The organism is Streptomyces viridochromogenes DSM 40736 (assembly GCF_000158955.1).
Lineage (GTDB): Bacteria > Actinomycetota > Actinomycetes > Streptomycetales > Streptomycetaceae > Streptomyces > Streptomyces venetus.
In genome coordinates this window covers 7,539,187-7,652,828 of sequence record NZ_GG657757.1, presented here as the reverse complement: position 1 = coordinate 7,652,828, position 113,642 = coordinate 7,539,187, and the positions used below count along the sequence as shown (strand labels likewise).

Annotated in this window: 99 protein-coding genes, 3 pseudogenes and 1 riboswitch (1 of these 103 running past the window's edge); of the genes and pseudogenes, 42 read left to right on the top strand and 60 right to left on the bottom strand. The window is 71.8% G+C overall.

The genetic code is table 11. From position 1 onward, the window contains the following. The 10 genes from SSQG_RS33485 to SSQG_RS33440 all read right to left on the bottom strand — a co-directional run. Nucleotides 1-87 carry the 5' end (the start) of a helix-turn-helix domain-containing protein gene (locus SSQG_RS33485; protein ID WP_003994409.1) on the bottom strand. It extends 489 nt beyond the left edge of the window, so 87 of the gene's 576 nt are visible here — the first part of the coding sequence; its start codon is at nt 85-87; the stop codon falls past the left edge of the window. Between the two features lie 46 nt (nt 88-133). Continuing rightward, a complete protein-coding gene (locus SSQG_RS33480) occupies nt 134-1,051 on the bottom strand; it encodes a LysR family transcriptional regulator (protein ID WP_003994408.1) in 918 nt (305 codons plus the stop codon). Between the two features lie 31 nt (nt 1,052-1,082). Continuing rightward, nucleotides 1,083-2,276, bottom strand: coding sequence for a glycine C-acetyltransferase (locus SSQG_RS33475; RefSeq protein ID WP_003994407.1), 1,194 nt, complete (start codon nt 2,274-2,276; stop codon nt 1,083-1,085). 34 nt (nt 2,277-2,310) lie between these two features. Further along, a complete protein-coding gene (tdh, locus tag SSQG_RS33470) occupies nt 2,311-3,339 on the bottom strand; it encodes an L-threonine 3-dehydrogenase (RefSeq protein ID WP_003994406.1) in 1,029 nt (342 codons plus the stop codon). A 181-nt stretch (nt 3,340-3,520) separates the two neighbouring features. Beyond that, nucleotides 3,521-4,093, bottom strand: a complete 573-nt coding sequence (locus tag SSQG_RS33465) for a GAF domain-containing protein (RefSeq protein ID WP_003994405.1) — start codon at nt 4,091-4,093, stop codon at nt 3,521-3,523. 61 nt (nt 4,094-4,154) lie between these two features. Then, nucleotides 4,155-4,784, bottom strand: a complete 630-nt coding sequence (locus SSQG_RS33460; RefSeq protein ID WP_039934181.1) for a GTP-binding protein — start codon at nt 4,782-4,784, stop codon at nt 4,155-4,157. Beyond that, a complete protein-coding gene (locus SSQG_RS33455) occupies nt 4,762-5,133 on the bottom strand; it encodes a DUF742 domain-containing protein (RefSeq protein ID WP_003994403.1) in 372 nt (123 codons plus the stop codon). The genes SSQG_RS33460 and SSQG_RS33455 overlap by 23 nt, the downstream gene beginning before the upstream one ends. 2 nt (nt 5,134-5,135) lie before the next feature. After that, complete coding sequence (locus SSQG_RS33450) at nt 5,136-5,570, bottom strand: roadblock/LC7 domain-containing protein (protein ID WP_003994402.1); 435 nt, start codon at nt 5,568-5,570, stop codon at nt 5,136-5,138. A gap of 68 nt (nt 5,571-5,638) precedes the next feature. Then, nucleotides 5,639-7,678: a sensor histidine kinase gene (locus SSQG_RS33445; RefSeq protein WP_003994401.1), complete on the bottom strand. Its 2,040-nt coding sequence runs from the start codon at nt 7,676-7,678 to the stop codon at nt 5,639-5,641. A gap of 434 nt (nt 7,679-8,112) precedes the next feature. Then, the gene (locus tag SSQG_RS33440; RefSeq protein ID WP_003994400.1) at nt 8,113-9,378 is read right to left on the bottom strand and encodes an MBL fold metallo-hydrolase; all 1,266 of its coding nucleotides are present in this window, start codon (nt 9,376-9,378) and stop codon (nt 8,113-8,115) included. Nucleotides 9,379-9,503: 125 nt separating this feature from the next. On the opposite strand from SSQG_RS33440, the gene SSQG_RS33435 reads away from it, so the two are divergent. Together SSQG_RS33435 and SSQG_RS33430 are read left to right on the top strand one after the other, a co-directional pair. Continuing rightward, nucleotides 9,504-10,682 (top strand): glutamate dehydrogenase, encoded by a 1,179-nt coding sequence (locus SSQG_RS33435; RefSeq protein ID WP_003994399.1) that lies wholly within the window; start codon nt 9,504-9,506, stop codon nt 10,680-10,682. A 73-nt stretch (nt 10,683-10,755) separates the two neighbouring features. Then, complete coding sequence (locus SSQG_RS33430) at nt 10,756-11,370, top strand: TetR/AcrR family transcriptional regulator (protein WP_003994398.1); 615 nt, start codon at nt 10,756-10,758, stop codon at nt 11,368-11,370. A gap of 6 nt (nt 11,371-11,376) precedes the next feature. On the opposite strand, the gene SSQG_RS33425 is transcribed toward SSQG_RS33430, so the two are convergent. The 4 genes from SSQG_RS33425 to SSQG_RS33410 all read right to left on the bottom strand — a co-directional run bounded on the left by SSQG_RS33425 (nt 11,377) and on the right by SSQG_RS33410 (nt 16,644). Beyond that, entirely contained in the window at nt 11,377-12,162 is a 786-nt protein-coding gene (locus SSQG_RS33425) for an SGNH/GDSL hydrolase family protein (RefSeq protein WP_003994397.1), read from the bottom strand. Between the two features lie 145 nt (nt 12,163-12,307). Beyond that, complete coding sequence (locus SSQG_RS33420; RefSeq protein WP_003994396.1) at nt 12,308-13,021, bottom strand: DUF6250 domain-containing protein; 714 nt, start codon at nt 13,019-13,021, stop codon at nt 12,308-12,310. Nucleotides 13,022-13,191: 170 nt separating this feature from the next. Then, entirely contained in the window at nt 13,192-14,100 is a 909-nt protein-coding gene (locus SSQG_RS33415; protein ID WP_003994395.1) for a M23 family metallopeptidase, read from the bottom strand. Between the two features lie 4 nt (nt 14,101-14,104). Beyond that, nucleotides 14,105-14,265, bottom strand: a riboswitch (cyclic di-AMP (ydaO/yuaA leader). Between the two features lie 309 nt (nt 14,266-14,574). Continuing rightward, complete coding sequence (locus tag SSQG_RS33410) at nt 14,575-16,644, bottom strand: alpha-galactosidase (RefSeq protein ID WP_039934178.1); 2,070 nt, start codon at nt 16,642-16,644, stop codon at nt 14,575-14,577. Nucleotides 16,645-16,824: 180 nt separating this feature from the next. Between SSQG_RS33410 and SSQG_RS33405 the strand changes: the two genes are divergently transcribed. Further along, a complete protein-coding gene (locus SSQG_RS33405; protein ID WP_039934177.1) occupies nt 16,825-17,622 on the top strand; it encodes a tyrosine-protein phosphatase in 798 nt (265 codons plus the stop codon). 10 nt (nt 17,623-17,632) lie between these two features. Here the strand turns inward: SSQG_RS33405 and SSQG_RS33400 are convergent, their stop codons facing one another. From SSQG_RS33400 to SSQG_RS33310, 20 genes are all read right to left on the bottom strand, one after another. Further along, nucleotides 17,633-17,752, bottom strand: a complete 120-nt coding sequence (locus SSQG_RS33400) for a DUF6126 family protein (RefSeq protein ID WP_039934176.1) — start codon at nt 17,750-17,752, stop codon at nt 17,633-17,635. Continuing rightward, a complete protein-coding gene (locus SSQG_RS33395; RefSeq protein WP_003994392.1) occupies nt 17,749-18,438 on the bottom strand; it encodes a helix-turn-helix domain-containing protein in 690 nt (229 codons plus the stop codon). Before SSQG_RS33395 ends, SSQG_RS33400 begins: the two co-directional genes overlap by 4 nt. 87 nt (nt 18,439-18,525) lie before the next feature. After that, on the bottom strand, nt 18,526-19,941 hold the full coding sequence (locus SSQG_RS33390; protein ID WP_003994391.1) for an aspartate aminotransferase family protein: 1,416 nt from the start codon (nt 19,939-19,941) through the stop codon (nt 18,526-18,528). Then, nucleotides 19,938-21,833 (bottom strand): 1-deoxy-D-xylulose-5-phosphate synthase, encoded by a 1,896-nt coding sequence (gene dxs / locus SSQG_RS33385; protein ID WP_003994390.1) that lies wholly within the window; start codon nt 21,831-21,833, stop codon nt 19,938-19,940. The genes SSQG_RS33390 and dxs overlap by 4 nt, the downstream gene beginning before the upstream one ends. A 29-nt stretch (nt 21,834-21,862) precedes the next feature. Continuing rightward, nucleotides 21,863-23,020: a flavodoxin-dependent (E)-4-hydroxy-3-methylbut-2-enyl-diphosphate synthase gene (gene ispG, locus SSQG_RS33380; protein ID WP_003994389.1), complete on the bottom strand. Its 1,158-nt coding sequence runs from the start codon at nt 23,018-23,020 to the stop codon at nt 21,863-21,865. Between the two features lie 4 nt (nt 23,021-23,024). Then, nucleotides 23,025-24,047 carry an adenosyl-hopene transferase HpnH gene (gene hpnH, locus SSQG_RS33375; RefSeq protein WP_003994388.1) on the bottom strand — a complete coding sequence of 341 codons (1,023 nt, stop codon included), beginning with the start codon at nt 24,045-24,047 and terminating at the stop codon, nt 23,025-23,027. Nucleotides 24,048-24,052: 5 nt separating this feature from the next. Next, a complete protein-coding gene (locus SSQG_RS33370; RefSeq protein WP_003994387.1) occupies nt 24,053-24,694 on the bottom strand; it encodes a hypothetical protein in 642 nt (213 codons plus the stop codon). Next, nucleotides 24,694-26,688 (bottom strand): squalene--hopene cyclase, encoded by a 1,995-nt coding sequence (gene shc, locus SSQG_RS33365; protein ID WP_039934175.1) that lies wholly within the window; start codon nt 26,686-26,688, stop codon nt 24,694-24,696. The genes SSQG_RS33370 and shc overlap by 1 nt, the downstream gene beginning before the upstream one ends. 122 nt (nt 26,689-26,810) lie before the next feature. Beyond that, nucleotides 26,811-27,875, bottom strand: coding sequence for a polyprenyl synthetase family protein (locus SSQG_RS33360; RefSeq protein WP_078506970.1), 1,065 nt, complete (start codon nt 27,873-27,875; stop codon nt 26,811-26,813). A gap of 74 nt (nt 27,876-27,949) precedes the next feature. Then, on the bottom strand, nt 27,950-29,356 hold the full coding sequence (gene hpnE, locus SSQG_RS33355) for a hydroxysqualene dehydroxylase HpnE (RefSeq protein ID WP_003994384.1): 1,407 nt from the start codon (nt 29,354-29,356) through the stop codon (nt 27,950-27,952). After that, a complete protein-coding gene (locus SSQG_RS44135; RefSeq protein ID WP_425315024.1) occupies nt 29,353-29,586 on the bottom strand; it encodes a DUF6380 family protein in 234 nt (77 codons plus the stop codon). The genes hpnE and SSQG_RS44135 overlap by 4 nt, the downstream gene beginning before the upstream one ends. A 287-nt stretch (nt 29,587-29,873) precedes the next feature. After that, nucleotides 29,874-30,824 carry a presqualene diphosphate synthase HpnD gene (hpnD, locus tag SSQG_RS33350; RefSeq protein ID WP_003994383.1) on the bottom strand — a complete coding sequence of 317 codons (951 nt, stop codon included), beginning with the start codon at nt 30,822-30,824 and terminating at the stop codon, nt 29,874-29,876. Then, nucleotides 30,821-31,723: a squalene synthase HpnC gene (hpnC, locus tag SSQG_RS33345; RefSeq protein WP_003994382.1), complete on the bottom strand. Its 903-nt coding sequence runs from the start codon at nt 31,721-31,723 to the stop codon at nt 30,821-30,823. Before hpnC ends, hpnD begins: the two co-directional genes overlap by 4 nt. A 357-nt stretch (nt 31,724-32,080) precedes the next feature. Next, nucleotides 32,081-32,869 (bottom strand): ABC transporter ATP-binding protein, encoded by a 789-nt coding sequence (locus tag SSQG_RS33340; protein ID WP_003994381.1) that lies wholly within the window; start codon nt 32,867-32,869, stop codon nt 32,081-32,083. Next, entirely contained in the window at nt 32,862-33,791 is a 930-nt protein-coding gene (locus SSQG_RS33335) for an ABC transporter permease (protein ID WP_003994380.1), read from the bottom strand. Before SSQG_RS33335 ends, SSQG_RS33340 begins: the two co-directional genes overlap by 8 nt. Before the next feature lie 109 nt (nt 33,792-33,900). Then, nucleotides 33,901-34,773 (bottom strand): glycosyltransferase family 2 protein, encoded by an 873-nt coding sequence (locus SSQG_RS33330; protein WP_039934172.1) that lies wholly within the window; start codon nt 34,771-34,773, stop codon nt 33,901-33,903. Nucleotides 34,774-34,778: 5 nt separating this feature from the next. After that, complete coding sequence (locus tag SSQG_RS33325) at nt 34,779-35,558, bottom strand: CDP-alcohol phosphatidyltransferase family protein (RefSeq protein WP_078506969.1); 780 nt, start codon at nt 35,556-35,558, stop codon at nt 34,779-34,781. Continuing rightward, a complete protein-coding gene (locus tag SSQG_RS33320; protein WP_003994377.1) occupies nt 35,536-36,597 on the bottom strand; it encodes an iron-containing alcohol dehydrogenase family protein in 1,062 nt (353 codons plus the stop codon). Before SSQG_RS33320 ends, SSQG_RS33325 begins: the two co-directional genes overlap by 23 nt. After that, complete coding sequence (locus SSQG_RS33315; protein ID WP_003994376.1) at nt 36,585-37,337, bottom strand: sugar phosphate nucleotidyltransferase; 753 nt, start codon at nt 37,335-37,337, stop codon at nt 36,585-36,587. Before SSQG_RS33315 ends, SSQG_RS33320 begins: the two co-directional genes overlap by 13 nt. Continuing rightward, nucleotides 37,334-39,139, bottom strand: coding sequence for a DUF5941 domain-containing protein (locus SSQG_RS33310; protein WP_003994375.1), 1,806 nt, complete (start codon nt 39,137-39,139; stop codon nt 37,334-37,336). The genes SSQG_RS33315 and SSQG_RS33310 overlap by 4 nt, the downstream gene beginning before the upstream one ends. A gap of 411 nt (nt 39,140-39,550) precedes the next feature. On the opposite strand from SSQG_RS33310, the gene galE reads away from it, so the two are divergent. The 3 genes from galE to idi all read left to right on the top strand — a co-directional run bounded on the left by galE (nt 39,551) and on the right by idi (nt 42,492). Continuing rightward, nucleotides 39,551-40,522: a UDP-glucose 4-epimerase GalE gene (gene galE, locus SSQG_RS33305; protein ID WP_003994373.1), complete on the top strand. Its 972-nt coding sequence runs from the start codon at nt 39,551-39,553 to the stop codon at nt 40,520-40,522. A 147-nt stretch (nt 40,523-40,669) separates the two neighbouring features. Continuing rightward, nucleotides 40,670-41,608, top strand: a complete 939-nt coding sequence (locus SSQG_RS33300) for a cation diffusion facilitator family transporter (protein WP_003994372.1) — start codon at nt 40,670-40,672, stop codon at nt 41,606-41,608. Between the two features lie 290 nt (nt 41,609-41,898). After that, entirely contained in the window at nt 41,899-42,492 is a 594-nt protein-coding gene (idi, locus tag SSQG_RS33295; RefSeq protein ID WP_003994371.1) for an isopentenyl-diphosphate Delta-isomerase, read from the top strand. 69 nt (nt 42,493-42,561) lie between these two features. On the opposite strand, the gene SSQG_RS33290 is transcribed toward idi, so the two are convergent. Beyond that, the gene (locus SSQG_RS33290) at nt 42,562-43,068 is read right to left on the bottom strand and encodes an ATP-binding protein (protein ID WP_052310491.1); all 507 of its coding nucleotides are present in this window, start codon (nt 43,066-43,068) and stop codon (nt 42,562-42,564) included. 218 nt (nt 43,069-43,286) lie between these two features. On the opposite strand from SSQG_RS33290, the gene SSQG_RS33285 reads away from it, so the two are divergent. After that, the gene (locus tag SSQG_RS33285) at nt 43,287-44,036 is read left to right on the top strand and encodes an enoyl-CoA hydratase/isomerase family protein (RefSeq protein WP_003994369.1); all 750 of its coding nucleotides are present in this window, start codon (nt 43,287-43,289) and stop codon (nt 44,034-44,036) included. On the opposite strand, the gene SSQG_RS33280 is transcribed toward SSQG_RS33285, so the two are convergent. Next, nucleotides 44,029-44,664 (bottom strand): DJ-1/PfpI family protein, encoded by a 636-nt coding sequence (locus SSQG_RS33280; protein ID WP_003994368.1) that lies wholly within the window; start codon nt 44,662-44,664, stop codon nt 44,029-44,031. The genes SSQG_RS33285 and SSQG_RS33280 overlap by 8 nt on opposite strands. A gap of 42 nt (nt 44,665-44,706) precedes the next feature. Further along, entirely contained in the window at nt 44,707-45,666 is a 960-nt protein-coding gene (locus SSQG_RS33275) for a GlxA family transcriptional regulator (RefSeq protein WP_039934170.1), read from the bottom strand. Between the two features lie 114 nt (nt 45,667-45,780). Between SSQG_RS33275 and SSQG_RS33270 the strand changes: the two genes are divergently transcribed. The 4 genes from SSQG_RS33270 to SSQG_RS41125 all read left to right on the top strand — a co-directional run bounded on the left by SSQG_RS33270 (nt 45,781) and on the right by SSQG_RS41125 (nt 49,672). Continuing rightward, nucleotides 45,781-46,650: an SCO6745 family protein gene (locus tag SSQG_RS33270; protein ID WP_039934168.1), complete on the top strand. Its 870-nt coding sequence runs from the start codon at nt 45,781-45,783 to the stop codon at nt 46,648-46,650. Nucleotides 46,651-46,775: 125 nt separating this feature from the next. Continuing rightward, a complete protein-coding gene (locus tag SSQG_RS43570; protein ID WP_276327110.1) occupies nt 46,776-46,907 on the top strand; it encodes an LPFR motif small protein in 132 nt (43 codons plus the stop codon). A gap of 99 nt (nt 46,908-47,006) precedes the next feature. Then, nucleotides 47,007-49,391: a Tex family protein gene (locus SSQG_RS33265; RefSeq protein ID WP_003994364.1), complete on the top strand. Its 2,385-nt coding sequence runs from the start codon at nt 47,007-47,009 to the stop codon at nt 49,389-49,391. 137 nt (nt 49,392-49,528) lie between these two features. Next, nucleotides 49,529-49,672, top strand: a complete 144-nt coding sequence (locus SSQG_RS41125) for a putative glycolipid-binding domain-containing protein (protein WP_244299331.1) — start codon at nt 49,529-49,531, stop codon at nt 49,670-49,672. Here the strand turns inward: SSQG_RS41125 and SSQG_RS33260 are convergent. Together SSQG_RS33260 and SSQG_RS33255 are read right to left on the bottom strand one after the other, a co-directional pair. After that, entirely contained in the window at nt 49,669-51,309 is a 1,641-nt protein-coding gene (locus tag SSQG_RS33260) for an ABC-F family ATP-binding cassette domain-containing protein (protein WP_003994363.1), read from the bottom strand. The two genes, SSQG_RS41125 and SSQG_RS33260, sit on opposite strands and share 4 nt — an antisense overlap. A gap of 46 nt (nt 51,310-51,355) precedes the next feature. Next, nucleotides 51,356-52,378 carry a hypothetical protein gene (locus SSQG_RS33255; protein WP_003994362.1) on the bottom strand — a complete coding sequence of 341 codons (1,023 nt, stop codon included), beginning with the start codon at nt 52,376-52,378 and terminating at the stop codon, nt 51,356-51,358. Between the two features lie 67 nt (nt 52,379-52,445). Between SSQG_RS33255 and SSQG_RS33250 the strand changes: the two genes are divergently transcribed. Continuing rightward, a complete protein-coding gene (locus SSQG_RS33250) occupies nt 52,446-53,396 on the top strand; it encodes an FAD-dependent oxidoreductase (RefSeq protein WP_003994361.1) in 951 nt (316 codons plus the stop codon). A 243-nt stretch (nt 53,397-53,639) separates the two neighbouring features. On the opposite strand, the gene SSQG_RS33245 is transcribed toward SSQG_RS33250, so the two are convergent. The 3 genes from SSQG_RS33245 to SSQG_RS33235 all read right to left on the bottom strand — a co-directional run bounded on the left by SSQG_RS33245 (nt 53,640) and on the right by SSQG_RS33235 (nt 58,669). Beyond that, nucleotides 53,640-55,379 carry a BCCT family transporter gene (locus tag SSQG_RS33245; RefSeq protein WP_003994360.1) on the bottom strand — a complete coding sequence of 580 codons (1,740 nt, stop codon included), beginning with the start codon at nt 55,377-55,379 and terminating at the stop codon, nt 53,640-53,642. Nucleotides 55,380-55,445: 66 nt separating this feature from the next. Further along, nucleotides 55,446-56,717 (bottom strand): M14 family metallopeptidase, encoded by a 1,272-nt coding sequence (locus tag SSQG_RS33240; protein ID WP_003994359.1) that lies wholly within the window; start codon nt 56,715-56,717, stop codon nt 55,446-55,448. Continuing rightward, nucleotides 56,714-58,669, bottom strand: a complete 1,956-nt coding sequence (locus SSQG_RS33235; RefSeq protein ID WP_003994358.1) for a Xaa-Pro dipeptidyl-peptidase — start codon at nt 58,667-58,669, stop codon at nt 56,714-56,716. The genes SSQG_RS33240 and SSQG_RS33235 overlap by 4 nt, the downstream gene beginning before the upstream one ends. A 199-nt stretch (nt 58,670-58,868) precedes the next feature. Here SSQG_RS33235 and SSQG_RS33230 point away from each other — a divergent pair, with 199 nt between their 5' ends. Beyond that, the gene (locus SSQG_RS33230; RefSeq protein ID WP_003994357.1) at nt 58,869-60,392 is read left to right on the top strand and encodes a M1 family metallopeptidase; all 1,524 of its coding nucleotides are present in this window, start codon (nt 58,869-58,871) and stop codon (nt 60,390-60,392) included. A gap of 54 nt (nt 60,393-60,446) precedes the next feature. Here the strand turns inward: SSQG_RS33230 and SSQG_RS33225 are convergent, their stop codons facing one another. Next, nucleotides 60,447-61,913 (bottom strand): amino acid permease, encoded by a 1,467-nt coding sequence (locus tag SSQG_RS33225; protein WP_003994356.1) that lies wholly within the window; start codon nt 61,911-61,913, stop codon nt 60,447-60,449. Nucleotides 61,914-62,131: 218 nt separating this feature from the next. Here SSQG_RS33225 and SSQG_RS33220 point away from each other — a divergent pair, with 218 nt between their 5' ends. After that, on the top strand, nt 62,132-62,854 hold the full coding sequence (locus SSQG_RS33220; protein WP_003994355.1) for a MerR family transcriptional regulator: 723 nt from the start codon (nt 62,132-62,134) through the stop codon (nt 62,852-62,854). Here the strand turns inward: SSQG_RS33220 and SSQG_RS33215 are convergent. From SSQG_RS33215 to SSQG_RS33205, 3 genes are read right to left on the bottom strand one after another with little or no spacing between them, the layout of a single operon-like run. After that, nucleotides 62,840-65,026 (bottom strand): 3-hydroxyacyl-CoA dehydrogenase NAD-binding domain-containing protein, encoded by a 2,187-nt coding sequence (locus SSQG_RS33215; protein WP_003994354.1) that lies wholly within the window; start codon nt 65,024-65,026, stop codon nt 62,840-62,842. The genes SSQG_RS33220 and SSQG_RS33215 overlap by 15 nt on opposite strands. A gap of 34 nt (nt 65,027-65,060) precedes the next feature. After that, nucleotides 65,061-66,275 (bottom strand): acetyl-CoA C-acetyltransferase, encoded by a 1,215-nt coding sequence (locus SSQG_RS33210; protein ID WP_039934166.1) that lies wholly within the window; start codon nt 66,273-66,275, stop codon nt 65,061-65,063. Between the two features lie 11 nt (nt 66,276-66,286). After that, nucleotides 66,287-67,432: a CaiB/BaiF CoA transferase family protein gene (locus SSQG_RS33205; protein WP_052310377.1), complete on the bottom strand. Its 1,146-nt coding sequence runs from the start codon at nt 67,430-67,432 to the stop codon at nt 66,287-66,289. Nucleotides 67,433-67,753: 321 nt separating this feature from the next. Between SSQG_RS33205 and SSQG_RS33200 the strand changes: the two genes are divergently transcribed. Next, complete coding sequence (locus tag SSQG_RS33200; protein ID WP_003994351.1) at nt 67,754-68,932, top strand: saccharopine dehydrogenase family protein; 1,179 nt, start codon at nt 67,754-67,756, stop codon at nt 68,930-68,932. Between the two features lie 70 nt (nt 68,933-69,002). Here the strand turns inward: SSQG_RS33200 and mmpA are convergent, their stop codons facing one another. Further along, complete coding sequence (gene mmpA, locus SSQG_RS41990; RefSeq protein ID WP_086025127.1) at nt 69,003-69,149, bottom strand: morphogenic membrane protein MmpA; 147 nt, start codon at nt 69,147-69,149, stop codon at nt 69,003-69,005. Between the two features lie 180 nt (nt 69,150-69,329). Here mmpA and SSQG_RS33195 point away from each other — a divergent pair, with 180 nt between their 5' ends. Then, a complete protein-coding gene (locus tag SSQG_RS33195; RefSeq protein ID WP_003994350.1) occupies nt 69,330-69,524 on the top strand; it encodes a hypothetical protein in 195 nt (64 codons plus the stop codon). A 6-nt stretch (nt 69,525-69,530) separates the two neighbouring features. Here SSQG_RS33195 and SSQG_RS33190 read toward each other — a convergent pair whose 3' ends face one another. Further along, a complete protein-coding gene (locus SSQG_RS33190; protein ID WP_003994349.1) occupies nt 69,531-70,223 on the bottom strand; it encodes an endonuclease V in 693 nt (230 codons plus the stop codon). A 28-nt stretch (nt 70,224-70,251) separates the two neighbouring features. Here SSQG_RS33190 and SSQG_RS33185 point away from each other — a divergent pair, with 28 nt between their 5' ends. Beyond that, nucleotides 70,252-70,545 carry a YciI family protein gene (locus tag SSQG_RS33185; protein ID WP_003994348.1) on the top strand — a complete coding sequence of 98 codons (294 nt, stop codon included), beginning with the start codon at nt 70,252-70,254 and terminating at the stop codon, nt 70,543-70,545. A 10-nt stretch (nt 70,546-70,555) separates the two neighbouring features. Here SSQG_RS33185 and SSQG_RS33180 read toward each other — a convergent pair whose 3' ends face one another. Further along, nucleotides 70,556-70,879, bottom strand: a complete 324-nt coding sequence (locus tag SSQG_RS33180) for a hypothetical protein (protein WP_003994347.1) — start codon at nt 70,877-70,879, stop codon at nt 70,556-70,558. 70 nt (nt 70,880-70,949) lie between these two features. After that, a pseudogene (locus SSQG_RS43215) lies at nt 70,950-71,110 on the bottom strand (oxidoreductase); the annotation flags it as partial. A 159-nt stretch (nt 71,111-71,269) separates the two neighbouring features. Here SSQG_RS43215 and SSQG_RS33175 point away from each other — a divergent pair. Further along, entirely contained in the window at nt 71,270-72,676 is a 1,407-nt protein-coding gene (locus SSQG_RS33175) for a DUF1996 domain-containing protein (RefSeq protein WP_003994345.1), read from the top strand. Nucleotides 72,677-73,074: 398 nt separating this feature from the next. After that, nucleotides 73,075-73,491 (top strand): SsgA family sporulation/cell division regulator, encoded by a 417-nt coding sequence (locus tag SSQG_RS33170; RefSeq protein ID WP_003994344.1) that lies wholly within the window; start codon nt 73,075-73,077, stop codon nt 73,489-73,491. 38 nt (nt 73,492-73,529) lie between these two features. Here SSQG_RS33170 and SSQG_RS33165 read toward each other — a convergent pair whose 3' ends face one another. Beyond that, on the bottom strand, nt 73,530-74,183 hold the full coding sequence (locus SSQG_RS33165) for a GOLPH3/VPS74 family protein (protein ID WP_039934161.1): 654 nt from the start codon (nt 74,181-74,183) through the stop codon (nt 73,530-73,532). A 322-nt stretch (nt 74,184-74,505) separates the two neighbouring features. On the opposite strand from SSQG_RS33165, the gene SSQG_RS33160 reads away from it, so the two are divergent. The 4 genes from SSQG_RS33160 (at nt 74,506) to SSQG_RS33145 (ending at nt 81,201) form a co-directional block, all read left to right on the top strand. After that, nucleotides 74,506-76,185, top strand: coding sequence for an ABC-F family ATP-binding cassette domain-containing protein (locus SSQG_RS33160; RefSeq protein ID WP_003994342.1), 1,680 nt, complete (start codon nt 74,506-74,508; stop codon nt 76,183-76,185). Nucleotides 76,186-76,195: 10 nt separating this feature from the next. Then, complete coding sequence (locus SSQG_RS33155; RefSeq protein WP_003994341.1) at nt 76,196-78,499, top strand: ATP-binding cassette domain-containing protein; 2,304 nt, start codon at nt 76,196-76,198, stop codon at nt 78,497-78,499. Between the two features lie 759 nt (nt 78,500-79,258). Next, complete coding sequence (gene ddaH, locus SSQG_RS33150; protein WP_003994340.1) at nt 79,259-80,035, top strand: dimethylargininase; 777 nt, start codon at nt 79,259-79,261, stop codon at nt 80,033-80,035. A gap of 188 nt (nt 80,036-80,223) precedes the next feature. Beyond that, nucleotides 80,224-81,201 (top strand): acyl-ACP desaturase, encoded by a 978-nt coding sequence (locus SSQG_RS33145; RefSeq protein WP_003994339.1) that lies wholly within the window; start codon nt 80,224-80,226, stop codon nt 81,199-81,201. Between the two features lie 78 nt (nt 81,202-81,279). Here the strand turns inward: SSQG_RS33145 and SSQG_RS33140 are convergent, their stop codons facing one another. Then, nucleotides 81,280-81,525, bottom strand: a complete 246-nt coding sequence (locus SSQG_RS33140; RefSeq protein WP_052310490.1) for a WhiB family transcriptional regulator — start codon at nt 81,523-81,525, stop codon at nt 81,280-81,282. Nucleotides 81,526-81,745: 220 nt separating this feature from the next. Here SSQG_RS33140 and SSQG_RS33135 point away from each other — a divergent pair, with 220 nt between their 5' ends. Further along, nucleotides 81,746-82,531: a VOC family protein gene (locus SSQG_RS33135; protein WP_003994336.1), complete on the top strand. Its 786-nt coding sequence runs from the start codon at nt 81,746-81,748 to the stop codon at nt 82,529-82,531. Between the two features lie 4 nt (nt 82,532-82,535). On the opposite strand, the gene SSQG_RS33130 is transcribed toward SSQG_RS33135, so the two are convergent. Then, nucleotides 82,536-83,585, bottom strand: a complete 1,050-nt coding sequence (locus tag SSQG_RS33130; RefSeq protein WP_003994335.1) for a LacI family DNA-binding transcriptional regulator — start codon at nt 83,583-83,585, stop codon at nt 82,536-82,538. Between the two features lie 104 nt (nt 83,586-83,689). Continuing rightward, nucleotides 83,690-84,667, bottom strand: coding sequence for a multicopper oxidase domain-containing protein (locus SSQG_RS33125; protein ID WP_003994334.1), 978 nt, complete (start codon nt 84,665-84,667; stop codon nt 83,690-83,692). Nucleotides 84,668-84,856: 189 nt separating this feature from the next. Between SSQG_RS33125 and SSQG_RS33120 the strand changes: the two genes are divergently transcribed. Both SSQG_RS33120 and SSQG_RS33115 read left to right on the top strand, forming a co-directional pair. After that, nucleotides 84,857-87,337 carry a ThuA domain-containing protein gene (locus tag SSQG_RS33120; protein ID WP_003994333.1) on the top strand — a complete coding sequence of 827 codons (2,481 nt, stop codon included), beginning with the start codon at nt 84,857-84,859 and terminating at the stop codon, nt 87,335-87,337. 47 nt (nt 87,338-87,384) lie between these two features. Continuing rightward, nucleotides 87,385-89,526 (top strand): OmpL47-type beta-barrel domain-containing protein, encoded by a 2,142-nt coding sequence (locus SSQG_RS33115; protein WP_106434318.1) that lies wholly within the window; start codon nt 87,385-87,387, stop codon nt 89,524-89,526. On the opposite strand, the gene ligD is transcribed toward SSQG_RS33115, so the two are convergent. Together ligD and SSQG_RS33105 are read right to left on the bottom strand one after the other, a co-directional pair. Continuing rightward, a complete protein-coding gene (gene ligD, locus SSQG_RS33110) occupies nt 89,513-90,544 on the bottom strand; it encodes a non-homologous end-joining DNA ligase (protein ID WP_003994331.1) in 1,032 nt (343 codons plus the stop codon). The two genes, SSQG_RS33115 and ligD, sit on opposite strands and share 14 nt — an antisense overlap. Nucleotides 90,545-90,596: 52 nt before the next feature. Continuing rightward, on the bottom strand, nt 90,597-92,357 hold the full coding sequence (locus SSQG_RS33105) for a SpoIIE family protein phosphatase (protein ID WP_003994330.1): 1,761 nt from the start codon (nt 92,355-92,357) through the stop codon (nt 90,597-90,599). A gap of 156 nt (nt 92,358-92,513) precedes the next feature. Between SSQG_RS33105 and SSQG_RS33100 the strand changes: the two genes are divergently transcribed. Beyond that, nucleotides 92,514-93,587, top strand: coding sequence for an ATP-dependent DNA ligase (locus tag SSQG_RS33100; RefSeq protein WP_003994329.1), 1,074 nt, complete (start codon nt 92,514-92,516; stop codon nt 93,585-93,587). 7 nt (nt 93,588-93,594) lie between these two features. On the opposite strand, the gene SSQG_RS33095 is transcribed toward SSQG_RS33100, so the two are convergent. Further along, nucleotides 93,595-94,785 (bottom strand): zinc-dependent alcohol dehydrogenase, encoded by a 1,191-nt coding sequence (locus SSQG_RS33095; protein WP_039934158.1) that lies wholly within the window; start codon nt 94,783-94,785, stop codon nt 93,595-93,597. A 200-nt stretch (nt 94,786-94,985) separates the two neighbouring features. Between SSQG_RS33095 and SSQG_RS33090 the strand changes: the two genes are divergently transcribed. Then, nucleotides 94,986-95,966: a DUF3048 domain-containing protein gene (locus tag SSQG_RS33090; protein ID WP_039935602.1), complete on the top strand. Its 981-nt coding sequence runs from the start codon at nt 94,986-94,988 to the stop codon at nt 95,964-95,966. Between the two features lie 14 nt (nt 95,967-95,980). Here the strand turns inward: SSQG_RS33090 and SSQG_RS33085 are convergent, their stop codons facing one another. Beyond that, on the bottom strand, nt 95,981-96,445 hold the full coding sequence (locus SSQG_RS33085) for a MarR family winged helix-turn-helix transcriptional regulator (protein WP_003994326.1): 465 nt from the start codon (nt 96,443-96,445) through the stop codon (nt 95,981-95,983). Between the two features lie 208 nt (nt 96,446-96,653). Here SSQG_RS33085 and SSQG_RS33080 point away from each other — a divergent pair, with 208 nt between their 5' ends. The 8 genes from SSQG_RS33080 to SSQG_RS33045 all read left to right on the top strand — a co-directional run bounded on the left by SSQG_RS33080 (nt 96,654) and on the right by SSQG_RS33045 (nt 104,052). Beyond that, the gene (locus tag SSQG_RS33080; RefSeq protein WP_003994325.1) at nt 96,654-97,409 is read left to right on the top strand and encodes a CoA transferase subunit A; all 756 of its coding nucleotides are present in this window, start codon (nt 96,654-96,656) and stop codon (nt 97,407-97,409) included. Then, entirely contained in the window at nt 97,409-98,053 is a 645-nt protein-coding gene (locus SSQG_RS33075) for a CoA transferase subunit B (protein WP_003994324.1), read from the top strand. Before SSQG_RS33080 ends, SSQG_RS33075 begins: the two co-directional genes overlap by 1 nt. Next, complete coding sequence (locus SSQG_RS33070; RefSeq protein WP_003994323.1) at nt 98,050-99,252, top strand: thiolase family protein; 1,203 nt, start codon at nt 98,050-98,052, stop codon at nt 99,250-99,252. Before SSQG_RS33075 ends, SSQG_RS33070 begins: the two co-directional genes overlap by 4 nt. A gap of 137 nt (nt 99,253-99,389) precedes the next feature. Then, nucleotides 99,390-100,163 (top strand): protocatechuate 3,4-dioxygenase subunit beta, encoded by a 774-nt coding sequence (pcaH, locus tag SSQG_RS33065; protein WP_003994322.1) that lies wholly within the window; start codon nt 99,390-99,392, stop codon nt 100,161-100,163. Nucleotides 100,164-100,169: 6 nt separating this feature from the next. Beyond that, nucleotides 100,170-100,775: a protocatechuate 3,4-dioxygenase subunit alpha gene (gene pcaG, locus SSQG_RS33060; protein ID WP_003994321.1), complete on the top strand. Its 606-nt coding sequence runs from the start codon at nt 100,170-100,172 to the stop codon at nt 100,773-100,775. Then, complete coding sequence (gene pcaB, locus SSQG_RS33055) at nt 100,772-102,067, top strand: 3-carboxy-cis,cis-muconate cycloisomerase (protein ID WP_003994320.1); 1,296 nt, start codon at nt 100,772-100,774, stop codon at nt 102,065-102,067. Before pcaG ends, pcaB begins: the two co-directional genes overlap by 4 nt. Next, on the top strand, nt 102,064-103,182 hold the full coding sequence (gene pcaD, locus SSQG_RS33050) for a 3-oxoadipate enol-lactonase (RefSeq protein WP_003994319.1): 1,119 nt from the start codon (nt 102,064-102,066) through the stop codon (nt 103,180-103,182). Before pcaB ends, pcaD begins: the two co-directional genes overlap by 4 nt. A 78-nt stretch (nt 103,183-103,260) precedes the next feature. Further along, nucleotides 103,261-104,052 carry an SDR family NAD(P)-dependent oxidoreductase gene (locus SSQG_RS33045; RefSeq protein ID WP_003994318.1) on the top strand — a complete coding sequence of 264 codons (792 nt, stop codon included), beginning with the start codon at nt 103,261-103,263 and terminating at the stop codon, nt 104,050-104,052. A 238-nt stretch (nt 104,053-104,290) separates the two neighbouring features. Here SSQG_RS33045 and SSQG_RS33040 read toward each other — a convergent pair whose 3' ends face one another. Next, nucleotides 104,291-106,975, bottom strand: a complete 2,685-nt coding sequence (locus SSQG_RS33040; protein ID WP_003994316.1) for an ATP-binding protein — start codon at nt 106,973-106,975, stop codon at nt 104,291-104,293. Between the two features lie 180 nt (nt 106,976-107,155). Between SSQG_RS33040 and SSQG_RS33035 the strand changes: the two genes are divergently transcribed. The 4 genes and pseudogenes from SSQG_RS33035 to SSQG_RS33025 all read left to right on the top strand — a co-directional run. After that, nucleotides 107,156-108,463 carry an MFS transporter gene (locus SSQG_RS33035; protein ID WP_003994315.1) on the top strand — a complete coding sequence of 436 codons (1,308 nt, stop codon included), beginning with the start codon at nt 107,156-107,158 and terminating at the stop codon, nt 108,461-108,463. A 4-nt stretch (nt 108,464-108,467) separates the two neighbouring features. Beyond that, complete coding sequence (locus tag SSQG_RS33030) at nt 108,468-109,622, top strand: anhydro-N-acetylmuramic acid kinase (RefSeq protein ID WP_003994314.1); 1,155 nt, start codon at nt 108,468-108,470, stop codon at nt 109,620-109,622. Between the two features lie 57 nt (nt 109,623-109,679). Next, nucleotides 109,680-109,763: pseudogene (locus SSQG_RS44130) on the top strand (DUF2510 domain-containing protein); the annotation flags it as partial. A gap of 456 nt (nt 109,764-110,219) precedes the next feature. Beyond that, nucleotides 110,220-111,167 (top strand): annotated as a pseudogene (locus tag SSQG_RS33025) (hypothetical protein); the annotation flags it as partial. Between the two features lie 156 nt (nt 111,168-111,323). On the opposite strand, the gene SSQG_RS33020 reads toward SSQG_RS33025, so the two are convergent. Then, a complete protein-coding gene (locus tag SSQG_RS33020; protein WP_003994311.1) occupies nt 111,324-111,932 on the bottom strand; it encodes a TetR/AcrR family transcriptional regulator in 609 nt (202 codons plus the stop codon). Nucleotides 111,933-112,096: 164 nt separating this feature from the next. Between SSQG_RS33020 and SSQG_RS33015 the strand changes: the two genes are divergently transcribed. Beyond that, entirely contained in the window at nt 112,097-112,900 is an 804-nt protein-coding gene (locus SSQG_RS33015; protein ID WP_003994310.1) for a phosphatase PAP2 family protein, read from the top strand. Continuing rightward, on the top strand, nt 112,897-113,642 hold a 746-nt coding region (locus SSQG_RS33010), incomplete at its 3' end, for a hypothetical protein (protein WP_003994309.1). The genes SSQG_RS33015 and SSQG_RS33010, both read left to right, overlap by 4 nt.

The window sequence follows — 113,642 nt, the reverse complement described above, 5'->3', positions numbered from 1 at the left end:
CAGGGACCAGCCGTGTTCGGCCCGCAGCTCGGCCAGGCGGGCGCCGAGCCGGGTGTCGACGGCGTCCAGGTCGTCATCCGTTCTCATATCCGGGACGCTATCCCGGATATGAGACGCCGCTGTTTCGGAGTCCTCACACCGGCAGGGGCTGCGCCTGGGCCGACGCGCCGAGCGCGTCCAGCACGGGGCGGATCAGGGGGTGCTCCTCGGCTCCCCTGCGTACGGCGGCGAAGACCCTTCGGGTGGGAGCCGTGCCGTCGACGGGGCGGACGAGCACCCCGGTGAGGTCCATGCCGCGCAGCGCCGAGCGCGGCACCAGGGCGACGCCGGCGTCGGCCGAGGCGAGGGCGACGACCGCGCGGAAGTCGTCCGAGGAGTGCTCCATACGGGGCTGGAAGCCGGCGTTCTCGCAGGCCAGGACCACCACGTCATGGCAGGGGTTGCCGGGGTACGGGCCGATCCACGGGTCCTTGGCCAGCTCGGCGAGCGGGATCTCCGCCGCATCGGCCAGCCGGTGGGTGACCGGGACGACCGCGTCGAAGGGTTCCGCGTAGAGCGGTACGTGGGTCAGTCGCGGATCGTCGGCGGGCGGGGCGCCCCGGTACTCGACGGCGACGGCGACGTCGAGCTGCCGGTCCAGCACCATCGGCAGGCTCGCGTCGCCCTCGGCGTCCTGGACGCGGATGCGGATCCCGGGCGCCGACTCGGCGAGCCGGGCCACCGCGGGCGCGACGACCAAGGCGATACCGGTGGCGAAGGAGGCGACCGTGACGGTGCCGGCCGCGCCCGAGCTGTACGCGGCCAGTTCGGCCTCGGCCCGCTCCAGCTGGGCGAGGACGGCGTTGGTGTGGCCGAGCAGGATCTCTCCGGCGGCCGTGAGCCGTACGCCCTTGGCGCCGCGCTCGACGAGCCGGTGGCCGGTCTCCTGCTCCAGCGCGGCGAGCTGCTGGGACACGGCCGACGGGGTCAGATACAGCGCGGCGGCAGCCGCCGTCACCGTACGGTGGTCCGCCACCGCACGGAGGATGTGGAGCCGCCGCGCTTCGATCATGCGATCGATTCTCTCAGGTTCCCGGCGTCGCTCAGCCGGCCAGCTCCGCCCGTGCCGCCACGAAGGCGTCGACCGCGCGGTGGACGTCCTGCGCCGAGTGCGCGGCCGACAGCTGGACGCGGATCCGGGCCTGCCCCTGCGGTACGACCGGGTACGAGAAGCCGATCACGTACACACCGCGCTCCAGCAGCAGCTCCGCCATGCGTCCGGCGACCGACGCGTCGCCGATCATCACCGGGGCGATGGGGTGGTCGCCGGGGAGGATGTCGAAGCCCTCCTCGGTCATCCGGCTCCGGAAGAGGTCCGTGTTCTCGGCGAGCCGGACGCGCAGGTCGTCCGCCGACTCCAGCAGGTCGAGGACCTTCAGGGAGGCCGCCGCGATGACCGGGGCGAGGGTGTTCGAGAAGAGGTAGGGCCGGGAGCGCTGGCGCAGCAGGGCGACGATCTCGGCGCGGGCGGCGACGTAGCCGCCGGAGGCACCGCCGAGCGCCTTGCCGAGGGTGCCGGTGATGATGTCGACGCGGTCCATGACGCCGTGCAGCTCGGGCGTGCCGCGGCCGCCGGGGCCGACGAACCCGACGGCGTGCGAGTCGTCGACCATGACCATCGCGTCGTAGCGGTCGGCGAGGTCGCAGATCTCGCGCAGCGGGGCCACGTAGCCGTCCATGGAGAAGACGCCGTCCGTGACGATCAGCCGGCGCCGGGCGTCGGAGGCCTCCTTGAGCCGGGCCTCCAGCTCGGCGAGGTCACGGTTGGCGTAGCGCAGGCGGCGGGCCTTGGAGAGCCGGATGCCGTCGATGATCGACGCGTGGTTGAGCGCGTCGGAGATGACCGCGTCCTCCGGGCCGAGCAGCGTCTCGAAGACGCCGCCGTTGGCGTCGAAGCAGGAGGAGTACAGGATCGTGTCCTCCTGGCCGAGGAACGCCGACAGCCGCGCCTCCAGTTCCTTGTGCACCTCCTGGGTGCCGCAGATGAAGCGGACGGACGCCATGCCGTAGCCCCAGCGGTCCAGGGCCTCGTGGGCGGCGGCGACGACCTCGGGGTGGTCGGCGAGGCCGAGGTAGTTGTTGGCGCAGAAGTTGAGGACCTCACCCGGCCGCCCGCCCGCGGTGACGTTCACCGTGGCGGACTGCGGGGTGCCGATCACGCGCTCGGGCTTGTGCAGACCGGCGGCGCGGATCTCGTCGAGGGCGGCGCGCAGGTCGTCGCGCACGGAGTCGAACACAGGGGGCTCCTGAGGTGTTTGCGGGACAGGGGAGTTACGCGGTCCAGTCGAGGATGACCTTGCCGCCGCGGCCGCTCGCCGCGTCGGCGAACGCCGCCTCGAAGTCGCGGTGGCCGTACCGGCCGGTGATCACGGGTGCGAGGTCGAGGCCGCCTTCCAGCAGCACGGACATCGCGTACCAGGTCTCGAACATCTCGCGGCCGTAGATGCCCTTGACGGTGATCATCGAGGTGACGATCCGGGCCCAGTCGACGGGGAACTCCCCTGCGGGCAGGCCGAGCATCGCGATCCGGCCGCCGTGCGTCATGTTGGCGATCATGTCGCGCATCGCCTCGGGGCGGCCGGACATCTCCAGGCCGATGTCGAAGCCCTCGCGCAGTCCGAGGGCGCGCTGTCCGTCGGCGACGGTGGCTCCGGAGACGTCGAGCGCGAGGCTCACACCGATCTTGCGGGCCAGTTCCAGCCGCTCCTCGCTGACGTCGGTGATCATGACGTGGCGGGCGCCGGCGTGCTTGGCCACGGCGGCGGCCATCAGGCCGATGGGGCCCGCGCCGGTGATGAGGACGTCCTCGCCGACGAGCGGGAACGACAGCGCGGTGTGCACGGCGTTGCCGAACGGATCGAAGATGGCGGCCACGTCGAGGTCGACGGGCACCCGGTGCACCCAGACGTTGCCGGCGGGCAGGGCCACGTACTCGGCGAAGGCCCCGTCCCGGCCGACACCCAGCCCGACGGTGGCCCGGCACAGGTGACGGCGGCCGGCCAGACAGTTCCGGCACTTGCCGCACACCAGGTGGCCCTCGCCGCCCACCCGGTCGCCGACGGCGATGTCGGTGACGTCGCGTCCGGTCTCGACGACCTCGCCGACGAACTCGTGCCCGACCACGAGCGGGGTGCGGATCGCCTGCCGCGCCCAGCCGTCCCAGGCCCTGATGTGCAGGTCGGTGCCGCAGATCCCGGTGCGCAGCACCTTGATCAGTACGTCGCCGGGCCCGATCTCGGGCTCGGGGACGTCCGTGAGCCACAGTCCGGGCTCCGCCTTCTGCTTGACCAGCGCCTTCACCGCTACGGCTCCTGGGGGTGAGTCCCGGCTCCGGGCATGCCGAAGAAACCCCTGGGCCGGGAGAGGAGTGGGATCGCCTGCAATCTGCCGTACGGCGGCCGCACCGGTCCATCGAGGATTTCTTAAGCGCCGCCTCAGCTCTGCTTCACGCCCGCACGGGCGCGCCGCGCAGAGCCGGCGGTCAGTAGGGCAGCCGGCCGTCCCGGCCCTGGAGTTCCAGGGCGAGCTGTGCGGCGTGTTCCTTGATGGTGGTCAGGCCCGGCCGCCCCCACGGCCGTGGGGCGACGTCGGCGACGCTGACCGTGCCCAGCACGAGACCCGTGCCGTCGATGAGCGGTGCCCCGAGATAGGAGTGGACGCCGAACTCGTCGACCACCGGATTGCCCGCGAACCGCGGGTAGTCGCGGACGTCCTCCAGGGCCAGGGCCTTGCGTCGCGCCACCACGTGGGGGCAGAACCCGTGATCGCGGGGCAGGGCGCGGCCCACCCGGGGGCTGGTGCCGTCGCCGCGCACGACCGGCACGACGTCCGGGACGTACAGGCCCGCGTAGAACTGCCCCTGCGCGTGCGGGAAGTTGACCATGGCGTACGGCGCACCGGTGAGTTCGGCGAGGCGGTGCGCGAAGGCGTCGAGTGCGGGTTCGGGGTGCTCCCCCAGGCCCAGCTCGCGCAGGCGGCGAACGCGGGCGGGTGCCTCCTTGTCCTCGGGTGTGAGCAGCAGACGACCGGCCGGGCGGGGCGGGTCGTAGCTCATGGGCGTGCTCCTGGGGTGTGGGCATGTGTCATATACGGGCTCCCTGGAGGGTGTTGGGGTGTCACGTGTGGGCGCCATACCCCGTCGCAGGGGCCGGCGTGTGGGCGATGAGATGGCGTACGAGGGTCAGCAGGGTCTGGACCCCGGAGCTGGAGATCCGGGCGTCGCAGCACACGACGGGGATCTCCTCGGTCAGGTCGAGGGCGCCGCGCACCTCCTCGGGGTCGTAGCGGTAGGCGCCGTCGAACTCGTTGACGGCGACGACGAAGCCGAGGCCGCGCTGCTCGAAGAAGTCGACGGCCGCGAAACACTCCTGGAGCCGGCGGGTGTCGGCGAGGATGACCGCCCCGAGCGCGCCTTCGCACAGCTCGTCCCACATGAACCAGAACCGTTCCTGACCGGGGGTGCCGAACAGGTACAGCACGTGCTCGGGGTCGAGCGTGATGCGGCCGAAGTCCATGGCCACGGTCGTCTCGACCTTGTTCTCGATGCCGTCGAGGTTGTCGGTCGCGGCGCTGACGGTGGTGAGGAGTTCCTCCGTGCTGAGCGGCGCGATCTCGCTGACCGCGCCGACGAAGGTCGTCTTGCCGACGCCGAACCCGCCCGCGACCAGGATCTTCAGTGCGGTGGGGAACGGGTCGGCGCCACGGCCGGGTCCGTCGGTGTAGTCAGAGCTGTCGTCGTAGTCCATCGAGCACTGCCTCCAGAAGGGCCCGGTCCGTCGGGTTGTGGTGGAACGCGGGGGGCTTGGTGGTCAGCGCCCCGCAGTCGACGAGGTCCGCCAGCAGCACCTTGGTGACGGCCACCGGCAGTTTCAGATGGGCGGCGACCTCGGCGACCGGGACGGGCGCGCGGCACAGGTCGAGCGCCTGCGTGTGCTCGGGGCCGAGATAGCCGAGAGGGGTCGCCCCGGTGACCATCAACTGCGACATCAGGTCGAGCGCGACGGTCGGACGGGTGCGGCCGTCGCTGACCGTGAACGGGCGCACCAGCCGCCCGGCCGCGTCGTCGAGCCAGGGGCCGTCGCCGGCCGCCGCCACGTTCAAGGCCTCATCGCAGGGGATCCGGTGGACTGCTGGCGGGGAGCGGTCACCAGATACGGGCGGACGCTCTTGACCAGCATCGCCATCTCGTAGCCGAGCACCGCCGCGTCGGCCTCGCGGCCGGCGAGCACGGCCAGGCAGGTGCCGGAGCCCGCGGTGGTGACGAACAGCAGCGTCGAGTCGAGTTCGACGACGACCTGCCGTACGTCGCCGCCGTCGCCGAAGCGGACACCGGCGCTGCGGCCGAGGGAGTAGAGGCCGGAGGCCAGGGCGGCCATGTGGTCGGCGCTGTCCGGGTCGAGGCCGTGCACGGACTTGACCAGCCCGTCGCAGGACAGCAGCACGGCGGCGGTCGTGTGCGGTACGCGCTGCACGAGGCCGCTCATCAGCCAGTCGAGATCGGATACCTGGGCGGTCGGCGCATCGCTCGCCATGGTGGATCGACTCCTTGGGGTACGAAGGTCTGCGGGAGCGCTGGGGGTGGGGGTGGAAACGGGGGTGGTCATCCGGCGGGCGCGCTCCCGTCGTGCCGGATGGTGAGGTGGTCCTGGAGTGACGGCTCTGAGGGGAACGGCTCCGTGCGGGGCGGCTCCGTGTGGGGCGGCTCCGTGTGGGTGGCGCCCCACTCCCCGTTGCCGGTGTTCCCGGCGTTTCCGGCCTGGATGTGCTGCTGGGCCTCGGCGAGGCTGATGCCGCGCTGGAAGGCCGCCATCAGGCCCGGGTCGTGGCCGACGAGGTGGTCGGAGTCCTGGCGGGGCGCCGGGCCGTCGCGCAGCTGGGGCACGATGTGTTCCTGGGCGCGGCGGCGGGGCAGTCGCGGCCTGTCCATGGTGCCGCGCACGGTGCCGCCCCCCGCGGTGGGGAGCTCGGTCACGTTCTCGGCGAGAGCGTGCCGGTCGTCGGGCCTGATGCCGGGCCTCGCCTCGGCCGGGTTGGGACGTTCCCGGCGGGTTCCGCGCACGGGCAGGGGCGCGGGCCGACCGCTCGACGTGTTTGCGCTCCGGGCCGGCTGGAACTCCTGCTGGGGGCCCGGGGGTGTGGCGTGTGCGGCAGGCGGGACCGACGACGGCGCGTCGGAGGCGGTCACCGGCACCGATCCCGACGCCGAGGTCGAGGCCGATTCCGGTGCTGGTGCCGGGGCCGGTGCCGGTGCCGGTGGGAGTCCGGGCACGGACGCCGCGCGGAACTCCGGAACGATGTGCCCGTCCGGCCCGCCCTGTCCGGCAGGCCCGGACCGCTGCCCGTGCTGCCGTGCCGGCACGGCCGGACCATCCGTACCCGTCGCCACGCCCTCCGGCCGGCCCGCTCCGGCCCCGGGCGCCTTCGCGTCGGTCCCCAGCAGCGCCTGCGGCACGACGAGCACCGCCTGCACTCCGCCGTAGATGTTGCTCTGGAGGCGGACGGTGATGCCGTGCCGCCGGGCCAGCTGTGAGACGACGAACAACCCGATGCGGCCGTCCGCGAGGAGCCGCGCCACGTTCACCTGGTCGGGATCGGTGAGCAGGGCGTTCATCCGCGTCTGCTCCTCCAGGGGCATGCCGAGCCCCCGGTCCTCGACCTCGACGGCGAGCCCCGAGGTGACGAGGCCCGCGCGCAGCAGCACCTGGGTGTGCGGTGCGGAGAACACCGTTGCGTTCTCGACGAGTTCGGCCAGCAGGTGGATGACGTCGGCGACGGCGTGTCCACGCAGGGTGCCTTCGATCGGCGGCACCAGCTTGACCCGCGAGTACTGCTCGACCTCGGCGATGGCCGAGCGCAGCACCTCGGTCATGGGGACCGGGTTGCTCCACTGGCGGCGGGAGGCCGCCCCGCCGAGCACGGCGAGGTTCTCGGCGTGGCGGCGGATACGAGTGGCGAGGTGGTCGACGTGGAAGAGCCCCTTGAGCAGCTCGGGGTCCTCCATCTCGTTCTCGAGCTCGTCGAGAATGGAGATCTCGCGATGCACGAGCGACTGCAGGCGCCGGGCCAGATTGACGAACACGTCGAGCTTCTGTTCGCTGCCGGCCTGGCTGGAGAGCTGCGAGGCCTGGACGACGGCGGTGACGGCGCCGTCGTGCGCCCGGGTCAGGTCGGCGGCGAGCAGGTCGAAGTCGTCCGCGTCGTCCGGGGTGCCGCCCCGCGGGCCGTGCGGCACGTGCTGCGGCGGTCCGTCGCCGCGGCGCAGCGTCTCGACCAGGGTGCGCAGGTCGGCCTCGCGCCGCGCGGTGGTGCGGCGCAGTACGCCGACGCGGTCGTGCACGGACCGGGCGGCGCGGTTGGCGGCCACGGCGGCCACGACGATGGCGACCAGGGTCACCGAGACCGCCCCGGCGAGCACGGCCCACAGCGTGGGACCCGGCCGCGTTCCGGTGGACCGGACGGTGAAGAGAACGGCCGCGCAGCCGCTGAGGGCTACGGCGACGGGCGGCAGCACGGCGATCCGCAGCAGCTGGGGCCGTATGTGGGTCTCGGGCAGCGCGGGTGCGGTGCGGGAGGCCGGCCGCCCGTGCCGCCCGCCCTCACGGCGGTCCGCGCGTGCGGCCGGGGCACGGAGGTGAGACATCGGTGTCCTCGTACTGGTCCGTCGGGCCTGGTCGCCAGGAGGGCTTGCGGGGGTACGACCGGGCTCGCGCGGTCGCTTCCGCCCGTCGCCGGCGTCCGTCGTGCGCGGGGAGCGGGGCTCACCCTCGCGTCGACTCCCTCGTCCGCCTTGCGCCTGCACGTGCCGGTCCCCACTCCCTGATCCGCCTGTTTACCGACGGACACTGACAGTAGTCGTCAGCGCATCATGTGCGGTGGGCAGTTGACAAACTCATACGGCAAGCGTCCTGCTCTGGTATGAGGTCTCGCACGACAGACCGATAACCCCCTCCCGGTTCCGGCCGTAACCCAAGCGAGTTCGATCCGAACTGGTCAGAAGTGGTCACAGAGAGACGGCGAGGGCCGGGGAGCCTCTCGCTCCCCGGCCCTCGCCGTCGGTCCTCCGTCCGCCTCCGGTCAGCCCGCGGGGAGCGTCTCCGGGTCTTCGGCGCCCTCCTCCGTCCCGCGCGTGCCGTCACTCACCGTGTCGGCCTGGGCCATGGCTGCCGCGTTCGAGGCGGTCTTGATCGTGGCGTCGGCGAGGACTTTCCCGGCCGGGAAGCCACCCGCCGGGGCGAGCGCCACCCCACGCCACCACGGCTCGGACGGGACGGTCTCGGCCGTGGGTTCGAAAGGCTCGCCGGGGTGGGGCAGGGCGACACGGGCCCCCGCCGCTTCGGCGGCCGCGATCGTCCCGTCGCCGGGTTCCGCCCACGGGTGTGTCGCCAGGTTGAAGGTGGCCCAGTGGATCGGCAGCATCAGGCCGTGCTCCGGTCCGCCCTGGAGATCGAGGTGGGCGCGCATGCCCTCCTCGGGCGTCATGTGGATGTCGGGCCAGAAGTCGGAGTACGCGCCGATCTGGATCATCGTGGCGTCGAACGGACCGTGCTCGGCGCCGATCTCCTTGAAGCCGTCGAAGTACCCGGTGTCGCCGCTGTGGTAGACGCGGTGCTCGTCACCGGCGACGACCCAGGAGGCCCACAGGGTGTGCTGGGTGTTGCGCAGCCCGCGGCCGCAGAAGTGCCGGGCGGGGGTCGCGGTCAGGGTGAGGCCGCCGATCTTGGTCGCCTCGTGCCAGTCCAGTTCACGCAGCCGGCTCTCGGCCACGCCCCAGTGCTCCAGGTGCGCCCCGACGCCGAGCGGCACGGCGAACACCGTGTCCGTGCCGGCCAGGGCCTTGATGGTGGGCATGTCCAGGTGGTCGTAGTGGTCGTGCGAGATGACCACGACGTCGACCGGGCCGAGCGCGGCCAGCGGCAGGGGAACCGGGTGCAGCCGCTTGGGGCCGGCGAAGGGGAACGGGGAGCAACGCTCGCCCCACACCGGGTCGAACAGGACCCGGGTGCCGTCGATCTCCGCGAGCACGCTGGAGTGCCCCATCCAGGTCAGCCGCAGCCCCGAGGCCGGGGGCCGGGCGATGTCGGCGAGCGTGGTGGCGTGCACCGGCACCGTGCCCTTCGGGCTGCGCCGGGGCCGGGTCTCCTTGTCGAAGAAGACCTTCGCGAAGTCCAGGGTCGAGCCCGAGGGGCGGGTGCGCGCGGGGCCGCCGGGGTTCTGGAAGACCCCGTCCTTGAAGTGGGGCGATCTGCGGATGCGCGCCATGCGCTCACCGCGCGGGTCCGCGCCGAACGCCCCGGGCCGCAGCGCACGGAGCCCGGAGCTCTGGGAACGGAAACCGGCCACGGTACCTCCAGGTGGAGTCGGTCTGGCTTTCCATTATGGTCGGCCCCTCCGACAACGCCGCGACACAGGTGTCCCGCCGACGGCCATACTGACCGCTGATTCAGTAACCCGGCGAAGGAGCCCGTATGGCCGCCCCCCTGCTGTCCCTCACCTGGACCGACCACCTCACCGGCCACCAGGGCTTTCTCGTCGTCGACCGGCTGGTGCGCGGCGTCGCCAGCGGCGGACTGCGGATGCGGGCCGGCTGCACCCTGGAGGAGGTCACCGGGCTGGCCCGCGGCATGACCATGAAGGAAGCCCTGCACTACGACCCCGACAGCCGCTACGTCCCGCTCGGCGGCGCCAAGGGCGGCATCGACTGCGACCCGCGGGACCCCGAGGCCTACCCGCTGCTGGTGCGCTACCTGCGTGCCATGCGGCCGTACGTCGAGAGCCTCTGGACGACCGGCGAGGACCTCGGCCTCACCCAGGACCTGGTGGACCGGGCCGCGGCCGAGGCGGGGCTGGTCTCCTCCGTCCAGGCCGTGTATCCGCTGCTGGACGACGAGGCGGAGGCACGGCGGCGACTCGCGGACGCGTTCGCGATCGAGGTGGACGGCATCGGGCTGGACGAGCTGGCGGGTGGCTGCGGTGTCGCCGAGGCGGCCCTCACGGCCCTGGACCGGGCCGGTGTGCCGTACGCGGGGACGCGGGTCGCCCTCCAGGGACTGGGCACCATGGGCGGAGCCACCGCACGCTTCCTCACCCGCGCGGGCCTCACGGTCGTGGCCGTCGCCGACGTCAAGGGCACGATCGCCAACCCGGCGGGCCTCGACGTCGAGGCGCTGCTCGCCGCACGGGACGCGTACGGGACCGTGGACCGCTCCGCGCTGCGGTCCGGCGACCGCGAGCTGCCGGGCGAGGCCTGGCTTTCGGCCGACACGGACGTCCTGGTGCCGGCGGCCGTCTCGTACGCGATCGACGCCGGCAACCAGGATCGGATCACCGCCCGCTGGGTGGTCGAGGCGGCCAACATGCCCGTACGGCCGGAGGCGGAGCTGCTGCTGGCCGCACGCGGGGTGACCGTGCTGCCGGACGTCGTCGTCAACTCCGGGACGAACGCCTGGTGGTGGTGGACGCTGTTCGGGGACGTCGGCGCCGACGCGGAGGAGGCGTTCGCGCACGTGCGCCGCTCGATGCGGGCCCTGGTGGAGCGGATGCTGGCCCGCGCGCAGGCCGACGGGACGACTCCGCGGGCCGCCGCCCACGCGATCGCCGCGGACCGGCTGCCGGAGCTGGCGGACCGGTTCGGCTGGTACCGCTGAGGCGCCGCGGGCCTTGCCGGACCGGCCGAAACACCCCGTCGAGGGGGTACGGGCGCGTGTGTAGGGTGACGGCGTGACGAGAGTCCGGTTGAGCGTGGCGGAGCGGCGTGGGGAACTGCTGCGGGCCGCCGTCGAGCAGATCGAGGCCCGGGGCGTGGCGGCGGTGCGGATCGCCGATGTGGCGTCGGCGCTCGGGGTGAGCAACGCGCTGGTGCTCTATCACTTCTCGACGAAGGAGCGGTTGGTCGCCGCCGCGTTCCGGCACGCGGCGGAGGGCGACCTCGCGCATCTGCGCAAGCTGCTCGGCCGCCGTACACCGGCGCTGCGCCGGCTGCGGTCGGCCGTGCGGTGGTACGCCCCCACGGGCCAGGCCAAGGGCTGGCGGCTGTGGATCGAGGGCTGGGCGGCGGCCCTGCGCGAGCCCGCGCTGCGGGAGGTCACCCAGGACCTCGACCGGCAGTGGAAGGCGGCCATCACCGAGGTCATCGCGGAGGGCGTGGCCGCGGGCGAGTTCCACTGCCCCGACCCGCACGGCACGGCCCTCCGCCTGACCGCGCTCCTCGACGGCCTGGCCGTGCAGCTGACCTCCTACGCGGACGCGGTGCCGCGGGCGCGAGCGCAGGAGTGGGTCGAGGAGCTCCTGACGCGCGAACTGGGGCTGCGGCCGGCCCGCTCGACCGGGCCGTAGGGCCCGTCACGCCACCGAAGCGATCCGCACCCTGATGTCGTCCGGCGACAGCGCGCCCTTGGCCGTCACGTGGTCCCCCGACGACTCCCCGCGCAGCCGCCGCCCGATCCACGGCACCAGGAACTCCCGTGCCCAGTGGACGTCGTCGCGCCGGATGTCGAGCGTGCCGCGCGGCGGCAGCGGGGGCCACTCCTGCTCGGGGTCGGCCGGTACGTCGACGCCGAGCGCCTGCCCCGCGCGCAGTGCCACCCGCGTGTGCCCCTCCGGGGACAGGTGCAGCCGGTCGGAGTCCCAGGCCCTGCGGTCCTGAACGCTGCGCAGGGACCACAGGTCGAGCACCGGGCAGCCGTACCGGTCGGCGATGGCCCGGACATGCCCGTTGTACGTGGCGATCTTGCCGCGCAGATGCTTGAGCACGGGCACGCCCCGGGTGTCGAACCCGGTCGTCACCATGACCGTGCCCGCCACCGCGGCGAGTCGTGCCACCGCCCGCTCGAAACGCTCGGCCACCTCGTCCGGATCGGTGCCGGGCCGGATGATGTCGTTGCCGCCGGCGCAGAACGAGACGAGATCCGGGGCCATGTCGACGGCCCGCGGGACCTGCTCCGCCACGATCTGGTCGAGGAGCCTTCCGCGCACGGCGAGGTTGGTGTACTGGAAGTCGCCTTCGGGCCGGCGGTCGGCGAGCAGGACGGCGAACCGGTCGGCCCAGCCGACGAACGCCCCGTCGGGGCCGGGATCACCGACGCCCTCGGTGAAGCTGTCCCCCACCGCCACGTACGACCCGATCACTGCTCTGCTGTCACTCTTCGAATCGTCTGCCACAGCAGCTCATGATTCACCCTCGAATGTGACCTACGCGACCGTAGGAAGAGGTTGACGGGCGGTGACATAAGCCACTCCTCAAGTGTTCACCAACTCCGGAACAGACCGCCTGTCAGGGGTGTTGGAGTGGCGACCAGACCCGGAAGCCCGTGATGCGGAAGTGGCTCCACACGGTCCGGAAGGCGAAGTGCCCGCCGGTGTACGGCTGCGGGTCGCGGTAGTCGAACACGAGCCGCCCGTTGTTCCACCATCGGACCGTCGAGCCGTCGGAGACGATCCGGACCCGGTTCGGCTCGCCCGGCACGAGCAGCGGCTCGGTGTAGTCGTGGATCAGGGGACGGACGCCGGCCTGACCGACGTAACGCCGCAGCCGGGTCGTGGTGTTGTAGTTGGCGCCGTACCCCGCGTAGTACGCCGTCAGGTGGTCGTACTCGTCGAGCGCCCCGCCGCGCGGCGTCGCGAAGAGGTCGTCCGGGGAGCGGACGTCGGTCGCGTTCCAGAAGTTGTTGAGGTCCGAGACCCGGTCGTTGACCCCGCCCTCGGAGACGGGTGTGGCGGTGTATTCGAGGACGTACGGGCCTTGGAGCCGTTGCTTGAACCACACGGTGGCCCCGCCGGGCACGTCGATCTCCAGCACGCCGCGGGAGGCGGTGACGGTGCCCCCGGCCTGGAGTTCGGTCACCCACTGGGCGAGGCCGTGGCAGAAGTCGTCGTGGGCGATGAGGCGGCGGTGCCGGGGTGCGGCGTGCGCGTTCCCGGTCGGGGCGAGGGCCGCCAGCGCGGCTCCGGCCGCCAGGGCTCCGAACGTTCTGCGGGTGGTCGGCACGGGACACAGCTCCTTCAGAAAGCGCTTGCACTCACGACGGGATCACTGTGGCCCAACTGCCGCCCCCTGTCGATCCCTTGAGGCGATCGCCACCGCGCGCACGCCGAAGGCCGGACCCGGGGATCGGGGTCCGGCCTTCGCGGGAGTGTCAGGCAGGTGGGTGCGGTCGGTCAGCCGACGGAGACGCCGTGCGAGCGCAGGTAGGCGACCGGGTCCACGTCCGAGCCGTAGTCCGGCGTGGTGCGGATCTCGAAGTGCAGGTGCGGTCCGGTGACGTTGCCGGTGGCGCCGGACAGGCCGACCTGCTGCCCGGCCGTCACGGTCTGGCCGGCCGAGACGGAGAGCTGGGACAGGTGGGCGTACTGCGCGTACTTGCCGTCCTCCAGCTGGATGACGACCTGGTTGCCGTACGCGCCGCCCCAGCCGGCGGAGACGACCGTGCCCGCGCCGACGGCCTTGAGGGAGGTGCCCGTCGGGACGACGAAGTCGACACCGGTGTGGTAGCCGCTGGACCACATGCTGCCCGACATGTGGTACGGAGTGCCGATGGTGGCCCCGTCCACCGGGAGGGTGAAGCCGCCGGCGCCGGTCTCGGCGGCCGGCTTGGCCGCGGCGGGCTTCGCGGCGGTGTCGGCCTTGGGGGACGACTCGGCGGCGGAGTTCTCGGCCGACGCCTTCGGCACGGACGGCTTCGCCTCGGGCGCGCTCGCCGCCTTCTCGCCGAGGGAGAGCTTCAGGCCCGGGTGGATCAGCGCCGGGTCGTCGCCGACGGCGTCGCGGTTGTCCGCGTAGAGCTTCTTCCAGCCTCCGCTGACGTGCTGGTCGTCGGCGATCTTCGCGAGCCAGTCACCGGCCTTCACGGTGTACGTGTGGGCACCCGTGGCCTTTTCGGCGGTCTTCTTCTCGGCGGCCGGAGCGGACTGGACGGCCTTTTCCGGGGCCGACTGCGGGGTGGCGGCGTGGGCGCCGGCGGCCCCCATGAGGGGAAGGGCGAGGGCGGCGCCGCCGGTTCCGGCGACGGCTATGGAGCGGGTGAAACGCTGGGTCTTCGGACGGCGGTGCTTACCCTTCGCGGGCATGGCGAATTCCTCTCCGGCGCCTGCGAGGTGAGCTGTCGGGTTCGGGCTGGAGATGCCCGGCCGCGCCGAGGCGCGGCTTAACCCCAAGCCGTTCCGGGAACCGGAACAGGCGTCGTACCTGTGGGTCCCCCGCTCCTGCCGTTCACGGGTCAGTGTGTGCGGGCTCCGGGCGGCGGCAGGATTGGGCGTCCGTCCGGATTGGTGTGGAACGTAAGCGACCAAGACGCAATGGGACAAGCTTGCGGTTGCACATGACGGCGTTTTTCTTGACGCGTCGGCACATTTCCCGTCACCGAGCGTGGATTACCGATCTCCCACTTTCCTCAAAGGCCCTGAATATCGCCAGAATTACGTGAACATGGCAACAACACATCGTCACGAATATGACGATGCCCACACACCTGAACCCCATCTCCTTTACTTTTGGGGCACGTTATACCGAAGCAGCCGAAGTTCCCTATTCGGACAGAACGACTACTTCCGCTTAAGCCGGACGATCGTGGCGTCCAGGTCCCCGCGCAGACCGACCCGCAGCCCGTGGTGGAGCAGTACGGCCCCTCGATGAACTTCGCCCGTTTTGAGGCATTCGTACGTCGCCGACGGGTCGAGGCCCCGCAGCCTGAGCGCCGGCACGGGCTCGCCGTAGCGCTGCGCCTGGAGCCAGGCGAGGACGACGGTCTCGTCGCCGAGGACGTACTGCACCGAACTCAGGCCGCCTTCGGGCGCGCGCAGCCGGTAGAGGTCGCCGCGCTGCACCACGGGCCGGATCTCCTTGTAGAGCTCCACCCAGTCCCGCGCCTCCGCGAGCTCCCCCTCGGTCCACTTCGTGAGGTCGCCGCCGACCCCGAGCACACCGGCCATGGCGCTGACGAACCGGAACCGCAGGGAGCTGGCGCGATGGTTGAGCATGGCGTTCGGGCTGTCGGTGACCCAGGCGGCCATGACCCGGGCCGGGTGGATCTGGCTGAAGCCGTGCTGGATGGCGAGCCGGTCGAGCGGGTCGGTGTTGTCGGAGGTCCACACCTGGTCCGTGCGGCTCAGCACACCCAGGTCGATCCGGCCGCCGCCGCCCGAGCAGGACTCGAAAGCCACCCCCGGATGGGCGGCCCGCAGCCGGTCCAGCAGGGCGTACAGGGCACGGACGTGGTCGACCCACAGCCGCTGCGGGTAGGGGTCCTCCGGCCAGCCGGCGTCGGAGAAGCAGCGGTTGAAGTCCCACTTCACGTAGTCGATCGGGGCGCTGGAGAGCAGCCCGTCGAGCTGCTCCCAGAGGTACTCCTGGACGTCCTCGCGGGCGAGGTTCAATACGAGCTGATTGCGGAATTCCGTCCGCTTTCGTCCCGGCTGGTACTGCACCCAGTCCGGATGGGCGCGGTACAGGTCGCTGTCCGGGTTGACCATCTCCGGCTCGACCCAGATCCCGAACTGCATGCCGAGGCCGTGCACATGGTCGGCGAGCGGCCCCAGCCCGCCGGGGAAGCGGTCGGGGTTCGGCGTCCAGTCACCGAGCCCGGCCCGGTCGCTCGTACGCGTCCCGAACCAGCCGTCGTCGACCACGAACAGCTCGACGCCCATGGCGGCGGCTCGCTCGGCGAGCGCCCGCTGCTGCTCCTCGGAGATGTCGAACTCGGTGGCCTCCCAGGAGTTGAACAGCACCGGCCGGTCCTGGTCCGCGTCCGGGACGACATGGGTCCGCTGGTAGGCGTGCCAGGCGCGGCTGGCCCCGCCGAAGCCGCCGTCGCTCCAGAGCCCGGCGAAGACGGGGGTGGTGTACGACTCCCCCGTGCCCAGCGTCAGCAGGCCCGAGTCGTCGTACCCGGCCCCGCCGGTGATCTGCACGCGCGCGTCCGGGAGTTGGGCCACGGCGATCCGCCAGGACCCGGACCACCCCAGGGCGCATCCGTAGACCTCGCCGCGCTCCTCGGTCGCGTCGGTGTCGAGCGCGACCCACGGCAGGTGCTGGTGGGAGGTGTGGCCGCGGCGGCTGCCGATGACCTTCTCGCCATGGGTGAGGAGGGAGCGCTCCAAGCGGGACTCGGCGCCCCAGCGGCCGTGCAGCTGGGACAGCCGCCAGCTGTCGCGGTCGGGCAGGGTCCAGGTGGCGGAGTCGGCGCGCAGCACCTCGACGGCCGGGCCGTGGTTCTCCAGGGTCACCCGGCGCTCGATCACGTCGTCGCGCATCCGGTAGTGCAGCGTGACGGCCAGGTCGCCGTCGCGGAAACGGAGCCTCAGCTCGCCGGCCTCGGTGTCATGTCCCTGGTAGGCCCACTCCGTGCCGCGCCGCTCGCCGGTACGCAGGGACAGGGCGGGGCGGACGAAGCGGGGGCCGCCCTCGACCGGGTAGTCCTCGCGTCCGTCGAGCGGCGACTCGAAGGGCCAGTAGTCCGGCAGTGGGCGGACCGCGAGGGCCTCGGCGTCGGCGAGGCCGATCCGCGGGCCCCAGTGCAGGTGCAGCAGCTCGTCCCGGTCGGTGACGTGGACGGCGTAGCTGCTGGCCGGCCCCGAGAGGACCCAGGTACGACCGTCTTCGGAGATGTCCAGCATCAAGGCCTCACAGATTCGAACAAGCCCGACCAGGTGCGAGCAGGCCCCAACATCATCGAGTGCTTCGGGGGCTCCGGGCAACGCCTGTGGACAACTGATTGCCCCTGGCAGCCATGTCGTATCGTCGAGTGGTGCCCGTCGATGAGCCGCGTCGGCGGGCGCTGAATGGGAGGAGCCCCCGTGACACAGCAGGTCCCGTCGACCGAACCCGAGCTGGCCGGAGTGCGCAACTTCCGTGATGTGGGCGGGCTGCCGACCTCGGACGGACGCCGGGTGCGGCAGGGGGTGCTGTTCCGCAGCGGCCACCTCGCCCACGCGACCGGGGAGGACGCCGCCTTCCTGACCGGTCTGGGCCTGCACACGATCTTCGACTTCCGCAACGCGGCCGATCAGAAGCTCGAAGGGCCGGACGTCGAGCTGCCGGGCGTGCGCAACGTGAACCTGCCGCTGAGCGACCCGGCCGACGGCGCGGAGTTCTGGAAGATGGTCCGCGACGGCGACCTGGACCAGCTGCGTGAGATCCTCTCGGACGGCAAGGGCGCGGGCCGCATGATCGCCTCCTACCGCACGATCATCAAGCACCGCACCGCCGAACACTCCCAGGTGCTGCGCGCGCTCGCCGAGGACAGCGTCCCCGCGCTGATGCACTGCGCGGCGGGCAAGGACCGCGCGGGCCTGTCCATCGCGGTGACGCTGCTCGCCCTGGGCGTCGAGCGCGAGGCGATCGTCGACGACTACCTGAAGTCGAACGCCAAGCACCGCCGCTACAAGGTGCACCGCAGCAGCTCCGCCGCCTCGGCCTACTCCCCCGAGGTCATGGAGCTGCTCAGCCCTCTGTTCGACGCGCGCGCCGAGTACCTGACGGCGGCCTTCGACACCATCGACGAGCACTGGGGCGGTGTCGACGCCTATCTGGAGGAGGGGCTCGGGCTCACTCCGCAGGACCGGAAGCGGCTGCGCGAGCGGCTGCTCGAGTGACCGGGCGCGGTCAGCGGGCCCCCGCCTCGAACAGGAACCACACGAACGCGGCGAAGACGTGCCCCAGTACGAGGTAGATCAGCAACCGCACCCACAGGGCTCGGGGAAACTTCTCCTCCATGTCGCTCATGACAGATCTCCAGGGGTGGGGCCCAGGCACAGTGCGGCCGTGGGGCTCTGCAACAGGGTGTGGACGAAGAGCAGTTCGACGCCGTCGTGGTCCTCGGCGGCGATCCGGTGCGGGGTGAGCGAGTCGAAGTGGGCGCTGTCGCCGGGCGCCAGCCGGTGGGTGGAGTCCCCGAGGCGCAGCCGCAGCCGCCCCCGCAGCACATGGAGCCACTCCTCGCCCGGATGGACGCGCACGATGTCCCCCTGGGAGCCGTAGGGGACGTGGACGCGCAGCGCCTGCATCCCGCGCCCGGAGGCGCCGGCCTGCCAGTATTTCCAGCCGCCCGCCACGGTCGGCTCCATGTCGGCCGCGCGCACCACGGCGTCCCGGTCGACGGCCGTCTCGCCGAGCAGCTCGGAGACGGTCGTACTGTAGACACGGGCGAGGGCGAGCAGCATCGGCAGCGAGGGCTGACGCTGCCCGGTCTCCAGCCGGGAGAGATGCGCGGGCGACAGCCCGGCGGCGCGGGCGGCGGCCTCCAGCGTCAGGGAGGCCTGGCGCCGCAGGGCCCGCAGCCGCGGCGCGACGGAGGGCAGGGCATCGGCCGGGCCGGCGGACGGCTCGGTCTCGGTGTGCGGCCCTGAGGAATGCCCGGCCGCGGAGGAATACCCGGCCTCGGAGGAGCGCTCGGGATCGGAGGAGCTCATGCGTCCATTCAGCCGGATCCTTGCCTCATTGGCAAATTTCTTGCCTCGTAGGCAAAAGCCCTGGTTCGGCCGTCGGACGGCGGCACGTCAGCGGTTCGCGACCGCCTGCCTGACCAGCGTCCTGCCGAAGTCCCAGACCAGCCCGCCGTCGTGCGCGTCGTCCATCACAGCGGTGAAGGCGTCGACGAACCGGTCCACCTCCCGTTCGCCGATGATCAGCGGCGGGATCAGCTTGATCACCTCCATGTGGTCGCCCGAGACCTGGGTCAGGATCCGGTGCTTCTGGAGCAGCGGCACGACGACCATCTGCGCGAAGAGTCCCTTGCGCGCGGCCTGGAGCATGGCCCAGCGGCCGCGGAGCTTCAGCGACTTCGGCCGACCGAACTCGATGCCGATCATCAGGCCCCGGCCGCGCACGTCGGCGAGCATCTCGTACTTGTCCGTCAGCGCCGCGAGCCGCGATCTGAGCAGTTCCCCGGTGCTGCGGACGCCCGCGACGATCTGCTCGTCCTCCAGCACCGACAGCACCGCGAGGCCCGCCGCCATGGCCTGCGCGTTGGATCCGAAGCTCGCCGAGTGGACCAGCACCCGGTCCATCGACGAGTAGACCTTCTTGAAGATCCAGTCCTTGCCGAGCGTGGCGCCCACGGGCACGTAGCCGCCGGAGAGCGCCTTGGCCACGCACACCAGGTCGGGTTCCACGCCCTCCTCGTGCTGGTAGCCGTAGAAGTCGCCGGTCCGGCCGAGGCCCGTCTGCACCTCGTCGGCGATGAGCAGCGCCTTGTGCCGGTGCAGCAGCTCCTGGGCCGCCCGCAGATAGCCGGGCGGGGGCGCCAGCACACCCTTGCCCTGGATCGGCTCCACGATCAGGGCGGCGACGTCGCCCTTCCTCACCTCCCGCTCCAGCGCGTCGAGGTCGCCGAGCGGTACGGCCGTGTCGGGCAGCAGCGGGGCGAAGCCGTCACGGAAGCCGGACTCGCCGTTGACGGAGAGGGAGCCGGTGGTCAGGCCGTGGAAGGCGTGCGCGCAGTACAGGACCCTGGGCCGGCCGGTGACGAACCGGGCGAACTTCAGCGCACCCTCGACCGCCTCCGTGCCGCTGTTGCCGAAGAACACCCGGTCCAGGTGCGGACTGTGCGCGAGCAGCTTCTCCGCCAGCAGGCCGGGCAGCGGCTGGCAGTCGAACCGGGTGAGGTCGGCGAGCTCGGCGTCGAGGACGTCGTGCAGTGCCTTGCGCACGACGGGGTGGTGGCGGCCGAGCCCCATCACCCCGAACCCGGCGAGCATGTCCAGGTAGTCGTTGCCGTCCGCGTCGTAGAAGTAGGCGCCCTCGGCGCGCTCGTAGACCTTGTCGAAGCCGATGGTGTGCAGCATGCGAGGGAGCTGGTGGTTGAGGTACCGGGTGTGCAGCTCGTAGCGCTCGGCTCCCCGTTCGGCCAGCAGCTTGCCGAGGTCGAACGCCCCGGCCCGCGACGGCTCCGACGCGGGTTCGGCGGTTGTCATTCCTGTGGCTCCTTGGACAGCTCTTCCTTGACGGTCAGGCTGGCGCTGATCCGTCCGGCGATCTCGACGGGCGTCAGGCCGATGTCGGCGAGCACCTCGCCGCGCTTGGCGTGCGCGAGGAACTGCTCCGGGATCCCGAAGCGCCGTACGGGGACGTCGACGTCGGCGTCCCCGAGGGCCAGCGCGACGGCCGAGCCGACCCCGGCCGCCCGGCTGTTGTCCTCGACGACGGCGACCAGGCGGTGCGCGGCGGCGAGACCCGGGAGCGCCGGGTCCACGGGCTTGACCCAGCGGGGGTCGACGACGGTGCAGCCGATGCCGCGGGCCTCCAGCAGCTCGGCGGCCTGGAGGCAGACGGGCGCCATGACGCCGACGGCCACCAGGAGAACCCCCGGCTGGGAAGAACGGTGCAGCACGTCCAGCCCGCCCACCCGGTCGGCCGCCGGGATCGACGGGCCGACGGACTCCTTGGGGAACCGCAGCAGGGTCGGCGCGTCGTCGACGGCGACCGCCTCGCGCAGCTGCAGGCGCAGCTGGTCGGCGTCGCGGGGCGCGGCGATCCTGAGGCCCGGGACGACCTGGAGGACGGACATGTCCCACATGCCGTTGTGGGAGGCGCCGTCGACGCCGGTGACACCCGCCCGGTCCAGGACGAAGGTCACCCCGCAGCGGTGCAGGGCCACGTCCATCAGGAGCTGGTCGAAGGCGCGGTTGAGGAAGGTGGCGTAGACGGCGACGACGGGGTGCAGGCCGCCCGTCGCCAGGCCCGCCGCACTGACGGCGGCGTGCTGCTCGGCGATGCCGACGTCCCACACCCGGTCCGGGAACCGCTCGGCGAAGGCGCCCAGGCCGACCGGGTGCAGCATGGCGGCGGTGATCGCGACCACGTCGTCCCGTTCCTCGCCGATCCGCACGATCTCCTCGCCGAAGACGGAGGTCCAGGAAGGTCCGCCCGACGGGGAGAGCGGCTCGCAGGTCAGCGGGTCCATCACGCCGACGGTGTGGAAGTGGTCCTCCTCGTGGGCGAGGGCGGGTTCGTAGCCGCGGCCCTTCTCCGTGAGGCAGTGGACGAGGACCGGCCCGTGGAAGCGTTTCGCGCGCCGCAGCGCGGACTCCACGGCCCCGATGTCGTGCCCGTCGATCGGCCCGACGTACTTCAGGCCCAGGTCCTCGAACAGGCCCTGCGGCGCGAACGCGTCCTTGAAGCCCTTCTTCGCTCCGTGCAGCGCCTCGTAGAGGGTGTTGCCGACCAGGGGCGTGCCCTGCAGCACGTCCTTGCCCCAGGCCAGCACCCGCTCGTAGCCGTCGGTCGTGCGCAGCGTCGCGAGGTGGTTGGCGAGGCCGCCGATGGTCGGGGCGTAGGAGCGTTCGTTGTCGTTGACGACGATGATCAGCGGGCGGTTCCTGGCCGCCGCGATGTTGTTCAGCGCCTCCCAGGCCATGCCGCCGGTCAGGGCGCCGTCGCCGATCACCGCGACGACATGGCCCTTCTCCCCCTGCACCTGACGAGCCTTGGCGAGCCCGTCGGCCCAGCCGAGCGCCGTGGAGGCGTGGCTGTTCTCGATGACGTCGTGCTCGGACTCCTCACGCGAGGGATAGCCGGACAGACCGTTCTTGCCGCGCAGCTTGGAGAAGTCCTGGCGTCCGGTGAGCAGTTTGTGGACGTAGCTCTGGTGGCCGGTGTCCCACAGGATGCGGTCGACCGGTGACTCGAAGACCCGGTGCAGGGCGACGGTCAGCTCGACCACGCCCAGGTTGGGTCCCAGGTGCCCGCCGGTCCTTGCTACCGCGTGCACCAGGAACTCCCTGATCTCGTCGGACAGTTCCCCCAGTTCCGCCTCGGACAGCGCCTTCAGGTCGCGTGGTCCCCGGATGCTCTCCAGAATCGTCACGCTCGGGCCCCCTTCGAATTCCGTGCTGCTCAGCTCACGGTGACGGCCGGCTCCCCCGACCCCACGCCGTCCTGCTCCATCTGCTCGGCGATCTTCATCGCCTCTTCGATCAGCGTCTCGACGATCTTCGACTCGGGGACGGTCTTGATGACCTCGCCCTTCACGAAGATCTGTCCCTTGCCGTTGCCGGAGGCCACCCCCAGATCGGCCTCCCGGGCCTCGCCGGGGCCGTTGACCACACAGCCCATGACGGCGACGCGCAACGGCACCTCCATGCCTTCGAGTCCGGCGGTGACCTCGTCGGCGAGCTTGTAGACGTCGACCTGGGCGCGGCCGCAGGACGGGCAGGAGACGATCTCCAGTCGCCGCTGCCTGAGTCCCAGGGACTCCAGGATCTGGATGCCGACCTTGACCTCCTCGGCCGGCGGCGCCGACAGCGACACCCGGATCGTGTCGCCGATGCCCCTCGACAGCAGCGCCCCGAAGGCGACCGCCGACTTGATCGTGCCCTGGAAGGCCGGGCCCGCCTCCGTGACGCCCAGGTGCAGCGGATAGTCGCACTGCTCCGCGAGCTGCCGGTATGCCTCGATCATCACGACCGGGTCGTTGTGCTTGACGGAGATCTTGATGTCCCGGAAGCCGTGCTCCTCGAACAGGGACGCCTCCCACAGCGCGCTCTCGACGAGCGCCTCCGGGGTCGCCTTGCCGTACTTCTGGAGCAGCCGCCGGTCCAGTGATCCGGCGTTGACGCCGATCCGGATCGGGGTGCCGTGGTCCTGGGCGGCCTGCGCGATCTCCTTGACCCGGTCGTCGAACTGCTTGATGTTGCCGGGGTTGACGCGGACGGCGGCGCAGCCCGCCTCGATGGCCGCGAAGACGTACTTGGGCTGGAAGTGGATGTCCGCGATCACCGGGATCTGCGACTTGCGGGCGATGGTCGCCAGCGCGTCCGCGTCGTCCTGCGTGGGGCAGGCGACCCGGACGATCTGGCAGCCGGACGCGGTGAGCTCGGCGATCTGCTGCAACGTGGCGCCGATGTCGGAGGTGCGGGTCGTCGTCATCGACTGCACCGACACCGGCGCCCCGCCGCCGACCGCCACCGGACCGACCTGGATCCGGCGCGAGACGCGCCGCTCCGCGATCGGCCGGGCCGGCACCTCGGGGACCCCCAGGGGTACGGCGGTCATGTCGTCACTCCCGGTTTCCGGAGACCGTCTCGCGCATGGCGCGCAGCGACTCCTTCAGGGACCCCATGGTGGCGAGGACGGCGGTGGGCTCGTAGCCGCAGTGCGCCATGCAGTTGGCGCACCGCGGATCCTTGCCGCGGCCGTACTTGTCCCAGTCGGTGTCCTCGACCAGCTCCCGGTACGTCGGCACGTACCCGTCGGCCATCAGATAGCAGGGGCGCTGCCAGCCGAAGAGCGAGTAGTTCGGGATCGCCCACGCGGTGCACGGGAAGTCGACCTTGCCCTCCAGGAAGTCCAGGAAGAGCGGGGAGTGGTTGAGCCGCCAGCGGCGCCGGTTACCACCCGCGAAGGCCTTCCTGAACAGCTCGCGGGTCTGCTCCACGCCCAGGAAGTGCTCCTGGTCGGGAGCCTTCTCGTAGGCGTAGGCGGGCGAGATCATCATCTCGTCGACCTGGAGGTCGTCGTTGAGGAAGTTCAGCACCTCGACGACGGTCTGCGGGGTGTCGGTGTTGAAGAAGGTCGAGTTGGTGGTCACCCGGAAGCCGCGCCGCTTGGCCTCCTTGATGGCCTCCACCGCCTCGTCGAAGACGCCCTCCTTGGCGACCGACTCGTCGTGCCGCTCACGCAGCCCGTCGATGTGCACGGCGAAGGCGAAGTAGGGGGAGGGCCTGAACTGGTCCATCTTCTTACGCAGGAGCAGTGCGTTGGTGCACAGGAAGACGTACTTGCGCCTTGCCACCAGCTGACGCACGATCTCGTCGATCTGCGGGTGCATCAGTGGCTCGCCACCGGCGATGGACACCATCGGGGCACCGGACTCCAGCACCGCCCCCACGGCCTGGGCGACCGGCATCCGCTGCTTGAGCACCCCCGCCGGATGCTGGATCTTGCCGCAACCCTCGCACTTGAGGTTGCAGGCGAACAGCGGCTCCAGCTCGACGATGAGCGGGAACTTGTCCCGCCGGCGGAGCTTCTGTTCAGCCAAGTACGTAGCGACCTTGATGGACTGTCGGAGCGGCATGGCCATCTGGCTCACCTCCTGGGGAGCAGCAAGGAACGGTGCCATTCGAGATAAGCGGGAAAGACGGAGCGAAGGACACGGAAAGCCGATATTCCACCGCGCACCGTGCCGATCCGGACCAGTTCATGTTCAGGAGCGTCCACGACCACCCGGACGGCCGCAACCGGGCGCTCGCCCGCGCGCACGGCGCTCAGGAGCGTGGCGGCGGACTCCATGTCGACCGCGATCGCGCCGGTCGCGAACAGATCGGAGCGTTCCTGGCCGCGCACGACATGGTCGGAGCCGGTGAGCGGACCGGTGTGCACGGTCCGTCCGGGCACGGCGCGGACCAGCTCCTTGACCAGCCGTTCGGTCCCCACACAGGCGGTCGTGCCGTGCGGGTCGCGGGTCTCCTCGGCGACGACCAGGTCCCCGGGGTGCATGCCGGGGGCGAGTCCCGCGCAGAAGCCGGTGGCCAGGACGGCGGCGTCGCGCAGGGCCACGTCGGCGAGCATCCGGGTGACGGACCGCTCGGCCGCCGCGGGCCCCATGCCCGTGCGCAGCACGGTCACCGGGACGCCCGCGCCGCCGCACTCCCCCGCGCGCAGGGCGAGCTGCTCGATGCCGAGCGCGCAGGCGATCAGCAGCGGGGCCGGGGCGGGCCGGGTGCTCATCAGCTGCCCTTGAGCCGGTCGGCGAAGGGCTCCCCGTGGACGTACCGGCCGAGCGCGGTGAGCGGGAACACCTGCCGGTAGAGGTGGTAATTGATCGAGAAGTCCCACGGGAAGCCCGTCCCCGTGAAGTACGGCTCGTCCCAGGAGCCGTCCTCCCGCTGGGTGGCGGCGAGCCACTCGACGCCACGTTCGACGGCCTTGGAGTCCCGCTCCCCCGCCGCGAGCAGGGCCATCAGGGCCCATGCCGTCTGGGAGGCGGTCGAGGCGCCCCTGCCGCTCCACTCCTTGACGTACTTGTAGGAGCGCAGGTCCTCGCCCCAGCCGCCGTCGTCGTTCTGGACCGACTCCAGCCAGCTCACCGCCCGCCGGATCGCCGGGTGCGCCCCGGGGAGGCCGGCCGCGACCAGGGCGGGTACGACGGAGCCGGTGCCGTAGACGTAGTTGACGCCCCAGCGTCCGAACCACGAGCCGTCCGGTTCCTGCTCCGCCAGCAGCCACTCGATGCCGCGCCGGGTGCGCGGGTCGTGGGCGAGGCCCTCCACCGCGAGCATCTCGATGACGTGCGCGGTGACGTCGGCGGAGGGCGGGTCGATGACCTCGCCGAAGTCGCAGAACGGCAGCCGGTTGGGGAACGGGCTGGTGTTGTCGACGTCGAAGGCGGCCCACGCCCCGTTCTTCGACTGCATGCCGAGGGTCCAGCGCACCCCGCGCCCGACGGCCTTGTCGACCCGCACCGGGTCGTGGTGGGTGATCCGGCGCAGCGCGAGGATCACCTCGGCGGTGTCGTCGATGTCGGGGTAGTTGTCGTTGTGGAACTCGAACGCCCAGCCACCGGGCGGCAGTCCGGGCCGGCGCACCGACCAGTCACCGGGGCGGACGATCTCCTCGCCCAGCATCCAGTCCGCGGCCTTCACCAACTGCGGGTGGTCGGCGGGCAGTCCGGCGTCGACGAGCGCGATCGCGGCGAGGCAGGTGTCCCACACCGGCGACTGGCAGGCCTCGACCATCCGGGCCCCGTCCTCGCGCCACACGGCGAACCGGTCCAGGGAGGCCAGGCCTTCGCGCATCACGGGGTGCTGAAGGTCGTAGCCGAGCAGGTGCAGGGCGATGATCGAGTACACGGCGGGGGGCTGGATGCCGCCCCAGCAGCCGTCGTTCTCCTGCCGCTCGATGATCCAGCGGGCGGCGGCGTTCATGGCGGCTCGGCGCAGTCCGCGCGGAGCCACCTTCCGCAGGGCGTGCAGACCCTTGTCCATGCGCTGGAACGCCCCGTCCCAGCTGAACGCCGGCGCGAGGGGTCTGGGCGGGTTGGGCCGGGCCGGGTCGGTGTGCAGCTCGTCGAGCGGGAAGGGCGCGGGGCGTACCGGCCGCTTCGCGGAGACGATCGTGAGCGGCACTATGGTCTGCCGGGCCCAGCAGCCGAAGTCGTAGATGTTGAGCGGCACCCACTTCGGGAACCAGATGAGCTCCGGCGGGAGTTCGGGCAGGTCCTCCCACTTCCACCAGCCGAACAGGGCCAGCCAGATCCGGGTGAAGACCCGGGCGGCGGCGATGCCGCCCTGCTCGCGGATCCAGGCGGAGGCCTTCGCCAGGTGCGGGGAGTCGGGCGCGTCACCGGCCAGGCGCAGAGCGACGTACGCCTCGATGGTGGTGGAGAGTTCGCCCGGTCCGCCGTAGAAAGAGGCCCAGGTGCCGTCCTCGCGCTGCTCGCCGCGGATGAAGAGCGCCGCGGCCTGTGCGGTCTTCTCGTCGAGGACCCCAAGGAACTGACGTAGCATCAGGTCCTCGGCGTCCATCGTGACGTTGGTTTCGAGGTCGCCCTTCCACCAGCCCTGGGCGTCCTGGCGGGAGAGCAGGAAGTCGGTGGCGCGCCGTGCGGCGCGTACGGCGGCTTCTCGTACCCCGGCCGCCTCGGGGGTCTCGATGTCGTGTTCGCTGGCCGCGTCGGCCCGGGGTGGCAGGGCCCCGGTGCTTCCGTCGGTCGTCGCTGTCATGGCTTCCCCTTCGTGCAGTGGTGCAAGGTGTGCAGCTGCTGTGGGTCCGCCGTCGGCCGGTGCTCCGTGGTGTCTCGCGGCACCGGCCGGCGACTACGCGAGGGTTATTCGGCCGATAGTGATCATCTCTTTCGTACGACGACGAAGTCGGCGAGCGCCGTGAACTGCTCCCGCACCCGGTCGGGCATGTCGATGGCGTCGAGGGCTTCGATGGCGATGGTGTGCTGACGGCGTGCCTCGTCGGCGGTCCACTCGCGGCCGCCCGCCTCCTCGATGAGGGCGGCCCGGGCCGCGAACTCCTCCTCGGAGAAGTTCTCGAAGTCGCTGCTCTTGGCGTCGGCGGCGAGGATCTCGCCGAGCCGCTCGGAGGCGGACCCGCCCGCCGCGAGCGCGGCCACCACCGGCAGCGACTTCTTGCGCTGGCGCAGGTCGCTCCAGGTCTGCTTGCCGGTGGAGTCCGGGTCGCCCCAGATGCCGAGGAGGTCGTCGACGGCCTGGAAGGCGAGGCCCAGGTGGTAGCCGTACCTCTCGAGGGTGTCGGCGGTGCGGTCGTCGGCGCCGCCGAGGACCGCGCCGATGGAGCTGGCGCAGGCGAGCAGGGCGCCGGTCTTGTTGCCCTCCATCTCCAGGCACTCCTCGACGGTGACGCGGTCGCGGTGCTCGTAGGAGATGTCCTGGGCCTGACCGTCGATCAGGGCACGGGTGGCGGTGGTGAGACGGCGGGTGGCGCGGCCGGCCTCGACGGTGCCGAGTTCGAGGAGCATCTCGTTGGCCAGGGCGAACAGGGCGTCGCCGACCAGGATGGCCTGGGCGGGGCCGTGCACCTTCCACACGGTGTCGCGGTGCCGGCGCTGTTCGTCGCCGTCCATCAGGTCGTCGTGGAGGAGGGAGAAGTTGTGGACGAGTTCCACGGCGACGGCGCCGGGGATGCCGGTCTCGGGGGCGGCGGACATGACCTCGGCGGACAGCACGGCGAGCGCGGGGCGCACGGCCTTGCCGCCGTCTCCGGCCGCGGGCCTGCCCTGGGCGTCGATCCATCCGAAGTGGTAGGCGGCAACAGTGTCCATGGGAGGTGCCAGGCGGTCGATGGCCGCCCGCAGTACCGGCGAGGCCAGGGTCCGGCCGCGCTCCAGGAGCGCGGCCACGTCCACCGCGGTCTCTCGAGCGGCCTTCGAGGCCGGGGGCACAGTGGGCACAGTCTCTCCTCTTGTTGCGGTACCGAGGGTGCGGGGGCCGCCTGCCGCGCTGCCCTGATCGAGCGTCACGCCGCCTCCTCGAACTCGAAGAGGTGGCGAGGGCGGGGCCGGCCCAGGGCGTCCAGCACGGCGTCCGCCGCGCCGACGCCACTGCGGACCGCACTCTCCATGGTCGCGGGCCACCCTGTGGCGGTCCACGCTCCGGCCAGGTACAGGCCGGATGCCTTGGTGCGGGCGCCGGGCCTGAGGCGCTCGACGCCGGGGGTGGGAGCGAACGTCGCGGTGCGCTCCCGGGTGACGAAGAAGTCCTTCACTTCGGCACCGCGGGTGAGCGGCAGCAGGCGCTCCAGTTCGGGCAGGTACCGCTCGCGGAGCACGGCCACGGGCTGGTCGATCTCGTCCTGGGCCGCCGACTGGGAGAGGGCGAGGTACTGCCCGTCACGCAGCCCGGATGCCGCGGTGCGGTCGAAGACCCACTGCACGGGGCTGCCGAGCGCGGCGAAGAACGGCCGGGCCAGCACCTTCCGGTCGTAGACCACATGGACGTTGAGGATGGGCGCGGTGCCGATGCCCAGGAGCCGTTCGGGGGCGTCGAGGGCACCGTCGGGAAGCAGGTCGTGGGCCTCGCGCTGCGGTACGGCGAGCACCACCGCGTCGGCCTGAAGCGTCTCGCCGGGCACCTGGACGTTCCAGCGTCCGTCCCCGTTCCCGGAGACGGAGGCGACCCGGGTGCGGACCTCGGTGCGGACGCCCGCGGAGTCGAGGGCCTTGCGGGCCAGCCGGTCGTGCAGGTCGCCGAGCGGGACGTGCGCCCAGCCGATGTCGGCCGCGCCCGGGTCGGAGAGCAGACCGGTCTTGAACACCATCGCGGCGAGCCCCAGCGAGGCGTCCCCGGCGACCGCGTTGAGGGTGGCGACCCCGACCAGGTCCCACAGGGCCTCGACGGCCCGCGCGGACTGGCCGTGCGCGGCCAGCCAGCTGCCGAAGTCCTGTGTGTCCAGGGCCGGATCGGCGAGGTCGAGCCCCTTGAGCGCGAGCGCGGCCCGGCCCACCCGGGCGCGGTCGGCCAGCGACAGGTGTGGGTAGGCGGCGAGGCTGCGGCCCAGGTGCAGGGGCACGGGCAGCGCGTCGCGCCGCAGCCTGCCGAGCCGGCGCCCCGCGGGCCGCGCGGCGTCCAGGACGGGTACGTCGAGCCGGTCCTGCAACGGAGCCAGGGCGGCGCCCTCGACGCGGTCGAGGAACCAGCGGTAGGCGGTGCAGCAGCGCAGGTAGACGTGCTGTCCGTTGTCGATGGTGAGCTCGCCGCGCTGGAAGGAGAAGGCCAGGCCGCCGAGTCGCGGCCGGCCCTCCAGCAGGGTGACGCGCACTCCGGCGTCGGCGAGCGCGAGCGCGGCGGTGGTGCCGGCGAGTCCGCCGCCCACCACGACGGCGTGCCGTCCGTCCGGTCCCTCGGACCGCGTGCCGTGGGTCATCGTGCACCCTCCCCTGCGCGGCGGCCGTGCGGCTCGCATGACGCACGGCCGACCATCTCAGTCAGGGACGCGACCGCACGCCGGAGGGTTGCCCGCCGCTTGTCCCGGGCGGCGCCGGGGCACGACGCACCGCCGACCGCTACGCGTTCACGCGACCGGGCCGGGACGAACGAGTACTCGGCCGCGCGGCAAAAGCGCCAGTCGCACGGCAGGACACCGCCATGCGTCACCTCGCCACCGTGACCGGACAGGACGAACAAAGGCTCGGCCACGCGGCGGACACTCCGTTCGCACGGCGGGGTACCGCCGTGCGACACCTGGCCGCCGGAGGCGCGCCCCGCTCCGGGCGGCCTCCCGGACCCCGGCCGCGCGCAGCAGCCGTACGGGGGCCGGGGGGTGCCCCTCCCGGCGAGCACCTGTCCGGCCGCACGGCGCACGCGGGGGTCGCCGCACGGCGTCGCCCCGCGGCGGGGACAAGCCGTCCCGCCGGGGACCTGACCGCGCGTCCGTTCGTTCGTCACACACGCCTCCTGACGGCCCGTCGGGTCACGTGCCGGGCGTCCAGGCCGGACAGGCCGCGCACCGCGACATAGGCCTTCTCCCGGCCGGGCAGGGAGACGCGGCCGCGCAGCACGGCCTCCGGGTCGCGCTCGATGCGGTCGAGGAGGCGGCGGTAGATGCCGGCCATGGCGGCGACGCAGGCGCCGCTTCGCCGGTCGAGCATCGGGAGCAGCCGGTAGCCCTCGGCGAAAAGAGCGCGGGCCCGTCGCACTTCGAAGTGCACGAGGCCCGCGAAGTCGGAGCCCTCCGGTGGCCGTGGCCCGCTGAAACCGGCCGAGCAGCCGAACTTGGCGAGGTCGTCGGCGGGCAGATAGGTACGGCCGCCCACGGCGTCCTCGCGTACGTCTCTGAGGATGTTGGTGAGCTGGAGCGCGAGCCCGAGCGTGTCGGCATACTCGGGCGCGCGGTCGACGCCGCGCGCCCCCGGTTCCGTGCCGAACACCCCGAGCGAGAGGCGCCCGATGGCACCCGCCACACAGCGGCAGTAGACCTTCAGGTCGTCCCAGGTCTCGTAGGTCTCGCCGCGGACGTCCATCAGGACGCCGTCGATGAGCTCGTCGAGCCCGCCGAGCGGGATCGGGAAGTGCCGGGCGGCGTGGGTGAGGGCGACGGCGACCGGGTCGGTGTCGTCCTCGTCGATCTCGTCCTCGCGGATCCGGGTGAGCAGCGCCCGGGTCTCCTCCAGCCTGGCGACCTTGACGTCGCCGGCGAGCGCGCCGTCGCCGATGTCGTCGACCCGCCGCGAGAACGCGTACAGCGCCGACATCGCACGGCGCTGGGGCGCCGGCAGCAGCCGGATGCCGTAGGCGAAGTTACGGGCCTGCCGCCCGGTGACGGCCTCGCAGTAGCTGTAGGCGGCGAGTACCGGTGGGGACGCGTGCGGTTCCGACTCCACGGTCCGGATCACCCCTTCCCTCGCAGAGTCACGCCCACCTCACGCAGCAACTGGACCTTGCCGGGCTTGGGCGGGCCGGAAAGTACGTCGTAATCGGCGGCGGCGATCGCGCGGACGGCCGCCCTTCCCCCTGCCACGAACCCTGCGAGCAGCAGCTTCAGCCTGCCGTGGACGCTACCCACCAAGGGGGCGCCTTCATTCAGGAGATCCCGGGCCCTTTGCGCTTCGTACGCAATCAGCGCACGGACCGACGCTCCGGCGGTTTTCGTGGCGAGATCCGCCTCCTCGACATGAAAACGCTTCATGTCGGCGGCGGGCAGGTAAACACGGTCACTGCCGAGGTCCTCGGCCACGTCCTGGAGGTGCTCGACGATCTGGAGGGCCGTGCAGATCATGTCGGAGCGGCGGATCCGCTCGGGCGACGAGGTGCCGGTGACGGCGAGGACGAGACGGCCGACGGTGTTGGCGGACAGCTCGCAGTACGCGAGGAGGTCGTCGTAGGTCTCGTACCGCCTGACCACCTGGTCCTGGCGGTTGGCGGCGATCAGGCCGAGGAACGGCCCGGGGGTGAGCGAACGGCGGCGCACGGTCGGCTGGAGGCGGCGCAGCAGGGGGTGGTGGGGGGTCGAGTCGAAGACCCTGCGCAGGTCGGCCTCGAACGCGTCCAGCAGGGCCAGCCGGTCCTCGGCCTCCTCGGGGGACACGCCGAGCAGGCGGGCGTCGGCGCCGCCCGGGGCCAGGTCGCCGTCGCCGATGTCGTCGACGAGGCGGGCGAAACCGTAGACGGCCATGAGGTCCTCGCGCCAGGCCCGGGGCAGGAAGAACGGGGCCACCGGGAAGTTCTCACCCGCGGCCTTGTCGAGGGTGCCGCGCTCCGGATCGAGGGCGCGGGCCGTGCCGGTTCCCGTCACCGCCGACTGCCCGGAGCGGGGACGGCACGTGCTGCGTGGAGCTGGGGAGTTTCCGTAGCCATCGCCGTCACATCTCCCGTTCTACACTGCCGACCCAATACACACTATTTCGGACACGCCGCCCAGCCGTCCGCACGGCGGTCCGACGAGCGGTGTCGCGCATTATCGCCCTGATTGCCGTGTTTCGGGACCGGTACAGCTTACGTTGTACAACGTGTCGCGGTTCGCCAGGGTGTCCTGTGCATCACGAGAACACACCGATTGGCCCCAAGATTCCTGAGATGGGCCGGAGTTGACGTTTCCTTTGCAGACGCGGGCCCCGCCGGAACAGTTCCGGCGGGGCCCCGGCCGGCCGGTCTACTTGCCCGTGAACTTCTCGTACTCCTTGAGCACCTCGTCGGTCGGGCCGTCCATGCGCAGCTCGCCACGTTCCAGCCACAGGACCCGGTTGCAGGTGTCGCGGATCGACTTGTTGTTGTGGCTGACCAGAAACACCGTGCCGGCTTCCTTGCGCAGCTCCCGGATGCGGTCCTCGGAACGCTTCTGGAACTTCCTGTCGCCGGTGGCGAGGGCCTCGTCGATCATCAGGACGTCGTGGTCCTTGGCCGCGGCGATGGAGAAGCGGAGCCGGGCCGCCATGCCGGACGAGTAGGTGCGCATGGGCAGGGTGATGAAGTCGCCCTTCTCGTTGATGCCGGAGAAGTCGACGATCTGCTGGTAGCGGTCCTTGATCTCCTCGCGGGACATGCCCATGGCGAGGCCGCCCAGTATGACGTTCCGCTCGCCGGTGAGGTCGTTCATCAGGGCCGCGTTGACGCCGAGCAGCGAGGGCTGGCCGTCGGTGTAGACCTTGCCCTGCTCGGCGGGCAGCAGACCGGCGATGGCCCGCAGCAGGGTCGACTTGCCGGAGCCGTTGGAGCCGATCAGGCCGATGGCCTCACCGCGGTACGCCACGAAGGAGACGCCCCGCACGGCGTGCACCTTGCGCACCCCCCGCGCCGCGTCGTCGGAGCCTCGCCTGAGCATGCGGCTCAGAGCGGCGGTGGCGCTGCCCTTGCCGGTCTTGGCGCCGTTGACGCGGTAGACGATGTGCAGGTCGTCCGCGATGACGGTGGGAATCCGTGCGTCCTGCTTCTGCTCAGCCACGGCCGTACCTCTCCTCCGCCTTCCAGAAGTACACGAAGCCGCCGAGGGCGAACAGCACCGCCCAGCCGCCCGCGACCGCCCACACGTGGTCGGGGAGGTTCTCCGAGCCGTAGCCGTCGATGAGGGAGAAGCGCATCAGGTCCATGTAGATCGCGGCCGGGTTCCACTGCAGGAGGTTCGCGATCCAGTCCGGCTTGTCCTTGAGGAAGATCGGGATGGAGAACATCACCCCGGACGCGTACATCCACGTCCGCATCACGAACGGCATCAGCTGCGCGAGGTCCGGCGTCTTGGCCCCGGCCCGCGCCATGATCATCGCGAGGCCGGTGTTGAAGCAGAACTGCAGGGCCAGCACGGGCACGATCAGCGCCCAGGACAGGTCCGGGTAGCTGCCGAAGCCGATCGCCACGGCGAACAGCACGATCATCGAGAACAGCAGTTGCTGGAGCTGCTGCAGCGCGAAGGAGATCGGCAGCGAGGCGCGCGGGAAGTGCAGGGCGCGGACCAGTCCGAGGTTGCCGGAGATCGCGCGTACGCCCGCCATCACCGAGCTCTGCGTGAAGGTGAACACGAACACGCCCGTGACCAGGAACGGGATGTACACCTCGCGGGACATGCCCCGGTCGGCCTCCAGCAGCAGGCCGAAGATGAAGAAGTACACGGCCGCGTTCAGCAGCGGCGTGGCCACCTGCCACAGCTGGCCGAGCTTGGCCTGGCTGTACTGGGCGGTCAGCTTCGCCCGGGAGAAGGCGAGGATGAAGTGCCGCCGGTCCCAGAGCTGACGGACGTACTCGATGAGGGACGGCCGGGCGCCGCTCACGCTCAGCCCGTGCTTGGCGGCGAGTTCCGGCGCCGTGAGGCCCTCGTCGGGCGCCGCGGTCGCGCTCACCGCGACCGTGGCGTCGTGCGTTGTCTCACTCACTAGTGGAAACTTTCGTCTTCGAGATGCGCGGCCAGTGCGGGCCCGCATGAGCCGGGGGCCAGCGTACGGCCCCTCCCGGATACTCCCGGACACTCCGGATACGAGCTTGTCAGATGACGGGGGGCCGGCCCAGTCGGGTCAGCCGCCACACCGTACGCCACTTCATGGGCCGGCGGGGTCCGCACGGAGTGGTCCAGCCCTCGCGGAATCCGCCGAACCAGGCCCGCAGCGCGGGGCGGGACGGGCGGCGTACGAGGGTGAGCAGCAGCCACACCCCGAGGTAGACCGGGACGAGCGGCGCGGGCAGGTTGCGGCGGGCCAGCCAGACCCGGTTGCGGGCGACCATACGGTGGTAGACGGCGTGCCGCGAGGGAGCGGTCGTCGGGTGGTACAGCACCATGTCGGAGCGGTAGTCGATCATCCAGCCCGCGTCGAGGGCCCGCCACGCCAGGTCGGTCTCCTCATGGGCGTAGAAGAACTCGTCCGGCAGTCCGCCGACTTCGGCGAGGACGCGGGTGCGGACGGCGTTGGCGCCGCCGAGGAAGGTGGTCACGCGCGAGGAGCGCATCGGGTCGGCGGCGCGCAGCCGGGGGACGTGGCGGCGCTGGGTGACGCCGGTCTCCGGGTCGGCTATGCGAAAACTCACGATGCCGAGCTTCGGGTCCGCCTCGAACGCCTTCCGGCACAGCTCGGCGGTGTCATGGCTCGCGAGCAGGCCGTCGTCGTCGAGGAACAGCAGGATGTCGACGTCCCGGCCGGCGGGGCCGAAGGCCTCGATGCCGACGTTGCGGCCGCCGGGGATGCCGAGGTTCTCGGGCAGCTCGATGGTGCGGACGCCCTCGGGGACGTCCGGGACGGGCGAGCCGTTGCCGACGACGACCACCTCGACCCGGTCGCCGTCCTGCTTGGCGACGGAGTCGAGCAGGGCGCGCAGCTCCTCGGGCCGGTTGCCCATGGTGATGATGACGGCGCCGACCTTCATGCCGCTCACTTCAGCCTGCTGGAGGCCAGGATGGACACGAGGTGCAGCAGGGTCTGCACCAGGGCGATCCCGGCCATCACCGCCACGCCGAGCCGGGAGAAGAACAGGTCGCCGCGGACCTGGTCGGCGATCGCCAGCACCAGGATCACCAGGGACGCCTCGATGCCGAGGATCAGCCGGTGGAACTTCAGGGCGGCGGCGGCCTTGCGGGCCAGCGCCATGCCGGAGGAGCGCATCTCGGCGGCGGCCTCCTGGACCGGCGGCTTCCCGGCCTGGTGCCGGGCGACGCCGACCAGGTCGGTCTCGGCCTTGATCAGGATGGCGCCGAGGGCGGCCAGGGTGCCGAGGAAGGCCCACAGCCAGTCGATACGGCCGCTGCCCCACAGGTCGGCGGCGCGCAGGCCGAAGCCGGTGAGCACCGCGGCGTCGGTGAGGTAGGCGCCGACGCGGTCCAGGTAGACGCCGCCCAGGGAGTACTGCTTCTTCCAGCGCGCGATCTCGCCGTCGACGCAGTCCAGCAGCAGATACATCTGGACGCACACCACGCCCAGCACGGCGCCCGCGATCCCCGGCACGACAAGCGCCGGGGCCGCGAGCACACCGAAGACGGTCATCAGGTACGTGAGCTGGTTGGGCGTGACCCTGGTGTTCACCAGGTAGCGGTCGACCCGCAGGGACACCTCGCGCATGTAGAGGCGTCCCATCCAGTGCTCACCGCTGCGCCGGTCCTTCACCCCTGCGGGGTGAACGACGGGGCGTAGTTCAGCTACCGATGGCCTTGACATAGTCGGTGTAGGTGTCCTTGATCTGTTCGGTGTTCAGGTCGAGGTGTTCGAGGATGGTGTAGCGGCCGGGCCGGGTCTGCGGGGCGTACTCGACGGCCTCGACGAACTCGTCCGTCGTGAAGCCGATCTCGTCCGGCAGCACGGGCAGGCCGTGACGGCGCAGCACCTCGGCCATGTAGGCCGACTCCTCATGGGCTCCGCGCAGGTACATCGCGAAGGCGGCACCGAGGCCGCACTGCTCGCCGTGGGCTGCCGCGCGCTTCGGGTGGAGCAGGTCGAAGGCGTGGTTGATCTCGTGGCACGCCCCGGAGGACGGGCGGGAGTCGCCCGACACGGACATGGCGATACCGGTGAGGACCAGTGCCTCGGCGAGCACCTGGAGGAAGCCGTCGTCGCCGACGCCGCCCGGGTGCCTCAGCACCGCCTCGCCGGCCTGCCGGGCCATGGCGGCGGCCAGACCGTCGACCTTCTCGCCGTTGACGCGGTTGGCCAGCTCCCAGTCCGCGACGGCGGAGATGTTGGAGATGGCGTCGCCGATGCCGGAGCGGACGAAGCGGACGGGGGCCTCACGGATCACGTTGAGGTCGATGACGACCGCGATCGGGTTGGGCACTCCGTAGGAGCCGCGGCCCGCGTCGTTGTCGAGGGTCGCGACCGGCGAGCACAGCCCGTCGTGCGCGAGGTTGGTGGCGACGGCGACCAGCGGGAGGCCGACCCGGGCCGCCGCGAACTTGGCGCAGTCGATGATCTTCCCGCCGCCCAGCCCGACGACGGCGTCGAAGTGACCGGCCTTTATGTCGCTCGCCAGCCGCACGGCGTCGTCGATGGTGCCGCCGCCGACCTCGTACCAGGTGGCGCCGGGCAGCGTCGGCGCGATCCGCTCGCGCAGCCTGGCGCCGGAGCCGCCGCTGACCGCGATGGCGAGCTTGCCGGACTGCGAGATCCGCTCGTCGGCGAGCACACAGGCCAGGTCGTCGAGGGCGCCGGGGCGGATGTCGACGACGACCGGTGAGGGAATCAGCCGGGTCAGTACTGGCATGCGATCTCCCGTCCACGGGCGAGATCGTCGTGGTTGTCGATCTCCACCCACTTGACGTCGCCGATCGGCGCCACGTCGATACGGAAGCCGCGGTTGACCAGTTCCTGGTAGCCGTGCTCGTAGAACTGCTGCGGGTCGGTCTCCCACACGGTCTTCAGCGCGTCGGCCAGCTCGGGTGCGGCGTCGCCCTCGATCAGGGTGACGCCGATGTACTCGCCGGTGGCCTCGGCGGGGTCCATGAGCTTGGTGATCCTCGTCATGCCCTTGTCGGGGTCGACGACGACCTTCATCTCCTCGTCGGCCAGGTCCTTGACCGTGTCCAGGGCGAGGATGATCCGCTTGCCCTCGCCGCGGGCGGCGAGCAGCGTCTTCTCGACGGAGACCGGGTGCACGGTGTCGCCGTTGGCGAGGATCACACCGTCCTTGAGGGCGTCACGCCCGCACCACAGGGAGTAGGCGTTGTTCCACTCCTCGGCCTTGTCGTTGTCGATGAGGGTGAGCTTGAGGCCGTACTTCTTCTCCAGCGCTTCCTTGCGCGCGTACACGGCCTCCTTGCGGTAGCCGACGATGATCCCGGCCTCGGTGAGGCCGACCTCGGCGAAGTTGGCGAGAGTGAGGTCGAGAACCGTGGGTTCGCCCTCTATGCCCGCGGGGCCCACCGGCACCAGAGCCTTGGGAAGGCTGTCGGTGTAGGGGCGCAGACGCCGTCCGGCGCCGGCCGCCAGCACGAGGCCGATCATGCGGGTTCTCCTTCATCGTGTACGGCGGGCGCCCCTGCGGACACCCAGAAGCGGATGCTCTCGACGAGCACCACCAGGGCCACGGCCACGGCGAGCACCGTGAGCGAGACCACGAACTGCGAAGCGGTGAGCAGTGCGGCGAGGACGGTGACGAGCAGCGTCCGTCCTTCGTGCCCCCCGATGGAACGCACCAGCCAGGCCGGGGGCGCTCCGGCGTTGCCGCGGATGCGGTACACCGTGTCGTAGTGATGGTAGGCGACCGCGGCCACCAGCCCGAAAGCCGCAGGAAGGGCTCCGTTCACGTCCGCCTTGACGGCGAGAACGAGGACCGTGCCGTACTCGGCGGCACGGAAGAGCGGGGGGACGAGCCAGTCGAGGGCGCCCTTGAGGGGCAGCGCGACGGCGGCGGCCGAGGTGAGCGCGTACAGGGCCGCCGCGGCGACGGGCAGCACGCTGCCGTACGGCTCGAGCGCCGCCGCGAGGATCAGCAGCGCCGCGCCGGGCACGGCGACGAGGACGCGGGCGCCGGACGGCGGCTTGGCCGGCAGCTTGCGCAGCACCCGCGCGAGCGCGTCGGCGAGCGGGCCGCTGTCCGCGAGGTCGGCCAGCGCCCCGGCGGCCCGGTCGGTGCGCCGTGCCTTGCGGGTCAGGGAGCGCAGCACCCGGCCCGCGGTGGTGTAGGTCGCGGCGAAGGCGCAGCCGATGAGCAGCGCGTAGAAGGTGATGCGGGGGGTGGTGACCGCGGTGAGCACCGCGATCATCGCCCAGCGCTCGCCGATGGGCAGGACGATCATCCGCCGTACCCAGACCGTCCAGCCGACGCTGTCGAGCTTGTCGGAGAGGGCAGCGGTGGGGCTGGTGTTGGCGGTGGCGTCGTGGTTGGCCTCGTTGAAGGAGAAGTCCACGACGTGCCGGCAGGTCTGCAGGATCATGGCGCCGAGGGCGAGGGCCCAGACGTCGTCGCCGCCGCGGGCGGCTCCGAGGGCGAGACCCGCGTAGTAGGCGTACTCCTTGGCCCGGTCGAAGGTGGCGTCGAGCCAGGCACCGAGCGTGGAGTACTGCAGGGAGTAGCGGGCGAGCTGGCCGTCGGTGCAGTCGAGCACGAAGGACGCGATCAGCAGGACACCGGCCGCGACGAAGCCGCCGCGGGTGCCGGTGGCCGCGCAGGCCGCCGCTATGAGGGCGGTGAGCAGCGAGGCGGTGGTGACCTGGTTGGGCGTGAGGCCGCGGCGGGCGCACCAGCGGGCGATGTAGCGGGAGTACGGGCTGATGCAGTAGGTGGTGAAGAAGCCGTCGCGGGACTTCACGGCCGACTTCAGGCGTACGGCCTCGTCGTCGACGTCCGCCACCGCCTGCCGTGCCTCGTTGCGGGCCTGGGGGTCGGCGGGGACGGCGGCGACGAGGCTGCCCAGCTCGGGGCGGTGCACCTCGGTGCCGTCGGCGTCCAGGGCGGTGAGGATGCGGTCGGCGAGGCTGTCGACCAGGGTGGTGCCGCCGCCCGCGGAGTTCTCGCGGGCCATCGCCCGGGTCAGGGCCTGGCGGCCTGCGGGCTGTGCGGTGACGGCGCCCGGGATCGCGGCGAGCGGGAAGCGGGGGTCGGTGAGGCCGAGGCGCAGCGCGTGCACGTGCCCCACGAACCGGGCGTCGACCAGGGCGACCCGCTGGTCACCCGGGACCCCGGCGAGCAGGGTCTCGGCCTCGGCGGCGTCGGACGCGACCCGTACGTCGAAGCCGAGGGACCGCAGTTCGCCCTCGATCGACGAACCGGGGACCGGCTGACCGGTGAGGATGGCGGTCGACAACCGAACTCACTCCCTGGGTACCGACGCGTCCGCGCCGGTGCAGTACATGGTGGGGGCGCCCGCTCCGGTGGCTCCCGGGCGGCATTGTCGGCAGAGGCTATCGGATGCCGGGAAGGCCGTGTTCACCGCCCGTTCGGCGGATTGATCAACGCGGTTCGCGCAAAGCCGCTGCCGCGATCATCATCGTGGATCCGGGGCCCGCCCCACAAACCGCGCCTCCCAGACCGGGCATCGAGGACATTGCGCCGGCTTCGGCGGGGGCAGCTCAGGGGTCCTTTCACTATGGGCGCCCGATCAGGTCGCGTGCTCTGGTGCCGTGCACCGCAAGGCGCCGGAGCGCCTTGCGAGGCGCGGTGCCAGGCCGCGCGACCCGGGCGGGCATGGTGAAAGGACCCCTTAGGGTGGGCGACCATGACTTGGCTGATCACCGGCGGGGCCGGCTACATCGGGGCCCATGTGGCCAGGGCCATGACCGAGGCCGGGGAGCGCGTCGTCGCGCTGGACGACCTCTCGGCCGGGGTGCCCGCGCGCCTCCCGGACCGCGTGCCGCTCGTCGAGGGCTCGTCGCTCGACGGGGACCTGCTGAAGCGGGTGTTCGCCGAGCACGGCGTGACGGGGGTGGTGCACCTCGCGGCACGCAAGCAGGTCGCGGAGTCCGTCGCGGAGCCGACGCGGTACTACCGGGAGAACGTCGGCGGTCTGGCGACCCTGCTGGAAGCCGTCGCCGAGGCCGGGATCGAGCGCTTCGTCTTCTCCTCGTCGGCGGCCGTGTACGGAGACCCGGGTGTGGATCTCATCACGGAGGACACGCCCTGCGCGCCGGTGAACCCGTACGGCGAGACCAAGCTCACCGGGGAGTGGCTGGTGCGGGCGGCGGGCCGGGCACACGGGATCTCCACCGTATGTCTGCGCTATTTCAACGTCGCGGGCGCCGCGGCGCCGGAGCTGGCCGACACGGGTGTCTTCAACATCGTCCCGATGGTCTTCGACCGGCTCACGCGCGACGAGGCGCCGAGGATCTTCGGCGACGACTACCCGACCCCGGACGGCACCTGCGTTCGTGACTACATTCACGTCGCCGACCTGGCGGAGGCACACCTCGCGGCGGCCCGGCGGCTCGCCGAGCGGGGTCGATCCGGCGATCTGACGGTCAACATCGGGCGCGGCGAGGGCGTCTCGGTGCGCGAGCTGATCACGGTCATCGGCGAGGTCACCGGCGACCGGCGCCCCCCGGTCGTCGAGCCCCGCCGCGCCGGGGACGCGCCGCGGGCGGTGGCTTCGGCGGCGCGGGCGGCCGAGGAACTCGGCTGGACCGCGCGGCGCGGGGTGCGCGAGATGGCGGAGTCGGCGTGGCGCGGCTGGCTGCTGCACCACGACGCCTGATCCCCTCGGGATGCTCTGACCTGCGCATCGTTTCCGCAGGTCAGGGCACATGACAACGGTGTTCAGTGCCGCGTTGCACATACCCCCTACCCGTAGTTCACTGGGGTGCCCGAGCACGATCAGGGCGGACACAGGAGGGCGGCCTTCATGGGGGCAGGGCACGATCACGGGCACGCGCACGGCGCTGCGGCCGGCGGTACGGCGACCTCGGCGTACCGCGGCAGGCTGCGGGTCGCGCTGGCGATCACGCTCGGCATCGTGGTCGTGCAGATCGTCGGTGGTGTCCTCGCCGACTCACTCGCGCTCGTCGCCGACTCGGCGCACATGGCGACGGACGCGCTGGGCCTCGGCATGGCACTGCTCGCGATCCACTTCGCGAACCGCCCGCCCAGCGACCGGGCCACCTTCGGCTACGCCCGCGCCGAGATCCTCGCCGCCCTGGCCAACTGTCTGCTGCTGCTCGGCGTCGGCGGCTACGTCGTGTACGAGTCGGTCCAGCGCTTCATCACACCGGCGGACACGGAGGGCGGGCTCGCCATCGTGTTCGGTGTGATCGGCCTCGTCGCGAACATGGTGTCGATGGCGCTGCTGATGCGCGGCCAGAAGGAGAGCCTGAACGTGCGGGGCGCGTTCCTGGAGGTGGCGGCGGACGCCCTGGGTTCGGTCACGGTGATCGTCGCGGCCGGAGTGATCATGCTCACGGGCTGGCAGGCCGCCGACCCGATCGCCTCGCTCGTCATCGCGCTGATGATCGTGCCGCGTACGTTGAAGCTGCTGCGCGAGACCCTCGGCGTCCTGCTGGAGGCGGCGCCCAAGGGGGTCGACATGGCGCAGGTACGGGCTCACATCCTGGCCACCGACGGGGTGGAGGACGTGCACGACCTGCACGCCTGGACGATCACCTCGGGCATGCCGGTGCTGTCGGCACACGTGGTGGTCAGCTCGGACGTGCTGAGTGTGATCGGCCACGAGAAGATGCTCCACGAGCTCCAGGACTGCCTCGGTGGCCACTTCGACGTGGAGCACTGCACCTTCCAGCTGGAGCCGAGCGGTCACGCGGAGCACGAGGCGCGTCTCTGTCACTGACGCCACCACTGGTACTGGAGGTGCTGGTGGGGCGCGTGCCGGGGTGAGTGCGCCGGGGAACGCAGCCCTACGGCGCGCGCCCCCGGCCCCTACTCCCACCGCTTTGGCAGCGACGATTTTCGGCCCACCCCGCCGGGCACGATCACCTCCTGGGTGCCTCTTCCGGCGACCGAGCGGCCCTGTCCGCGCTCCGCGCCGTCGCGCGGGACATGCGGGCGCGCCGCGAAGTGCCGAGAGTGCCGGATTCGTACGGCAGACTTGGGGCGCGAAGACCGATGTGAAGGATGGGTATGCCGATCACACCTGCCACCGCGACGCACAACCCGTCGAACGGCACCGCAGACGCGATTTTGCTGGAACTGGTCGACGAGGACGGCGTGACGATCGGCACCGCGGAGAAGCTCGCCGCCCACCAGCCACCCGGACAACTGCACCGCGCGTTCTCCGTGTTCCTCTTCGACGAGTACGGCCGGCTGCTGCTCCAGCAGCGCGCGCTCGGCAAGTACCACTCCCCCGGCGTGTGGTCGAACTCGTGCTGTGGCCATCCCTACCCGGGCGAGGCGCCCTTCGCGGCGGCGGCGCGGCGGACCTTCGAGGAGCTCGGCGCGTCCCCGTCCCTGCTGGCGGAGGCGGGCACGGTCCGCTACAACCACCCGGACCCGGAGTCCGGGCTGGTGGAACAGGAGTACAACCACCTCTTCGTCGGCATGGTGCAGGCCGTGCTGCGGCCGGACACGGAGGAGGTGGCGTCGACGGCGTTCGTGACGCCGCCCGAGCTGTCGGAGCGGCACGCCAAGGACACCTTCTCGTCCTGGTTCATGACCGTCCTGGACGCGGCCCGGCCGGCGATCAGGGAGCTGACGGGCTCGTCGGCCGGCTGGTGATGCCTCCTCGGCGCGGGGCGGCGCCGGGGCCCAGAGGGGCGGCGCCGGCGTCTAGTGCCGCAGCAGGCACTAGGAGAAGCGCGCGGGCTTGAGCGGCAGGGCGACCCAGATCACCTTGCCGCCGCTCGCGGTGTGGTCGACGTCGCACAGGCCCCCCGCCTCCCGGGCGACCTCGCGCACCAGCAGCAGTCCGCGTCCGCCGGTCCGGCCGTGGTCGGTCTCCAGGGCGGTGGGCCGGTAGGGGTGGTTGTCCTCCACGGACACGCGCAGCCACTCGGCGCCGACGGCCACCTCGACGGCGATCGTCGGGGACAGCACCGCGGCGTGCTTCACGGCGTTCGTCACCAGCTCCGAGACGATCAGCAGCAGCCCCTGGGCCAGGTCGTCCGAGACCGGCACGCCCTGCCGCAGCAGCAGGTCCCGTACGGCGTGCCGGGCCTGCGGGACAGAGGCGTCGACCGCCGGAGCGGAGAACCGCCAGACCCCCTCGTACGGCAGTGGGTGAGCGGGGCCGGGGCCGAGGGGCTCCGCGCCGCCCTGTGGGCGTGGGCCCGGCCCGCGCCCGTCGTCGTCCATCGTCCGGTCGCCACCCTCGCGCTCGATTGTCGCCACACCTCGAGTGTTGGTAACGATGCGCTCCGGACCCCAGGCCTGAACAGAAGTCAGCAACTATCGAGCACTTTTGACCGTTGGCGTATGACACGGTCAGTTGTGGGACTGGTCCTGCCTCTGTTGTGCCGTCTCGGCGAACTATTCGGGTTGTACGGGTTTGGCCTCCGGATAGCATCCGGCGCATGGAGCCGCAGCTGCTGTACAGCGTGACCGACTCGGTCGCGACCGTCGTCATACGTCATCCGGAGAAGCGCAACGCCATGACGGCGGCGATGTGGCGTTCCCTGCCACCGGTGCTCGACACGCTGGCGGGCGATCCGGCCGTGCGGGCGCTGGTGCTCACCGGCGAGGGCGGGACGTTCTGCGCCGGGGCCGACATCTCGACGCTCCGGGGCTCGCCGGACGAGGCGCAGGGGCTGGCCGTGGCGGCCGAGGAGGCGCTCGCCGCGTTCCCGAAGCCGACGCTGGCAGCGGTGCGCGGGCACTGCGTGGGCGGTGGCGCGCAGCTGGCGGCGGCCTGTGATCTGCGGTTCGCCGAGGAGGGGGCGCTGTTCGGTGTGACGCCCGCGAAGCTCGGCATCGTCTACCCGGCGTCCTCGACCAGGCGCCTGGTGTCCCTGGTGGGGCCGGCCACCGCCAAGTACCTTCTGTTCTCGGGCGAGTTGATCGACGCGGGGCGGGCGTCGCGCACCGGTCTGGTCGACGAGGTACTGCCCGAGGGCGAACTCGGCAAGCGGGTCGCCGAGTTCACGCGGACCCTGGTGTCCCGTTCACAGCTGACGCAGGCCGCGGCCAAGGAGTTCGCGGACGGACGTACGGACCGGGACGCGCACTGGGCCGGGCAGGCGCGGGCGAGCGGCGACACCGCCGAGGGCGTCGCCGCGTTCCTGGAGCGCCGGCAGCCGCGGTTCGGCTGGAGCGTGTCTACGTGAGGATGGCCTCGGCGTGTGTCCGGAGCAGCTCGACGAGGTGCGCGGGCGCCTTCCCGGGCGATCCGGCGTCGTAGGGCGGCTGCGGGTCGTACTCGGTGGCGAGCTGGACGATCTGGGCGTGTTCGTCGCCCGCGACCCTGCCGAGCAGGGTCAGCCCCATGTCGATACCGGAGGACACGCCCGCCGCGGTGACGTACTTCCCGTCGGTGACCACCCGCTCCCCCGTGGGTTCAGCTCCAAACCGCTTCAGCTCCTCCAGCGTCAGCCAGTGGGATGTGGCGCGCCGCCCCCTGAGCAGTCCGGCGGCGGCGAGCAGCAGGGAGCCGGTGCACACCGACGTCGTCCAGGTGCTCGTGGCGTCGGCGGTGCGCAGCCAGTCCAGCAGGGGCGCGTGCTCCATCAGCGCCCCCTGGCCGGGGCCGCCGGGGACGACGACGATGCCCGGGTTCGGCACGTCGGCGAGGGTCCGGTCGGCGACGAGCGCGAGATTCCCCGTGTCGTTGCGTACGGGTCCGGCCTCCTCGGCGACGAAGACGGTCTCCGCGCCCGGGATCCGGCCGAGGGTCTCGTACGGTCCTACGGCGTCGAGTGCGGTGAAGCGGTCGTAGAGGACGATCGCGATCTGCATGGGGTCCTTTCCATGGGCCGGAGGGTGGGCCGGACGGTCGGTTCAGGGCGTGGTCGCGGGGCGGAAGCGGCGGCGGTACTCGGCCGGAGGTGTGCCCAGGGTTCTGACGAAGGCCCGGCGCATGGCCTCGGGGGTGCCGTAGCCGCTGGTGCGGGAGATCTCCTCGATGCCGTCCGTGGTGTCCTCCAGCAGGCGGCGGGCGTGTTCGAGCCGGACCCGGTCCACGTAGCGGCCGGGCGTCATGCCGGTCTCCGCCCGGAAGGCGCGGGCGAAGTGGCGGGGTGAGAGGCGGGCGCGGGCGGCCAGGGCCTCGACGGAGAGGTCGGCGTCGGGGCGTTCGGCGACGAACCGCTGGATCTCCTTCAGGGGCTCGCGCTGTGCGGTCTGGGCGGCGAGCTGGGCGCTGAACTGGGCCTGGTTCCCGGGCCTGCGCAGGAACACCACCAGGTGCCGGGCGATGGTGAGGGCGGCCTCCCGGCCCAGGTCCTCCTCGACCAGGGCGAGGGCGAGGTCGATGCCGGCGGTGACACCGGCCGAGGTGGCGATGTGCCCGTCGCGCACGAAGACCGGCTCGGGGTCGATCTCGACGGCCGGGTAGGCGCGGGCGAGCCGGTCGCAGTAGGCCCAGTGGGTGGTGGCGCGACGGCCGTCCAGCAGGCCGGCCGCGGCGAGCACCGCCGCGCCGGTGCACACGGAGACCAGACGAGCCGGGCGCGGTCCGTGCTCGCGGACCCAGTCGACCAGACGCGGGTCGGGGCTCAGGGAGCCCGGCCCGCCGGGGACGAGGAGGATGTGCGGGACGGGCGCGGTGGCCAGGGACTCGTCGGGTACGAGGGTCAGGCCGCTGGTGGTCCGCACGGGAGCGCCGTCGAGGGAGGCCGTGCGGATCCGGTACGACCCCGGGGAGAGCAGCTCCGCCCCGGCGAAGACCTCCACGGGCCCGCTGACGTCGAGACTCTGCACGCCGTCGAAGAGGACGGCGAGTACGGTGCGCTGGGCCATGCCGTCGATTCTTCGCGGGCGTCGAGTACGGCCGCAATGACGAGTTCCCCACCTTTCCTGCCACGCGAGGCACGACCGTAGAGGACATACCAAGCGGTTGGTAACCTGCCGGGCATGACGACTGCCGCCCTTGAGCCGCTCGCCGGCCGACGCTGCCACAACGTGCTCAACTCCCTGCACGCGACGCACTACTTCTCGCCGGACCTCGGGCGGGAGCTGGGTGCCGTCGGAGTCACCCACCCCCACGCCGTGAACTTCGCCGTGCGGTCCGCCGCCCTCGGAGCGGTCGGGGCCGGGGCGGTGGCGGCGGCCTTCTACAACTACAAGTACGAGCTGGTGGCCCGGCACGTGCCGGCGGTGTGGGAGAGCGCCACGCCCGGCCAGGTGCTGGCGGCCCGCGCGCGTGCGGTCGACGCGACGCTGCGCCGTCTGCTGGGCGATGAGGCCGTGGCGTCGGCGGAGATGGCCGAGGCCGCGCGGCTCGCGCTGCGCGCCACCGAGGCCTGCTCGCGTGGGGCGCGGCCGCTCTACGCCGCCCACGCCGACCTGCCCGTTCCCGAGGAACCGCACCTCGCGTACTGGCATGCGGCGACCCTGCTGCGCGAGCACCGGGGTGACGGGCACCTGGCCGTGCTGATGTCCGCGGGACTGGACGGCCTCGAGGCCATGGTGACCCACACGGCGACGGGCAAGGGCATGGCACCGAAGTGGGTGTTCTCCACCCGCGGCTGGCGCCAGGAGGACTGGGACGCGGCGACGGACCGGCTGCGTGAGCGCGGGCTGCTGGAGGGGCCCGGCGAGCTGACCGAGCGGGGCGTCGCCCTGCGCGAGGAGATCGAGCGGGAGACCGACCGCCTCGACCGGGCCCCGTACGAGCACCTCGGCCCGGATGGCGTCGCCCGGCTGACCGAGCTGGGTGGGGCGTTCGTGCACGCGGCGCTCACGGCGGGGGCCTATCCGGCTGATCTCCTGGGCAAGGCGTGAGGGCCGCTCCGCACCGGTCGTGACCGTCCCGGGGACACGTGATCGTCATGACGCATGGTGAGGCGTCGGTGAGGTACCCGTCCTCTCCCGGCCGGTCCGGTCGGGAGAGGTGAAAGGGGAATTACGTGTTCCGTGCTATCGCAGACGTGCTGCGCCAGATCGGCGGCGCCATCGCCACCGTCGTGACCCTGCCCTTCCGTGCCCTGGCCCGGCTGTTCGGCGGGGCGTCCTCCGCCACCCGCAGCCGCAGGGCCTGAGCCCGGTCCCCGACTTGCCGGGGCCGCCCTGATCCCCGAGTCGCGGTGTCACCTGCCACAATTGCCGCGCAACCTCAGTGGAGAAGGCGGTACGGGATCGTGACGACACCCGGGTCCCTCGGAGCAGGGTCCATCGAAAGCAGGATCGCCGAGGAGCTCGGCGTACGGGAGCGGCAGGTCAGGGCCGCCGTGGAACTGCTCGACGGCGGTTCTACGGTGCCCTTCATCGCCCGCTACCGCAAGGAAGCGACCGAGATGCTCGACGATGCGCAGCTGCGCACGGTCGAGGAGCGGCTGCGCTATCTGCGGGAGCTGGAGGAACGCAGGAGCGCCATCCTGGAGTCGGTGCGCGAGCAGGGCAAGCTCACCGAGGAACTGGAGGCACGGATCCGGGGCGCCGAGACGAAGGCGCGTCTGGAGGACATCTACCTCCCGTACAAGCCGAAGCGGCGCACCAAGGCGCAGATCGCGCGTGAGGCCGGTCTCGAGCCGCTGGCGGAGGGGCTGCTCGGCGACCCGGCCGTCGAGCCCCTCGCCGCGGCCGCCGCGTTCGTCGACGCCGACAAGGGCGTGGCCGATCCGCAGGCGGCCCTCGACGGCGCCAGGGCGATCCTCACCGAGCGGTTCTCGGAGGACGCCGACCTGATCGGCGAACTGCGCGAGCGCATGTGGGTGCGGGGACGGCTGGCCGCCAAGGTGCGGGACGGCAAGGAGGAGGCCGGCGCGAAGTTCGCCGACTACTTCGACTTCGCCGAGCCGTTCACCGAGCTGCCCTCGCACCGCATCCTCGCCATGCTGCGCGGCGAGAAGGAGGAGGTCCTCGAACTCGTCCTGGAGCCCGAGGAGCCGGCCGACGGCCCGTCGTCGTACGAGGGGATCGTCGCGCACCGGTTCGGGATCGCCGACCGCGGCCGTCCCGGCGACAAGTGGCTGACGGACACGGTCCGCTGGGCGTGGCGCACCCGCATCCTCGTGCACCTCGGCATCGACCTGCGGCTGCGGCTGCGCACGGCCGCCGAGGACGAGGCGGTGCGGGTCTTCGCCGCGAACCTGCGCGACCTGCTGCTGGCGGCCCCCGCGGGCACGCGTGCCACGCTCGGTCTCGACCCCGGTTTCCGTACGGGTGTGAAGGTCGCCGTGGTGGACGCGACCGGCAAGGTCGTCGCCACGGACGTGATCCATCCGCACGTCCCGGCCAACCGGTGGGACGAGGCCATCGCCAAGCTGGCGCGGCTCGCGAAGGAGCACGCGGTCGAGCTGGTCGCGATCGGCAACGGCACGGCGTCCCGCGAGACCGACAAGCTCGCCGGTGAGCTCATCGCCAAGCACCCGGAACTGAAGCTGACGAAGGTGATGGTCTCCGAGGCCGGCGCGTCCGTATACTCGGCGTCCGCCTTCGCCTCGCAGGAACTGCCCGACATGGACGTGTCGCTGCGCGGTGCCGTGTCCATCGCCCGGCGCCTGCAGGACCCGCTGGCCGAGCTGGTGAAGATCGACCCGAAGTCGATCGGTGTCGGCCAGTACCAGCACGACCTGTCCGAGGTGAAGCTGTCGCGGTCGCTGGACGCGGTGGTGGAGGACTGTGTGAACGGCGTGGGCGTGGACGTCAACACGGCGTCGGCGCCGCTGCTCGCCCGGGTCTCCGGCATCACCTCCGGGCTCGCCGAGAACATCGTGGCCCACCGGGACGCCAACGGCCCGTTCGCGTCCCGGAGTGAGCTGAAGAAGGTGACGCGGCTGGGCCCGAAGGCGTACGAGCAGTGCGCGGGCTTCCTGCGGATCCGCGGCGGTGACGACCCGCTGGACGCCTCCAGCGTGCACCCGGAGGCGTACCCGGTCGTGCGGCGCATGGTGAAGACCGTGGGGCAGGAGGTCGCCGGGCTCATCGGCAACACCTCCGTGCTGCGCTCGCTGAAGCCGCAGGAGTTCGTGGACGACACGTTCGGTCTGCCGACGGTCACCGACATCCTCAAGGAGCTGGAGAAGCCCGGCCGCGACCCGCGTCCGGCGTTCAAGACGGCCGTCTTCAAGGACGGCGTGGAGAAGATCTCCGACCTGTCGGCCGGAATGGTCCTGGAGGGCGTCGTGACGAACGTCGCCGCCTTCGGGGCGTTCGTGGACGTCGGTGTCCACCAGGACGGTCTGGTGCACGTCTCCGCGATGTCGAAGACCTTCGTGAAGGACCCGCGGGACGTGGTGAAGCCCGGGGACATCGTCAAGGTGAAGGTCCTCGACGTCGACATCCCGCGCAAGCGGATCTCGCTGACGCTGCGTCTGGACGACGAGGCGGCCGCACAGGGCGCGCAGGGGCAGGGCGGCGGTTCCGGTGAGCGCCGGCAGCGCGGGGGGCGGCCGCCGCAGCAGCGGCAGGGGGGCCGTGGCGGTGGTGGCGGTTCGCGCCAGACGGCGGCGCCGGCCAACAGTGCGATGGCGGATGCTCTGCGTCGGGCGGGGCTGGTTGACCCGAAGAACGGTCGTCGCTGACGGCTTCGTCGGGGTGGTCGAGTCGTGGGGGGCTGCGGGGCCGTCGTGGCTGGTCGCGCCCGCGCGGCGGCAGCCGCATATGGACCGCAGCCCCGCGCCCCTTTCGAAGGGGCGCTGCGCGCCCTTCACAACCTAGGGTGGCCCTACGGCAGACGTACACGCATCTCGGACCCGGGCGGGTCCGTTTCGCCTCCGGCGACTTCCGCGGTGACCTGGAGTTCGACGAGGAGGGGTACGTCGTGGACTATCCCGAGCTCGCCACTCGCCTGACGGCCCGTTAGCGCTCGGTCACCTTGCCGTCCGCCGCCTCCAGGCGGCGGTTCACGTGTACGGCGTCGAGCATGCGGCGGTCGTGCGTGACGAGGAGCAGGGTGCCGTCGTAGGCGTCGAGGGCCGACTCCAGTTGCTCGATGGCGGGCAGGTCGAGGTGGTTGGTCGGCTCGTCGAGGACCAGGAGGTTGACGCCACGGCCCTGGAGCAGTGCCAGGGCGGCTCTGGTGCGCTCGCCCGGGGAGAGGGTCGCCGCGGGGCGCAGGACGTGGTCCGACTTGAGGCCGAACTTGGCCAGGAGGGTGCGGACCTCGACCGGTTCGGTGTCCGGGACGGCCGCGCGGAAGGTGTCGAGCAGCGGTTCCTCGCCGTGGAACAGCTTGCGGGCCTGGTCGACCTCGCCGAGCAGGACGCCCGAGCCGAGCGCGGCGTGTCCGGCGTCGAGCGGGACGCGGCCGAGCAGGGCGGCGAGCAGCGTGGACTTGCCGGCGCCGTTCGCGCCCGTCACCGCGACCCGGTCCGCCCAGTCGATCTGGAGGGACACCGGGCCGAGGACGAAGTCGCCGCGCCGTACCTCGGCGTCCCGCAGGGTCGCCACGACCGCGCCCGAGCGGGGTGCGGCGGCGATCTCCATGTGCAGCTCCCACTCCTTGCGGGGCTCCTCGACGACCTCCAGCCGCTCGATCATGCGCTGGGTCTGCCGGGCCTTCGCGGCCTGTTTCTCGCTGGCCTCGCTGCGGAACTTGCGGCCGATCTTGTCGTTGTCGTTGCCCGCCTTGCGGCGCGCGTTCTTCACGCCCTTGTCCATCCAGGCGCGCTGCGTCTGGGCCCGGTCCTGGAGGGCGGCCTTCTTGTCGGCGTACTCCTCGTACTCGTCGCGGGCGTGCCTGCGGGCCACCTCCCGCTCCTCCAGGTAGGCCTCGTAGCCGCCGCCGTAGAGGTTGATCCGCCGCTGGGCGAGGTCGAGTTCGAGGACCTTGGTGACGGTGCGGGTGAGGAACTCGCGGTCGTGGCTGACGACCACCGTCCCGGCGCGCAGGCCGCTCACGAAGCGTTCGAGGCGTTCCAGGCCGTCCAGGTCGAGGTCGTTGGTCGGCTCGTCGAGGAGGAAGAGGTCGTAGCGGGACAGCAGCAGGGAGGCGAGTGAGGCGCGGGCCGCCTGGCCGCCGGACAGGGAGGTCATCGGCTGGTCCAGGTCGACCGTGAGCCCGAGCGAGTCGGCGATCTCCTCAGCGCGTTCGTCGAGGTCGGCGCCGCCGAGCCCGAGCCAGCGCTCCAGGCTCACAGCGTAGGCGTCGTCGGCGCCGGGTGCCCCGTCGACCAGGGCCTGGGTCGCCTCGTCCATGGTCCGCTGGGCCTCGGTGACGCCGGTGCGTCGGCCCAGGAACGCGCGTACGGTCTCGCCCGGCCTGCGGTCCGGCTCCTGCGGCAGATGACCGACGGTGGCGGTCGGCGGGGACAGGCGCAGCTCGCCCTGCTCGGGTGCGACGAGTCCGGCGAGCAGGGTGAGCAGGGTGGACTTGCCCGCGCCGTTGGCTCCGACCAGACCGATCACGTCGCCGGGCGCCACGACGAGGTCGAGGCCGGTGAACAGGGAGCGGTCGCCGTGGCCGGCGGCGAGGTTCTTGGCGACGAGGGTGGCAGTCATCAGAGCGCTGATCCTAATGGCCGCGTCGGTCAGTGCGTCACGGCGGTCAGTGCGTCACGGCCGTCACCAGGACGCTTCCGGAGGTGCGCGCCACCAGGAACGACTGTCCCCTCACGGCCTTGCCGTCGAGGGCGATGCGGTGGCGGCCCGGTTCGAGGACCTGGTCGAGGAGTTCGTGGATGTGGGCGCGGGCGAACCGGTCGAGGCGGTACGCGGTGAGCGTGACCCGGCAGGCGGAGCTGACGTCGACGTCCGCCGTCCCGCGCTGCGCGGTCAGCCCGGTGAGGCGGCGCCGCTCGACCGGACCGCGGTCCAGGGCGCGTTCGATCTGGGCGACGAGCAGGGGGACGATCGGGGCGAGGCCGTCGACGAAGGCGACGGGGACCCGGGCGCGCTCGAAGGCGTCGCGGACGGCGGCGCGTTCCCGCTCTCCCACGCCACGGCCGAAGACGACGGCGTCGTAGCCACGCAGTTCGTCGGCGGGTACGGCGTCGGTGTCGTGGGCGATGTCGGCGCCGACACCGATGGTGCGTAACGCCGCGGCGAGCCTGGCCAGGACGGCGACGCGGGCGCCGATCAGCAGGACGCGACGCCGGGTGTCCGGCGCGGAGCCGTCGAGCAGGGCGCTCAGTGCCGCGCGGTACTCGGCGCCGCGGAAGCGGAACGGGCCGATGCCGTGGTAGCCGTTGAGGTCGAGGTCGGCGTGTTCGTCGGTCTGCCAGGCGAAGTCCCGCCAGATGAAGTCCTCGCCGTCCCGGCGGATGACCGCGGTGACGGCGCCGCAGGCCAGGTCCTCGCATTCGGGGCAGCCGTAGACGACGTACCGGCCGCCGGGCAGCGGGGCCGCGCTCTCCAGGAGCAGGCTGCGGACCTGCGCGGTGAAGATCGCGGGTGGTACGTCGGAGGCGAGCGGGGAGACCGCGTCGAGGTCGGAGAGCCGGAACAGCAGCGGGCGGCCGTCGACGATGAAGTCCACGAAGTCCCGGTGGACCTGGTAACCACCGTCGGTGAGGACTCCGCCGGCCCGCATCGCGGGTGCCAGACCGAAGGTCGTGTATTCGGCACACATGTTGTGAGTATTCCCATACAAAGCGTGATGTGAGCACGGCATGGCACATTCCGCTACGGTCCGGGGCATGGCTGGCGAGCGGAGTGACGAGATCGTCGTTGTCGGTGGCGGCGTCGTGGGGTTGACGACCGCGGTGGTGCTCGCGGAGCGCGGGCGTCGGGTGCGGGTGTGGACGCGGGACTTTGCGGAGGCGACCACGTCGGCGGTCGCGGGCGCGCTGTGGTGGCCGTACCGGATCGAGCCGGTCGCGCTGGCCCGGGTGTGGGCGCTGCGGACGCTGGAGGTGTACGAGGAGCTCGCGGCGCGGGACGTGCGCAGCGGCGTACGCGTGGTCGAAGGGGTGCTGGGCGGGACCCGTCTCGACGAGGTCGAGGGATGGCTGGCGGGACGGGTGCCGGAGCTGCGGGCGACCACGGCCGGCGAGTACGCCGGGCCCGCGGTCCGGACACGGCTGCCGCTCCTCGACATGCCGGCCCATCTGCCGTGGCTGCGGGAGCGGTTCGTGGCGGCGGGCGGGGTGGTCGAGGCACGCACGGTGTCCTCGTTCGCGGAGGCCGAGGCACCGGTGGTGATCAACTGCACGGGCCTGGCCGCGCGGGAGCTGGTGCCGGACGAGTCCGTACGGCCCGTGCGCGGGCAACTGGTCGTGGTCGAGAACCCGGGCATCGACACCTGGCTGGTCCGCAAGGACGAGGCCGGGGAGTACGCGTACATGTTCCCGCAGCCGGACGGGCTCGTCCTCGGCGGTACGGCGGAGGAGGACGTCTGGTCGCTGGAGCCCGACCCCGCGACGGCGGAGGCGATCGTACGCCGCTGCGCCGCCCTGCGGCCGGAGATCACCGGGGCACGGGTCCTGGCGCACCGGGTCGGTCTGCGCCCCACGCGTCCCACGGTCCGTCTGGAGAGCGAACCACTGCCGGACGGCCGCCTGCTGGTCCACAACTACGGCCACGGCGGGGCGGGGGTCACGGTGGCCTGGGGGTGCGCCGAGGAGGCGGCTCGACTGGCACTCGACTGAGGGGCCCGAGCGATCGGGTCCGAGCGGCTCCCCGCGGTCGGCGATCGGCGACCGGCTCCTGGCGATCGGCGACCCGCTCCTGGTGATCGGCTGACCGGCTCCCGCGCGGCCTCCCGGGCCGGGTTTCCCGTCGACAGCTCGAGGAGCCGGGCGCAGGCGGGTTCGCGAGTCGGTCGCGGGCGCCGGAGCGGACAGGCCCGGCCGGTCCCGGGGCCAGGAGCCCCGGGACCGGGCGGTTCGCGGTCAGTGCTTGCCGATCGGGTCGCCTTCCACGTCCGGGCCGCGGCCCGGGCCGACGCGGAACTCGAAGTCGCCGTCGTACTTCTTGTGGCCTTCGATGACGGCCTGTTCGACGGCCTCGGAGCCCATCTGCTCGCGGACCATGACGGGGTCGCGGCGCAGATCCCGCATGAGGGCGACGCACATGAAGGTCATCACGACGACGAACGGGGCCGCCGCGAGGATGGTGAGGTTCTGCAGGCCGGTCAGGGCGTCGCCCTGACCGCTGCCGACGAGGAGCATGATCGCGGCCACCGCTCCGGTGACCACACCCCAGAACACCACCACGAAGCGGCCGGGTTCGAGCGCTCCCTTCTGCGAGAGGGTGCCCATGACGATCGACGCCGCGTCGGCGCCCGACACGAAGAAGATGCCGACGAGGATCATCACGAGCAGGCTGGTGGCCGTCGCGAGGGGGAACTGCTGGAGCACGTCGAAGAGCTGGCCCTCGGGGGTCGCCTCCTTGCCGAGCTGCCCCTGCTCCTGCATCTTCATCGCCGAGCCGCCGAAGATGGCGAACCAGATCAGGCTGACCGTGCTGGGCACCAGGATGACGCCGCCGACGAACTGCCGGATGGTCCGGCCCCTGCTGATACGGGCGATGAACATGCCGACGAACGGCGTCCAGGAGATCCACCACGCCCAGTAGAAGACGGTCCAGCTGCCCAGCCAGTCCGCGACACCCTTCCCGCCGCTGGCCTCCGTACGGCCGGCCAGCTGGGGCAGGTCGCCGAGGTAGGCGAAGACCGAGGTCGGCAGCAGGTCGAGGACGATGATGGCCGGGCCCGCCACGAACACGAACACGGCGAGGATCAGCGCCAGCACCATGTTGGTGTTGGACAGCCACTGGATGCCCTTCTCCACACCGGAGACCGCGGACGCGACGAAGGCCAGGGTCAGCACCGCGATGATCGTGACGAGCAGCCCGGTGCTCACCTTGTCCATCCAGTTCAGCTCCTGCACACCGGAGCCGATCTGCAAGGCGCCCAGCCCCAGCGAGGCGGCGGACCCGAAGACGGTCGCGACGATCGCGAGGACGTCGATGACGCGGCCGACGGCGCCGTTCGCGTGCTTCTTGCCGATGAGCGGGGTGAAGACGGCACTGATGGTCTGGCGCCGCTTCCTGCGGAACGTGCTGTAGGCGATGGCGAGACCCACCACGGCGTAGATCGCCCAGGGGTGGAGCGTCCAGTGGAACAGGGTGGTGGCCATGGCCGTTTCCATGCGTTCACCGGAGTCGGCCGGATTCGTGCCCGGCGGTGCCGTCGCGTAGTGCGACAGCGGTTCGCTCACGCCGTAGAACATCAGGCCGATGCCCATGCCCGCGCTGAACATCATCGCGACCCAGGACACCGTGCGGAACTCGGGCTCCTCGCCCTCGGCTCCGAGGTGGATACGGCCGTAGCGGCTGGCCGCCAGCCACAGCGCGAACACCACGAAGCCCGAGGCCGCGAGCATGAACGCCCAGCCACCGTTGTGCATCAGCCCACTGAGCATGCTGGTGGAGACGCTTTCGAGCGAGTCGGTGGCCGCGGCCCCCCAGACCACGAAGGCGAGGGTGAGCGCGGCCGTGACCCCGAAGACGATCCGGTCGGTTGTGGGCCGTTCCTGACCGGGGAGGCCCGCTTCCGAGCCCGGAAGCGTGCCTCCCGCATGTGGTTCCTGATCTCTTGCTTCGTCATGCGTCACGGCGGCACCTTTCATCGGGACATAGGACGGACGTAAGTCCTCCGTAACGCCCCTACCACGTGTGGCGCAATTTCACCCCCTTCAACATTGCGTTTCGGGAACGGCCTTGGTGAGGTGGTACGTGGCTCGCTCGTCCAGCAGCAACGGGACGAGCGACCGCAAGGACTGGCGCAGGGGCACGAGCACGCCCTCCCCGTCCTTGCGTACGCGCACTCCGTGCAGCGCGAGTTCGTCTCCGACCTCGGCGTACTGTGCGGCCGAAAGCCGGTAGCCGCAGGGCGGGTCGCCGATCACCTCGGCGGGTTCGGGCGCGTCGTTGTCGGCGCCGCCGACGTAGACGGGGCCGGTGTCGGCCCAACCCGTGAGCCGGGCCCTGTCCGTCACCGCCTCGACGGCGCCCCGGCGCTGGTCGGCGTAGGCGAACAGGCCCGCCAGCGCGTCCAGTTGGGAGGTGACCCGGCGCCGGTTGTTCAGCGCCTCGTCGTCCTTCTCCGCGTCGGTGAGAGGGTCCACGCGGCTCTCGATGAGCAGTCCGACCGCATGCTTCACATACATATTGCGCAAAATGCGCTCCTGCCCGTCACCGGCGACCTGTTTGACCGGCTCGCCGGTCTCGGGGTCCGTCCAGATGCCGTAGGTACCGGTCGAGTGGCCGGCCCGCTGTGCGGCGGGGCGGACGTACGCCTCGGAGAGCGTCCGTGCCTCGTCGTGGACCGCGTCGTGGGTGTTGAGGTTGCGCGGCCACAGGTCGAACAGGTCCTTGTCGTAGTACTGGGGCGTGGCGCCGTACTCGTGCAGGTCGTAGACCACGTCCGGGCGCTGGTCGCGGATGACGGCGGCCAGGGCGCGGCCTTCCGCGGTCCGCAGGGCGAGGTGATCCCGGTTGATGTCGACGCCGTCGCTGTTGCCGCGGGTGTCGGCGGCCCGGCCGTCGGGGTTGGCGGTGGGCACGACGAGGACCGTGGTGCGGTCCAGGAAGCGCCGGGTGCGGCTGTCGCGGGCGTACGCGAGATCCCGGATCGTGGTCAGGCAGGCTTCCCGCCCGGAGGGTTCGTCGCCGTGCTGGCTGCACACGAGCAGCACCTTGTTGGGCGTCGGGTGGGTGCCGATGCGGACGAGCTGGAGTGGGCGGCCCTGCCCGGTGGTGCCGAAACGGGTCATGGAGACACGGCTGCTCGACCGGTCGACGGCCTTGAGGAAGCCCTGCTCCTCGGGCTGCGTCGTCCAGCGGGCGCCGTCGGTCTGTTCGAAACCGGTGCGCGGCGGGGAGTCGGTGCCGGCCCGGGCCGGGGCGGCGACCAGGGAGGCGGCGAGAGCCGCGGCGGTCAGGGTCAGGGCGCGGACGCGGATCACTGGCTGCCCTCCGGGACACGGTGAGTGGTGCGCGGGTCTCGTACGCCGTCGAGGAAGCCGGCGTCGGGGGTGACGAACGCGGCACCCGTGGTGGCGCGGGCGAAGGCGGCCGTTCCGCCGACGAAGGGGACGCGCGCCGAGGTGCGGGACAGGTCGAGCGTGAGCTTCGGCCTGTCGGCGGGAGGGTCGATGAGGCCCTTGTCGGTGCCCGCGACGATCAGTGCCAGGCGGTGGCCCGCGGGGACGACATGGTCGGTCGCCGCCAGGTCGAGGGTGATCGTGTACCGCTTGCCCGGGGTGAGCGGGGTGCCCTTGAGGTCGGAGGCGTGGTTGCCGAGGTCGGCCCAGCCGCGGCTGACGATGGTGTAGTCGACGTCGGTGGTCTTCGCCTTCGTCTCCTTGAAGCAGGCGCTGTCACCGGCGGTGCTCGCGCCCCAGCAGGTCCGGTCGGTGAGGGTGGTGATGCCTTCGCCGCCGTCGGCGTAGTCGCGGATGGTGTCGGGCCCGATGTCGGCCAGGACGGCGGAGAGATGGGCCGTGGGCGTGGAGGATCTCGCGGTGACGGTGACCTCGGAGGAGCCGGACACGCGCAGGTCGCGGCTGAGCGGCCGGGTGACGAAACCGGCCTTCTCCGGTGTCGGCTTGTCGATCCGCGTGGCCCAGTCGGTCTCGCCCAGGTCCGGGTCGTCGGTGACGGTCCCGGTGCCGTGACCGCGGTGCAGACCGAGGGTGCCGGCACCGGCGGTGCCGCCGCGGTCGGGGCGCAGGGTGGCGGCCCGGGTGCCGTTCGGCGGCCACGCCCTGGAGGTGGTCCACTGGTCGGGGTGCCGTTCGATGTCGGCCATGGGCTCGCGGTCGATGCCGTTGTCGTAGCCCATGAGTTCGTGGTCGAACCAGCGGTGCAGGGTGTCGACCCAGGCGGCGCGGCGGAAGTCGAAGGGGTCGACGTGGCCGGTCTGGGAGAGCCAGATCTTGCGCTCGACACCGTTCTTCGCGAGGGCGTTCCACCACTGGCCGACGTGCTTCATGCGGACGTTGAGGTCCTGCATGCCGTGCACGAGGAAGACGCTGGCCTTGACCTTGCGCGCGGCCCTGACGTAGTCGCGCTCGGTCCACAGCGGCGTCCAGTCACCGGTGCGGGGAGCGCCGTCGACGAGTTTCTGCTGCACGGCACCGCACTTGGCGCGGGCGTCGGGGCTGTTCACGTAGTCGGACAGCCACTCGGGGCCGGAGTCGTACAGCGGGGCGCCCTGCTGGAAGTAGTAGTCGTACCAGGAGGAGATGGCGCTGATCGGGACGACGGTCTTCAGTCCCTTGACGCCGGTCGCGGCCACGCCGCCCGCGATGGTGCCGTCCCAGCTCTTGCCGATCATGCCGGTCCTGCCGTTGGACCAGCCGGCCTCGGCCCGGGTCGTGCCCGTGCGGCTGGTGTAGGCCTTGGCGCGGCCGTTCAGCCAGTCGACGACGGCCTTCGCGGACTGGACGTCGGAGCGGCCGCCGACGTCGACGCAGCCGTCGGACCGGTTGGTTCCGGCCAGGTCCACGCCGACGACCGCGTAGCCGCGGGGCACGAAGTAGTTGTCGTAGAACAGCGGCATCCGGACGACGTCGCCGTCGGCGTCGTACGTCTTCTTCTGGCTCTCGTTGCCGCGTCCGCAGCAGGAGTAGTACGGGCTGGCGTCCATGATGACCGGGACCTTGCGGCCCTTGGAGGCGGGTTCGCGGGGGCGGACGATGTCGACGGCGACCCGGTCGGCCTGTCCGTCGCCGTCGCCGTCCAGCCCGGTGTCCACCCAGACGGCCTCGCGGATGGCGTTCTCGTAGGAGTGGACGGGCTCGCTCCCGCGCGGTGCGGCCTGTGCCGCGGCCGGGGTGAGCAGCGTGGCCACCAGGGCGGCCGTGGCCGCCGTCGCGAGCGGTCTCCAGGTCGTGAAGCGCGTGCGTTTCGGCATGGCCGGACGCTACATCGGTCAACTCCTGTTCAGAAGAGGGCACCTGACGGACCGGCGTGTCCCGGGTGACCCCGTGGGCCGGGGTCTCATGTCGGCCGAATGGCGATCGTGTGACAAGAGGGGCCATGGACATGACCAGAGAGAGCGGGAGTCAATAGGCTCCGGAAGGACTTCGGGACCCTACGACTTGGAGTTTTGCGTGCACCGCAGAATCATCGCGCCGGGAGCCCTGACGGCGGCCGTTCTCCTGCTGGCGATCCCGGCATCGGCCGCGTCCTACGCCCCCGGCGCGCCGGGCATCGGCGACCCCTACTACCCGGCCTACGGCAACGGCGGATACGACGTCTCCCACTACGACCTCAGGCTGAAGTACCAGCCGGCCACGGACGAACTCGAGGGCACGGCGACCCTGGTGGCCCGCACCACGCAGGACCTGTCCCGCTTCAACCTGGACTTCCTGCTGGACGTCGACGAGGTGCGGGTGGGCGGCGCGAAGGCCTCGTTTCGGACGTCGGGCGAGCACGAGCTGGAGGTCACGCCGAAGACCCCGCTGGCCAAGGGAACGCCCGTCACGGTCGTCGTGCGCTACCGCGGGGTGCCGTCGTCGAAGCAGGCGTACGGCTTCACCAGCTGGCACCGCACGCCGGACGGCGGTGTCGCGGCGAACGAGCCCGAGGCGGCGGCCTGGTGGTTCCCGAGCAACGACCACCCACTCGACAAGGCCACCTACGACGTGTCCGTGCTGGTCCCGGACGGCACGCAGGCCATCTCCAACGGCACGCTCCAGTCGACGAGTTCACGGCTCGGCTGGACCCGCTGGAACTGGCGCTCCGACAAGCCGCAGGCCACGTATCTCGCGACGCTCGCGGTCGGGAAGTTCGACATCACCACCGGCACGACCGAGAGCGGCATCCCGGTCCTCAACGCGTACAGCAAGGACCTGGGCGCGAACGCCGGCTCGGCCCGGGCGAGCCTCGAACGGACCGGGGAGGTGGCGGACTTCCTGGCCGGGTACTTCGGCCCGTACCCCTACAACGCGCTCGGCGGATACGTGCCGAACACGACCACCGGGTACGCCCTGGAGACCCAGACCCGGCCGTACTACAGCCCGCGGCAGTTCGCGAACGGGTCGAACGTGTCCGTCGTCGTCCACGAGCTGGCGCACCAGTGGTACGGGGACGTGGTGTCGCTGAAGCGCTGGGAGGACATCTGGATCCACGAGGGCTTCGCACGGTACGCGCAGTGGCTGTGGTCCGAGCACGAGGGCGAGGGCACGGCGCAGGAACTCGCCGACTACGTGTACGCCTCGCATCCGGCGGACGACTCGTTCTGGACGGTGAAGCCCGGCGACCCGGGCCCCGACAACCAGTTCGACATCGCGGTCTACGACCGGGGCGCGCTGGCGGTGCAGGCACTGCGCAACGAGATCGGTGACGAGGCGTTCTTCGCGATTCTCAAGGGCTGGCCGCAGAAGCACGCCTACGGCAACGCGTCGGTCGCCGACTTCCAGCGGTACGCCGAGGAGGTCTCCGGCAAGCCCCTGGCCGCACTCTTCGACACCTGGCTCTTCCAGCCGTCCAAGCCGGCGACCTCGGCGGCCCGGACGGCGTCGGTCGCGACATCCGGCGGGCCGGTGACGCAGCCGAAGTCCTGGAAGAAGATCGCGGCGACGAACGGCGCGCACGGGCACGCGGAGCGGGGCACCGGGGGGCGCGAGCACTGAGGCACGGGTGATGAGCACCACATGGGCGGGGCCACTGGCAGTGGCCCCGGCCTGCTACTTCGTGAACTGGGACAGTTCCTGGTCGGCCGTCCGGGACACCCGGCGGCGGATGCCGAACCAGCCCGCGACCAGCATGGCCGCGATCAGCGGGACGAGCAGGAGGGTCTTGCGGCCGACCTCGGGGTCGTTCCACATCATGCCGAGGCAGGCCAGCAGGAAGGCGATCGTGGCGATCTCCGTGACCGGGCTGCCGAAGAGGCGGAAGGAGGGGCGGGCGAGCAGGCCCGCCTTGGCGCGGCGGACGAAGACCAGGTGGCAGATCATGATGATCACCCAGGTGCTGATGATGCCGAGCGAGGCGACGTTCAGCACGATCTCGAACGCCTGGGCCGGCACGAGGTAGTTCAGACCGACGCCGAGCACGCACACCGCGCAGGTCAGCAGGATGCCGCCGTAGGGGACCTGGCTGCGGTTCATCCGGGCGGTGAACTTCGGCGCGGAGCCGGCCGTCGCCATCGAACGCAGGATGCGGCCCGTGGAGTACAGGCCCGAGTTCAGCGAGGACATCGCGGCGGTCAGGACGACCAGGTTCATGACGTCGCCCGCCGCCGGGACGCCGATCTTCGACAGGACGGTGACGAAGGGGCTCTGGTCGGCCGAGTAGAGCGAACCGGGCAGGAGCAGCGCCAGGAGGACGACCGAGCCGACGTAGAAGAGACCGACCCGCCACATGATCGAGTTCACCGCGCGCGGGACGACCTTCTCCGGCTCGGCGGTCTCGCCCGCTGCGACACCGACCAGTTCCAGCGCGGCGTACGCGAAGATCACGCCCTGCATCACGAGGACGACGGGCATCATGCCGTGCGGGAAGACGCCGCCGTTGTCCGTGATGACGCCGATGCCCGGAGTCTGGCCGCCCACCTCGTGCTGGGTGGCCAGCAGGAAGATGCCGATCAGCATGAAGCCGACGAGCGTCGCGACCTTGATGATCGCGAACCAGAACTCCATCTCGCCGAAGATCTTCACCGAGATGAGGTTCACCGCCAGCACGACCGCGAGGGCGGCCAGCGCGAGCACCCACTGGGGGATGTCGGTGAACAGGCTCCAGTAGTGCGTGTAGAGCGCGATCGCGGTGATGTCGGCGATGCCGGTGGTCGACCAGTTCAGGAAGTACATCCAGCCGGCGACGTAGGCGCCCTTCTCACCGAGGAACTCGCGCGCGTACGACACGAAGGAGCCCGAGGAGGGCCGGTACAGGACCAGCTCGCCGAGGGCCCGGACGACGAAGAAGGCGAAGATGCCGCAGACCAGGTACGCCAGTGCGAGCGCCGGGCCCGCGTTGTGCAGCCGGCCACCGGCGCCCAGGAAGAGTCCGGTGCCGATCGCGCCGCCGATGGCGATCATGTTGACGTGGCGGGCCTTGAGGTCCTTGCTGTAGCCGGCGTCGCCCGCGTCCGCGGGCACCTGGGCCGCGTCGCTGGGGGATGCGGCTGCTGCCGTGTTCACGGCGTCCTTGCTCACGGGTGGATCCACTCTCTGGTACTCCCGAGCGGGTCGCGCTCGGCTGTCCGGACGTACATAAGGTCTGCGCCCTGTAAAGGCACAGACCAAGGGGCCACCTTCCCCCACCCTGCACGCCTCACGCGGTGGCGTACGTCACAGAGCGCTCCTTCTCACACCGCCGTCGCCTCGCTCGGCGCAGGTGTCACAGCTTCGGTGGGACAGCGATACTGCTGCACATGACGACCGACACCGAGGATCCGACCCTCACGATCGACGAACTGGCGGCCAAGGCCGGTGTCACGGTGCGCACGGTCCGCTTCTACGGCACCAAGGGACTGTTGCCGCCGCCGGTCCTCGGCCCCCGGCGCGTGGGCCACTACGGGCGGGAGCACCTGGCCCGGCTGGCGCTGATCGAGGAGTTGCAGCACCAGGGCATGACGCTGGCGGGCATCGAGCGCTACCTGCGGCAGCTGCCGCCGGACCTGAGCGCGCACGATCTCGCCGTCCACCGGGCCGTGGTGGCCTCCTGGGCGCCGGACACCGTCGAGACCATCACCCGGGAGGAACTACGGCGGCGCGCGGGGCGGCCGCTCGGCGACGAGGACGTCGAGCGGCTCGTCGCGATGGGCGTGGTCCGGCCCGCGGAGGACGGGTACGCAGCCGACCTCGGTCTGCTCCGGCTGGGCGTCCGGCTGCTGGACGTGCCGCTCTCCCAGGAGGCGATCTTCGCGGCGCGCGAGGTTCTCCTCGAACACTCGCGCGCCGCCGCCCGTGAACTCTCCCGGCTCTTCCGCGGCGAGGTCGCCGAGCGGGACGCGCGGGACGTGCGGTCCCTGTCGGCGCACATGCACCCTCTGGTGGTGCAGGCGCTCCTCACGGCCTTTCAGCGGTCGCTGAAGGAAGAGCTGGGCGAGTGGCTCACCGAGTCGGGTGAGCCCGCAGACTCAGGCACGGGCTGAGTCGCTGAACCTCTCCCCCCGCTCCGCCTTCTCCACCAGCAGCGCGGGCGGTGTGAACCGGTCGCCGTAGCGCTCGGCGAGTTCACGCGCGCGTGCCACGAACCCGGGCAGGCCTCCCTCGTAGCCGTTGATGTACTGGAGCACGCCGCCGGTCCAGCCCGGGAAGCCGATGCCGAGGATGGAGCCGATGTTGGCGTCCGCCACCGAGGTCAGCACTCCTTCCTCCAGCAGCCGGACGGTGTCCAGTGCCTCGACGAAGAGCATGCGCTCCTGCATGTCCCGGAACGGGATCCGGTAGCCCGGCTTGGTGTAGTGCTCGCGCAGCCCGGGCCAGAGCCCGGCGCGCTTGCCGTCGTCCCCGTAGTCGTAGAAGCCGGCGCCGCCGCTGCGGCCCGTGCGGCCGAACTCGTCGACCATGCGGTCGATGACGGCCTCGGCGGGATGGGCGACCCAGGTGCCGCCGGCCTCCTCCACGGCCCGCTTGGTCTCGGCCCGGATCTTGCGGGGCAGCGTGAGCGTCAGCTCGTCCATCAGGGACAGCACCTTGGCCGGGTAGCCGGCCTGCGCGGCGGCCTGTTCGACCGACGCGGGTTCGACGCCCTCGCCGACCATGGCGACGCCCTCGTTGATGAAGTGCCCGATGACGCGGGAGGTGAAGAAGCCGCGCGAGTCGTTGACGACGATCGGCGTCTTGTTGATCTGCCGGACCAGGTCGAAGGCTCGGGCCAGGGCCTCCTCGCCCGTGCGCTCGCCCTTGATGATCTCGACCAGCGGCATCTTGTCGACCGGCGAGAAGAAGTGCAGACCGATGAAGTCGGCCTGGCGCTCCACTCCCTCGGCGAGCGCGGTGATGGGGAGGGTGGAGGTGTTGGAGCACAGCAGCGCGTCGGGGGCCACGACGTTCTGGATCTCCTGGAACACCTTGTGCTTGAGGGTGGTGTCCTCGAAGACGGCCTCGATCACGGCGTCGCAGCCCGCCAGGTCCTGTGCCTCCGCGGTGGGGGTGATCCGGGCCAGCAGCGCGTCGGCCTTCTCACGGGTCGTACGGCCCTTGGTGACGGCCTTGGCGCACAGCTTCTCGGAGTAGCCCTTGCCCTTGAGGGCCGCCTCCAGGGAGACGTCCTTCAGGACGACGTCGATGCCGGCCCGGGCACAGGAGTAGGCGATCCCGGCGCCCATCATCCCGGCGCCCAGGACAGCGACCTTGCGGACCTTGCGCGGCTCGATGCCCTTCGGCCGGTTCGCGCCGGAGTTGACGGCCTGGAGGTCGAAGAAGAAGGCCTGGATCATGTTCTTCGACGTCTGCCCGGCAGCGAGATCCACGAAGTAGCGGGCCTCGATGATCTGGGCGGTCTCGAAGTCCACCTGCGAGCCCTCGACGGCGGCGGCGAGGATGTTGCGCGGCGCCGGGTAGGGCGCGCCGTTCGTCTGCTTGCGCAGGGTCGCCGGGAAGGCGGGCAGGTTCGCCGCGAACTTGGGGTTGGCGGGCGTGCCGCCCGGGATCCGGTAGCCCGGCTTGTCCCAGGGCTGCTGGGCCTCCGGGTTGGCGTCGATGAACGCGCGGGCCTTGGCGAGCATGTCCTCCTGGCTGTCGGCCACGTCGTCGACGAGGCCGTTCTCCAGGGCGCGGCGGGGGTTGTACTGGGTGCCCTGGAGGAGGACCTTGAGCAGCGCGTCGGCGATGCCCAGCAGGCGGACGGTGCGGACGACGCCGCCGCCTCCGGGCAGCAGGCCGAGGGTGACCTCGGGGCAGCCGATCTTCGAGCCGGGCGCGTCGAGGGCGATGCGGTGGTGGCAGGCCAGGGCGATCTCGTAGCCGCCGCCGAGAGCCGCGCCGCCCAGCGCGGCGACGACCGGCTTGCCGAGGGTCTCGATGCGGCGCAGGTTCCGCTTGATCGCCATGCCGCCGTCGAACAGTTCCTGGGCCGTCTCGGGGGTGACCCGGATCAGGTCACGCAGGTCGCCGCCGGCGAAGAAGGTCTTCTTGGCGGAGGTGATGATGACGCCGCGGATACCGTCCTTCTCGGCCTCCAGGCGGTCGGTGACGGCGGCGAGGGAGTCGCGGAACGCCTGGTTCATGGTGTTCGCGGACTGGTCGGGGTCGTCGATGACCAGGGTGACGAGGCCGGTGTGGTCCTGTTCCCAGCGGATGGTGGTGGACTCAGTGCTCATGTGGAGGTGCTCCGTGTGATCCGTCGGGAGGTGGTCAGATGCGCTCGACGATGGTCGCGACGCCCATGCCGCCGCCGACGCACAGCGTGGCGAGGCCGTAGCGCTTGTCCTGGCGCTCGAGTTCGTCGACGAGGGTGCCGAGGATCATCGCGCCGGTCGCGCCGAGGGGGTGGCCGAGCGCGATCGCGCCGCCGTTGACGTTGATCTTGTCCAGGGACAGGCCCATGTCCCGCGCGAAGCGCAGCACGACCGCCGCGAACGCCTCGTTGATCTCGACCAGGTCGATGTCGTCGATGGACAGTCCGGCCTTGGCGAGGGCCTTGCGGGTGGCCGGGGCGGGGCCGGTGAGCATGATGGTGGGCTCGGAGCCGGACACCGCGGCGGAGACGATCCGGGCCCGGGGCGTGAGCCCGTAGCGCTCGCCGACCTCCTTGGAGCCGATCGCGACGAGCGAGGCGCCGTCCACGATGCCGGAGGAGTTGCCCGCGTGGTGGACGTGGTCGATCTTCTCCACCCAGTGGTACTGCTGGAGCGCCACCGCGTCGAAGCCGCCGAGTTCGCCGATGTCCGCGAAGGACGGCTTCAGCCCCGCGAGGGAGTCGGCGGTGGTGCCGGGGCGCGGGTGCTCGTCGTGGTCGAGGACGACGAGGCCGCTGCGGTCCTTCACCGGCACGACGGACCTGTCGAAGCGCCCGTCCTTCCAGGCGGCGGCCGCCCGCTCCTGGGAGAGGGCCGCGTACTCGTCGACGTCCCGCCGGGAGAAGCCCTCGATGGTGGCGATGAGGTCGGCGCCGATGCCCTGCGGCACGAAGTTGACGTCGAGGTTGGTCATCGGGTCGTTGAACCAGGCGCCGCCGTCGGAGGCCATCGGCACCCGGGACATCGACTCGACGCCGCCCGCGAGGACGAGGTCCTCCCACCCCGAACGGACCTTGGCGGCGGCCAGGTTGACGGCCTCCAGGCCCGAGGCACAGAAGCGGTTCTCCTGGACACCGGCCACCGTGTCGGGCAGCCCCGCGGCGATGGCCGCGATCCGGGCGATGTCGGAACCCTGGTCGCCGACCGGGCCGACGACGCCGAGCACGATGTCGTCGACGGCGGCGGGGTCCAGGCCGGGGAAGCGGGCGCGGATCTCGTGGATGAGTCCGACGACCAGGTCGATGGGCTTGGTGCCGTGCAGGGCGCCATTGGCCTTGCCGCGTCCGCGCGGGGTGCGGATCGCGTCGTACACGTACGCTTCGGTGCTCACGAGGAGGCCTTTCACTGAGGGTTTCGGGACGACGGGAGGAGCCCGGGGACGTCCCAGTCCCGGGCGACCTCCGCGGTGTCGGCGCCCGGCTGCGCCGGGCCGGTGCGGACGGAGGTCGGGGTCGCGGAGAAACGGGGGGCCGGGGCGGGCTGGGTGATGCCGCCGTGGTCGGTGAACGTGCCGCGGGCGGCGAGGTGCGGGTGGTGCGGGGCCTCGCGCAGCGACAGCACGGGCGCCACGCACGCGTCGGAGCCCTCGAAGACCGCTGTCCACTCGTCCCGCGTCCGGGTCTTGAAGCGGATCGCGACCTGCTCGCGCAGCTCACCCCACTGGCTGACGTCCTTTCGGGCCTCGGCCCGGTCCTCGATGCCGAGGAGGGCGAGGAACTGCGCGTAGAACCGCGACTCCAGCGCCCCGACGGCCATGTGCCGGCCGTCGGCCGTCTCGTACGTCCCGTAGTACGGGCAGCCGCCGTCCAGGAGGTTGGCGCCGCGGCGGTCCTGCCAGCCACCGGCGGCGAGCATGCCGTGGATCATCGTGGCGAGGTGGGAGGCGCCGTCGACGATGGCGGCGTCCACGACCTGGCCGGTGCCCGTCGCCCGCGCGTGGTGCAGGGCGGCGAGGACGCCGACGACGAGGTAGAGGGAGCCGCCCGCGTAGTCGCCGAGCAGGTTGGCCGGGACCGCCGGCGGCTCGTCCGGCCGGCCGATCATGCCGAGCGTGCCGGTGGGGGCGATGTACGCGATGTCGTGCCCGGCGCGCTGGGCCAGCGGCCCGTCCTGGCCCCAGCCGGTCATCCGGCCGTAGACGAGACGGGGGTTGCGGGCGTGGCAGTCCCCGGGGCCGACACCGAGGCGCTCGGCGACGCCGGGCCGGTAGCCCTCGACCAGGACGTCGGCCCGCGCGACCAGATCGAGCACCCGGGCGGGGCCGTCCGGCGACTTCAGGTCGACGACCACCGAGCGCTTGTTGCGGTTGGTGACGTCGTAGGCCGGGTCGATCGCGAGCCCGGGCCCGCCGGGCCGGTCCACGCGCACGACGTCGGCCCCGAGGTCGGCGAGCAGCATGGCGGCGAACGGGCCGGGTCCGATCCCGGCCAGTTCGACAACCCGCACGCCGGCGAGCGGGCCCTGCCCTGGCGTCCTTGCCGTGGTCATCCAGCCCCCAGTGCTGTGACACAAGTGATGTAACACCAGTGATGCTAAGAACGCGTTCCACTCGGCACAAGACCTGCCCGAGCAAGCGCTTAGCAATCTGCCGGACGAGGTCAGCCCCCGTCCAGTACCGCTGTCAGCCGCCTGGGCGGGATCACCCGACAGCTCTCGTCCCCAGCGCGGACTCGCGCACTTTCTCCCACTTCTTCAGGGCATTCCTGGGCACGGCCATCGTCCTTCCTCCGGGCTCGTCGTCGGGCTCCGCACTCCTCACGCTAGCCTCGGCCACCGACAGCGGCACGGGCTGAACGACCGAGGGGTGTCATGAGCGGGTTGAACAGGACGGACCGTCCGTACGACATCGTGCTTTTCGGAGCCACGAGTTTCGCCGGAGAGCTCACCGCGGAGTACCTGGCCCGCCACGCGCCCGAGGGGCTGCGCTGGGCGATCGCGGGCCGCAGCGCGGAGAAGCTGGAGCGGCTTCGGGAGCGACTGCCGGCCGGCACGGAGGTCGGGGTGCTGCGGGCGGACGTCTGCGACCCGGCCTCGGTGCGGGCGCTGGCCGAGAGCGCGCGGGTGGTGGCCACGACGGTCGGCCCGTACGTGACGTACGGCGAGGAGCTCGTCGCCGCCTGCGCCGACGCCGGGACCGACTACCTCGACCTGGCGGGTGAGCCCGAGTTCGTGGACCTCATGTACGTGCGGCACGACGCACGCGCGCGTGAGACCGGGGCGCGGCTGGTGCACGCCGCCGGGTTCGACTCGATCCCGCACGACCTCGGCGTGTACTTCACCGTGCGGCAGCTGCCGGAGGGCGTGCCGCTGACCGTGGACGGGTTCGTGACCGCCGACGCGGCGTTCTCGGGCGGCACGTTCGGCTCGGCCCTGAACCAGTTCGCCCGGCAGCGGGAGATGGCGGCGGCCGCGCGGGACCGGCGGCGCCACGAGCCGCGGCTGGTGGGCCGGCGGGTGTCGGCGCCGACGGCGGCGCCGCGGTTCGCCAAGGAGGTCGGCGCGTGGGCGCTGCCGATGCCGACCATCGACCCGCAGATCGTGCGGCGATCGGCGTCGGCCCTCGACCGGTACGGGCCCGAGTTCCGCTACCGGCAGTACGCTGCCGTCCGGCGTCTGCCGGTCGCCGTGGGCGGGGTCGCGGCCGTGGGTGCCGTGGTCGCGGCGGCCCAGCTGCCGGCCGCGCGGCGCTGGCTGTCCGGCCGGCTCAGGCCCGGGGACGGGCCGAGCCCCGAGAAGCGGGCGAAGAGCTGGTTCTCGCTGCGCTTCGTGGGCGAGGGCGGTGGGCGGCGGGTGTACACGGAGGTCTCGGGCGGCGATCCCGGTTACGACGAGACGGCGAAGATGCTCGCCGAGTCGGCGCTCTGCCTCGCCTTCGACGACCTCCCGAAGACGGCGGGTCAGGTCACGACGGCCGTGGCCATGGGTGACGCGCTGATCGACCGGCTGCGCACGGCCGGCATCCGCTTCCGCGTCGCGTCGTCGCGCTGAACGCGCACGTCGGAGCTCCGGCGCTGAACGGCCGCCGCCGGGTGCCGGTCTGGAGCCGCCGAGTGCCGGCCTAGAGCGGCCACTCGGCGATGGTGTAGATCATCCCGGCTATCCAGGCGAGCCCCGCCAGCACGGCGAGGATCAGGCCGACCGTGACGGCCCGCTCGACGGTCTGGGTCGGACTGGCAACAGGCTTGGTGGCGCGGTGCGTTGTCATGCGCCCCAGCCTGCCGACCCGGGCGGTGGCCGGGCATCCGTACTGGTACTCAGAGCCGGTACTCAGATCGCGCGGCCCGTCAGGCGGCAGTCCGCTCCCCCGGTTTGAGACTTTTCCCGGCGCTGCGCGGGCAACAGCGCGAAAAGTGCCAAGAAGGACTTCAATGAAACCATTGAAGGCATGAAGTTCCTTCTTGAAGTCACCATGGACGACGCGGCGTTGGCGAGGGATCCGGCGGGCGAGCTGGGCCGGATCCTCAGGTACTGGGGCGGCAACCTGCACCACTACCCGCTCCGGCCCGGGGACGGGTCGGTCATCTGCGACTCGGAGTACCGCGAGGTGGGCCGCTGGCGCGTGGCCGATCAGACGAAGTAGGGCCGGTCAGACGGAGTAGGTCTGCCGCAGCGCCTGCCGGCAGAGCGCGTCCGCCCTGCGTGTGGTCTCCGGGAGGCGGTACCGGGGGGTGAGCGCCAGGGTGTGGGCGCAGGCGTTGGGCAGGGTCACGCGGTGGCCGACCGAGACGAAGACCGGTTTCACGCCGTCGCGTGTGCGCAGGGCGCGGCCGACCTCCTCGGAGCCGGCGAGCAGCGCGGAGGTGCTGCCGCGCGGGGCGGCCGGGGCGTCGTGTTCGAAGGTGAAGGGGTTCTTGGCGACACCGATCGTGGGCAGTCCGGTGAGCACCCCGAGGTGGCTGGCGAGGCCGAAGCGGCGGGGGTGGGCGAGGCCGTAGCCGTCGCAGACCACCAGGCCGGGCGGGCACGCCACGGCGTCGAGGGCGGCGAGGACCGCGGGGATCTCGCGGAAGGCGAGCAGTCCGGGCACGTAGGGGAAGGAGACCCGGCCCACCGCCGTGGCCTCGGCGACCACGGCGAGACTCGACGCGTCCAGGACGACCGCCGCCGCGGCGACCACGTCCCGCTCGTCGTCGTAGGCGACGTCGACCCCCGTCACATGGCCCGTCCCGGGCGGGGGCCCGGGTTCGTCGAGGATCACGCGTGCGCGCAGTTCGTCCTGGACGGCGCGGGCCTGCTCCTCGGTCGCGGGCCAGCCCTCGGGAATGCGTACCGTCGTCATGGTGATCTGAGCCTATAGGCTCGTGATCATGTTCGTGCTGGAGCTGACGTACACCGCCCCGCTGGAAGCCGTCGACACCGTGCTGGAGGCGCATGTGGCGTGGCTCGACGAGCAGTACGCACGGGGCGTCTTCCTCGCCTCCGGGCGCAAGAACCCCCGCGACGGCGGGGTGATCCTCGCCGTCGCGGGGGACCGTGCGCGGATCGAGGAGATCGTCGCGGGGGACCCGTTCGTCACCGCCGGCGTCTGCGCGTACCGCGTCACCGAGTTCGTGGCGACGAAGACGGCTCCCGCGCTGGAGGCCTACCGGGAGACCCTCTGAGGCGTGCGCCTCACTTGCTCAGCGCGCGCTGGAGCTGGCTCTTGTTCATGGTGGACCGGCCTTCCACACCACGGCGCTTGGCCTCCTGGTAGAGCTGGTCGTAGGTGGGGCCCTGGGACCCCTGCCCCGACCGCTGACCGCCACGCCTGCCGGACGACATGTCCTTGGTGGAGGTACGGCTCGCCGTCTTCGACTCGCCGGAGCGGGCGCGTTCCTTGTTCACCGTCCGTGCGGCGATCTCCTCGGCGCGGCCGGTGCTCTCGCCCCGGTCCTTCGCGCCCTCCTTGATGTGCTCGTACTGGCGCTCCCGCTTGGAGCTCGAACCGCGTGGCATTCTCGCTCACTCCCTTTCACATCCGGTGCACGAGTACCCACACTGCCGACCTTCACCGCGTGCCGCTCGCTCAGTGCTCCAGGCGGGCCACCCGCCCCTGCTCGCCGGCGGCCCGGCAGCCGGCACCCGAGGCCCGGTCGACGGTGCCGTAGGAGCCCGTGCCGACCGTGCGCCAGATGCGGCCGCCGTCCGTGTGCGGTCGGTGCCGTCAGGGCCGACGGCGAGGGCGGATACGGCGGCCAGGAGGCGCGTCATCGCGCTGGTCGTGGTCGAGAAAAATCCACGAATCCGCGCACCCCGTGAACATTCCGTGCCCACCCTCCGTACCTCAGAGAGGTTCCCGTGCGAGAAGCCCCCCACGCGGCTCCGCAATATGCTCTGAGAGGCCTGATGAGACGCAACACGCGGAAGAGATCGAAAACCACCCGCCGGATGGTGGGCGCGATGGCAGCGCTGGCCGTGGGAGCCGGCGGACTGGTCGCGGCCAACATCTACGCTTCGGCCGAAGAGACCAGCGCGCCGAGCGGAGCCCAGAACCAGGCTCAGGCTGCCTCCTCCACCGTCGACTGTCCCGACGTGGGCCAGAAACTGACGGCCGTTCCGGCGCAGGCCCGCGCCCAGGTCGACAAGGAACTGGCGCTGCTCGACAAGCAGGTGGCCGAGGCCTACCAGCGCCTGTCCTCCTCCCAGCGGGCGATCCAGCAGGACCCCGGCTTCGCCCAGAACGCCATCATCAATCCGCTGAAGGACAAGCGGAAGGCGACGATCGACCGGATCGCCATCGCCATCGGCCGGGTCGCCGCCAGGCCGCAGGGACTCGACACCCTGGCGGCCTGCACGCTGCGCGCCACCGGCAACCAGACCAACGCCGGTCAGGCCGGCAACGGCCCCGTCGCGGCCGACTTCGTGAACATCACCAAGGTGCGCCCCAACGTAAGCGCCCCGCGCAAGGCGGCGACGGCCTCCACCGGCGTCTTCACCACCAAGTGCGGTGTCAACGCCAACAAGCTGTACAACTCCGACAACGTCATCGTCGCCCCCGGTGTCACCAACGGCGCCCACCACGTGCACGACTACGTCGGCAACCAGGCCAACAACGCCTTCGCCGCCGACCAGACCCTGGCGGCCGGCAAGACCAGTTGCCGCAACCAGGGCGACAAGTCGACCTACTACTGGCCGGTGCTGCGGCTGCGCGACGGCACCAAGGAGTTCGACGCCGACAAGCTGGGCGGCGGCGCCGAGGGCAACACCGGCCGGATCCTGACCGCCAAGGCGGCCACGTTGAACTTCGTGGGCAGCCCGCGCGGCAAGGTGGCGGCGATGCCGAAGTTCCTGCGCATCATCACCGGTGACGCCAAGGCGTTCACCAACGGCACGGCCAACGCCAACGCCTCCTGGAGCTGCACCGGCTTCGAGAACAAGGTGCAACTGAAGGACAAGTATCCGCTCTGCCCGTCCGGCAGCGACGTGGTACGCACCTTCAAGTTCCAGAGCTGCTGGGACGGCCGGAACACCGACAGCGCCAACCACCGCGCGCACGTGGCCTTCGCCGACGCGAGCGGCCGGTGCCCGAGCGGCTTCAAGGCCATCCCGCAGCTGGTGCAGCGCCTGGTGTACGACGTGGACGCGCCGAGCCTCAAGGACAACGGCAAGACCCGTCCGTTCTTCGCCCTGGACGGCTTCCCCGAGCAGGCACACAAGCCCGTCACCGACCACGGGGACTTCATCAACGTGTTCGGCGCACAGCTCATGAACAAGATGGTGCAGTGCATCAACACCGGACGCAGGTGCAGCTGACCTGACGGACCGTGGGGCGGGCGGCGTACGGCCGGCGCCCGCCCCACGGACCAGCACTCCACTCCTACGACCGTGAGCCGGCCCGGCTCCGGCGTTTCACGGTGCCCGCGCTGCTGCTCCCCGCGCCGGGCACCATGGGCATCCACCGCCTGAACCGGCGTTACGCGCTGTCCGGACGGATCACTCGCCCCGGGCCGGACCCGCGCTTGCGCCGCTGCCGGCCGGTCTCCCTCCACTGCCAGGGCACGCGAGGAGAGCCACATCACTCCCGTGCATGAACGCGGTGACAGAGGTCACTCGCATTTCGTGTGCACGGATTGGCTGATTCCGTCGTCTCTTCCAGTGCCCCGGTCTCATACGCCCGGAAGTCCGTCCAGCCGTCACAAGGGAGCAAGGCGTTGTCCATCGTCATCGAGCAGCCCGTGGAGGCCCGCCTCGTCGCCGCCGCGCCGCGTATGCCGAGCATTCCCGCGACGCTGCACTACGACCGGCGTGATCCGTTCGCCGTCCGCATGACCTTCCCCGCCCCGGCCACGCTGGAGGGCGTCGAGGTCTGCTGGACGTTCTCGCGCGAGCTCCTCGCCTCGGGCCTGAAGACGGCCGAGGGGCACGGCGACGTGCGGGTGCGGCCGTACGGGTACGACCGCACGGTGCTGGAGTTCCACGCCCCCGAGGGCACCGCCGTCGTGCACATCCGCTCGAGCGAGGTACGCCGGTTCCTGGAGGCCACGAGCGAGCTCGTGCCGGTCGGCCTGGAGCACCTCCAGCTGGACCTGGACCGCGACCTGGCGGAACTGATGCGGGACGCGTGCTGAGCCGACTGCCCTGAGCGCGGAGAACATCGGCCGTCCGCTCAGGGCAGGGCGGCTTTCGCCGCCGTCACGGTCAGTGCCGTACAGACCTCGCGGACGATCTCCCCGAGCCCGGACGCCGACGCCCCGGCGTGCCCGGCCAGCTCCGCCACCCGTCGCTCGTGGGCGCGGACGTCGGCGACGGGCAGCAGTCGCGCCGAGGCGGCGAGGGCGACGACCGCCGCGTCCCGTGCCGAGACCCCGGCGACCGGCTGCGGCCCCCGGAGAACCTGCCGCGCCTCCTCCCGCAGCGCGTCCACGGCGGCGACACGCCCCGGCGCGTACTCCACGGACGGGAACACGCCGAGGACCCGCTTCTTCTCCGCGCGCAGGAAGCCCTCGGCCACCAGCTGCTCCCGCACCGCGTCGAACGTCACCCGCGTCCGCAGCGTCACCCACGTCCGCCAGGAGTGCGGGCGGGACTCGCGGACGAGTTCCAGCAGCCCGTCGAGGACCGCGTCACCGGTGCGGGAGTCCAGGTCGGCCGGCGTGGCGATGCCGTCCTCGTCGACCAGCAGGCCGCGCCGGGCCAGCTCGATGAGGGCGCCGGCCCGGACCAGGCCCGGCAGATCGGCACGGCCGGTGGCCGTCGGCCGCGCGGTGTCCCAGGCCAGCAGGCAGAGCCGGGCCGGCAGCGAGATCGGACCGGTGGGCACGGGGCCTCCTCGGGTCGGGCAGATCGAATGGCTCGTAAATCGCGTTGACAGGGTCCGGGCCCCCTCGTAGCGTCGACAGCGTCCTGTTGCCGCCGATTGGAGAAGGACGTTGCTCGTCTGAGGTCCTGAGACACCGCGTCACGCACCCCATCAGGTGTGTGCGCCGCGTGCGACCTCGGCGTTCGAGCCGTCCTCCGGTACAGGGCTTCCTTTCTGCACATGAAGTGCCCGTGACGTGCCCTGGAGCCCCTCCTCCCTGGTCGCAGGTGTCTCGATACGCGTTTGCCCCTGACCGCATCAAGCAACCGCGAAAGAGGCCCGCATGCCTGCTTCCATCACCGTCACGTCCCTCTCCTTCACCTGGCCCGACGGCTCCCCCGTCTTCGAGGGCCTCGACGTCGCCTTCGGTCCGGGCCGGACCGGCCTGGTCGGGGTCAACGGGTCGGGGAAATCGACCCTGTTGAAGCTGATCGCCGGTGAGCTCGCACCGGCCGACGGCACCGTCCGCGTGGCCGGTGAGGTCGGCTACCTCCCGCAGAACGTCACGCTCGACACCACCCTGCGCGTCGACGAGGCGCTCGGCATCGCCGACCGGCGGGCCGCGCTGCACGCCATCGAGGCCGGGGACGTGTCCGAGGCGCACTTCGAGACCGTCGGCGACGACTGGGACGTGGAGGAGCGCGCCCTGGCCACCCTCGGCGAACTCGGCCTCGGACACGTCCAGCTGGACCGCACCATCGGCGAGGTGTCCGGCGGCGAGTCGGTCCTGCTGCGGCTGGCCGCGCTGCTGCTGCGCCGCCCCGACGTGCTGCTGCTGGACGAGCCGACCAACAATCTCGACCTGTACGCGCGCAGGCGGCTGTACACGGCTGTGCAGTCCTGGCCGGGCGTCATGGTCGTCGTCAGCCACGACCGGGAACTGCTGGAACTCGTCGACCAGATCGCCGACCTGCGCCGAGTGAATTCTGCGGCGCGCAGCGCCTCGGTTGAGGGTGGTGGTGGGAGACGGGTGGGCGAGATCACCTGGTACGGCGGCAACTACTCCGCCTACGAGGAGGCCCTCGCGATCGAGCAGGAGGCGGCCGAGCGCATGGTGCGCGTCGCCGAGTCCGACTTCCGCAAGCAGAAGCGCGAACTGACCGACGCCCAGGTCAAACTGGCCCGCCGTAAGCGGTACGGGCAGAAGATGTGGGACCAGAAGCGTGAGCCGAAGATCGTCATGGGCGCGCGCAAGCGTGCGGCACAGGAGTCCGCGGGCAAGCACCGCATCATGCACGAGGAGAAGCTCGCCGAGGCCAGGGAGCGGCTCGACGAGGCGGTGGAGGCGGTACGGGACGACGACGAGATCCGGGTCGACCTGCCGTACACGGCCGTGCCACCGGGGCGTACCGTCCTCACCCTCCAGGATCTCGGGCTCCGCTACGGCGCCCGGGTGAAGGGCGGTTTCGAGTTGCGCGGCCCCGAGCGGGTCGCGCTGATCGGCCGCAACGGCGCGGGCAAGACGACGCTGCTGCGCACGATCACCGGGGAGCTCGAAGCGGAGTCGGGCGAGGTGACGGCGCATGTCCCGCTGCGGTTCCTGCCCCAGCGGCTCGACGTCCTGGACGGGGAGCGGACCGTCGCCGAGAACGTGGCCCGGTTCGCGCCGGGCGCCACCAACAACCGGGTCCGGGCGCGGCTGGCCCGCTTCCTGTTCCGGGGGGCCAGGGCCGACCAGAGGGCGGCGACGCTGTCCGGCGGGGAACGCTTCCGGGCGGCGCTGGCCGCGCTGATGCTGGCGGAGCCCGCGCCGCAGCTGCTCATGCTGGACGAGCCGACCAACAACCTCGACATGGCGAGCGTGCGGCAGCTGACCACGGCCCTGGAGTCGTACGAGGGAGCGCTGATCGTGGCCAGTCACGACCTGGCGTTCCTGGGGTCGGTCGGCATCACGCGCTGGCTGCTGCTGGAGGAGGGAGAACTGAGGGAAATCACGCCAGAGACTGTCGGGTTTCCCGCCTAGCGTCGGCGGCATGACCGACTTCGCGCACGATGTCATCACCCTCACCGGAGCACGCGAGAACAACCTGAAGAACGTCACCCTGCGCATCCCGAAAGGCCGGCTGACCGTGTTCACCGGCGTTTCGGGGTCGGGGAAGTCGTCCGTCGTCTTCGACACGATCGCGGTGGAGTCGCAGCGCCAGCTGAACGAGACGTTCCCGTGGTTCGTCCGCAACCGGCTGCCCAAGTACGAACGGCCGCACGCGGACGGACTGCAGGACCTCTCCCCCGCGATCGTCGTCGACCAGCGGCCGGTCGGCGGCCACTCCCGATCCACCGTCGGCACCATGACGGACGTCTACTCGGTGATCCGGGTGCTGTTCTCCCGGCACGGCACGCCGAGCGCCGGGTCGGCGGCGGCCTACTCGTTCAACGACCCGTCGGGCATGTGCCCCGAGTGCGACGGTCTCGGCCGGGCGGTGCGGCCCGACTGGGACCGCATCCTGGACCCGGATCGTTCCCTCGCCGGCGGGGCGGTCCGCTTCCCGCCGTTCGCGGCCGGGACCTGGCAGGGGCAGGCGTACACCAACAGCGCCGAACTGGACGCGGACAAGCCGGTGGGGCGGTTCACCGCCGCCGAACGGGAGTTTCTGATGCGTGGGCGGCCCGGCAGCAAGGTCACCGTCAACGGCAGCGGTGGCGCCTGGTCCACCGACTACGAGGGGCTGGCCGACCGTTTCGAGCGGCTGTACCTGAAGCGGGACCTGTCGGGCATGAGCCAGAAAACCCGCGATCTGGTCCGGGAGTTCCTGGTGGAGGGCGTCTGCCCGGCCTGCCGGGGAGCCCGGCTGGGCGCGGCGGCGCTCGCGACCCGGATCGACGGCCGGTCGATCGCCGACTGCGCACGGATGCAGGTCACCGACCTCATCGCCGTACTGAAGGAGATCGACGACCCGGTGGCCGGGCCCGTCGCGGGGGCGGCGGTGGCCGCGCTGGAGCGCATCGAGGCGATCGGGCTCGGCTATCTCAGCCTCGACCGGGAGACCGCCACGCTCAGCGGCGGGGAGGGGCAGCGGCTGAAGACCGTGCGGCACCTCGGCTCCAGCCTGAGCGGGATGACGTACATCTTCGACGAGCCGAGCGTCGGCCTGCACCCGCGGGACGTGGGCCGGCTCGGCGACCTGCTGCTGCGGCTGCGCGACAAGGGCAACACGGTGCTGGTGGTCGAGCACGACCCGGACGTCATCGCGCTGGCCGACCACGTCGTCGACATGGGGCCGGGGGCCGGTGCCGGGGGCGGCACGGTGGTGTTCGAAGGGACGCCGGGCGAGCTGGCCGCGTCGGGCACGCTCACCGGGCGGTGCCTGCGCCGCCGTACGGCGGTCAAGGACGAGGTGCGGCAGGCCACCGGCGAACTGTGGGTCAAGGGCGCCGGCCGGCACAACCTGCGGGACGTGACCGTACGGTTCCCGGCCGGCGTGCTCACGGCCGTCACCGGGGTGGCGGGCTCCGGGAAGAGCACGCTGGTCGGGGAGTTCGCCGCCGCGCACCCGGACGCTGTGGTGGTCGACCAGTCCTCGATCGGGATCTCGGCCCGGTCCACCCCGGCGACGTACCTGGGGATCATGGACGCGGTACGGAAGATCTTCGCCCGCCGGACGGGAGCCGCGGCGGGCCTGTTCAGCTTCAACTCCGGCGGCGCCTGCGGCACCTGCGAGGGCCGGGGGATCATCTACACCGACCTCGCCTTCATGGACCCGGTGACGACGACCTGCCACGACTGCGAGGGGCGGCGCTTCAAGGAGGAGGTGCTGCGGCTGACCGTGGGGGGCCGGTCCATCGCCGACGTCCTGGAGATGACCGCCGAACAGGCCCTCGACTTCTTCGACGACCCGGGCGTACGGCGCCGGCTGCGCGCCCTGCGGGACGTCGGGCTGACGTATCTGACCCTCGGCCAGCCCCTCTCCACGCTCTCCGGCGGCGAACGCCAGCGCATCAAGCTGGCCACGCGGCTGCACCGGACGGGCGCGGTCTACGTCCTCGACGAGCCGACGACCGGACTGCACATGGCGGATGTGGACGGGCTGGTCTCCCTGCTGGACCGGCTGGTCGACACGGGCAACACGGTCCTCGTCGTCGAGCACAACCTGGACGTGGTCGCCCGGGCCGACTGGGTGATCGACCTCGGCCCGGACGGCGGCCGGGACGGCGGCGAGATCGTCTTCGAGGGGACGCCGCGCCGGCTCCTGGAAGCGGCGGGATCGTTCACCGGGGAGCACCTGAGGCGGGCGCTGGGCTCGGCGGACGTTCCTCCCGAGGCCGTCGCGCCGGCGTGACGGGCCGTCGCCCGTCCAGGTGTGTGTGCGGTGGCCCCGTGGGGTGGTCCGACGTTCCGCCGTCCGATCACGGTGGTCGCCGGGGGCCTTCCGCCCGGGTCGGGAGCCGACGGTGAGACGGGCGGTTCGGCGGTGCTGCGCCGGATCGGGCGCTGCCATGACGCCACCGGCGGGCTCAGGACCCGCGGGTGCACGGTCCCGCCCGGCAGAGCGGCCGACCGGCCGCGGCATGGGCGCGCTCGGGTCGGACGACGTCGGGCGCGCCCGGGGGTGGGTCGGGGCCGCGCCGGGGGGTGTCCGTCCTCGGAACGGCGCGACCAGGTCACCTAGCGGCTGACTGGCGTTGTACGCGCCGCCCGCTGCGGGCGGACACCCCCCGACACGGCCCCTTACGCGCGACTCCGGGCCGAAGCGTGCGGGACCCGGCTGGAGCCCCTGCCCGGGCCGAGACGAAACCGAAGCCACCCCCAGGCCCCGGACGAGGCCACGCCGGAGCCGAGGAGGGGCGGGCCGGAGTCGGGGCCGGTGGTCTGTGCGCCTCGCCGGGAGGCTGGGGGCCGTTCAGGCTCCTCCGGGGCCGGTGGCCGGCCGTCTCGGGCCGTTCAGGGCCGGACCGTGTGCAGCGTGACCTGCCCCGGGGGTGTCCTCCCCTGGGATCGCCCTGCATGATGGGCGGCTGACGCCCGATGGGTTCCGGTCGATCCCGGAGGTCTTGTCGGTGCGGTCCAGACACGTCCCATCCGATACGGAGTCACGCTCGTGCCCAGCAAGAAGGCCCTCGTCCGCCGCCCCAGCCCGCGCCTCGCCGAGGGGCTGGTGACACACATCGAGCGGGAGAAGGTCGACGCCGACCTCGCGGTCGAGCAGTGGGAGGCGTACGTGGAGGCACTGCGCACGCACGGCTGGGAGACCATCGAGGTGGACCCGGCCGATGACTGCCCGGACTCGGTGTTCGTCGAGGACACGGTCGTGATGTACAAGAACGTCGCGCTGATCTCGCGCCCGGGCGCCGGCTCCCGGCGCGACGAGACCGCCGGGGTCGAGGAGGCCGTGGCCGGACTGGGCTGCTCCGTGAACTGGATCTGGGAGCCGGGCACGCTGGAGGGCGGCGACGTACTGAAGATCGGCGACACGGTGTACGTGGGCCGCGGCGGCCGCACCAACGCCGCCGGCGTACGGCAGCTGCGAGCCGCCTTCGAGCCGCTGGGCGCCCGGGTCGTCTCCGTGCCGGTGAGCAAGGTGCTGCACCTGAAGTCGGCGGTCACCGCCCTGCCGGACGGAACGGTCATCGGGCACATCCCGAAGATGGACGTGCCGTCGCTGTTCGCGCGCTTCCTGCCGGTGCCGGAGGAGTCCGGGTCGCACGTCGTGCTGCTCGGCGGTGACAAGCTGCTGATGGCGGCCAGCGCCCCGAAGACCGCCGAGCTGTTCAAGGACCTCGGGTACGAACCGGTCGTCGTGGACATCAGTGAGTTCGAGAAGCTGGAGGGATGTGTGACGTGCCTCTCGGTGCGACTGCGGGAGCTGTACGCCTGACCAGGTGGACAAAACGCCCGTTCGGCCCTCGACCTGCGTGTCCGGAAGCCGCGCCGCCGCATCGGCGACCCCGCTGATCAGCGGCCTTTACAGCATCCTTAACCTACGGACTCGTAACCTACGGCAACGTAGCCTACGATGCCGTAGGTTTCCGCTCACCCCTCGTACGTATGTCCCCTGGAGAGTCCATGACGATCACCACTCCCCACCTCGGCAGCCCCGCCGGCGCCTGGACCGACGCCCAGCTGCTGTACGCACTGGAGGAAGTGGTCGAGAAGGAACTCAACCGGCATCTGCAGGTCGCCAAGGACTGGATGCCTCACGAGTATGTGCCGTGGAGCGACGGACGCAACTTCCCCGGCCTCTTCGAGGACGGCGAGGCCTGGGAGAAGGAGCAGTCCAAGGTCACGGAGATCGGCCGCATCGCGCTCGTCGTCAACCTGCTGACCGAGGACAACCTGCCCAGCTACCACCACGAGATCGCCTCGCTGTTCGGCCGTGACGGCGCCTGGGGCACCTGGGTGCACCGCTGGACGGCGGAGGAGGGCCGGCACGGCATCGTGATGCGGGACTACCTGCTCACCTCGCGCGCCGTCGACCCGGACCAGCTGGAACGGTTCCGCATGTCGCACATGAGCGAGGGCTTCGAGTCGGACAACCGCCACTCGATGCTGCACTCGGTCGCCTACGTCGCCTTCCAGGAGCTGGCCACCCGCATCTCGCACCGCAACACCGGCCACCAGTCCGGTGACCCCCTCTGCGACCGCATGCTGTCCCGGATCGCGACCGACGAGAACCTGCACATGGTCTTCTACCGGAACCTGCTGAAGGCGGCGTTCGAGCTCGCGCCGGACCTGACCATGCAGGCCGTGCGCGACGTGGTCGTGAACTTCCGGATGCCCGGTCACGGCATCCCCGGCTTCGAGCGGGCCGCCGCGCAGATGGCGATCGGCGAGGTCTACAACCTCCGCATCCACCACGACGACGTGCTCCAGCCCGTGCTGCGCTTCCTGAAGATCATGGAGATCGACGGCCTGGGCCCCGAGGGCCGCAAGGCGCAGGAGGAGCTCGGCCTGTTCATGGGCGGCCTGGACTCCGAGGCGTCGAAGTTCGACGAGAAGCTGGCCGCCCGCAAGGCCCGGATGGCCGCCCGGGCCGGCGCCTGACGGCACACCGGCCCCCACGGCCCGATCGTGAGGCCCCGACCGCCACGAGCGGCCGGGGCCTCACGGCGTTCCGGGTGGCTAGCGCGAGGTCCGGCGCAGCTCCAGACGTTCCTTCTCCGACAGGCCGCCCCAGACACCGAAGCGCTCGTCGTTGCTCAGCGCGTAGTCGAGGCAGGCCGCCTGGATCGGGCACATTCCGCAGATCCGCTTCGCCTCCCGTACCGAACTGCCCGGCTCGGGGAAGAAGAAGTCCGCCCCGGTCTGCGCGCACAACGCTTCCTGCTGCCAGGCGAGTTCGGGCGAGGTGATCGTGTCGATGTGCATGACCAGCAGCGTCGCGGTCGGTGAAAAACGTTCGATCAACGCGGGATCAACGCGCGTTCACGGGCCCCCGGCCGTCTCGATGGTGGCCTGCCGGGCAAGGCGACGCACGGCGGCGCGCGGGAGCACGGGGAACACGCCGTCGGCGCTCCGGCGGCGGCTGTCAGTGGGCGGTGCGAGACTCGGCAGAGAGACGACGGGACTCTCTACGAGGAGGGCCACGATGCTCACCACCCGTTATGTCACCGGAGCTCCGAACTGGATCGATCTCGGCACCCCCGACATCGACGGCGCCGCCGCCTTCTACGGGGAGCTGTTCGGCTGGCGGTTCCAGCCGGGCGGCCCCGAGGCCGGGGGGTACGGTCTCTTCCAGCTCGACGGCAGGACCGCGGCCGGCGGCATGCAGACCACGCCGGAGCAGGGCCCGCCCTCCTGGACGGCCTACTTCCAGACCCCGGACGCGGACGCCACGGCGAAGGCGGCCGAGCAGGCGCGCGGCTCGGTGCTGACGCAGCCCATGGACGTGCGGGACCTGGGCCGCATGGCGATCCTCGCCGACCGGGCGGGGGTGCGCTTCGGCCTGTGGCAGCCCGGCCGCAACAAGGGCCTGGAGGTCGTCCAGGAGCACGGCTCGCTGTGCTGGCTGGAGCTGTACACGGCGGACGTCCCCGCAGCGGCCGCCTTCTACCACTCCGTGCTCGGCCTGGAGACCTTCCCACTCGACTTCCCCGGCGGCACCTACACCACCCTCGTCCCCGCCGGAGAGAGCGAGGACGCCATGTTCGGCGGTGTCGTACCACTGGCCGACGACCCGGGCGAGGAGGAGGCGTACTGGCTGCCGTACTTCGAGGTCACCGACCCGGACGCCGTCGTCGCCAGGACGCGGGAGCTGGGCGGCGCGATCCGCATGCCCGCCACCGACCTGCCGGGCGCCGGCCGCCTGGCCAAACTCGCCGACCCCTACGGGGCACGCTTCGCGGTGATCCGCAGCGAGCCGCGATCGGACTGAGGCGCTACGCCGACGCCCGCCGTACCAGCGTCGTGGGCAGGACCACGCTGGAGGGTGTGCCGCCGACGCCCTGGGCACCGTCCCCGTGCGGGGTCCCGCGGTCGAGGCTGCGGAGCAGCAGGCGGGCCATGAGGCGGCCCATCTCCTCGATGTCCTGACGGACCGTCGTGAGGGGCGGGTCGGCCTGTTCCGCCAGGGGCAGCATGTCGTCGAAGCCGATCACGGCCACGTCCTCGGGCACGCGGCGGCCGGACTCGCGCAGGACGCGCAGTGCACCGGAGGCCGTGAGGTCGTTGGCGGCGAACACCGCGTCCACGTCCGGGCAGTGCTCGAGGAGTTCCCGCATGGCCCGCTCGCCCCCGGCGGGCGTGAAGTCGGCCTCGGCGATCAGGCGCGGGTCGGCGTCCACCATGACGTCCCGGTAGCCGTCGAGCCGGTCCACCGCCGACGTCTGGTCCAGTGCGCCGGTGATGTGCGCGATACGGGTGCGGCCGAGGCCGGCGAGGTGGCGGACGGCGTCGCGCGCGCCGCCGCGGTTGTCGCTGTCGACGTACACCACGCCGCGCCGGTCGCCGCGCCAGCCGGGCCGTCCGCCGAAGACCGTGGGGACACCGGCCCGCTGGATCAGCTCCGGCAGCGGGTCGTCGAGGTGCAGGGAGAAGACCAGGGCCCCGTCGACATGGCCGCCCGCGAGGTACCGGCCGACCCGGGCGTGATCGTCCCGGCCCTCCGTGAGCAGCAGGACCATCTGGTTGTCGTGGGCGGTGAGCTCCTTGCTGATGCCGCGCAGCTGGAGTGCGAAGAACGGGTCGGCGAACACCCGGGTCTCGGGTTCGGCGACGACGACCGCGACCGCGTCGTGCCGCCGGGTCACCAGGCTGCGGGCGGCCTGGTTGGGCACGTATCCGAGCTCCTCGACCGCCTTGCGGACCCGCTCGACGAGGACGTCCCTGACCCCGTCCCCGCCGTTGACCACGCGTGACACGGTGGCCCGCGAGACACCGGCCCGGGCGGCCACGGCCTCCAGGGTGGGACGCGGCGCTGTGTCGGTCACTTCGGGGCTCCTCACCTGCGGATGCGGATCAGGATAGCCCCGGGGACCCCGCGTGGTGAGAGCGCTCTCGTGCGCCTCCGGGAGCGACCGGCCCCAGGCGCCCGTCAGTGCTCGTGGCCCCCCGCCGGTGGCTGCTCCCCGTGCTCGTGCGGGTCGTACCCGGGGATCGTCCCGTCCGGTTTCTTCACCAGGAACAGCCCGACCATCCCCATGTCGGAGTGGCTCTGCACGTGGCAGTGGTACATCCAGGCGCCCGCGCCGACCCCCTCCCCCGCGATCACCTGGAAGCCGAACGAGTCGGCCGGGCCCGTGATCTTGTTGTCGATGACCTGACTGGGGTCGTCGGGTCCGGTCAGCATGCCCGTGCGGTTGTCCGCCCAGCGGTGACCGTGCATGTGGAACGTGTGGTAGAACTCGCCGTGCGTGATCACGACGAACTCGACCCGGTCACCCACCGTGGCCTCGAAGTCCGGCCCGGAGTGTGGTGGCCTGTTGTTGATGCGCATGTCGTTGAAGACGACGGTGTGCGTGCGGTCGGGCAGGACGTCGCCCTTGCGGCGGACGATCACCGGGCCGTACAGGCCCTTCTGGAGCCCCTGCGTGCCGTGTTCCGTGCCGACGACGTGGTCGTGGTAGTGCCAGTAGCCCGCGCTGCCCGCCCGCCAGGTGCCGTCCTTGCGGCGGCCCGGGGCGTGGGTGCGCCAGGTGTAGGTGCGGGTGCCGCCGGGCTCGACGTGACTGCGGTTCAGTTTCGTGCCGTCGCTGGTGATCTCGTAGTCCAGGCCGTGGACGTGCAGGCTCACCGCCACGTCCATGGTGTTCTCGAACTCGACGTGCAGCGTGTCGCCTTCGTTGAGTTCGATCAGCGGGCCGGGGATGCTCGCCTTGCCCTTCTCCAGGCCGTACCCCATCTGCCCGTCGGGGAGCTTCTCGGCGTACAGCTTGATGCGCTTCACCTCGCCTCCGGCGGGTGCCGTCTTCGCCGGTCCGTCGGCGCTGATGGCCTCCGGCGCCACGGACAACGATGTCGCGACGGCCGCGCCGCCCAGCAGCACGCGCCGATTGAAGCTGCGTCTGTCCATGCGGAACTCCCCACCCTGATAAGGCTTTTACGGAGGCGTACCTGTGATGAACCTGTGCGACGGTACCGGCCGCGCTCCCGTTTATCCACACTCAAGACAAAGTTGGGGTCATCCCGGTCATAGGTATTGGCGAGCCGCGCAAAGGGGTTTAGCTTCCTTGGCGGTGTTGCTGTGACCGAGGAGGTGCCCATGCACTTACGAGGGTTGAGCAAGAGAAGACGCGTCTGGGCGGTCTCCGTGACCGCCGGAGTCGTGACCGCCGGCCTGCTGTCGGGGCCCGCCGCGAACGCGCGGCCGTATCCGGAACCCCCGCTGACAACGATGTCGATCAAGTCGCCGCCGGGCGGCGCGAACGTACGGGTGCTGATCTTCCACGGTTCCGCGGCGGCCGGGGAGGAGTCGCCGGTCGTGAACGCCGGGATCGAGGCCATCGAGGAGATCGGGCTGTCGGGCCCGGAGAACCGCCGCTTCAAGGTGCAAGCCACCGACGACGCCTCGGTGTTCACCGACGGGACGAGGCTCGGCCGCTTCAACGCGATCGTGTTCCTGACCGGCGGGGGCGACGTCCTCGACGCGGAGCAGGAGGCCGGGCTGGAGGCGTACATGGAGGCCGGCGGCGGATTCGTCGGCATCCATGACGCGGCCCGCGCGGAGCCGTACTCGGACTGGTTCACCGGGCTGGTGGGCGCCCGCCCGGCCGCGGCGAGTCCTGCGGCCGTGCAGCGGGCGACCGTGGAGGTCGGCGACCGCCGGCACCCGGCGACCAAGGACCTGCCGGTGCAGTGGAAACGCCCGGACAAGTGGCTGAACTGGGTGAAGAACCCGTCGGGCGATGTCCATACGGTGGCCAGGGTCAGGGAGTCGACCTACCAGCCCGGTTCGGGCTCCAACGGCTGGGACCATCCGGTCAGCTGGTGCCGGGACTACGACGGCGGCCGCTCCTTCTACACCGGTATGGGCGGCACGGTGTCGTCGTACGACGAGACCGACTTCCGGGACCATCTGCGCGGTGCGCTGATGTGGACGACCCGGCTGGAGCAGGCCGACTGCAAGGCGACCATCAACGCCAACTACACGGCGGAGCGGCTGACCAAGCCCAATCAGCCGGGGCAGAACGACCAGATCGGCGAGCCGCACGGACTGGTCACCGCGCCCGACGGCCGGGTGTTCTACATCGGCCGGGGCGGCGCCGACGCCTCGCAGCCCGTCGTCACCGACTGGAACGACCCCGACATCGGCAAGGGCAAGGGCGAGATCCACGTCTACGACCCGAAGACCAAACAGGTGACCCTGGCGGGCGCGCTCACCGTCTTCGGCAACAAGGGCGGCGGGGACGAGCTGGTCAAGGTCGAGGAGGGCCTGCTCGGCATCGAGCTGGACCCGAAGTTCGAGCAGAACGGCTGGGTCTATCTGCACTACACGCCCCACGCGCAGATCAACCGCGACACGCGGATGGCCGAGCGGCGCGTCTCCCGGTTCACGCTCGACCGGGCCACGAACAAACTGGACCTGGCCAGCGAGAAGGTGCTGCTGAAGTGGCCGGTGCAGATCCACAGTTGCTGCCATTCGGGCGGCGGGCTGGCCTGGGATTCCAAGGGCAATCTGTACATCGCCACCGGTGACAACAACTCCAGCGGGTTCAGCGGCGGTTACTCGGGCAACAACCCGCAGCCCAACTACAAGGGCGTGTCCTTCGCCGACGCGCGCCGCACCGCCGGCAACACCAACAACCTCAACGGCAAGATCCTGCGCATCCACCCGGAGCCGGACGGGACGTACACGCTCCCCGAGGGCAACCTCTTCACCGGGAAGGAGACCGACGAGGGCGGGGGCAAGACGCGCGGCGAGATCTACGTGATGGGCGTACGGAACCCGGCACGTATCTTCGTCGACAAGTCGACCGACGTGCTGTACGCGGGCTGGGTCGGCCCGGACGCGAGCGCACCCTCGACGACCTGGGGCCCGGCCAAGTACGACACGTTCGCCGCCATCACCAAGGCGGGCAACCGGGGCTGGCCCTACTGCATGGGCAACAAGCAGCCCTACCGGGACCGCAATCTGCCGGACCCGTCCAAGCCGCTGGGCTGGTACGACTGCGACCACCCGAAGAACGAGTCGCCGAACAACGACGGCCTGGTCAACCTGCCGCCGGTCACCGGAAACAACATCTGGTACTCGCCGCAGGGCGGTGCGCCGGACTACCCGCGGGACGCGAACGGAGTCCCGTCGTACAAGCCGGAGGAGGCGACCTACCGGCTGCCCTGGCTGAAGGGCGGCGGCCAGGCCGCGATGAACGGCCCGGTCTACCGGTACGGCACGGCCGCGGCCGACAGTGCCGTGAAGTGGCCGGCGTACTGGGACGGCAAGTGGTTCGTCGGTGACTTCTACGACGCCGACCAGCCGCGCAACGCCGTGCTCATGGACCCGAAGACGCAAGGGGACGGAGGTCTGCCGGTGCACTCGGAGTCGCTGAAGAAGATCGTGCCGATCGGCAACGACGGCATCAAGAACCTCATGGACTGGAAGTTCGGTCCGGACGGCGCGCTGTACGTCCTCGACTACGGCCGCGGCTTCTTCACCTCGGACTCCAAGTCGGCACTCTGGCGGGTCACCTACAAGGGCGGCGGGCCGACCCCGGCCGCCGGTCAGCTGGCGAGGGGGACCGAGTGACCCGGCACGCGAGGATCTGGGCCGCCGTACTGGCCGCCCTGCTGGTGATGCTCGGCCTGCAGGCGATGCCCGCGGCCGGGCAGCCGAAGGCGGAGGCCGCCGAACAGGTGCTCACCTGGACGGCCGGCAACAACATCGACAAGTACCTCTCGGCGCCGAAGACGGCGGTCGCCGGCAAGGCCACGATCGTGTTCGAGAACAGTGTGGCCACCGGCAACACCACGGGCATGCCGCACACGCTGACGTTCGTGACCAGCGATCCCGAGTTCAACAGCGACGTGCAGCTCAACATCATGGCCAACCCGAACGACGCCCAGGGCGGCAAGTACACCGCCCAGGTCACGCTCACGCCCGGCCGGTACTTCTACCACTGCACGATCCCCGGCCACGGTCAGATGCAGGGCATCCTCGTGGTGACCGAGGGCACGGGCGAGGACACCACGGCGCCCGAGGCGTCGGCGCACGTCAGCGGGACGCAGAACACGCAGGGCCAGTACGTCGGTTCGGCGAGCGTGGCACTGCACGCCACCGACGAGGGCGGATCGGGCGTCGAGAGGATCGAGTACGCGATCGGCGACACGGGCGCCTGGCAGCCGTACACCGCGCCGGTCGTCGTCGACCAGGTCGGCGACCACAAGGTCCGCTACCGCGCGTTCGACAAGGCGGGGAACGTCTCCGCCGAGAAGAGCGCCGCGTTCACGGTCGTGGCGCCGCAGTCGGACGACACCACCGCGCCGGAGACCTCGGCGACCGTGGCCGGTGAGCGCGACCCCGACGGGGCGTACATCGCCATGGCGACGGTCACCGTCTCCGCCTCGGACACGGGCTCCGGGGTCAACACCATCGAGTACGCGGTGGGTTCCGGCGCCTGGCAGCCGTACACCGCGCCCGTGATGGTGCACGAGGTGGGGACGCACACGGTCCGCTACCGCGCCACCGACAAGGCGGGCAACGTGGCGGCCGAGAAGAGCGTGCAGTTCAAGGTCGTGGCGGCATCCCCGCAGGACACCACCCCGCCGGTGACGGGCGTGACCGTGGAGGGCACGAAGAATTCCGACGGCGCGTACGTCAACAGCGCCCGGGTGACCGTCACGGCGACCGACGAGCACGGCTCGGGCGTGGAGAGGACCGAGTACTCGCTGGACGGCGGTCCGTACCTCGCGTACACGGCCCCGGTGGTGGTCGACCGGGCGGGCGCGCACACCGTGGCGTACCGGGCGACCGACAAGGCGGGCAACACCTCGGCGGCACGCACCGTGACCTTCACCGTCGTCTCCGGGCAGGTGCCGGCGCCGAACTGCCCCGAGTACGACGAGCGGCTGACGGTGATCGTCGGCACGGTCGACTCGGGAGTGCGCAACCGGGTCACCGACAACCGCTGCCGGATCGGCGAGCTGATCGAGGACGAGAAGGAGTGGACGTCCCACGCGCTGTTCCTCAAGCACGTGACGTCCGTGCTGGACGAGCTGCTGAAGGACGGGGTGATCGACCAGCGGGAGTACAACGCCATCCGCAAGGCGGCCCGCCAGTCCGGCATCGGCAAGCCCGGGCAGACCGAGGGCTACCGCGCGCTCTTCGACGGCACCGCGGCCTCCCTCGCCAAGTGGCAGCAGGTGGGCGGTGGTTCGTTCGGGCTGAACCCCGACGGGACGATCACCTCCAGCACCACGACACCCGGCATGGGCATGCTGTGGTTCCCGCAGCGCAAGTACGGCGACTTCTCGCTGAAGCTCCAGTGGCGCGACGACGCACCCGGCACCGGCAACGCCAACTCGGGCGTGTTCGTGCGGTTCCCCTGGGTCCACGACCACCCGGAGGAGTCACGGCCGGAGTGGGTCGCCATCAAGTACGGGCACGAGGTGCAGGTGCTCGACCGGCCCGACGGCGACATGTACAAGACGGGCTCGGTCTACGGGTTCGACCGGGTGGGTCTCGCCGGTGCCGGCGTGACGCAGAAGGGCACCTGGAACGACTACGAGATCCGTGTGGTCGGCCAGCACTACTCGGTGTACCGCAACGGTGTGCTGATCAACGAGTTCGACAACACCGGCGGTCAGGAGTTCACCCCGCCCCGCTCGGACGACCCGGGCACGGACGGGCGGCGGTTCGCCTCCGGTTACATCGGGCTCCAGGTGCACTCCACCACGGATGTGGTGTCCTACCGGGACATCCGCATCAAGGAGTTGTAGGCCCCTCGGGCGCCTTCCTGGCCCTGCTCGGCTGTACCCGCCTCGGTTCTCCCGGCATCTTCGGATACTCGGGCGGGTACGGCAGGTCCCCGAGCCCGTGGTCGTGTTCGTCGCGGCGGGCGAGGTCGAGCAGGGACTCCAGGGAGTAGCGGTGGTCGTCCATGTCCGCGTGCACGTCGCCGAGTTCGGCGAAGCGCGCGGGCATGGTCGCGAGGTCGAAGTCCTGGGGGTGGGCGACCCCGACCTCGTCCCAGCGCAGGGGCGCGGAGACCGGGGCGTGCGGGCGGGGCCGCACCGAGTAGGCGGAGGCGATCGTGCGGTCGCGTGCCGTCTGGTTGTAGTCCACGAAGATCCGCTTTCCGCGCTCCTCCTTCCACCACTTGATGGTGACCTGCTCCGGCATGCGCCGCTCCATCTCCCGGCCGACGGCGATGGCGGCGCGCCGGACCTGGGTGAAGGTCCAGCGCGGTTCGATGGGCACGAAGACGTGCAGGCCGCGGCCGCCCGAGGTCTTGGGGAAACCGCGCAGGCCGCCGAACTCGTCGAGCACCGCCCGCAGTTCGTGAGCGGCGCGGACGGCGTCCTCGTAGTCCGTGCCGGGCTGCGGGTCGAGGTCGATACGGAGTTCGTCCGGGCGGTCGACGTCCCCGCGGCGCACCGGCCAGGGGTGGAAGGTGAGGGTGCCGAACTGGGCGGCCCACACCACCGCTCCGACCTCGGTCGGGCACATCTCGTCGGCGCTGCGGCCGCTGGGGAAGGTGATGTGCGCGGTCGGGATCCAGTCGGGCATGTTCTTCGGCGCCCGCTTCTGGAAGAAGTTCTCGCCGTTCACGCCCTCGGGGTAGCGCTCCAGGGTGGTCGGCCGGTCGCGCAGGGCGCGCAGGATGCCGGGGCCGACGGCGATGTAGTAGCGGGCCAGGTCCAGCTTGGTGAAGCCGCGCTCGGGGAAGAACAGCTTGTCCGGGCTGGACAGCCGCACGGTCCGCCCGCCTGCCTCCAGTTCCACCGCGTCACCCATGCGAGCCACGGTAGGCGCAGCACGCGGGCCTCGCATGCGGAGCGTTCCGCCGTCACGGCGAGCGCAGGCGGGCCGCGAGCAGGGTGACGTCGTCCTCGGTGGTGCCGTGCACCAGACGTGTGACGAGGGCGTCGACGAGGCTCTCCAGCGGGCCGTCGACGTCGAGGCTCAGATGTGTCAGGCGCCGTAGCGAGGAGTCGATGTCCCTGCGGCGGTCCTCGATCAGGCCGTCGGTGTACATGAGCAGCACGGTCTTGGGCTTCAGGGACAAGGTCGCGGCCTCGTACCCGCCGAGGTCGGTGCCCAGGGGCGGTCCGGTGGGGACGTGCACGAGTTCGGCCGGGGCGTCGGGGTGCAGCAGCACCGGCGGCGGGTGCCCGGCGCCGGCGAACGTGCAGGTGCCCGCGAGGGGGTCGACGAGGGCGAGCAGGCAGGTGGCCACCCGGTCGATGCCGATGCTCGCCAGGCGGTGGTCGGCCTCCTGGAGGATCCGTTCGACGGGGGCGCCGGAGGCGGCGAGGGTGCGCAGCAGGGAGCGGTACTGGCTCATGGCGACGGCGGCGGTGAAGCCGTGGCCCATGACGTCGCCCATCACCTGGAGGGTGCGGCCGCAGGGCAGGGCCATCGAGTCGAACCAGTCCCCGCCGACGAGGGCACGCTGCCCCGCGGGCAGGTAGCGGGAGGCCGTCTCGACGTCCGGGTGCGGGGTGCCGGGCTCGGACATCAGGGCGCGTTGCAGTTCCAGCGCCATGGTGTGTTCGAGCGTGTACTGGCGGGCGTTGTCGATGGAGACGGCCGCCCGGGCGGCGAGTTCCTGGGCGACGACCACGTCCTCGTCGGTGAAGGGCGCCGAGTCGCCTGCCCGGCACAGGTACAGGACCCCGACCGGGTGGTCCCGCGTCGGCAGGGGCACCACGACGACGGAGTGGATCCCGACGTCGCGGAACACCTCCACGTTGAGCTGCGTGCGCAGCATCTTCAGCATGACGTCGTCCGAAGCGAGGTTCCCGACCCAGGGGCGCCCCGTGTCCAGGCAGCTCCGGGTCGGCGAGTCACGGGGGGCGTCGAAGTAGTACCCGGCCTCCGCTGTGAGGCCGATACGGCCGACGACGTCCGGACCGCCCGCCGAGGCGACGACCCGCAGCCGGAGCACACCGGGGGCCGGTGGCGGCAGGTCGTCGGCCTCCTCCGGGTCCACGGTCCACACCGTCGCCCGGTCGGCGAGGCTCGGCACCACGAAGTCGGCCAGTTCCGCACAGGTCTGCTCGACGCGGAGCGAGGTGCCGACCCGGGTGGCGGCGGTGTCCAGCAGGGCCAGGCGCTGGTGGGCCCGCTCCAGGTCGTCCATGTACTGGCGCAGTCCGCTGACCTCCACCGCGATGCCGCACAGGCCGAGCACCCGGTCGCCGTACTCCAGCCGGTGGTAGACCGCGCTCCACTGCCGCTGCCGGAACGGTGACGGGGCACGTGTGGTGCCGGTGACGGACAGCGCCCGGGGGCGGCCGTCGCCGAGGATCATGCGCAGGATGTCCTCCGAGCGCTGGATGCCCGGCAGGACCTCGGCCATGGTCCGGCCGAGGAACGCGTCGGGCGGCACGCCGCTCATCCGGGCCATGGCGTCGTTGACGTACCGGAAGCGCAGCCGTTCGTCCATGATGGCCACGGCGGCGGCGGTGCCGTCCAGGACGTCGCGGAGGATCTTGTACTCGTGGGCCTGTGCGACGGCCTCGGCCGGCGCGTCGGCCAGCATCGACAGCAGCGCGTCCTCGGCGCCGGAGAAAAGCGTCTTCAGCGGAGACTGGTCGAAGCCCACGCGGATCCTCCTCGTCCGCCCCCTGATCAGAGCACGCCACGTTCCAGTGTGTGGTCGGCACCCGGCATCCGCATCCTCGGGCGATTCCGCCCTGACCTGGGCTTTCACCTGGCTGCTCAACAGGCGGCCCACGATGGCCGCTCTTAGAGTCGGAGCATGGACCTGCCGGTGATGCCCCCTGTGCTGCCGATGCTCGCCAAGTCCGTGGCGGCGATTCCGGCGGGTATGCAGTACGAGGCGAAGTGGGACGGGTTCCGGGCGATCGTGTTCCGTGACGGGGACGAGGTCGAGCTCGGCAGCCGGACCGGGAAGCCTCTGACCAGGTATTTCCCGGAGCTGGTGACGGCGGTGCGGGAGCGGTTGCCCCAGCGGTGCGTGGTGGACGGGGAGATCGTGATCGCGCGGGAGGGGCATCTGGACTTCGACGCGCTGACGGAGCGGATCCACCCGGCGGACTCGCGGGTGCGGATGCTGGCCGAGCGGACGCCGGCCTCCCTGGTCGTCTTCGATCTGCTGGCGCTGGGCGACGAGTCACTGATGGACGTGCCGCTGACCGAGCGGCGGGAGGTGCTGACCAGGGAACTGTCCGGCGTGACGGCCCCCGTGCACCTGGCGCCCGCGACCACCGACATCGAGGTGGCGCGGCAGTGGTTCGAGGAGTACGAGGGGGCGGGGCTGGACGGTGTCATCGCCAAGCCTCTGACGGTGCGCTACCGCCCGGACCAGCGCGCCATGTTCAAGGTCAAGCACGAGCGTACGGCGGACGTCGTCGTCGCCGGGTACCGCCTGCACAAGAGCGGCCCCGTGGTCGGCTCGCTGCTGCTCGGCCTGTACGACGACCGGGGCACCCTCCAGCACGTGGGCGTGTCCGCCGCCTTCACGATGAAGCGGCGCGCCGAGCTGGTGGAGGAGCTGGAGCCGCTGCGGATGGACGACGTCCAGGGCCACCCGTGGGCAGCCTGGTCCGACGAGGCCGCGCACGAGAAGGCGCGGCTGCCGGGGGCGCCGAGCCGCTGGTCGGGCCGTAAGGACCTGTCGTGGGTGCCGCTCAGGCCTGAGCGGGTGGTCGAGGTGGCGTACGACCACATGGAGAACGGGCAGCGCTTCCGGCACACTGCCCGTTTCCGCCGCTGGCGCCCGGACCGGACCCCGGAGAGCTGCACCTACGCGCAGCTCGAGGAGCCGGTCCGCTACGACCTGGCGGAGATCCTCGGCGGCTCAGGCGACTGAGGGCGGCTCAGGGCTGCATCAGCACCTTGACCGCGCCGTCCTGCTTGTTCTGGAACATCTCGTACGCGTGCGGGGCCTGCGACAGCGGCACCCGGTGGGTGGCGAAGTCCTCGACGCCGAGCGGGTCCTCGTCGGTCAGGTACGGGATGATGTCGTCGCTCCAGCGGCGGACGTTGGCCTGGCCCATCCTTAGCTGGATCTGCTTGTCGAACAGGGTGAGCAGCGGCAGCGGGTCCGCCGTGCCGCCGTAGATGCCGGACAGCGAGATGGTGCCGCCGCGGCGGACCAGGTCGATGGCCGTGTAGAGGGCGGCGAGGCGGTCGACGCTGAAGCGTTCGGCGAGCGGGCCGCTCAGCTTGCGGGGCAGGACCGTCGCGGCGTTCTGCACCATGCGCGCCGCCGCGCTGCCGTGCGCCTCGGTGCCGACGGCGTCGATCACGGCGTCGGGGCCGCGGCCGTCGGTCACGTCGCGGATCGCGGCGACGAGTTCCTTCTCGTCGTCGAAGGACCTGAGGTCGAAGGTCTCCACGCCCCGCGCGCGGGCCCGGCGCAGCCGCTCCGGGACCAGGTCCACGCCGAACACCCGTCCGGCGCCGCGCACCTGGGCGACGCGGCAGGCCATGTCGCCGATGGGGCCGAGACCGAGCACGGCGATGCTGCCGCCCTGCGGCACGTCGGCGTAGGCGACCGCCTGCCAGGCCGTGGGCAGGACGTCGGAGAGGTAGACGAAACGGTCGTCGGACGGTCCTTCGGGGACCTTGATCGGGCCGTACTGCGCCTGCGGGACGCGCAGGTACTCGGCCTGGGCGCCCGGCACCGAGCCGTACAGGCGGGTGTAGCCGAACAGGGGAGCGCCCATGCCGTGGGTGTGGACCTGGGTGGTGTCGCACTGGGTGGGCAGACCGGTCAGGCACATCCAGCAGTTGCCGCAGGCGATCTGGAACGGGACCACGACCCGGTCCCCCACCTGGAGGTCCGGGACGCCCGCGCCGACCTCCTCGACGATGCCGATGGGTTCATGACCGAGGATGTCACCGGGGGTCATGAACGGTGTGAGCACTTCGTACAGGTGCAGATCGGACCCGCACAGCCCGGTGGAGGTGATGCGGATGATCGCGTCCGTCGGCTCCTGGATCTTCGGATCGGGCACGGTCTCCACTCGCACGTCCCGCTTGCCCTGCCAGGTCAATGCCCTCATCGCCTCGCGCTCCCTCCGTAGCGTGCGCGTCGGTCGTACGGCCGTCCCCGAGTACCCGGGCGCCCTGCGCCGAACCTTGAGCCGTTCGGCGGACCCTGCGGTAACCCTCCGCCAGAAACGGTCCCCTGTGGCCATCGCCGGACATATAAGAGCACAATCAAGACAAATCGATGTGATGGGGCGCGGTGGCGACGGTGGTCATGGGACGAGGGGTGCGCGGACGGCGTGCGGCTGCGACAGCGGCGCTGCTGGCCGCCACGATGACGGCCGCCCTGGCGGCGGGCTGCACCGGCGGGGGCGGCGGGGGCGACGACGGACGGGGAACGCCCGAGGAGTCGAAGCCGGGGACGTCGCCGTCGGCGAGCGGCCTCTCGGTCCTCGCGGTCAAGATCGACAACGCCCCCACGGCCCGGCCGTCCACGGGTGTCGACGCCGCGGACGTGGTGTACGCGGAGCAGGTCGAGGGCGGGCTGAGCCGGCTGATGGCGGTCTACGCGACCCGTCTGCCCGAGACCGTCGGCCCGGTGCGCAGCGCACGCGAGTCGGATCTGGAGCTGCTGCGCCAGTTCGACCGGCCCACACTCGCCTTCTCCGGAGCGCAGAAGAAACTGCTGCCGCTGATCGACAAGGCACCACTGAAGGCGCAGACGCCGGGCAACGCGGCGGACGCGTACTTCCGTGCCTCCGACAGGCAGGCCCCACACAACCTCTATCTGCGGCCCTCGAAGGTCATGCCCGAAACGCCCGGCGAGGCGGCCCTGACCACCGGTTTCCACTACGGCTCCGCACCCGACGGCGGAAAGGCGACGACCTCGCAGACCGTGCGCTACCCGGCGGCGCGTTTCACCTTCACCTGGTCGAAGCCCCGCGACCGCTGGCTGGTCGGCATGGACGGCGCCCCCGCGACGACGTCCGACGGGAAGCGGATGGCGGCGGCGACGGTCGTCGTGCAGTACGTGAAGGTCCGTCAGTCCGCCTTCCGCGACTTCCTCGGCAACAACACGCCGTTCACCGAGACGGTGGGCTCGGGGAAGGCGAGGGTGCTGCGCGACGGCCGCGCCTACGACGTGGACTGGAAGCGTGAGAAGGCCACGGACGGGACGGCGTTCACCACCGGCGACGGCACACCCGTGAACTTCGCGAAGGGCCAGGTGTGGGTGGTGTACACCGAGGCCCCCTGACGGGCCCGCCCGCTTCAGCCGGGCGCCACCAGGGACTCCCCCGGGTTGCGCAGCCCCTCGGCCGCGTCCGACACCCGCCGGATGAGGTCGAAGAACACCGTCCGCTCCTCGGCCGTCAGCGGGGCGAGGAACACCTGGTTCATCCGGGCGGTGCGCACGGTCAGCTTGCGGTGGGTGCGCAGGCCCTCGTCCGTGAGACGCAGCAGGAAGCGGCGGCCGTCCTCCGGGTCGCGGACCTTGTCGAGCAGTCCGCGCCGGCCGAGCCGGCTGATCACCTCGGCGATCGTGGACCGGTCGAGTCCCACCCGCTCCCCCACCGTGCGCTGGTCCAGGCCGGGTTCGGCGACGAGCGTGTTGAGGACCGCGAACTGGGGCGAGGTGATCTCCTCGGAGACCATCGTGTTCCACAGCAGGTAGTGCGCCTGCTGGAGCCGCCGGGCCAGGTGCCCGGGATGGGTGGTGAGGTCCGCGGCCGCCATGTGCACCCCTCAGTCGTATTCGTCGGTGCACTGAACAATACCCGGCAACTCCCGGGCTGTCTGCCGTCCAAGCTCGGGATCAGAGGCAGATATACCGAGGTCTTGACGCCCCGCTCACCCGATGGCAGCGTGAGGGGAGCTTCACGAAAATACTCAGTGCCCTGACTAAATGGCGGTCGGGACGCTCGGAAGAGATGGGGCTTCTCGGATGGACAAGGTGGTCGCCACAGCCCTGGAGGCGGTGGCCGACGTGCCCGATGGCGCGTCGCTCGCGGTGGGCGGATTCGGGCTGAGCGGCGTGCCGAACGTGCTGATCCAGGCGCTCCACGAACGCGGTGTGACCGGGGTGTCGGTGGTCTCCAACAACTGCGGGGCGATGGAGTCGGGCCTGGCGGTCCTGCTCGCCGCCGGCCGGATCGCCCGGGTGACGGGCTCCTACATCGGCGCCAACAAGGAGTTCGCCCGGCAGTATCTGGCGGGCGAACTGGAGGTGGAGCTGATCCCGCAGGGCACGCTGGCCGAGCGGCTGCGGGCCGGCGGCGCCGGAATCCCCGCCTTCTACACCCCGGCCGGGGTGGGCACCCAGGTCGCCGAGGGCGGACTGCCGTGGCGCTACGACGGACAGGGCGGTGTCGCCCTCGCCTCCCCGCCGAAGGAGGTCCGGGAGTTCGACGGCACCCCGTACGTGCTGGAGCGGGGCATCCGCACCGACTTCGCCCTGGTCCGGGCCGCGAAGGGCGACCGCCACGGCAACCTGGTCTTCAACAAGTCCTCCCGCAACTTCAACCCCCTCGCGGCGATGGCCGGACGGGTCACCATCGCGGAGGTGGAGGAACTGGTGGAGCCCGGCGCGATCGACCCCGACGCGGTGCACCTGCCCGGCATCTTCGTGCAGCGGGTCCTCGCACTCACCCCTCAGCAGGCGGCGGACAAGCAGATCGAGCAGCGGACGGTGAGGTCCTGATGGCCTGGAGTCGCGAGGAGATGGCCGCGCGCGCGGCCCAGGAGCTGAGGGACGGCCAGTACGTCAACCTCGGCATCGGCCTGCCCACCCTCATCCCCAACTACCTCCCGCCCGGCGTCGAAGTGGTGCTCGAATCGGAGAACGGGATCCTCGGCACCGGCCCCTACCCCACCGAGGACACCGTCGACCCGGACCTGATCAACGCCGGCAAGGAGACCGTCACGGTCCTGCCCGGCGCGTCCTTCTTCGACTCGGCGCTGTCGTTCTCGATGATCCGGGGTGGGCACATCGACGTCGCCGTACTGGGCGCCATGCAGGTGTCCGAGCGGGGCGACCTGGCCAACTGGGCGATCCCCGGGAAGATGATCACCGGGATCGGCGGGGCGATGGACCTGGTGCACGGGGCCCGCACGGTGATCGTGGTGATGACCCACACCGCCAAGGACGGCTCCCCGAAGATCCTCGCCGAGTGCGCCCTGCCGCTGACCGGCAAGGGGTGCGTGAACCGGATCATCACCGACCTCGGCGTCCTGGACGTCACCGACGACGGGCTCGTCCTGGTGGAGACCGCGCCGGGCGTGAGCGCCGCCGAGATCGCCGCCGTCACTGACGCCGAACTGACCGTCCCGGAGGGCCTGAAGTGAAGGACGTCTACATCGTCGACGCGGTCCGCACGCCGACCGGCCGCTACAACGGGAGCCTCGCGAGCGTGCGCCCGGATGACCTGGCCGCGCACGCCGTCCGCGAACTCCTGGGCCGTACGCCGCAGTTGGATCCGGCCCGGGTCGAGGACGTGTACTTCGGCAACGCGAACGGGGCGGGCGAGGAGAACCGCAACGTGGGCCGGATGGCCGCGCTGCTCGCAGGTCTGCCCACGTCCGTTCCGGGCGTGACGGTCAACCGGCTGTGCGCGTCCGGCCTGGAGGCCGTGATCCAGGCGGCCCGGGCCATCGCGCTCGGCGACGCGTCCATCGCACTGGCCGGGGGCGTCGAGTCCATGACCCGCGCGCCGTACGTGCTGCCGAAGAACGACAAGCCCTTCCCCGCCGGGCACACCGAGCTGTACTCGACGACGCTCGGCTGGCGGATGGTCAACCCGCGCATGGAGCCGCAGTGGACGATCCCGCTGGGCGAGTCGGCCGAACTCATCGCGGACAAGCACAAGATCGGCCGGGAACAGCAAGACGAGTTCGCGCTGCGCAGCCACCAGAAGGCGGCGCGGGCGCAGTCGGAGGGCTTGTTCGACGGTGAACTGGCGCCCGTGACGATCCCGCAGCGCAAGGGTGAGCCGGTGGTCTTCGCCGCCGACGAAACTGTCCGCGCGGACGCCTCCCTGGCGGCGATGGCCAAGCTGAAGCCGTCGTTCCGTGCGGAGGGCGGCACGGTGACGGCGGGCAACGCGTCCCCGTTGAACGACGGTGCGGCGGCGCTGCTGCTCGTCGACGAGGAAGGGCTGAGGGCGACGGGCCGCGAGCCGCTGGCCCGGGTCCGCGCGACGGGTGTCTCCGCGACCGACCCGCACTACTTCGGGCTGGCGCCGGTGGAGGCGGTGAACCGCGCGCTGGCCAAGGCGGGCAGAGGGTTCGGCGACCTGTCCGTGCTGGAGCTGAACGAGGCGTTCGCCGCGCAGGTGCTGGGGTGTGTGGCCGAGTGGCCCGAGTGTGATCCCGCGATCCTCAACCCGCAGGGAGGCGCGATCGCCCTGGGACATCCGCTGGGCGCGTCCGGGGCACGGCTGGCCGCGACGGTGGCCCATCAGCTGGCCCGGCGGGGCGGTGGCGTCGGAGTCGCGACGCTGTGCATCGGGGTGGGCCAGGGCCTCGCCCTGGTCCTCGAACGGTAGCCCCCCTGTCGGCTGCGGGCCGCCTGTGGCCGGTCGCGCCCGCGCGGCGGCACCGCATATCGATTCAGCCCCGCGCCCCTGAAGGGGCGCGATCCTCGCCCCCGTCGACGAGAACGGTACGAACCTCAGGGACCCCCATGACTCTCACTCAGCACGACATCGACCGGGAGATCGCGGCCGAGCGCGCCGCCTACGAGAAGCGCCTCGCCGACGGCGGGCCCGTGGAGCACCAACCGCGTCGCGACTACGCGCCGTACCGCTCCTCGGTACTCCGCCACCCGAAGCAGCCGCCGGTCGCCATCGACGTCAGCCAGGACCCGGAGCTGGTGGAGCTGTCCTCCCCGGCCTTCGGGGAGCGGGACATCACCGAGACCGACAACGATCTCACCCGGCAGCACGACGGGGAGCCGATCGGCGAGCGCATCACCGTCTCCGGCCGTCTCCTGGACCGGGACGGCCGCCCGGTGCGCGGCCAGCTCGTGGAGATCTGGCAGGCCAACTCGGCGGGCCGCTACGCCCACCAGCGCGAGCAGCACGACGCCCCGCTGGACCCGAACTTCACCGGCGTGGGCCGCACGCTCACCGACGGCGAGGGCCGCTACCACTTCACCACCGTCCAGCCGGGCCCGTACCCGTGGCGCCAGCACGTCAACGCCTGGCGGCCCGCGCACATCCACTTCTCGCTCTTCGGCACGGCGTTCACCCAGCGGCTCGTGACGCAGATGTACTTCCCGAGCGACCCGCTGTTCCCCCACGACCCGATCATCCAGTCGGTGACGGACGACGCGGCCCGGCAGCGACTGGTCGCGACGTACGACCACAGCCTGTCGGTGCCGGAGTTCTCGATGGGCTACCACTGGGACATCGTGCTGGACGGCCCGCATGCCACCTGGATCGAAGAAGGGCGCTGACCTGCCATGACGAAGATCGACACCGGCCGGCCGGAGAGCGTGCTGCCCACCCCCTCGCACACCGTCGGACCGTTCTACGGCCACGCCCTGCCGTTCCGCGGCGGCGAGGACATCGCGCCCCTCGGGCATCCGGACACGGTCACCGTGCACGGGTACGTCCTCGACGGCGAGGGCGGGCCGCTGCCCGACGCCCTGATCGAGCTCTGGGGCCCGGACCCGGACGGCAACGTGCCGACGGCCGACGGTTCGATGCGCCGCGATCCGGCTTCCGGCGGCTTCCTGGGGCGCAACGGCGTGGAGTTCACGGGCTGGGGGCGGATCCAGACCGATGCGAACGGCCACTGGTACGCGCGGACCCTGCGGCCCGGCGCGCGCGGGCGGAGCGCCCCGTACCTCAGCGTGTGCGTCTTCGCACGCGGGCTCCTCGTGCACCTGTACACCCGGATCTACCTGCCGGACGACGCTGAGGCGCTCGCCGCCGACCCGCTGCTGTCCCGGCTGGAGGACGGACGCCGCGACACGCTGGTCGCCGTGGCGGAGGACAGCGGCACGTACCGTTTCGACATCCGCCTTCAGGGCGAAGGCGAGACGGTCTTCCTGGAGTTCCAGTGACAGCTGCGCACGGTGACACCGGCCTGCTCGCCCCCGGATGGTCCGGCTCTGCGGCCTCCTCCGCCACGAGCGACCACGCGTATCTGCGGGCGCTGCTCGACGCGGAGGCGGCGCTGACCCGGGCCCAGGCCGCGCTCGGGCTCGCCCCCGCCGAGGCGGCGGCGGTGGTGACCGAGGCGGCCGGCAGCGACGCCTTCGACGTGCGGTCCGTCGCCGAGCGGGCCCGCGCGGGCGGCAACCCCGTCATCCCCCTGGTCGCGGATCTGACGGAGGCCGTCGGCGAGGAGTACGGCCCCTACGTCCACCGGGGCGCGACCAGTCAGGACATCATGGACACGGCGTCGATGCTGGTCGCCGCGCGCACGCTCGGCCTGCTTCTCGACGATCTGGGCCGCACCGAGCGGGCGCTGGCCGCACTGGCCACCGAGCACCGGGACACCGCGATGCCGGGGCGGACGCTCACCCAGCACGCCGTGCCGACGACGTTCGGGCTGAAGGCGGCCGGGTGGCGGTCGCTGGTGCTCGACGCGCGGGACCGGGTGCTGACCGTGCGGGACACGCTGCCCGCACAACTCGGGGGCGCGGCGGGGACGTTGGCGGCCTTCGGGGCATACGGCGCGAGCGATCCGACCGAGCTGCCGGCGGCGTACGCCCGTGAGCTCGGGCTCCGGGCGCCCGAGCTGCCCTGGCACACCCTGCGGACGCCCGTCGCCGATCTCGCGGGGTGTCTCGCCTTCACGGCGGGCGCGCTCGGCAAGATCGCCGTGGACGTCCTCACCCTCTCGCGCACCGAGATCTCCGAGGTGGTGGAAGGCAGCGGCGGGGGATCGTCCGCCATGCCGCACAAGTCCAATCCCGTACGGTCCACCCTCATCGCCTCCGCCGCGCGGCGGGCCCCGCAGCTCGCGGCCACGCTGTACGGGTCACTGGCGGCGGAGGACGAGCGGCCCGCCGGGGCCTGGCACGCGGAGTGGGAACCGCTCAGGGACCTGCTGCGGCTGGCCGGCGGGGCCGCCCGGGATGCCGTCGAACTGGCGGAGGGGCTGCGGGTCAGGCCCGAGGCCATGCGCGAACACCTGGATCTGACGGACGGGTTGATCGTCTCCGAGCGGCTGTCCGCCGAGCTGGCCCCGGTGCTGGGCCGGGCCCGTGCCAAGGAACTCCTCACCCGGCTGGCCTCGACGGGGCGCCCGCTCGACCAGGCGCCGGAACTGGCGGACGCCGACCTCGACCCCACCCACTACACCGGCTCCGCCGGAGCCCTCACCGACCGTGCTCTGGAGCGACGTTGACACTCCTCAACCACCGTGCCGAAGGGTCCCCCTCCGCTCCCCCGCTGCTGCTCGGCCCCTCGCTGGGCACGTCGTACGCGCTGTGGGACAAGGTGGCGCCCGAGCTGTCGGTCACTCACCGGGTGGTCCGCTGGGACCTGCCGGGACACGGGGGTTCGGCGGCCGGTCTCGTCCGGGCCGGCGCGACGGTCGGCGACCTCGCCGGCCTGGTGCTGGCGCTCGCCGACTCGCTCGGCGTCGAGCGGTTCGCGTACGCGGGTGTGTCGCTGGGCGGGGCCGTGGGACTGCATCTCGCGGTGCATCATCCCCAGCGGCTGTCGTCACTGGCCGTGATCTGCTCGTCGGCGCACTTCAACGGGGCGAAGCCCTGGGAGGAGCGGGCGGCGCTGGTGCGGCGGGAGGGGCTGGCCGGGCTCGCGGACAACGCGGACGCGCGCTGGTTCACGTCCGGGTTCACCGTGCCGGAGCTGGTCCAGGACCACCGGGACGCCGACCCGGACGCCTACGCCGCCTGCTGTGACGCGCTCGCCGCGTTCGACCTGAGGGACCGGCTGCCCGACATCCGCGTGCCGTCTCTGCTGGTCGCCGGCCGGGACGATCCGGCGACTCCGCCCGCACACCTGCGGGAGATCGCCGACGCGGTACCGGACGCGGCGCTCGTGGAGATCCCGGGCGCCTCCCACCTGGCGCCCGCGCAGTGCCCGGAGGCGGTGCTGACCGCACTGCGGGCCCACTTCGGCGCGCCCGCCGGACGCGGGATGGAGGTGCGGCGCGAGGTGCTCGGCGACCCGCACGTCGACCGGGCGCAGGCCCGGCAGACCCCCTTCACGGCGCGCTTCCAGGACTTCATCTCGCGCTACGCCTGGGGTGAGATCTGGACCGACCCGACGCTGTCGCGCCGCGAACGCAGCATGATCACCCTCACCGCGCTGGTCGCGCACGGCCACTACGACGAGCTGGCCATGCATGTGCGGGCGGCGCGCCGCAACGGGCTCACGCAGGAGGAGATCGGCGCGGTCCTGCTCCAGACGGCGGTGTACTGCGGCGTCCCGGCGGCGAACTCGGCGTTCGCCACGGCTCAGCGGGTGCTCGCGGAGGAGGACGACGCCTCGTAGGGGCCGGAGGGTGATCCTGCCGGTCGTACGCCCGACGGCGGCTCGCTCGGGCGCGCACGGCGTGCCTACGGTGGGGACATGTCCACCATCCTGATCACGGGCGCCACCTCGGGGCTCGGCCGGTACGTCGCCTTCGAGCTGGTCCGTTCCGGGCACGTCGTCCTCGTCCACGGCCGGGACGCGGACCGTACCGAGCGGCTGGCCGAGGAGCTGCGCGCCGAGGGGGACGCCGAGGCGTTCGTCGCCGACCTGGCCTCGCTGGCGCGGGTGCGCGAGCTGGCCGGGCACGTCGCCGACGCGCATCCCGAGCTCGACGTGCTGGTGAACAACGCCGGGGTGGGCTTCGGGACGCCCGGTGCGGGACGTGAGCTGAGCGTCGACGGGCATGAGCTGCGGCTCGCGGTCAACTACCTGGCACCGGTCGTGCTGACCCGGGCGCTGCTGCCGGTGCTGCGGGCGAACGCGCCCGCCCGGATCGTCAACGTCGGCTCGGCAGGGCAGGAGCCCCTGGTCTTCGAGGACCCCGAGTTCACCCGCGGCTACGACGGCGTCTCGGCGTACTGCCGCAGCAAGTTCGCCCTCGCGGCGCACACCTTCGCGCTCGCCGAGGAGCTGGCCGGCACCGGTGTCTCGGCGAACGTGCTGCATCCGGCGACCTACATGGACACGGCGATGGTCCGTGAGGCGGACGTGACCCCGTGGAACACGGTCGCCGACGGGGCGGCCGGGGTACTCGCCCTGGCCACGCGGGACAGGGGAAGCGGCGGCTTCTACGACGGGACACGGCCGGGGCGGGCCCACGCGGCGGCCTACGACCCGGAGGTACGGACGCGTCTGGCAGCGGTGACCGATCAACTGGTGCGGACCTGACCGGCCCGTCGCGGCACAGCACCGTCTCCCCTCAAGGGCCGACCGCCCCGGCGCCCCACCCCAGCGCGGCACGGCTTCGGTCGCCCCCACCGGCCGACCGAATACCGCCCGGCCCGTCGGCCCGACGCGGCACCGCCTGCCCTCACCGGCCGGCCGATATTGCCCGACCCGGCCCTGCGGCGCCTGTGCGGCACAGCACCACCGAGCTGCCGGTGCGGCCCCGACCCGGCCGGCGTGCTCAGCGGAGCCCGGCGCCCGTCTCCAGTTCCGCGCGTGCCCGGGCCGCCAGACCGTCCGCTCCGCACGAGACCGCCAGGTCCAGACCGCGGTCGAGGTCGGTCATCGAGCGGGCGGCGATGCCGTACTCGATGCGGGCCGCCGCGTGTTCGTACTGGCAGGGCGAGGCCTCCAGGTAGGTGACGGCCTGGGCGGCGAGCCGGACCGCGCGCTGGCCGGTCTCCAGGGCGGCGGCGCAGCGCAGGGCCTCCCCTATCGCGGTGTCCGTGCCGAAACGCTCGGCCCTGCGGCGGACGTCGACGGCGAGCCGGGCGGCACGGTCCGGGTCCTCGGTGCGCAGGGCCCGGGCGAGATCGGCCGCCCAGGGGACGAGTACCGGGTTGTGGTGGCCGCGCGCCGCCGCGGCCTTCTCGGCGGCCTCCAGTTCGTTGATGCCGTCCTTGGTGCGGCCGACGGCCAGCAGCAGCCGGCCGCGCACCGAGCGTGGGTCCGGCAGGACGATGGTGGACGGGTAGGGCGGGGCGAAGCCGTGCCGTTCGGCGACCTCCCAGGCCTCCGCGACCCGGCCGCGGGCGAGCAGCGTGTCGACGAGGTTGCAGGTCGCGGACCAGTACAGGGACAGGCCGCGGCCGACGCGCTCGGCGAGGCGCAGCGACTCGCGCAGGGACGCCTCCGCGTCCTTCAGCCGGCCCCGCCTGCGGTGGCCGAGCCCCACGTAGGCATGGGCCAGGGCGAGGTGGCCGCCGCTCCAGCCGGCCGTCTCGTAGGCGCGCAGGGCCTCGTTGTAGAGGGACTCGGCGCGGTCGAGGCGGTCGGTGAAGGCGTACGCGTTGGCCAGCATCAGCAGCAGTTCGATGCCCCACTCGGTGTCGGTCCAGCCGAGTCCGGGGGCCAGACGGCCGTTGACGAGGGCGCGGTCGCACAGCTCGGCGACCTCCTCGGCGTTCTCGCCGTGCATCAGGGCGTCGAAGCCGCGCAGGATGAGCAGCGCGCGTTCGGAGTTGTCCCGGCCGGTGCAGGTGCTCGCGAGGTCGGCGAGCCGCTGTGAGCGGCCCGGTGAGGTGGCCTCGCCGGCGTGGAGGCCCTCCCACATGAAGTGCACGGCCTGGAGCCGCATCCGGGCGGGTCCCGGCTGGAGCCGGGCGGCCTCCGCCTCGACCGTGCGGACGGCCTCCTCCAGCTGGTCGTTGTGGAGCAGCGCCTGGGAGAGCCGGAAGACGGCGTCCACCCGCTGGTCCCCGTCGAGGCCAGGCATGCCGAGCGCCGTGCGCAGGTGGCCGATGGTGCGGGCGGGCGCGGTCAAGAAGGTGGCCTCGGCCAGTTCGTACAGCACGTGCGGGTGCGAGTCGGGCCGGGGCGGTTCCTTGAGGGCGCGTTCCAGGCAGCGGCGGGCCGCGTCGGGGGCGCCGACGGCGAGGTGCTCGCGGGCGGCTTCCCGGAGTTGCCCGACGAGTTCCTCGTCGTCGTCCGGGTGGACCTCGATGAGATGGCGGGCCGCGGCCGCGGCGCCGTGCCCCTCGTCGGTGACGATCCGGGCGGCGATGCCGTGCATGGCGGTGCGCAGGGCGTCGGGGATGGAGTTGTAGACGGCGGTGGCGATCAGGGGGTGGACGAACTCCAGGTCGCCGTCGCCGCTGCGGCCGGTCGCGGGGTCGGGTGCGGTGAGGATGCGGGCGGTGCGCAGCAGTTCGGCGGAGCGGCGGGCTTCGTCGGGCTTCAGGGTGGCGAGCTTGGCGACCAGGTCGATGGAGATGCCGGTACCGAGGATGGCGGCGGCCCAGGCGAACCTGGTCGCGTCTATGCCGAGTTCCTCCAGGCGGGCGACGAGGCCGCCGCCGCGGGCGGAGCGGTTGAGTTCGCGCAGTTCCCCGGCCCGGGCCTCGACCGGTTCGAGTTCGCTGTCCTGCACCTTGGCGAGGAGTTCGACCGTCTCGTAGGGGTTGCCGGCGGTGACGGCCCAGACCTCGCGGCAGAACGCGGCGTCGGCGTGCGATCCGAGGGTGGCGCGGGTGAGTCCGGCTGTGGCGTCCGGGGTGAGGGCGCTCAGGGGCGTGGCGGGTCCGTCCGCCGCGGCGGCGACGGTGTCGAGGTGGCGGGCGCTCGCGCCGGGGACGTCGTCCGGGCGGCGGGTGACGACGACCAGGACGGACACCTCGTCGAGGCGCTCTGCGAAGGCCGCGAGCCAGTGCAGGGTCTCCTGGTCGGCCCAGTGGGCGTCGTCGATCAGCAGGACCAGCGGCCAGTCCCGGCGGGAGAGCCGGCGCACGGCCGCGACCAGGCCGTCGCACACGCCCCGCGGGTCGGCCTGCCGGTCGCCGGGGTCGGCTATGCCGAGGGCGGGACCGGCGATGTCGTACCAGTCGCCGAGGTAATCGCGTGCCTCCTCGGGCAGCATCGACACCAGCGCCGGTTGCAGTAACTGCCGTACGACGTTGAAGGGGACCGACCTGAGGGTCTCACCGCCGCGCGCCGACCAGACCGTGCAGCCGCGGGCCTCGGCGATGCGGCGGGTTTCGGCCAGCAGCGCGGTCTTGCCGAGTCCGGCCTCGCCCCGGAAGACCAGCAGCCCGCCGGGCGAGGTGCGGTCCGCGCAGAGGCTGTCGAGCGCCCGCGTGACGGCGGCGACTTCCTCGTCGCGCTCCCACAGGGAGTCCGAGGCGGCGGCCGTGGGCCGTACCTCCGTCATCCCGCTACCTCCCGAAGTCGCCCGAACGACGTACAGACGTCGAGCGTAGCCCTCCGATTGCCTGAGTGGAGGGTGGACCGGGCACCAGTTGCCGTGACGGGTGAAACCGGGTGCGGCATGGCGACGCGGCCAATCCGCCACCAGCCGTCTTCGGGCCAACGTCCCACGGAGGTACGGAAGGTGACGTCCATTCACCAGGAACGGGATCCACGAAGCGGCCGCCGGGCGCTGGTCGCGGGGTCGGTGGGCAATCTCATCGAGTGGTACGAGTTCGGCGTCTACGGCTACTTCGCGACGATCATCGCGGCGCGGTTCTTCACCCCGGAGGGCGGCAGCGAGGTCGAGGGCTTGGTGAAGACCTACGCCTCGTTCGCCCTGGCGTTCTTCTTCCGGCCCGTCGGGGCGGCGCTTTTCGGCCGTTTGGGCGACCGGGTGGGCCGTCGTCCGGTGCTGGTCCTGGTGATCACGCTGATGACGATCGCGACGACCCTGATCGGCGCGCTCCCCACGTACGCGCAGGCGGGTGCCGTGGCGCCCTGGCTGCTGACGTTCCTGCGGGTGCTCCAAGGCCTGTCGGCCGGTGGGGAGTTCGGCGGCGCGGTGTCGGTGATGACGGAGTTCGCGCCGCCGGGCCGGCGGGGGCTGTACGGGGCGTGGCAGTCGTTCACGATGGCGCTGGGGCTGCTGGCCGGTGCGGGGGCGGCCGCGCTGCTCGCCACGGTGCTGACGCAGGAGCAGCTGGGCGCGTGGGGCTGGCGGCTGCCGTTCCTGCTGACGTTGCCGCTGGGGCTGGGGGCCTTGTGGCTGAGGCTGCGGCTGGACGAGACGCCGGCGTTCGAGAGGGAGCGGTCGCGGGAGACCGAGACTCCGCCGTCACGGGAGGTCGCGAAGGCTGTCGCGCTGGGCGCGGGGCGGATCATGGGCTGGGCGGCGGCCGGCTACACGTTCCTGGTCGTGCTGCCGTCGTATCTGCAGAGTTCGCTGGGCGCGACCTTCCAGCAGGCGCTGGTCGCCACGGTGCTGGCCAACCTGGGCTTCGCGGTCACGATCGTGCCGGCCGGGCTGCTGAGCGACCTGCTCGGGCGGCGGGCGGTGATGCTGGCGGGGGCGGTGCTGGTGGTGGTCCTCGCGGTGCCGCTGCTCAACCTTCTCCAGCAGTCCGGCGTTTCGAACACCGTGAAGGGTGTGGCGGTGCTCGGTGCGGGCGCGGTGGTGGGGCTGATGGCGGGGCCGGGGCCGGCCATGCTGTCGGAGATGTTCCCGACGCGTGTGCGCTACACGGGTCTGGGACTCGCCTACGCGCTGTCCAATGCGGTGTTCTCGGGGTGTGCGGGGCTCATCATCACGGAGACGATCGAGCGGACGGGAAGCGTGGACATCCCGGCGTACTACGCGGCTGTGGCATGCGCGGTGAGCGTGCCCGCGCTGCTCACGCTGCCCTCCCGGAGGGTGCGCGGGGCGAAAGCGGTTCAGGAGGGCGTCGGTTGAAGCGATGCGGGTGATCGGTCTCATGTCCGGCACGTCGTACGACGCCATCGACGCGGCGGCGGCCGAGCTGGACCTCGTCGGGGACAGCCTGGTGCTGAAGCCGCTCGGCATGGTGAGCGAGACGTACGACGGTGAGCTGCGCGAGAGCCTGGCTGCCGCCCTGCCGCCGGGGACCACCACGCTGGGCGAGGTGTGCCGGCTGGACACCCTGATCGGGCAGGCCTTCGCGGCGGCGGCGGTCCGGGCCGATCGGGAGCTGTGCGCGGGGCGGGCCGAGTTGGTGGCCTCGCACGGGCAGACCGTCTACCACTGGGTCGCCGGCAAGCAGGTCCACGGCACCCTGCAGCTCGGGCAGCCCGCCTGGATCGCCGAGGCGACCGGGCTGCCCGTGGTCGCCGACTTCCGGCCGCGTGACGTCGCCGCCGGCGGGCAGGGCGCGCCGCTGGTCAGTCTCGTCGACCTGCTGTGGCTGCGCGGGCGGCCGGGCCGGCCCGTGGCACTCAACCTCGGCGGGATCGCGAACCTCACCGCGCCCGACGGGACCGCGTTCGACACCGGGCCGGGCTGCGCGCTGATCGACGCGGCCGCCCGGGGGTTCAGCGGCGGGGCCCTGGCCTACGACGTGGACGGGGCCCTCGCCGCTCGCGGCCAGGTGCACGGGCCGCTGCTGGACCGGCTGCTGGAAGAGCCGTACTACGCGCTGTCCGCGCCCAAGACGACGGGCAAGGAGCTGTTCCATCTCGGTCATCTGCGGGACGCGCTGACCGGGTTCGGGACGCTTCCCGCCGAGGACGTCGTCGCCACGCTGACGATGCTCACGGCCCGGACGGTGGCGGACGCCGTGCGGTCCGTCGGCGCGACGGAGGTCATCGGCTCGGGCGGCGGAACACGCAACCCCGTTCTGCTGGGGATGCTCGGGGATCTGCTGCCGGGTATGGCGGTGCGCACCTCGGACGAACTGGGGCTGCTGTCCGACGCGAAGGAGGCCTACGCCTTCGCGGTGCTGGGGTTTCTGACCGTGCACGGGCTGCCGGGCACCGAGCCCGCGAGCACCGGTGCCCGGCATCCGAGCGTGCTCGGGTCGGTGACACCGGGCCGGGACGGGTGGAGACTTCCGCCGCCGGCCGGCCGGCGGCCGAGGCGTCTGCTGGTGGGCTGACGCGTTACCTTCGACTCCTCTCATGCCTCTTTCACGCACGCCTCATACGGTGGGGGCATGACGCAGGAGACTCCTCCCGGGTGGTACCCCGACCCCGGACAGACAAGTGACGGGCCCGCCACCGAGCGCTGGTGGGACGGCAAGGCCTGGACGGACCGCATCCGTCCGGCGGAGCCGGCCACCCCCTGGGGTCCCCCTACGCAGGCCCCGACCACCGGCAACTCACCGGCGGAGCCGCCCTCCAGCACCCCTCCGACACCCTCCGGGGACCCGGCCGCCTCGGGCCGGCCAGGGGCCGAGGGGCGGCCGAACCCCACCGCCTCGTCGGGCACGGCCGAGCAGCCGGACACTGCCGAACAACCGGGCGCTACCGGGCAATCAACTCCCACCGGACATCCGGAGCCTGCCGGGCAGTCACATACTGCGAGACGGCCGGATACCACCGCGCAATCGGGCAGTTACGGCCAACCGGGCCAAGCCGGATATCCAGGTGATCCCGGGCAGTCAGGCTCCGCCGGACATCCGGGCGTTGCCGGGCAGGCAGGTGTCGGCGGATACCCGGGCGCCCCGGCGCAGCCGGGCCTCGCCGGACACGCGGGCGCTCCCGGGCACCTCGGCCCCGCCGCGTACCCGGGCGCCCCCGGGCAGCCGGGTCCGGCCGGGTACCAGGGCGTTGCCGGGTACGCCGGTGCCGCCGGGTACCCGGCGTATCCCGCGGCCCCTCCGGCCGGCCGTGGCCGGCGGCTGCGGATCGGGGCGGCCGTGGGCGCGGCCGTGGTGGTCCTCGCCAGCATCGGCGTAGGCGTGTACGCGCTGACCGACAACGGCGGCGGTGGCGGCTCGGCCACTTCGCAGGGGCCGGGCGGCCCCGGCGGCCCGGGCGGAACCGGAGGCCAGGGCGGGCCGTTCGGCGGGCCCGGCGGCCCGGGGGGTTCCGGAGGCTCCGGGGGGTCGGGCGGCTCCGGCGGCTCCGGCGGACAGAGCCCGTCGCCCGAACAGTCCGAGCCACCGAAGATCAGGAGCGGCTCGGTGACCGACGCGGTCTCCGGGATCAGCCTGCCGATCCCCAAGGGCTGGTACGGCCAGGAGGCCAGGGCCGGTGCACAGGTGACGTCCGAGGACTCCTACAAGTGCCCCGGCGACACCTCCGCGACCTGCACGAAGGGCGGCGCCTACTCGGCACCGGCCCTGCTCCTCGGCACCAAGGGCAGCACCGCCGAGGAGGTCGCGAAGGCGGACATCGCGGCGAACGCCGAGGAGTCCTACGGCGGCAAGTCCTACGGCGGGATCACCTCGCACGACGTGCTGGACTCCAAGGCCGTGACGGTGGCCGGGCAGAAGGGCTACCTGGTGCGCTGGAAGGCCGTCACGAGCAAGGGCGCCGACGGCATCGTGGAGTCACTCGCCTTCCCCTCCCCCGCGAACGCTAAGCAGCTGGTGGTCGTCCGGTTCGGCGTCGACGCCGACCAGAAGGAGGCCGTTCTGGACGACATCACCAAGGGCATCAAGGTGTCGACGGGCAGCGGCAACGGCCAGGACGTCTGACGAGGAGCGGCCCGCCGGACAGCGGTCGGCCGGGTGGGGCGCCCCCGCCGCTCACAGGGGCACCCCACCCGGCCGGGGGGTGCGCGCCGCCCCCGTCCCCACGGGTCGGCGCGGTCGGGTCACCGTCCGGTCATCCCGTGGACGGCGGCCCGGGTCTCAAGTCAGGCCTAGTGCCGGCAGCACGGCCGCCTCCACGAACCGGACCAGGTAGTCCGGGTCGGCGTACTCGCCCTCCAGGAGGGGCCGGACGCGCAGGACGCCGAACATCTGGGCCGGGATGAAGTCCAGCGCCGGGTGATCGGCGGGCACCTCCCCGCGTTCGACCCCGCGCCGGATGATCTCCTTCAGCGCGGCGATCTCCGGCTCGATCAGCGCCTCGCGCAACGCGCACTGCAGCTCGGGGTCCTGGGGCGCGGCATGAGCAAGGGCCTGGAGCAGTCGGGTGTCCCGGCCCGACAGCTCGCCCGCCGCCCGGGCGGCCTCACGCAGGTCGTCCGCCAGCGAACCGGTGTCGACGCGGCGCGTCCGCCGGTTCGAGCGCAGCGCCGCCGCCACGAACTGGGGCTTGGTCTTCCACTGGCGGTAGAGCGTGGACTTGCTGCACCGAGTGCTGGCGGCGATCCCCTCCATGGTGACGGAGTCGTACCCGCACTCACGGAGCTGCTCCAGCACGGCGTCGAAGAACTCCCGCTCACGCTCGGGCGTGATCTTGGAGCGGCGCGAGGAACCGGCCGGCTCGGGCCGGTCCGCAGCCTGCGACGTCATGGGCGATGCTCCCGGTCTTCGTCGGCGGCCCGGAAAATTCCCGGTCCGCGCTGTGTTCTACGTCTATCGATACGCCAGTGTACCGGTACGGAGGCGTATCGGTACACTGCCGTATCGGTACGCACCCGTACCGATAACTGCACCGTCATCGAAGGGGCCGGGGGATGAATGCCCGCACCGAGCCTGCGCCGGCGGGGTCCGACGCGATAGCGCGACCGCCGCTCGTCCGGGAGCTCCTGCTCGTCGCAGGGCTCTTCCTCGTCTACAAGTTCGGCAGGCAGCTGGCCACAGGCCACACCGGCGAAGCCCTCCACAACGCGCACCGCGTGTGGGACTTCGAACGAGCGGTCCATCTGCCCGGCGAGGGCGCGGTGCAGTCCCCGCTGCTGCACGGCGACGGCCTGGTGCACATCGCGAACACCTACTACGCGGCCGTCCACTTCCCCGCCACCGTCGCCTTCCTGGTCTGGCTCTACCTGCGCCGGCCCGCCCACTACGTGTGGGCCCGCCGGGTCCTGGCCGCGGTCACGGCCGCCGCACTGGTCCTGCACCTGCTGTTCCCGCTCGCCCCGCCCCGCATGCTGGCCGCGACCGGTCTGGTGGACACCGCACGGCTCTACGGGCCGTCGGTGTACGGCGATCCCGCGACCGACTCCCTGTCGAACCAGTTCGCGGCGATGCCGTCGCTGCACTTCGGCTGGGCCCTGATGGTGGCGATCGGCCTGATCGTCGCGACCCGTTCGCGGTGGCGGTGGCTGTGGCTGCTGCATCCGCTGCTGACGCTGCTGGTGATCGTCGGCACGGCGAACCACTACTGGCTGGACGCGGTCGTGGCGACGGCCCTGCTCGGCCTCGCGCTCAGGGCGGTCCCGCCGCCCCACCGCACGGCGAGCTCGGCGGACCGCGCGCAGGACAGCCCCGTACCGGCTCCGGCCGGGGAGCAGACGCTCGTGGGGGCCGTCCGATGAACGCCGTGCTCGTCGCCGTCGCCCTGTCCCTCGTCTCCGCCGTCGCCTACGCGGCCGCGGCGGTCGCCCAGGAGCGGCTCGCCGCCCGCTCCCCCGGCTCGGGCACGCTCCGGCTGCTGGCGAGCGGCGCCTGGTGGTGGTCGGTCGGGCTGAACGCGTCGGCCGCGCTGCTGCACGTCGTGGCGCTCCGATACGGTCCGCTGACCGTGGTCCAGCCGCTCGGCGCGCTCACCCTGGTCGCGGCGGTGCCCATGGGCGCCCGGATCGCGGGCCGGCGGGTGCGCGCGGTCGAGTGGCAGGGCACCGCGCTGACCCTGCTGGGCCTGGGCGCGATCCTGGTCACCGCGTCCGGTCCGGCCCCGGACGACGTGCTGAGCGTGCCCGAGGCGCTGGCGGTCGCGGGCGCCACCGCGGCCCTCATCGGGGTGCTGTCGCGGCCCGGCGCCCGCCCCGGGCTGCGGCACGCGACCGCGTCGGGGCTCGCCTCCGGGGTCGCCTCGGCGCTCACCCAGACGGTGACGGTGGCCGCGACGGACCGGTCCGGTCCGCTGCTGAGTGTCCAGGTGGTCGGGGTGGCGCTGCTCGTGGCGGCCTTCGCGGCCGGCGGTCTGATGCTGTCGCAGACGGCGTACCGGGGCGGTCTGGGCGCCCCGCTCGCGACGGTGACGCTGGCCAACCCGCTGGCCGCCGCCGTGATCGGTCTGTCCCTGCTGGGCGAACGTCTCCAGGGCGGCCCGGCGGG

What these genes read in the sequence shown, in the direction of transcription:
- pcaH (WP_003994322.1), top strand. Translation starts at nt 99,390, where the DNA reads ATGACTCTCACTCAGCACGACATCGACCGGGAGATCGCGGCCGAGCGC.
- SSQG_RS33080 (WP_003994325.1), top strand. Translation starts at nt 96,654, where the DNA reads ATGGACAAGGTGGTCGCCACAGCCCTGGAGGCGGTGGCCGACGTGCCC.
- SSQG_RS33395 (WP_003994392.1), bottom strand. Translation starts at nt 18,438, where the DNA reads ATGAGCTCCTCCGATCCCGAGCGCTCCTCCGAGGCCGGGTATTCCTCC.
- pcaG (WP_003994321.1), top strand. Translation starts at nt 100,170, where the DNA reads ATGACGAAGATCGACACCGGCCGGCCGGAGAGCGTGCTGCCCACCCCC.
- SSQG_RS33045 (WP_003994318.1), top strand. Translation starts at nt 103,261, where the DNA reads ATGTCCACCATCCTGATCACGGGCGCCACCTCGGGGCTCGGCCGGTAC.
- SSQG_RS33255 (WP_003994362.1), bottom strand. Translation starts at nt 52,378, where the DNA reads ATGTGTGCCGAATACACGACCTTCGGTCTGGCACCCGCGATGCGGGCC.
- SSQG_RS33315 (WP_003994376.1), bottom strand. Translation starts at nt 37,337, where the DNA reads ATGATCGGCCTCGTGCTGGCGGCCGGCGCCGGACGGCGTCTGCGCCCC.
- SSQG_RS33460 (WP_039934181.1), bottom strand. Translation starts at nt 4,784, where the DNA reads ATGGACTACGACGACAGCTCTGACTACACCGACGGACCCGGCCGTGGC.
- SSQG_RS33075 (WP_003994324.1), top strand. Translation starts at nt 97,409, where the DNA reads ATGGCCTGGAGTCGCGAGGAGATGGCCGCGCGCGCGGCCCAGGAGCTG.
- SSQG_RS33280 (WP_003994368.1), bottom strand. Translation starts at nt 44,664, where the DNA reads ATGCAGATCGCGATCGTCCTCTACGACCGCTTCACCGCACTCGACGCC.
- SSQG_RS33330 (WP_039934172.1), bottom strand. Translation starts at nt 34,773, where the DNA reads ATGAAGGTCGGCGCCGTCATCATCACCATGGGCAACCGGCCCGAGGAG.
- mmpA (WP_086025127.1), bottom strand. Translation starts at nt 69,149, where the DNA reads ATGACAACGCACCGCGCCACCAAGCCTGTTGCCAGTCCGACCCAGACC.
- SSQG_RS33145 (WP_003994339.1), top strand. Translation starts at nt 80,224, where the DNA reads ATGACGATCACCACTCCCCACCTCGGCAGCCCCGCCGGCGCCTGGACC.
- SSQG_RS33450 (WP_003994402.1), bottom strand. Translation starts at nt 5,570, where the DNA reads ATGGCGAGCGATGCGCCGACCGCCCAGGTATCCGATCTCGACTGGCTG.
- SSQG_RS33290 (WP_052310491.1), bottom strand. Translation starts at nt 43,068, where the DNA reads ATGGACGACGACGGGCGCGGGCCGGGCCCACGCCCACAGGGCGGCGCG.
- SSQG_RS33480 (WP_003994408.1), bottom strand. Translation starts at nt 1,051, where the DNA reads ATGATCGAAGCGCGGCGGCTCCACATCCTCCGTGCGGTGGCGGACCAC.
- SSQG_RS33120 (WP_003994333.1), top strand. Translation starts at nt 84,857, where the DNA reads ATGCACTTACGAGGGTTGAGCAAGAGAAGACGCGTCTGGGCGGTCTCC.
- SSQG_RS33085 (WP_003994326.1), bottom strand. Translation starts at nt 96,445, where the DNA reads ATGGCGGCCGCGGACCTCACCACCCATCCCGGGCACCTGGCCCGGCGG.
- SSQG_RS33410 (WP_039934178.1), bottom strand. Translation starts at nt 16,644, where the DNA reads ATGCTGGACATCTCCGAAGACGGTCGTACCTGGGTCCTCTCGGGGCCG.
- SSQG_RS33160 (WP_003994342.1), top strand. Translation starts at nt 74,506, where the DNA reads ATGCCTGCTTCCATCACCGTCACGTCCCTCTCCTTCACCTGGCCCGAC.
- galE (WP_003994373.1), top strand. Translation starts at nt 39,551, where the DNA reads ATGACTTGGCTGATCACCGGCGGGGCCGGCTACATCGGGGCCCATGTG.
- SSQG_RS33320 (WP_003994377.1), bottom strand. Translation starts at nt 36,597, where the DNA reads ATGCCAGTACTGACCCGGCTGATTCCCTCACCGGTCGTCGTCGACATC.
- SSQG_RS33245 (WP_003994360.1), bottom strand. Translation starts at nt 55,379, where the DNA reads ATGAAAGGTGCCGCCGTGACGCATGACGAAGCAAGAGATCAGGAACCA.
- SSQG_RS33300 (WP_003994372.1), top strand. Translation starts at nt 40,670, where the DNA reads ATGGGGGCAGGGCACGATCACGGGCACGCGCACGGCGCTGCGGCCGGC.
- SSQG_RS33140 (WP_052310490.1), bottom strand. Translation starts at nt 81,525, where the DNA reads ATGCACATCGACACGATCACCTCGCCCGAACTCGCCTGGCAGCAGGAA.
- SSQG_RS33190 (WP_003994349.1), bottom strand. Translation starts at nt 70,223, where the DNA reads ATGACGACGGTACGCATTCCCGAGGGCTGGCCCGCGACCGAGGAGCAG.
- SSQG_RS33205 (WP_052310377.1), bottom strand. Translation starts at nt 67,432, where the DNA reads ATGACCACGGCAAGGACGCCAGGGCAGGGCCCGCTCGCCGGCGTGCGG.
- SSQG_RS33235 (WP_003994358.1), bottom strand. Translation starts at nt 58,669, where the DNA reads ATGCCGAAACGCACGCGCTTCACGACCTGGAGACCGCTCGCGACGGCG.
- SSQG_RS33015 (WP_003994310.1), top strand. Translation starts at nt 112,097, where the DNA reads ATGAATGCCCGCACCGAGCCTGCGCCGGCGGGGTCCGACGCGATAGCG.
- SSQG_RS33435 (WP_003994399.1), top strand. Translation starts at nt 9,504, where the DNA reads ATGGCCGCCCCCCTGCTGTCCCTCACCTGGACCGACCACCTCACCGGC.
- SSQG_RS33370 (WP_003994387.1), bottom strand. Translation starts at nt 24,694, where the DNA reads ATGAGCACCCGGCCCGCCCCGGCCCCGCTGCTGATCGCCTGCGCGCTC.
- SSQG_RS33180 (WP_003994347.1), bottom strand. Translation starts at nt 70,879, where the DNA reads ATGCCACGCGGTTCGAGCTCCAAGCGGGAGCGCCAGTACGAGCACATC.
- SSQG_RS33155 (WP_003994341.1), top strand. Translation starts at nt 76,196, where the DNA reads ATGACCGACTTCGCGCACGATGTCATCACCCTCACCGGAGCACGCGAG.
- SSQG_RS33200 (WP_003994351.1), top strand. Translation starts at nt 67,754, where the DNA reads ATGAGCGGGTTGAACAGGACGGACCGTCCGTACGACATCGTGCTTTTC.
- SSQG_RS33185 (WP_003994348.1), top strand. Translation starts at nt 70,252, where the DNA reads ATGTTCGTGCTGGAGCTGACGTACACCGCCCCGCTGGAAGCCGTCGAC.
- SSQG_RS33415 (WP_003994395.1), bottom strand. Translation starts at nt 14,100, where the DNA reads ATGCCCGCGAAGGGTAAGCACCGCCGTCCGAAGACCCAGCGTTTCACC.
- ligD (WP_003994331.1), bottom strand. Translation starts at nt 90,544, where the DNA reads ATGGGTGACGCGGTGGAACTGGAGGCAGGCGGGCGGACCGTGCGGCTG.
- SSQG_RS33270 (WP_039934168.1), top strand. Translation starts at nt 45,781, where the DNA reads ATGACGACTGCCGCCCTTGAGCCGCTCGCCGGCCGACGCTGCCACAAC.
- SSQG_RS33445 (WP_003994401.1), bottom strand. Translation starts at nt 7,678, where the DNA reads ATGTCTCACCTCCGTGCCCCGGCCGCACGCGCGGACCGCCGTGAGGGC.
- shc (WP_039934175.1), bottom strand. Translation starts at nt 26,688, where the DNA reads ATGACAGCGACGACCGACGGAAGCACCGGGGCCCTGCCACCCCGGGCC.
- SSQG_RS33325 (WP_078506969.1), bottom strand. Translation starts at nt 35,558, where the DNA reads ATGTCAAGGCCATCGGTAGCTGAACTACGCCCCGTCGTTCACCCCGCA.
- SSQG_RS33020 (WP_003994311.1), bottom strand. Translation starts at nt 111,932, where the DNA reads ATGACGTCGCAGGCTGCGGACCGGCCCGAGCCGGCCGGTTCCTCGCGC.
- SSQG_RS33215 (WP_003994354.1), bottom strand. Translation starts at nt 65,026, where the DNA reads ATGAGCACTGAGTCCACCACCATCCGCTGGGAACAGGACCACACCGGC.
- SSQG_RS33100 (WP_003994329.1), top strand. Translation starts at nt 92,514, where the DNA reads ATGGACCTGCCGGTGATGCCCCCTGTGCTGCCGATGCTCGCCAAGTCC.
- SSQG_RS33275 (WP_039934170.1), bottom strand. Translation starts at nt 45,666, where the DNA reads ATGGCCCAGCGCACCGTACTCGCCGTCCTCTTCGACGGCGTGCAGAGT.
- hpnH (WP_003994388.1), bottom strand. Translation starts at nt 24,047, where the DNA reads ATGGCCATGCCGCTCCGACAGTCCATCAAGGTCGCTACGTACTTGGCT.
- SSQG_RS33260 (WP_003994363.1), bottom strand. Translation starts at nt 51,309, where the DNA reads ATGACTGCCACCCTCGTCGCCAAGAACCTCGCCGCCGGCCACGGCGAC.
- SSQG_RS33175 (WP_003994345.1), top strand. Translation starts at nt 71,270, where the DNA reads ATGAGACGCAACACGCGGAAGAGATCGAAAACCACCCGCCGGATGGTG.
- SSQG_RS33250 (WP_003994361.1), top strand. Translation starts at nt 52,446, where the DNA reads ATGGCTGGCGAGCGGAGTGACGAGATCGTCGTTGTCGGTGGCGGCGTC.
- SSQG_RS33115 (WP_106434318.1), top strand. Translation starts at nt 87,385, where the DNA reads ATGCTCGGCCTGCAGGCGATGCCCGCGGCCGGGCAGCCGAAGGCGGAG.
- SSQG_RS33400 (WP_039934176.1), bottom strand. Translation starts at nt 17,752, where the DNA reads ATGAGCGACATGGAGGAGAAGTTTCCCCGAGCCCTGTGGGTGCGGTTG.
- ispG (WP_003994389.1), bottom strand. Translation starts at nt 23,020, where the DNA reads ATGACCGCCGTACCCCTGGGGGTCCCCGAGGTGCCGGCCCGGCCGATC.
- hpnE (WP_003994384.1), bottom strand. Translation starts at nt 29,356, where the DNA reads ATGACCCACGGCACGCGGTCCGAGGGACCGGACGGACGGCACGCCGTC.
- SSQG_RS33040 (WP_003994316.1), bottom strand. Translation starts at nt 106,975, where the DNA reads ATGACGGAGGTACGGCCCACGGCCGCCGCCTCGGACTCCCTGTGGGAG.
- SSQG_RS33095 (WP_039934158.1), bottom strand. Translation starts at nt 94,785, where the DNA reads ATGAGGGCATTGACCTGGCAGGGCAAGCGGGACGTGCGAGTGGAGACC.
- idi (WP_003994371.1), top strand. Translation starts at nt 41,899, where the DNA reads ATGCCGATCACACCTGCCACCGCGACGCACAACCCGTCGAACGGCACC.
- SSQG_RS33465 (WP_003994405.1), bottom strand. Translation starts at nt 4,093, where the DNA reads ATGAGCTACGACCCGCCCCGCCCGGCCGGTCGTCTGCTGCTCACACCC.
- SSQG_RS33135 (WP_003994336.1), top strand. Translation starts at nt 81,746, where the DNA reads ATGCTCACCACCCGTTATGTCACCGGAGCTCCGAACTGGATCGATCTC.
- SSQG_RS33030 (WP_003994314.1), top strand. Translation starts at nt 108,468, where the DNA reads ATGCGGGTGATCGGTCTCATGTCCGGCACGTCGTACGACGCCATCGAC.
- SSQG_RS33285 (WP_003994369.1), top strand. Translation starts at nt 43,287, where the DNA reads ATGGAGCCGCAGCTGCTGTACAGCGTGACCGACTCGGTCGCGACCGTC.
- SSQG_RS33390 (WP_003994391.1), bottom strand. Translation starts at nt 19,941, where the DNA reads ATGACAACCGCCGAACCCGCGTCGGAGCCGTCGCGGGCCGGGGCGTTC.
- SSQG_RS33195 (WP_003994350.1), top strand. Translation starts at nt 69,330, where the DNA reads ATGAAGTTCCTTCTTGAAGTCACCATGGACGACGCGGCGTTGGCGAGG.
- SSQG_RS33090 (WP_039935602.1), top strand. Translation starts at nt 94,986, where the DNA reads ATGGGACGAGGGGTGCGCGGACGGCGTGCGGCTGCGACAGCGGCGCTG.
- SSQG_RS33220 (WP_003994355.1), top strand. Translation starts at nt 62,132, where the DNA reads ATGACGACCGACACCGAGGATCCGACCCTCACGATCGACGAACTGGCG.
- SSQG_RS33125 (WP_003994334.1), bottom strand. Translation starts at nt 84,667, where the DNA reads ATGGACAGACGCAGCTTCAATCGGCGCGTGCTGCTGGGCGGCGCGGCC.